The organism is Actibacterium sp. MT2.3-13A (assembly GCF_018139985.1).
In the GTDB taxonomy this organism is placed as follows: domain Bacteria; phylum Pseudomonadota; class Alphaproteobacteria; order Rhodobacterales; family Rhodobacteraceae; genus JAGSOU01.
In genome coordinates this window covers 1-109,857 of sequence record NZ_JAGSOU010000008.1, presented here as the reverse complement: position 1 = coordinate 109,857, position 109,857 = coordinate 1, and the positions used below count along the sequence as shown (strand labels likewise).

107 protein-coding genes, 3 tRNA genes and 1 riboswitch (1 of these 111 only partly in view) are annotated in these 109,857 nt (G+C 68.5%); of the genes, 57 read left to right on the top strand and 53 right to left on the bottom strand.

Translation table 11 applies throughout. From position 1 onward, the window contains the following. Window positions 1-634 carry the 3' portion of an ABC transporter permease gene (locus KCI33_RS09270; RefSeq protein ID WP_212524504.1) on the top strand. The gene continues 578 nt to the left of window position 1, outside the view, so 634 of the gene's 1,212 nt are visible here — the last part of the coding sequence; its start codon lies off the left edge, out of view; the stop codon is at window positions 632-634. A 4-nt stretch (window positions 635-638) separates the two neighbouring features. Here KCI33_RS09270 and KCI33_RS09265 read toward each other — a convergent pair whose 3' ends face one another. Further along, window positions 639-1,331: a helix-turn-helix transcriptional regulator gene (locus KCI33_RS09265; RefSeq protein ID WP_212524503.1), complete on the bottom strand. Its 693-nt coding sequence runs from the start codon at window positions 1,329-1,331 to the stop codon at window positions 639-641. Window positions 1,332-1,415: 84 nt separating this feature from the next. On the opposite strand from KCI33_RS09265, the gene KCI33_RS09260 reads away from it, so the two are divergent. Then, window positions 1,416-3,032 (top strand): FAD-dependent monooxygenase, encoded by a 1,617-nt coding sequence (locus tag KCI33_RS09260; protein ID WP_212524502.1) that lies wholly within the window; start codon window positions 1,416-1,418, stop codon window positions 3,030-3,032. Between the two features lies 1 nt (window position 3,033). Then, window positions 3,034-3,213: a DUF2783 domain-containing protein gene (locus KCI33_RS09255; RefSeq protein WP_212524501.1), complete on the top strand. Its 180-nt coding sequence runs from the start codon at window positions 3,034-3,036 to the stop codon at window positions 3,211-3,213. Window positions 3,214-3,264: 51 nt separating this feature from the next. Here the strand turns inward: KCI33_RS09255 and tcuB are convergent, their stop codons facing one another. Genes tcuB through KCI33_RS09240 form a run of 3 tightly spaced genes read right to left on the bottom strand, consistent with a single transcriptional unit; the run spans window position 3,265 to window position 6,416 of the window. After that, window positions 3,265-4,323: a tricarballylate utilization 4Fe-4S protein TcuB gene (gene tcuB, locus KCI33_RS09250; RefSeq protein ID WP_212524500.1), complete on the bottom strand. Its 1,059-nt coding sequence runs from the start codon at window positions 4,321-4,323 to the stop codon at window positions 3,265-3,267. Next, entirely contained in the window at window positions 4,313-5,716 is a 1,404-nt protein-coding gene (tcuA, locus tag KCI33_RS09245) for an FAD-dependent tricarballylate dehydrogenase TcuA (RefSeq protein WP_349252195.1), read from the bottom strand. Before tcuA ends, tcuB begins: the two co-directional genes overlap by 11 nt. A gap of 19 nt (window positions 5,717-5,735) precedes the next feature. Next, window positions 5,736-6,416, bottom strand: a complete 681-nt coding sequence (locus KCI33_RS09240) for a GntR family transcriptional regulator (protein ID WP_212524499.1) — start codon at window positions 6,414-6,416, stop codon at window positions 5,736-5,738. Window positions 6,417-6,520: 104 nt separating this feature from the next. Here KCI33_RS09240 and KCI33_RS09235 point away from each other — a divergent pair, with 104 nt between their 5' ends. After that, window positions 6,521-7,582, top strand: coding sequence for an AbrB family transcriptional regulator (locus KCI33_RS09235; protein WP_212524498.1), 1,062 nt, complete (start codon window positions 6,521-6,523; stop codon window positions 7,580-7,582). 67 nt (window positions 7,583-7,649) lie between these two features. Beyond that, on the top strand, window positions 7,650-8,729 hold the full coding sequence (locus KCI33_RS09230; RefSeq protein WP_212524497.1) for an isocitrate/isopropylmalate family dehydrogenase: 1,080 nt from the start codon (window positions 7,650-7,652) through the stop codon (window positions 8,727-8,729). Between the two features lie 123 nt (window positions 8,730-8,852). Here the strand turns inward: KCI33_RS09230 and KCI33_RS09225 are convergent. After that, window positions 8,853-8,926: transfer RNA gene (locus tag KCI33_RS09225), tRNA-Cys, on the bottom strand. A gap of 131 nt (window positions 8,927-9,057) precedes the next feature. Here KCI33_RS09225 and KCI33_RS09220 point away from each other — a divergent pair. From KCI33_RS09220 to KCI33_RS09210, 3 genes are all read left to right on the top strand, one after another. Continuing rightward, the gene (locus KCI33_RS09220) at window positions 9,058-9,711 is read left to right on the top strand and encodes a protein-L-isoaspartate O-methyltransferase (protein WP_212524496.1); all 654 of its coding nucleotides are present in this window, start codon (window positions 9,058-9,060) and stop codon (window positions 9,709-9,711) included. Window positions 9,712-9,800: 89 nt separating this feature from the next. Next, window positions 9,801-11,135, top strand: coding sequence for a TolC family outer membrane protein (locus KCI33_RS09215; RefSeq protein ID WP_212524495.1), 1,335 nt, complete (start codon window positions 9,801-9,803; stop codon window positions 11,133-11,135). 67 nt (window positions 11,136-11,202) lie between these two features. After that, a complete protein-coding gene (locus KCI33_RS09210; RefSeq protein WP_212524494.1) occupies window positions 11,203-11,802 on the top strand; it encodes a hypothetical protein in 600 nt (199 codons plus the stop codon). A 96-nt stretch (window positions 11,803-11,898) separates the two neighbouring features. On the opposite strand, the gene KCI33_RS09205 is transcribed toward KCI33_RS09210, so the two are convergent. Continuing rightward, window positions 11,899-12,216 (bottom strand): DUF6280 family protein, encoded by a 318-nt coding sequence (locus tag KCI33_RS09205; protein ID WP_212524493.1) that lies wholly within the window; start codon window positions 12,214-12,216, stop codon window positions 11,899-11,901. Between the two features lie 216 nt (window positions 12,217-12,432). Between KCI33_RS09205 and efp the strand changes: the two genes are divergently transcribed. Then, window positions 12,433-12,996 (top strand): elongation factor P, encoded by a 564-nt coding sequence (gene efp, locus KCI33_RS09200; RefSeq protein WP_212524492.1) that lies wholly within the window; start codon window positions 12,433-12,435, stop codon window positions 12,994-12,996. Between the two features lie 236 nt (window positions 12,997-13,232). Then, the gene (locus tag KCI33_RS09195) at window positions 13,233-13,781 is read left to right on the top strand and encodes a pseudouridine synthase (protein ID WP_212524491.1); all 549 of its coding nucleotides are present in this window, start codon (window positions 13,233-13,235) and stop codon (window positions 13,779-13,781) included. Here the strand turns inward: KCI33_RS09195 and KCI33_RS09190 are convergent. Genes KCI33_RS09190 through KCI33_RS09180 form a run of 3 tightly spaced genes read right to left on the bottom strand, consistent with a single transcriptional unit; the run spans window position 13,778 to window position 17,014 of the window. Continuing rightward, window positions 13,778-14,530, bottom strand: a complete 753-nt coding sequence (locus tag KCI33_RS09190) for a folate-binding protein YgfZ (protein ID WP_212524490.1) — start codon at window positions 14,528-14,530, stop codon at window positions 13,778-13,780. The genes KCI33_RS09195 and KCI33_RS09190 overlap by 4 nt on opposite strands. 41 nt (window positions 14,531-14,571) lie before the next feature. After that, entirely contained in the window at window positions 14,572-16,323 is a 1,752-nt protein-coding gene (locus tag KCI33_RS09185) for an ABC transporter ATP-binding protein (RefSeq protein WP_212524489.1), read from the bottom strand. A gap of 1 nt (window position 16,324) precedes the next feature. After that, window positions 16,325-17,014, bottom strand: a complete 690-nt coding sequence (locus tag KCI33_RS09180) for a tyrosine-protein phosphatase (RefSeq protein WP_212524488.1) — start codon at window positions 17,012-17,014, stop codon at window positions 16,325-16,327. A 123-nt stretch (window positions 17,015-17,137) separates the two neighbouring features. Between KCI33_RS09180 and KCI33_RS09175 the strand changes: the two genes are divergently transcribed. Next, window positions 17,138-18,337, top strand: a complete 1,200-nt coding sequence (locus tag KCI33_RS09175; protein WP_212524487.1) for an aminotransferase class V-fold PLP-dependent enzyme — start codon at window positions 17,138-17,140, stop codon at window positions 18,335-18,337. Window positions 18,338-18,352: 15 nt separating this feature from the next. Here the strand turns inward: KCI33_RS09175 and KCI33_RS09170 are convergent, their stop codons facing one another. After that, window positions 18,353-19,468 (bottom strand): pyridoxal phosphate-dependent aminotransferase, encoded by a 1,116-nt coding sequence (locus tag KCI33_RS09170; RefSeq protein WP_212524486.1) that lies wholly within the window; start codon window positions 19,466-19,468, stop codon window positions 18,353-18,355. A gap of 104 nt (window positions 19,469-19,572) precedes the next feature. Between KCI33_RS09170 and KCI33_RS09165 the strand changes: the two genes are divergently transcribed. Continuing rightward, window positions 19,573-20,331, top strand: a complete 759-nt coding sequence (locus KCI33_RS09165; protein WP_212524485.1) for an alpha/beta hydrolase — start codon at window positions 19,573-19,575, stop codon at window positions 20,329-20,331. Between the two features lie 23 nt (window positions 20,332-20,354). Here KCI33_RS09165 and phaZ read toward each other — a convergent pair whose 3' ends face one another. Next, window positions 20,355-21,623, bottom strand: coding sequence for a polyhydroxyalkanoate depolymerase (gene phaZ / locus KCI33_RS09160; protein WP_212524484.1), 1,269 nt, complete (start codon window positions 21,621-21,623; stop codon window positions 20,355-20,357). Between the two features lie 119 nt (window positions 21,624-21,742). On the opposite strand from phaZ, the gene phaC reads away from it, so the two are divergent. From phaC to KCI33_RS09140, 4 genes are all read left to right on the top strand, one after another. Next, on the top strand, window positions 21,743-23,548 hold the full coding sequence (phaC, locus tag KCI33_RS09155) for a class I poly(R)-hydroxyalkanoic acid synthase (RefSeq protein ID WP_212524483.1): 1,806 nt from the start codon (window positions 21,743-21,745) through the stop codon (window positions 23,546-23,548). A 107-nt stretch (window positions 23,549-23,655) separates the two neighbouring features. Continuing rightward, window positions 23,656-24,105 carry a phasin family protein gene (locus tag KCI33_RS09150; protein WP_212524482.1) on the top strand — a complete coding sequence of 150 codons (450 nt, stop codon included), beginning with the start codon at window positions 23,656-23,658 and terminating at the stop codon, window positions 24,103-24,105. Between the two features lie 151 nt (window positions 24,106-24,256). After that, entirely contained in the window at window positions 24,257-24,808 is a 552-nt protein-coding gene (gene phaR / locus KCI33_RS09145; protein ID WP_212524481.1) for a polyhydroxyalkanoate synthesis repressor PhaR, read from the top strand. A gap of 9 nt (window positions 24,809-24,817) precedes the next feature. After that, window positions 24,818-25,783: a LysR family transcriptional regulator gene (locus KCI33_RS09140; RefSeq protein ID WP_212524480.1), complete on the top strand. Its 966-nt coding sequence runs from the start codon at window positions 24,818-24,820 to the stop codon at window positions 25,781-25,783. Between the two features lie 69 nt (window positions 25,784-25,852). On the opposite strand, the gene KCI33_RS09135 is transcribed toward KCI33_RS09140, so the two are convergent. The 13 genes from KCI33_RS09135 to KCI33_RS09075 all read right to left on the bottom strand — a co-directional run bounded on the left by KCI33_RS09135 (window position 25,853) and on the right by KCI33_RS09075 (window position 36,945). Continuing rightward, entirely contained in the window at window positions 25,853-27,073 is a 1,221-nt protein-coding gene (locus KCI33_RS09135; RefSeq protein ID WP_212524479.1) for an aminotransferase class I/II-fold pyridoxal phosphate-dependent enzyme, read from the bottom strand. A gap of 109 nt (window positions 27,074-27,182) precedes the next feature. Further along, on the bottom strand, window positions 27,183-28,538 hold the full coding sequence (locus KCI33_RS09130; RefSeq protein ID WP_212524478.1) for a glutamine synthetase family protein: 1,356 nt from the start codon (window positions 28,536-28,538) through the stop codon (window positions 27,183-27,185). Between the two features lie 4 nt (window positions 28,539-28,542). After that, the gene (locus KCI33_RS09125; RefSeq protein WP_212524477.1) at window positions 28,543-29,223 is read right to left on the bottom strand and encodes a type 1 glutamine amidotransferase; all 681 of its coding nucleotides are present in this window, start codon (window positions 29,221-29,223) and stop codon (window positions 28,543-28,545) included. Between the two features lie 66 nt (window positions 29,224-29,289). Then, window positions 29,290-30,126 (bottom strand): amino acid ABC transporter permease, encoded by an 837-nt coding sequence (locus KCI33_RS09120; RefSeq protein WP_212524476.1) that lies wholly within the window; start codon window positions 30,124-30,126, stop codon window positions 29,290-29,292. Further along, complete coding sequence (locus tag KCI33_RS09115; protein WP_212524475.1) at window positions 30,123-31,004, bottom strand: ABC transporter permease subunit; 882 nt, start codon at window positions 31,002-31,004, stop codon at window positions 30,123-30,125. Before KCI33_RS09115 ends, KCI33_RS09120 begins: the two co-directional genes overlap by 4 nt. Before the next feature lie 48 nt (window positions 31,005-31,052). Beyond that, window positions 31,053-31,775, bottom strand: a complete 723-nt coding sequence (locus KCI33_RS09110) for a transporter substrate-binding domain-containing protein (protein ID WP_212524474.1) — start codon at window positions 31,773-31,775, stop codon at window positions 31,053-31,055. Window positions 31,776-31,809: 34 nt separating this feature from the next. Further along, the gene (locus tag KCI33_RS09105) at window positions 31,810-32,589 is read right to left on the bottom strand and encodes an ATP-binding cassette domain-containing protein (RefSeq protein WP_212524473.1); all 780 of its coding nucleotides are present in this window, start codon (window positions 32,587-32,589) and stop codon (window positions 31,810-31,812) included. A gap of 184 nt (window positions 32,590-32,773) precedes the next feature. Then, window positions 32,774-33,217 (bottom strand): TerB family tellurite resistance protein, encoded by a 444-nt coding sequence (locus KCI33_RS09100; RefSeq protein WP_212524472.1) that lies wholly within the window; start codon window positions 33,215-33,217, stop codon window positions 32,774-32,776. 39 nt (window positions 33,218-33,256) lie between these two features. Further along, on the bottom strand, window positions 33,257-33,550 hold the full coding sequence (locus KCI33_RS09095) for a DUF1330 domain-containing protein (RefSeq protein WP_212524471.1): 294 nt from the start codon (window positions 33,548-33,550) through the stop codon (window positions 33,257-33,259). 17 nt (window positions 33,551-33,567) lie between these two features. After that, window positions 33,568-34,266: a hypothetical protein gene (locus tag KCI33_RS09090; protein ID WP_212524470.1), complete on the bottom strand. Its 699-nt coding sequence runs from the start codon at window positions 34,264-34,266 to the stop codon at window positions 33,568-33,570. After that, on the bottom strand, window positions 34,266-35,909 hold the full coding sequence (locus KCI33_RS09085; RefSeq protein ID WP_212524469.1) for a CTP synthase: 1,644 nt from the start codon (window positions 35,907-35,909) through the stop codon (window positions 34,266-34,268). Before KCI33_RS09085 ends, KCI33_RS09090 begins: the two co-directional genes overlap by 1 nt. A gap of 168 nt (window positions 35,910-36,077) precedes the next feature. After that, window positions 36,078-36,440 (bottom strand): preprotein translocase subunit SecG, encoded by a 363-nt coding sequence (gene secG / locus KCI33_RS09080; protein WP_212524468.1) that lies wholly within the window; start codon window positions 36,438-36,440, stop codon window positions 36,078-36,080. A 103-nt stretch (window positions 36,441-36,543) separates the two neighbouring features. Continuing rightward, window positions 36,544-36,945, bottom strand: a complete 402-nt coding sequence (locus KCI33_RS09075; RefSeq protein WP_212524467.1) for a DUF6524 family protein — start codon at window positions 36,943-36,945, stop codon at window positions 36,544-36,546. A gap of 140 nt (window positions 36,946-37,085) precedes the next feature. Here KCI33_RS09075 and KCI33_RS09070 point away from each other — a divergent pair, with 140 nt between their 5' ends. Together KCI33_RS09070 and KCI33_RS09065 are read left to right on the top strand one after the other, a co-directional pair. Next, complete coding sequence (locus tag KCI33_RS09070) at window positions 37,086-38,378, top strand: adenylosuccinate synthase (protein ID WP_212524466.1); 1,293 nt, start codon at window positions 37,086-37,088, stop codon at window positions 38,376-38,378. Beyond that, window positions 38,378-38,608 (top strand): DUF2842 domain-containing protein, encoded by a 231-nt coding sequence (locus tag KCI33_RS09065; protein WP_212524465.1) that lies wholly within the window; start codon window positions 38,378-38,380, stop codon window positions 38,606-38,608. Before KCI33_RS09070 ends, KCI33_RS09065 begins: the two co-directional genes overlap by 1 nt. 66 nt (window positions 38,609-38,674) lie before the next feature. On the opposite strand, the gene KCI33_RS09060 is transcribed toward KCI33_RS09065, so the two are convergent. Further along, window positions 38,675-40,573, bottom strand: a complete 1,899-nt coding sequence (locus KCI33_RS09060) for a hypothetical protein (protein ID WP_212524464.1) — start codon at window positions 40,571-40,573, stop codon at window positions 38,675-38,677. Window positions 40,574-40,798: 225 nt separating this feature from the next. Between KCI33_RS09060 and KCI33_RS09055 the strand changes: the two genes are divergently transcribed. After that, entirely contained in the window at window positions 40,799-41,458 is a 660-nt protein-coding gene (locus KCI33_RS09055; RefSeq protein ID WP_212524463.1) for a thiamine diphosphokinase, read from the top strand. Here KCI33_RS09055 and KCI33_RS09050 read toward each other — a convergent pair. Together KCI33_RS09050 and KCI33_RS09045 are read right to left on the bottom strand one after the other, a co-directional pair. After that, window positions 41,442-42,338 carry a DMT family transporter gene (locus KCI33_RS09050; RefSeq protein ID WP_212524462.1) on the bottom strand — a complete coding sequence of 299 codons (897 nt, stop codon included), beginning with the start codon at window positions 42,336-42,338 and terminating at the stop codon, window positions 41,442-41,444. The two genes, KCI33_RS09055 and KCI33_RS09050, sit on opposite strands and share 17 nt — an antisense overlap. A gap of 102 nt (window positions 42,339-42,440) precedes the next feature. Then, entirely contained in the window at window positions 42,441-43,820 is a 1,380-nt protein-coding gene (locus tag KCI33_RS09045; protein ID WP_212524461.1) for an L-serine ammonia-lyase, read from the bottom strand. Window positions 43,821-44,016: 196 nt separating this feature from the next. Between KCI33_RS09045 and rpiA the strand changes: the two genes are divergently transcribed. The 7 genes from rpiA (at window position 44,017) to KCI33_RS09010 (ending at window position 50,757) form a co-directional block, all read left to right on the top strand. Then, window positions 44,017-44,799: a ribose-5-phosphate isomerase RpiA gene (gene rpiA / locus KCI33_RS09040; RefSeq protein ID WP_212524460.1), complete on the top strand. Its 783-nt coding sequence runs from the start codon at window positions 44,017-44,019 to the stop codon at window positions 44,797-44,799. 9 nt (window positions 44,800-44,808) lie between these two features. Continuing rightward, window positions 44,809-46,167, top strand: a complete 1,359-nt coding sequence (gene gor, locus KCI33_RS09035; RefSeq protein ID WP_212524459.1) for a glutathione-disulfide reductase — start codon at window positions 44,809-44,811, stop codon at window positions 46,165-46,167. Between the two features lie 71 nt (window positions 46,168-46,238). After that, window positions 46,239-47,378: an FtsH protease activity modulator HflK gene (hflK, locus tag KCI33_RS09030; protein ID WP_212524458.1), complete on the top strand. Its 1,140-nt coding sequence runs from the start codon at window positions 46,239-46,241 to the stop codon at window positions 47,376-47,378. Between the two features lie 3 nt (window positions 47,379-47,381). Then, window positions 47,382-48,251 carry an SPFH domain-containing protein gene (locus KCI33_RS09025; RefSeq protein ID WP_212524457.1) on the top strand — a complete coding sequence of 290 codons (870 nt, stop codon included), beginning with the start codon at window positions 47,382-47,384 and terminating at the stop codon, window positions 48,249-48,251. After that, window positions 48,248-48,445, top strand: a complete 198-nt coding sequence (locus tag KCI33_RS09020) for a DUF2065 family protein (RefSeq protein WP_212524456.1) — start codon at window positions 48,248-48,250, stop codon at window positions 48,443-48,445. The genes KCI33_RS09025 and KCI33_RS09020 overlap by 4 nt, the downstream gene beginning before the upstream one ends. A 216-nt stretch (window positions 48,446-48,661) precedes the next feature. After that, window positions 48,662-50,071 (top strand): DegQ family serine endoprotease, encoded by a 1,410-nt coding sequence (locus KCI33_RS09015; protein ID WP_212524561.1) that lies wholly within the window; start codon window positions 48,662-48,664, stop codon window positions 50,069-50,071. 290 nt (window positions 50,072-50,361) lie between these two features. Continuing rightward, window positions 50,362-50,757, top strand: coding sequence for a hypothetical protein (locus KCI33_RS09010; RefSeq protein WP_212524455.1), 396 nt, complete (start codon window positions 50,362-50,364; stop codon window positions 50,755-50,757). A 114-nt stretch (window positions 50,758-50,871) separates the two neighbouring features. Here the strand turns inward: KCI33_RS09010 and KCI33_RS09005 are convergent, their stop codons facing one another. After that, entirely contained in the window at window positions 50,872-51,414 is a 543-nt protein-coding gene (locus tag KCI33_RS09005) for a peptidoglycan-binding domain-containing protein (RefSeq protein WP_212524454.1), read from the bottom strand. A 69-nt stretch (window positions 51,415-51,483) separates the two neighbouring features. After that, window positions 51,484-51,840, bottom strand: coding sequence for an OB-fold nucleic acid binding domain-containing protein (locus KCI33_RS09000; RefSeq protein WP_212524453.1), 357 nt, complete (start codon window positions 51,838-51,840; stop codon window positions 51,484-51,486). A 114-nt stretch (window positions 51,841-51,954) separates the two neighbouring features. Here KCI33_RS09000 and KCI33_RS08995 point away from each other — a divergent pair, with 114 nt between their 5' ends. Next, window positions 51,955-52,278, top strand: coding sequence for a 2Fe-2S iron-sulfur cluster-binding protein (locus KCI33_RS08995; protein ID WP_212524452.1), 324 nt, complete (start codon window positions 51,955-51,957; stop codon window positions 52,276-52,278). Further along, a complete protein-coding gene (locus KCI33_RS08990; protein WP_212524451.1) occupies window positions 52,278-52,979 on the top strand; it encodes a VCBS repeat-containing protein in 702 nt (233 codons plus the stop codon). Before KCI33_RS08995 ends, KCI33_RS08990 begins: the two co-directional genes overlap by 1 nt. Before the next feature lie 77 nt (window positions 52,980-53,056). Here the strand turns inward: KCI33_RS08990 and purD are convergent, their stop codons facing one another. Next, window positions 53,057-54,319, bottom strand: coding sequence for a phosphoribosylamine--glycine ligase (gene purD, locus KCI33_RS08985; protein WP_212524450.1), 1,263 nt, complete (start codon window positions 54,317-54,319; stop codon window positions 53,057-53,059). A gap of 70 nt (window positions 54,320-54,389) precedes the next feature. Between purD and xseA the strand changes: the two genes are divergently transcribed. Beyond that, window positions 54,390-55,871: an exodeoxyribonuclease VII large subunit gene (xseA, locus tag KCI33_RS08980; protein ID WP_212524449.1), complete on the top strand. Its 1,482-nt coding sequence runs from the start codon at window positions 54,390-54,392 to the stop codon at window positions 55,869-55,871. Window positions 55,872-55,977: 106 nt separating this feature from the next. Here the strand turns inward: xseA and KCI33_RS08975 are convergent, their stop codons facing one another. Further along, entirely contained in the window at window positions 55,978-56,382 is a 405-nt protein-coding gene (locus KCI33_RS08975) for a hypothetical protein (protein WP_212524448.1), read from the bottom strand. Window positions 56,383-56,646: 264 nt separating this feature from the next. Here KCI33_RS08975 and ftsY point away from each other — a divergent pair, with 264 nt between their 5' ends. From ftsY to KCI33_RS08960, 3 genes are read left to right on the top strand one after another with little or no spacing between them, the layout of a single operon-like run. Continuing rightward, complete coding sequence (gene ftsY / locus KCI33_RS08970) at window positions 56,647-57,831, top strand: signal recognition particle-docking protein FtsY (RefSeq protein WP_212524447.1); 1,185 nt, start codon at window positions 56,647-56,649, stop codon at window positions 57,829-57,831. Next, window positions 57,828-58,733 carry an EamA family transporter gene (locus tag KCI33_RS08965; RefSeq protein WP_212524446.1) on the top strand — a complete coding sequence of 302 codons (906 nt, stop codon included), beginning with the start codon at window positions 57,828-57,830 and terminating at the stop codon, window positions 58,731-58,733. Before ftsY ends, KCI33_RS08965 begins: the two co-directional genes overlap by 4 nt. A gap of 2 nt (window positions 58,734-58,735) precedes the next feature. Continuing rightward, window positions 58,736-59,347: an inner membrane-spanning protein YciB gene (locus KCI33_RS08960; RefSeq protein ID WP_212524445.1), complete on the top strand. Its 612-nt coding sequence runs from the start codon at window positions 58,736-58,738 to the stop codon at window positions 59,345-59,347. A 137-nt stretch (window positions 59,348-59,484) separates the two neighbouring features. Here the strand turns inward: KCI33_RS08960 and KCI33_RS08955 are convergent, their stop codons facing one another. Continuing rightward, window positions 59,485-60,177 carry a glutathione S-transferase N-terminal domain-containing protein gene (locus KCI33_RS08955; RefSeq protein WP_212524444.1) on the bottom strand — a complete coding sequence of 231 codons (693 nt, stop codon included), beginning with the start codon at window positions 60,175-60,177 and terminating at the stop codon, window positions 59,485-59,487. 127 nt (window positions 60,178-60,304) lie between these two features. Then, a riboswitch (SAM riboswitch) is annotated at window positions 60,305-60,383 on the top strand. A gap of 53 nt (window positions 60,384-60,436) precedes the next feature. On the opposite strand from KCI33_RS08955, the gene metZ reads away from it, so the two are divergent. From metZ to KCI33_RS08940, 3 genes are all read left to right on the top strand, one after another. Then, window positions 60,437-61,618, top strand: coding sequence for an O-succinylhomoserine sulfhydrylase (gene metZ, locus KCI33_RS08950; RefSeq protein WP_212524443.1), 1,182 nt, complete (start codon window positions 60,437-60,439; stop codon window positions 61,616-61,618). 97 nt (window positions 61,619-61,715) lie between these two features. Beyond that, window positions 61,716-62,819, top strand: a complete 1,104-nt coding sequence (folE2, locus tag KCI33_RS08945; RefSeq protein ID WP_212524442.1) for a GTP cyclohydrolase FolE2 — start codon at window positions 61,716-61,718, stop codon at window positions 62,817-62,819. Between the two features lie 45 nt (window positions 62,820-62,864). Further along, the gene (locus KCI33_RS08940) at window positions 62,865-64,313 is read left to right on the top strand and encodes a TrkH family potassium uptake protein (RefSeq protein ID WP_212524441.1); all 1,449 of its coding nucleotides are present in this window, start codon (window positions 62,865-62,867) and stop codon (window positions 64,311-64,313) included. A gap of 48 nt (window positions 64,314-64,361) precedes the next feature. Here the strand turns inward: KCI33_RS08940 and KCI33_RS08935 are convergent, their stop codons facing one another. Then, the gene (locus tag KCI33_RS08935) at window positions 64,362-66,116 is read right to left on the bottom strand and encodes a serine protease (RefSeq protein ID WP_212524440.1); all 1,755 of its coding nucleotides are present in this window, start codon (window positions 66,114-66,116) and stop codon (window positions 64,362-64,364) included. Window positions 66,117-66,277: 161 nt separating this feature from the next. Here KCI33_RS08935 and KCI33_RS08930 point away from each other — a divergent pair, with 161 nt between their 5' ends. The 8 genes from KCI33_RS08930 (at window position 66,278) to glmM (ending at window position 76,902) form a co-directional block, all read left to right on the top strand. Next, window positions 66,278-67,201: a glycine--tRNA ligase subunit alpha gene (locus tag KCI33_RS08930; RefSeq protein ID WP_212524439.1), complete on the top strand. Its 924-nt coding sequence runs from the start codon at window positions 66,278-66,280 to the stop codon at window positions 67,199-67,201. Then, the gene (locus KCI33_RS08925) at window positions 67,189-67,728 is read left to right on the top strand and encodes a DUF6446 family protein (protein WP_212524438.1); all 540 of its coding nucleotides are present in this window, start codon (window positions 67,189-67,191) and stop codon (window positions 67,726-67,728) included. The genes KCI33_RS08930 and KCI33_RS08925 overlap by 13 nt, the downstream gene beginning before the upstream one ends. Further along, window positions 67,728-69,983, top strand: coding sequence for a glycine--tRNA ligase subunit beta (gene glyS / locus KCI33_RS08920; protein WP_212524437.1), 2,256 nt, complete (start codon window positions 67,728-67,730; stop codon window positions 69,981-69,983). Before KCI33_RS08925 ends, glyS begins: the two co-directional genes overlap by 1 nt. A 90-nt stretch (window positions 69,984-70,073) precedes the next feature. Then, a complete protein-coding gene (locus KCI33_RS08915; RefSeq protein WP_212524560.1) occupies window positions 70,074-72,623 on the top strand; it encodes a putative PEP-binding protein in 2,550 nt (849 codons plus the stop codon). 169 nt (window positions 72,624-72,792) lie between these two features. After that, window positions 72,793-73,485, top strand: a complete 693-nt coding sequence (locus KCI33_RS08910) for a cell wall hydrolase (protein ID WP_212524436.1) — start codon at window positions 72,793-72,795, stop codon at window positions 73,483-73,485. Between the two features lie 93 nt (window positions 73,486-73,578). Next, entirely contained in the window at window positions 73,579-74,514 is a 936-nt protein-coding gene (locus KCI33_RS08905; RefSeq protein ID WP_212524435.1) for a dihydroneopterin aldolase, read from the top strand. Between the two features lie 22 nt (window positions 74,515-74,536). Then, complete coding sequence (gene folP, locus KCI33_RS08900) at window positions 74,537-75,556, top strand: dihydropteroate synthase (RefSeq protein WP_212524434.1); 1,020 nt, start codon at window positions 74,537-74,539, stop codon at window positions 75,554-75,556. Beyond that, window positions 75,553-76,902 (top strand): phosphoglucosamine mutase, encoded by a 1,350-nt coding sequence (gene glmM, locus KCI33_RS08895; protein ID WP_212524433.1) that lies wholly within the window; start codon window positions 75,553-75,555, stop codon window positions 76,900-76,902. Before folP ends, glmM begins: the two co-directional genes overlap by 4 nt. A 4-nt stretch (window positions 76,903-76,906) precedes the next feature. Here glmM and KCI33_RS08890 read toward each other — a convergent pair whose 3' ends face one another. Beyond that, the gene (locus KCI33_RS08890; protein WP_212524432.1) at window positions 76,907-77,440 is read right to left on the bottom strand and encodes a hypothetical protein; all 534 of its coding nucleotides are present in this window, start codon (window positions 77,438-77,440) and stop codon (window positions 76,907-76,909) included. A gap of 42 nt (window positions 77,441-77,482) precedes the next feature. After that, complete coding sequence (locus KCI33_RS08885; protein ID WP_212524431.1) at window positions 77,483-78,373, bottom strand: DMT family transporter; 891 nt, start codon at window positions 78,371-78,373, stop codon at window positions 77,483-77,485. Window positions 78,374-78,561: 188 nt separating this feature from the next. Here KCI33_RS08885 and KCI33_RS08880 point away from each other — a divergent pair, with 188 nt between their 5' ends. Continuing rightward, window positions 78,562-80,190, top strand: coding sequence for an FAD-dependent oxidoreductase (locus KCI33_RS08880; RefSeq protein ID WP_212524430.1), 1,629 nt, complete (start codon window positions 78,562-78,564; stop codon window positions 80,188-80,190). A gap of 295 nt (window positions 80,191-80,485) precedes the next feature. Here KCI33_RS08880 and ilvC read toward each other — a convergent pair whose 3' ends face one another. Continuing rightward, window positions 80,486-81,508 (bottom strand): ketol-acid reductoisomerase, encoded by a 1,023-nt coding sequence (ilvC, locus tag KCI33_RS08875; RefSeq protein WP_212524429.1) that lies wholly within the window; start codon window positions 81,506-81,508, stop codon window positions 80,486-80,488. A gap of 138 nt (window positions 81,509-81,646) precedes the next feature. Between ilvC and KCI33_RS08870 the strand changes: the two genes are divergently transcribed. The 3 genes from KCI33_RS08870 (at window position 81,647) to KCI33_RS08860 (ending at window position 83,823) form a co-directional block, all read left to right on the top strand. Next, a complete protein-coding gene (locus KCI33_RS08870; RefSeq protein WP_212524428.1) occupies window positions 81,647-82,105 on the top strand; it encodes an Lrp/AsnC family transcriptional regulator in 459 nt (152 codons plus the stop codon). Continuing rightward, entirely contained in the window at window positions 82,102-82,560 is a 459-nt protein-coding gene (locus KCI33_RS08865; protein ID WP_212524427.1) for an Lrp/AsnC family transcriptional regulator, read from the top strand. The genes KCI33_RS08870 and KCI33_RS08865 overlap by 4 nt, the downstream gene beginning before the upstream one ends. A gap of 135 nt (window positions 82,561-82,695) precedes the next feature. Continuing rightward, window positions 82,696-83,823: an aminotransferase class V-fold PLP-dependent enzyme gene (locus tag KCI33_RS08860; RefSeq protein WP_212524426.1), complete on the top strand. Its 1,128-nt coding sequence runs from the start codon at window positions 82,696-82,698 to the stop codon at window positions 83,821-83,823. 4 nt (window positions 83,824-83,827) lie between these two features. On the opposite strand, the gene KCI33_RS08855 is transcribed toward KCI33_RS08860, so the two are convergent. The 3 genes from KCI33_RS08855 to KCI33_RS08845 form a co-directional block, all read right to left on the bottom strand. Further along, a complete protein-coding gene (locus KCI33_RS08855) occupies window positions 83,828-85,027 on the bottom strand; it encodes a UbiH/UbiF family hydroxylase (RefSeq protein WP_212524425.1) in 1,200 nt (399 codons plus the stop codon). Between the two features lie 60 nt (window positions 85,028-85,087). Beyond that, window positions 85,088-85,333: a hypothetical protein gene (locus KCI33_RS08850; RefSeq protein ID WP_212524424.1), complete on the bottom strand. Its 246-nt coding sequence runs from the start codon at window positions 85,331-85,333 to the stop codon at window positions 85,088-85,090. Between the two features lie 107 nt (window positions 85,334-85,440). Next, window positions 85,441-86,094: a pyrimidine 5'-nucleotidase gene (locus KCI33_RS08845; RefSeq protein ID WP_212524423.1), complete on the bottom strand. Its 654-nt coding sequence runs from the start codon at window positions 86,092-86,094 to the stop codon at window positions 85,441-85,443. A 100-nt stretch (window positions 86,095-86,194) separates the two neighbouring features. Here KCI33_RS08845 and KCI33_RS08840 point away from each other — a divergent pair, with 100 nt between their 5' ends. Then, entirely contained in the window at window positions 86,195-86,845 is a 651-nt protein-coding gene (locus tag KCI33_RS08840; RefSeq protein ID WP_212524422.1) for a GntR family transcriptional regulator, read from the top strand. Window positions 86,846-86,854: 9 nt separating this feature from the next. Here the strand turns inward: KCI33_RS08840 and KCI33_RS08835 are convergent, their stop codons facing one another. Together KCI33_RS08835 and carA are read right to left on the bottom strand one after the other, a co-directional pair. Further along, on the bottom strand, window positions 86,855-88,621 hold the full coding sequence (locus tag KCI33_RS08835; RefSeq protein ID WP_212524421.1) for a glycosyltransferase: 1,767 nt from the start codon (window positions 88,619-88,621) through the stop codon (window positions 86,855-86,857). 202 nt (window positions 88,622-88,823) lie between these two features. Further along, window positions 88,824-89,984: a glutamine-hydrolyzing carbamoyl-phosphate synthase small subunit gene (gene carA / locus KCI33_RS08830; RefSeq protein ID WP_212524420.1), complete on the bottom strand. Its 1,161-nt coding sequence runs from the start codon at window positions 89,982-89,984 to the stop codon at window positions 88,824-88,826. 160 nt (window positions 89,985-90,144) lie between these two features. On the opposite strand from carA, the gene KCI33_RS08825 reads away from it, so the two are divergent. Continuing rightward, entirely contained in the window at window positions 90,145-90,603 is a 459-nt protein-coding gene (locus KCI33_RS08825; RefSeq protein WP_212524419.1) for a GatB/YqeY domain-containing protein, read from the top strand. Window positions 90,604-90,729: 126 nt separating this feature from the next. Here the strand turns inward: KCI33_RS08825 and KCI33_RS08820 are convergent, their stop codons facing one another. The 5 genes from KCI33_RS08820 to lipB all read right to left on the bottom strand — a co-directional run bounded on the left by KCI33_RS08820 (window position 90,730) and on the right by lipB (window position 94,791). Further along, window positions 90,730-91,125 carry a hypothetical protein gene (locus KCI33_RS08820; protein WP_212524418.1) on the bottom strand — a complete coding sequence of 132 codons (396 nt, stop codon included), beginning with the start codon at window positions 91,123-91,125 and terminating at the stop codon, window positions 90,730-90,732. Between the two features lie 134 nt (window positions 91,126-91,259). Then, on the bottom strand, window positions 91,260-91,613 hold the full coding sequence (locus tag KCI33_RS08815; RefSeq protein ID WP_212524417.1) for a hypothetical protein: 354 nt from the start codon (window positions 91,611-91,613) through the stop codon (window positions 91,260-91,262). A 68-nt stretch (window positions 91,614-91,681) separates the two neighbouring features. Continuing rightward, window positions 91,682-92,215: a DUF2244 domain-containing protein gene (locus KCI33_RS08810; protein ID WP_212524416.1), complete on the bottom strand. Its 534-nt coding sequence runs from the start codon at window positions 92,213-92,215 to the stop codon at window positions 91,682-91,684. After that, window positions 92,215-93,888: a cytochrome c oxidase subunit I gene (gene ctaD / locus KCI33_RS08805; RefSeq protein ID WP_212524415.1), complete on the bottom strand. Its 1,674-nt coding sequence runs from the start codon at window positions 93,886-93,888 to the stop codon at window positions 92,215-92,217. The genes KCI33_RS08810 and ctaD overlap by 1 nt, the downstream gene beginning before the upstream one ends. Before the next feature lie 219 nt (window positions 93,889-94,107). Continuing rightward, a complete protein-coding gene (gene lipB / locus KCI33_RS08800; RefSeq protein ID WP_282960728.1) occupies window positions 94,108-94,791 on the bottom strand; it encodes a lipoyl(octanoyl) transferase LipB in 684 nt (227 codons plus the stop codon). Window positions 94,792-94,880: 89 nt separating this feature from the next. Here lipB and KCI33_RS08795 point away from each other — a divergent pair, with 89 nt between their 5' ends. From KCI33_RS08795 to KCI33_RS08765, 7 genes are all read left to right on the top strand, one after another. After that, window positions 94,881-96,158, top strand: coding sequence for a peptidoglycan-binding domain-containing protein (locus KCI33_RS08795; protein WP_212524413.1), 1,278 nt, complete (start codon window positions 94,881-94,883; stop codon window positions 96,156-96,158). A 124-nt stretch (window positions 96,159-96,282) separates the two neighbouring features. Further along, window positions 96,283-96,369: transfer RNA gene (locus tag KCI33_RS08790), tRNA-Leu, on the top strand. Window positions 96,370-96,646: 277 nt separating this feature from the next. Beyond that, the gene (locus KCI33_RS08785; RefSeq protein WP_212524412.1) at window positions 96,647-97,744 is read left to right on the top strand and encodes an ABC transporter ATP-binding protein; all 1,098 of its coding nucleotides are present in this window, start codon (window positions 96,647-96,649) and stop codon (window positions 97,742-97,744) included. Window positions 97,745-97,828: 84 nt separating this feature from the next. Then, window positions 97,829-98,941, top strand: coding sequence for an extracellular solute-binding protein (locus tag KCI33_RS08780; protein ID WP_212524411.1), 1,113 nt, complete (start codon window positions 97,829-97,831; stop codon window positions 98,939-98,941). A gap of 79 nt (window positions 98,942-99,020) precedes the next feature. Continuing rightward, complete coding sequence (locus KCI33_RS08775) at window positions 99,021-100,292, top strand: ABC transporter permease (RefSeq protein WP_212524410.1); 1,272 nt, start codon at window positions 99,021-99,023, stop codon at window positions 100,290-100,292. Between the two features lie 11 nt (window positions 100,293-100,303). Next, window positions 100,304-101,155 (top strand): ABC transporter permease, encoded by an 852-nt coding sequence (locus KCI33_RS08770; RefSeq protein WP_212524409.1) that lies wholly within the window; start codon window positions 100,304-100,306, stop codon window positions 101,153-101,155. Window positions 101,156-101,381: 226 nt separating this feature from the next. Then, window positions 101,382-102,887, top strand: coding sequence for a cadherin-like domain-containing protein (locus KCI33_RS08765; protein WP_212524408.1), 1,506 nt, complete (start codon window positions 101,382-101,384; stop codon window positions 102,885-102,887). A gap of 60 nt (window positions 102,888-102,947) precedes the next feature. Here the strand turns inward: KCI33_RS08765 and KCI33_RS08760 are convergent, their stop codons facing one another. Genes KCI33_RS08760 through KCI33_RS08730 form a run of 7 tightly spaced genes read right to left on the bottom strand, consistent with a single transcriptional unit; the run spans window position 102,948 to window position 109,294 of the window. Further along, window positions 102,948-103,880: an AEC family transporter gene (locus tag KCI33_RS08760; RefSeq protein WP_212524407.1), complete on the bottom strand. Its 933-nt coding sequence runs from the start codon at window positions 103,878-103,880 to the stop codon at window positions 102,948-102,950. Then, window positions 103,881-104,678 carry an MBL fold metallo-hydrolase gene (locus KCI33_RS08755; RefSeq protein WP_212524406.1) on the bottom strand — a complete coding sequence of 266 codons (798 nt, stop codon included), beginning with the start codon at window positions 104,676-104,678 and terminating at the stop codon, window positions 103,881-103,883. It abuts the gene before it with no gap. Continuing rightward, window positions 104,678-105,484: a TatD family hydrolase gene (locus KCI33_RS08750; protein ID WP_212524405.1), complete on the bottom strand. Its 807-nt coding sequence runs from the start codon at window positions 105,482-105,484 to the stop codon at window positions 104,678-104,680. The genes KCI33_RS08755 and KCI33_RS08750 overlap by 1 nt, the downstream gene beginning before the upstream one ends. Beyond that, on the bottom strand, window positions 105,481-106,611 hold the full coding sequence (locus tag KCI33_RS08745) for a DNA polymerase III subunit delta' (protein WP_212524404.1): 1,131 nt from the start codon (window positions 106,609-106,611) through the stop codon (window positions 105,481-105,483). The genes KCI33_RS08750 and KCI33_RS08745 overlap by 4 nt, the downstream gene beginning before the upstream one ends. Further along, entirely contained in the window at window positions 106,608-107,234 is a 627-nt protein-coding gene (gene tmk / locus KCI33_RS08740; protein ID WP_212524403.1) for a dTMP kinase, read from the bottom strand. Before tmk ends, KCI33_RS08745 begins: the two co-directional genes overlap by 4 nt. After that, entirely contained in the window at window positions 107,234-108,394 is a 1,161-nt protein-coding gene (locus KCI33_RS08735; RefSeq protein ID WP_212524402.1) for a D-alanyl-D-alanine carboxypeptidase family protein, read from the bottom strand. The genes tmk and KCI33_RS08735 overlap by 1 nt, the downstream gene beginning before the upstream one ends. Window positions 108,395-108,421: 27 nt before the next feature. Further along, window positions 108,422-109,294 carry an SPOR domain-containing protein gene (locus KCI33_RS08730; protein ID WP_212524401.1) on the bottom strand — a complete coding sequence of 291 codons (873 nt, stop codon included), beginning with the start codon at window positions 109,292-109,294 and terminating at the stop codon, window positions 108,422-108,424. A gap of 273 nt (window positions 109,295-109,567) precedes the next feature. Here KCI33_RS08730 and KCI33_RS08725 point away from each other — a divergent pair. After that, window positions 109,568-109,655, top strand: a tRNA-Ser gene (locus KCI33_RS08725). Window positions 109,656-109,857 lie beyond the last annotated feature (202 nt).

Genomic DNA, 109,857 nt, shown 5'->3' with positions numbered 1-109,857 from the left:
CGGCTTCGGCACGGATCAGGACGATCTGGTGCTGATCCCGATCCGCGCCTTTCACCGCCGCGTCGCGGGCAATCAGGACGTGGCGATGATCTACGCCGCGATCCGCGACGGCATCTCCACCGACAAGGCGCGCGCCGATATCGAACGCCTGATGCGCGAGCGCCGCCGCATCTCGCCGGGCGAGGAGGACGATTTCAACGTCTTCGACATGAAGCAGATCACCTCCATGCTGACCGGCATCACCACCGTCCTGACCGGGCTGCTGTCGGCGGTGGCCGCGGTCAGCCTTCTGGTGGGCGGCATCGGGATCATGAACATCATGCTGGTCTCGGTGACCGAGCGCACGCGCGAGATCGGCATCCGCCTGGCCGTCGGCGCGACCGAGCGGCAGGTGCTGCTGCAATTCCTGGTCGAGGCGATCGTGCTGTCGCTGATCGGAGGGCTGATCGGCATCGCGCTGGGGCTGGGCTTCGGCCTGATCGGGGCGCGGGTGTTGCAGATCCCCTTCACCCCCAACGCGGGCGTGATCGTGCTGGCCTTCGGCTTCTCGGCGGGGGTGGGGGTGGTCTTCGGCTTCTTCCCGGCGCGCCGGGCGGCGCGGATGGACCCGATCGAGGCGCTGCGCCACCAGTAAGGCGTCAGCGGCAGAGCTGGAACAGAGCGCCGCGCGACGAGATCCCCAGCTTGGCATAGGCGCGGCGGCGGAAGGTCACTACGCTGGAGGGCGCGACGCCCATCTCGCCCGCGATCGCCTCGGTCTTCTTTCCGGCGAGGATGCCGAGGCAGACCTCGCGCTCGCGCGACGACAGCGCCGCCAGCGGCGGCGGAAAGGCGAAGCCTGTCACCCGGTCGAAATGCAGACAGGCGAGGCGGCCCAGCAGCGGCTCCAGCCCCGGCTCGCCGGGCCCGCCGCCCGCGGCCGGGCGGTAGAGGTTCACGATCAGCCGGCAGCGCTCTCCGCAGGCCAGCACCGCCCGTTTGCCCGCCAGCCCCGGCGCGTCGAAGAAGATCCGGCGGTAGTCGGCGGACATGGCCCCGGCCCGGCGCCCGATCTGCCGCAGCCGCACCGCGCCGGGCGGCAGGGCCAGGATCTCGGGCCAGAGCGGGTCCTGGCGGAACCAGCCGTCCAGATAGAGCCCCGCCAGTTCCTCCCCCAGCGCGGAATGGGCGAAGTTGCGCGAGACCAGGCAGCTTGCCGCATCGCCGTCGTAGGAGAACACCATCACCTGGCCCGCGCCGGTCAGCCGAGCGAGGTCGAGAAAGGCCAGAACGAAATCCTCCCGCCCCAGCCGGGCGAGGCAGGTGTCGATGCGCTGGACCGGTGTCGCCATCCCTGTCCCCCAAAAAGGTGGACAGACGCTAGCACCCGCGCGCCCTAGTGTGAACGCCGTCACGCAAAGGGAGGGATGACACCGATGAGACCGGCCGGAAAAGGCGCGACCGAGTCGCTCTATTTCGACTATCCCCGTTTCGACCCGCCGCAGGGCGCGGCGCGGGCGGCGCTGGACGCGCCGGCCAGGGCGGTGATCGTGGGCGCGGGCCCGGTGGGCATGACCGCGGCGCTGGCACTGGCGCGCGAGGGGGTGGCGAGCGTGCTGCTCGACGACAAATCCACCTTCAACGACGGCAGCCGGGCGATCTGCGTCTCGCGCTCCAGCTTCCAGATTCTCGACCGTCTGGGCGTTGTGGGGCCCTTCCTCGACAAGGCGCTGGGCTGGACGACGGGGCGGTCCTTCTACCGCGGGCGGCAGATCCTCGAATTCGAGATGCCCGACAGCGCGGATGAGAAATTCCGCCCCATGTACAACCTCGAACAGCAATATATCGAGGCCTTCCTGTGGCAGGCGGTGGCCGGGTGCGATCTGATCGACGCGCGCTGGCAGTCCGAGGTGACGGGGGTGGCCGATCGCGAGGGCGGCGTCGCGGTCACGGTGCGCGACCCGCAGGGCTGCTACACCATCCCGGCGGATTGGGTGCTGGCCTGCGACGGTGCGCGCAGCGCGGTGCGCGGGATGCGCGGCCTGCGCCTGAAGGGCGAGAATTTCGAGGGCCGCTATGTCATCGCCGACGTTCAGATGGAGCATGACTACCCCACCATCCGCCGCGCGCTGTTCGATCCCGATTGCCGGCGCGGCGGCACCGTTCTGATCCACCGCCAGCCCGACAATATCTGGCGCATCGACTACCAGCTCGCCGAGGGCGAGGACGCCGAAGAGGCCACCCGCGAAGACGTGGTCCGCGACAGCGTGGCCGCCGTGCTGAAGGACATCGGCCACGAAGGCCCGTGGGAGCTGGAATGGTGGTCAGTCTATTCGGCCAACACGCTGGCGCTCGACGATTACCGCGACGGGCGGGTCTTCTTCGTGGGGGACAGCGCCCATGTCGTGCCGATCTTCGGGGTGCGCGGGCTGAACAACGGGCTGGCCGACGCGATGAATATCGGCTGGAAGCTGGGCTGGGTGCTGACCGGCCGCGCCGGCCCGGCGCTGCTCGACAGCTACACGCCCGAGCGGCGCGGGGCGACGCTGGACGTCTTCGCCAACGCCTCGAAAAGCGCGCGCTTCATGACGCCGCCCAGCCACGGCTGGCGGGTGATGCGCGATGCGGCGCTGTCGCTGGCGCTGGACCACGAATTCGCCGGCCAACTGGCCAATCCGCGCCAGATGACCCCCTATGTCTACGCCCGAAGCCCGGTGGTGCGCGCCGACGATCCCGGTTTCGCGGGCGGGCCGTCGGCGGGCGACGTGCTGCCGGACGCGCGGGTCGGGGACGGGCATCTCAGCGACCGGCTGGGGCCGGGTTTCACCCTGCTGTGCTTCGACGCGGGGTTGTCCCGCGCGCTGGCGGGCGAGGCGGGGATGCAGGCGATGGTGCTGGAGCCCGGCTCAGCCGCAGCGCGGCGGCTGGCGGCGGGGCCGGGCAGCGCCTATCTGCTGCGTCCCGATCTCTACATCGCGGCGCGCTGGCACGACGCCCGCGCCGAGGACGTGATCGCCGCCTACCGCGCGGCCATCTGCAAGAGCGGAGACTGACATGACCCAGGCAGAGATTGAAACCGTCTACGACGCGCTCGCCGCCGCGATCGACGGCGCGGGCGCGGGGAAATCCGAGCTGTTCCTGGCCAAGCTGGCGCTGCTTTTGTCGCGGCGGCTGGGCGATGCGACGGCGGTGCTGGACTGCATCGCTGAGGCCCGGCGCCACCTGGAGGACTGACGCCGCGGGGCGGCCCCGGCGGCACTGGCCGGGGCCGCCCCGCGGCGACGCTTACTTTCCCTGCGCGTCGCGCGCCAGCGCGGCGAGACGGTAGAAGCCGTGCACCATCTTGGAATAGGGCGTCATCAGGAAGAAGCCGAGGACGAAGCCCAGGTGCAGCGCGGTCAGGGCCGGGACCAGCACGGTGCCGGTCGCTGCATAGAGGGCGAGGCCCGTCAGAGCCACCAGCGCCAGCATCAGCACGAAGGCCATCTCGCCGCCCCACAGCCGCGCCGCGCCCAGCGCCCGGTCGGCGCGGGTCTTGAGCCAGGCCAGCCCCAGCGCGCCCGCCGCCAGCAGCATGCCGCCCGGCACGCCCAGCAGCTTGGGCGGGGTGAACAGGCCATAGGGCGCCTCCCACCCCAGCGCGTAATGCATCACCGTCCCAGCCGAGGTCGCCGCGAAGCACAGCAGGAAGCCGTAGAGCACCGCCTGGTGCAGCCGGCGCCGGGCGTCGGAGAAACGGTCCTCCTGCTCGAAATTGCAGCCCTGACCCTGACCGCCGGAGAGGTTGCGCAGTTTCGCCGCGTCGCCCAGCGCCGCGATCAGATGCGCCGCGCGCAGCGGCGCGCCGCCCACCGCGCGCCAGTAGCCGCGCAGCGACAGGGCGATCGCGGCCAGCGGAAACAGGAAGGCCGGGGCGAAGATCGCCACCATCGCGCCATGCGAGAGCACCGCGTAAAACCCCAGGCCCTCCTCCGGGCGCAACGCCTGCGCCAGGTAGAGGATCGCGGCCACGGCCAGCGCCAGCGCCACCGCGATCGCGGCGCCGCTTTTCTGGAACAGCCCGGCGAAGCCGCGCGGCCAGGCGTGGTCCTGCCAGCTGTCGGCGCGGACCTCCGCCAGCACGGCGGGCAGGTTCAGGGCAAATTCGTGCGGTTCGGTATATTGGCAGGCGTAGTAGCAGCCGCGGCAGTTGTGGCACAGGTTCGCCAGCTGGGTGATGTCGGCGTCGGCGAATGCCTTCTGCCGCGTGATCGCCGGGAACACGGCGCAATAGCCCTCGCAATAGCGGCAGGCGTTGCAGATCTCGACCTGGCGGCGGGCTTCCTGGATGGTGTCAAGCGACATGGGCGGCGGCCTCCTGTCCTGCGATGCGTCCGAAGACGGTTCCGATGGTCATGCCGAAGCCGGCGAGATAGCCCTGGCCGAGGATGCTGCCGGCCATGATCTCGCCGGCGGCCCAGATATTGGCATAGGGGCCGTCGGGCCCCTGCGCGCGGGCGGTCTCGTCGACCTTGAGGCCGAGATAGGTGAAGGTGACGCCGGGCCGCAGGCTGTAGCCGTAGTAGGGCGGGGTGTCGATCGGGCGGGCCCAGTTGGTCTTGGCCGGGGCGATCCCCTCGGTGGCCAGCGCGTCGAGCTCGGTGGGGTGGAAATCGCCCGGCCGGCAGGCGGCGTTGAAGCGCTCGACGGTCTGCGTCAGCGCCTCTTCGGGCAGGCCGAGCTGGCGCGCGAGATCGGGGATCGTATCGGCCTTCACCGGCGGAAAGACCGAGGGCATGAACAGATCGATGCTTTTCGCGTCGATGATCGAATAGGCGACCTGGTCGGGCTGCGCCGCCACGAGGCGCCCCCAGATGGCGTAGCGCTTGGGCCAGACATCCTCGCCCTCGTCGTAGAAGCGCTGGGCGTCGCGGTTGACCACGATGGAGAAGGGCACGCAATCGAGCCGGGTGACGATGCCGCCGTCGAATTTCGGGGCGCGGCCGTCGATGGCGACGGCGTGGCACTGGGTCGGGTCGCCGACGCTTTCGGCGCCCTGGTCCAGCATGTCCCTGAGCACCACGCCGCGGTTGTAGGGCGTGCCGCGGATCAGGAAGTTGCGCGCCGCCGGCCCCCAGGCGCGGGCCAGCCAGTCCACGTCCGACTGGAACCCGCCCGAGGCCAGCACCACCGCGCGCCCCTCGATCCGCGCGGCGCCGGCGGGGGTCTCGACCTGCAAGCCGGTGAAGCGGCCGTCCTCGACCTCCACATGGGTGACCTGCGCCTCGTAGGCGACGGTGACGCCGAGATCCTCGGCGGTGTTGTAATAGGCGTTCACCAGCGCCTTGCCGCCGCCGAGGAAGAAGGCGTTGGTGCGCGACAGACTCAGCGTGCCCGACAGCGAGGGCTGGAAGCGCACGCCATGCGCCTCCATCCACGGCAGGCACTCTTCCGAGCTGCGGATGGCGAGGCGGGCGAGGCCCTCGTCGGTCTCGCCCTTGGTGACGCGCATCAGGTCGTCGAAATACTCGTCTTCCCCATAGGCATCGGTCAGCACCGATAGCGGGCCGCGATGCATGCAGCGGAAGTTGCGGGTGTGGCGGCTGTTGCCGCCGCGATAGGGTTTCGGCGCGCCTTCCAGCACGACGACCCTGGCGCCGGTTTCGGCGGCGCTGATCGCGGCGCAGAGGGCGGCGTTGCCGCCGCCCACGACGATCACGTCCCAGACCTGGCGGGACAGTTCTTCGATATCGGACACGGGGTGGACCTTCCTTGTCTCAGTCGGATTCGATGGGGCGGGCGCGGTCGCGCAGCTGCCGCAGGCGCAGCCGGTGCGCGGCCTCGATATGGCGGCGCATGGTCGCCTCGGCGGTGGCGGCGTCGCGGGCCTTGAGCGCGGCGATCACGGCGGCATGTTCGGCCAGAGCCTCCTCGGCGCGGGCCGCCTCCTCCAGCGTCGAGGGGCCGAGTATCAGCAGCGTCTTCTGCAGCGCGTTCATGGATTTCACCAGAAAGCGGTTCTTGGCGGCGTCCAGAAGCGTCAGGTGGAACTGGCGGTTCAGCGCGTAGAGCCGGGCGCCGTCATCGCGCGCGCCGGCCATCTCGGCGTTGATCGCCTCCAGCTCGGCGATCTCGATCTCCGAGGCGCTGCGCGCGGCCATGCCGGCGGCGGTCGCCTCGAGGACCGCGCGCATCTCGTAAAGCTCCATCACCTCGGAATAGCCCAGCGTCCGGATCGTGGCGCCGACGCGCGGGACATGGGTTACCAGCCCGTCTGCCTCAAGCTGGCGGATCGCCTCGCGCACCGGCGTGCGGCTGATCTGCAGCCGCTTGGCCAGCTCGGTCTCGGTCAGCCTGTCGCCGGGCCTCAGGGCGCCGCTGCGGATCTCCTCCAGCAGCCGGGCATAGGCGCCCTGGCCCTGCGAGGTCTCGCCGCGCGAAGTGGTGTCGTCCGGCACGTTGCGCCTCTTCGTGGTTGCAATATTGTATCCAGTTGTATTCAAATGGATGCAATGCTGTCAATCCGCGCTCCGACCCGGCGCGGCGCACCCGGGGAGCCGCCATGCCCGAACATGCCTCAGCCTGGCTGAAGACGATCATCTCCACGGTGCTGGGAACCGCGGTGTTCTGGCTGCTGGAGCTGCCGCTGCCCTTTCTCTTCGGGCCGATGACCGGCTGCCTTCTGGCGGCGCTGGCGGGGCTGCGGCTGCGCGGCTTCGGACAGGTCTCGGTCGCGGCGCGCACGATTCTCGGCGTCGCGGTGGGCGCCTCGGTCACGCCGGCGGTGGTGGCGCAGCTGCCGCAGATGGCGATGTCGCTGGCGCTGGTGCCGCTCTATGTGCTGGTCATCGCCGGGCTGGGCGTGCCCTTTTTCACGCGGGTCTGCGGCTTCGACCGGATCACCGCCTATTACGCGGCGATGCCGGGCGGGCTGCAGGACATGGTGATCTTCGGGCAGGAGGCGGGCGGCGACGTGCGCGCGCTGTCGCTGATCCACGCGACGCGGGTGCTGATCCTGGTGACGCTGGCGCCGATCCTGCTGACCACGGTCTTCGGGGTGTCGCTGTCCAACCCGATCGGCGCGCCCGCGGCCGAGCTGCCGCTCGCCGAACTGGCGCTGATGGCCGGGGCCGCCTTCCTCGGCTGGCGCGGCGGCGAGCGGATCGGGCTGTTCGGCGCCTCGATCCTGGGGCCGATGCTGGTGACGGCGGTGCTGTCGCTTGCCGGGCTGGTGCATCACCGCCCGCCCGCCGAGGCGATCGTGGCGGCGCAGTTCTTCGTCGGCACCGGGATCGGGGTCTATTACGTCGGGGTGACGCTCCAGGAACTGCGGCGCGACGTGCTGTCGGGGATCGCCTTCGTGCTGATCCTGGCGGCGCTGTCGGCGGCCCTGACCGAGGTCGTGACCTTCGCCGGCCTCGCCCCGCCGGTCGAGGCCTTCCTCGCCTTCGCGCCGGGCGGGCAGGCCGAGATGACCATCCTCGCCATCGTCACCGGCGCCGACCTCGGCTTCGTCATCGTGCATCACCTGATGCGGATCATCCTCGTCATCACCGGCGCGCCGGTGGCGTCGCGGCTGTTGGGGCTGCGGCGGCGGATGACCGCGGGGGAGGACCGGCGGTGACCGCCGCCCGCGCCGGCACGGCGGCCCGCCCGATTGCGAAACAGAGTGGATGAGGAAAGGTTCCCAAATGCCCGATCTTGCAGCCCGCCTTGTGGTTCTTCCCGGTGACGGAATCGGACCGGAGATCACCCGCGCCACGCTCGACGTGCTGCGGGCGGCCGCCCGCGCTGATGGCCTGACGCTCACCTTCGACACGCAGGAGATCGGCTTCGCGGCGCTGGCGCGGAGCGGCACCACCTTTCCCGACGCGGTGTTCGAGGCGGCGCACGGCGCCGACGGCGCCATCCTCGGTCCGGTGTCGCACAACGACTACCCGCCGCGGGAGGCGGGCGGGCTCAACCCCTCGGGCGAGCTGCGCAAGCGCCTCGACCTCTATGCCAACATCCGCCCCGCGCGCACCGTGCCCGGGCTACCGCCGCGCTGCGGGCGCGACGTGGACCTCGTCGTCGTGCGCGAGAACACCGAAGGCTTCTACGCCGACCGCAACATGCATGCCGGCTGCGGCGAGATGATGCCGACCCCGGACGTGGCGCTGGCCACGCGCAAGATCACCCGCCACGCCTGCATGCGGATCGCGGAGCGGGCCTTCGCCCTGGCCATGACCCGCCGGCGCAAGGTGACGGCGGTGCACAAGGCCAACGTGCTGCGCCTGTCGGACGGACTGTTTCTGGAGTGCACCCGGGCCGTTGCCGCGCGCTATCCGCAGGTGCAATACGACGAGAAGATCATCGACGCCATGGCAGCCCTGCTGATCCGGGACGCCAGCGTCTTCGACGTGATCGTGACCACCAACATGTATGGCGACATCCTGTCCGACGAGGCGAGCGAGATCTCCGGCAGCCTCGGCCTCGCCGCGTCGCTGAACGAAGGCGCGGAGCACGCGGTCGCGCAGGCGCAGCACGGCTCCGCGCCGGATCTCGCCGGGCAGGACCGCGCCAACCCGGCCTCGCTGATCTGCTCGGCCGCGATGCTGCTGGACTGGATCGGCCAGCGCCGCGGGGCAGGGGCCTTCGACGCCGCCGCCGCCCGGATCCGGCGGGCGGTGGAACGCGCCGCGGGCGACCCCGACACCCGCACCGCCGACCTTGGCGGCACGCTCGGGACCACGGGTTTCACGCAAGCTGTGCTGCGCGCGCTGGAGACGTGACAGCAGGCGCGCGCCCGCGTCCGTAGCGGACGGAGCCGCCGCGACTCGCGCCGCACGGCGCTGCGCGCGCTGGGCCGGGTCGCCTTTGGCGGCGCCGAGCCCGGTGAATTGTCAGGGGGTGTCTGGAGGCGAGTACCGGAATCGAACCGGTGTGCACGGATTTGCAATCCGCTGCGTAACCACTCCGCCAACTCGCCAGAGTGTTGCAGGGCATAGCGCATGGAGAATCCGGGCGCAAGCGGTTCCGGACGGTTTCCGACGTGTTGCCGTGTCCCGGTTTCTGTGGCATGACAGAAGGGACCGAAACTAGACCAAAGAGTTTAGTCCTATGCCAGATTACGCCGCTCGCCGCCGGACCATGGTGGACACCCAGGTCCGCCCCTCCGACGTCACCAAATTCCCGATCATCGAGGCCATGCTCTCCGTGCCGCGCGAATCCTACGTTCCCGCGGCCCGGCGCGAGGCGGCCTATGTCGGCAACAACCTGGAACTCGGCGGGGGCCGCGTCATGCTGGAGCCGCGCACGCTTGCCAAGATGCTCGACGCGCTCGACATCCAGCCCGACGAGCTGGTGCTCGATCTGGGCTGCGGGCTGGGCTATTCCACCGCGGTGATCGCGCGGCTGGCCGAGGCCGTGGTCGGCGTCGAGGAAAACGCCGAGATGGCCGCCGAGGCGCAGGCCACCCTCTCGCAGCAGGGCGTCGACAACGCCGCCGTGATCGAGGGTCCGCTGGCCGAGGGCGCGGCCCGGCACGGCCCCTATGACGTGATCGTTCTGCAGGGCGCGGCCGAGCACATGCCGCAGGCCGTGCTGGACCAGGTGAAGGAGGGCGGCCGCATCGCCGCCCTGTTCATGGAGGGTGCGCTGGGCGCCTGCCGCATCGGCTACAAGCTGGACGGTGTGGTCTCCTGGCGGGTCGCCTTCAATGCCGGCGCGCCGGTCCTGCCGGGATTCGAGCGGCAGCGCGCCTTCACATTGTGACAGATCCGGGTCCGCGCCCCTGGCGGCGGGCCCCGCATGATAACGCCGGGCAGGGACAAGAACCGATGGGCCACATTTTCCGAAACGCAATGGCAGGGGTCTTGGCGGTGGGGCTGCTGGGCGGGGCGGCCGGGGCCGAAACCCTGACCGACACGCTGGTTTCGGCCTATCAGAACAGCGACCTGCTGGAACAGAATCGCGCCCTTCTGCGCGCCGCCGACGAGGACGTGGCCCAGGCGGTCTCGACCCTGCGCCCGGTGATCAGCTTCGTGGCGCGCGGCTCGCATGTGGAAAACAACGCCCGCACCTCGGGCAGCTCGGCCTCGCTGAGCCTGTCGGTCAGCCTGTCGCTCTACGAGGGCGGCGCCAACAAGCTGGGCATCGAGGCCGCCAAGGAGGCGGTTCTGGGCACCCGCGCCGAGCTTCTGGGCCTGGAGCAGGACGTGCTGCTGGGCGCGGTGCAGGCACACATGCGGATGCGCAGCGCGATGGAAAACGTGCTGCTCAGCCAGAGCAACGTGCGCCTGATCCAGCAGGAACTGCGCGCCGCCCGCGACCGGTTCGAGGTCGGCGAGGTCACCCGCACCGACGTCTCGATCGCCGAGGCCGCGCTGGCCGCGTCGCGCAGCGGCCTGGTCGCCGCCGAAGGCAACCTGGCCACCGCGCGCGAGGCGTTCAAGCTGGCCGTGGGCCGCTATCCGGGTACCATCGCCGGCGCGCCGCGCATGCCGAAACTGCCCGCCTCGCTGAAGGCTGCGCGCGACATCGCCCTGCGCGGCCACCCCGACATCATCGCGTCGCAGCACAACGTGACCTTTGCCGAGCTCAACGTCGCCCGCGCCAAGGCCGCGCGCCGCCCCTCGATCAGCGCGGGCGTCGATCTCAGCGTCGACGACCACGGCAATGACACCTCGTCGCTGTCGCTGCAGCTGACCCAGCCGATCTACCAGGGCGGGCGGCTGATCTCGCTTGAGCGCCAGGCGGTGAACAACCGCGAGGCATCGCGCTCGCGCCTGCACCAGACCGTGCGCCTGATCGACCAGGCGGTCGCCAATGCCTGGGCCACCCTTGCCGTCGCCCGCGCGCAGATCGCGGCCAGCGACGAGCAGATCCGCGCCGCGCAGCTCGCCTTCGAGGGCACCAAGGAGGAGGCCAAGCTGGGTTCGCGCACCACGCTGGACGTGCTCGACGCCGAGCAGGACCTGCTCGATGCCCGCGCCGCCCGGATCGAGGCCGAGGCCAACCAGTATATCGCCGTCTATTCGGTGCTGGCCGCCATGGGGCTGCTGACGGTGGATCACCTGAAGCTGGGCATCGCCACCTACGATCCCGAAGCCTATTACAACACGGTCAAATCGGCGCCGCTCAGCCCGCGCGGCGCGCAACTGGATCGCGTGCTGAAAAGCCTGGGCAAGACCCAGTAAGCACCCAAGTCGTTGTGTGAGGCCGCGGCCCGCGCTACCATACCTGTGTTGTTCAGATGAGGCCGCCATGTCCGACCCCGTGAAGACCGAAGATATCGAGGACGTTCTGTCGTCGATTCGCCGCCTCGTGTCGGAAGAGCCGAGACCGCGCCCGATGCCGGCCGCCGCGCCCGCGCCTGCCTCCGCGGGCCAGCCCGGCAAGCTGGTGCTGACCCCGGCCTTCCGTGTCGTCGACGCGGCCGCCGCCGAACCGACGGCGCCGGAATCCGTCGACGGGGCGGAACACGGCGCGGAGGCCTCCGGCGCAGCTGCCGCCGACCCCTGGGACGACATCTCCCTGGAGGAGCGCATCGCCGAGCTTGAGGCCGCGGTGGCCGAAGCCGACGAGGACTGGGAGCCGGACGGCAGCGAGATCGACCTCGACGAGGTGCCGCTGGAACGGCTCAGGGCGCGGCGCGGCCCGACCGAAGACGACGCCCAGGACGGCCGCCCCGAGGCCGCCGACGACGGGGACACCGTCCTCGACGAGGAGGCCCTGCGCGATCTGGTCGCCGCGCTCGTGCGGCAGGAACTTCAGGGGGCGCTGGGCGCGCGCATCACCCGCAACGTGCGCAAACTGGTGCGCCAGGAGATCAACCGCGCGCTCGCCTCCCGCGACCTGGAGTGATCCCTCCGCGCGCCCAGGCGGGGCGCAGAGGGCAACAGCGGACAAAAAAAGACGCGCCACGAGAGGCGCGTCTTTTTTGTTGAGGCAGCGGCTGGCTCAGGCAGCTTCGGCTTGCTGCACTTGCCGGCGCTCGCTCTCTTCGCGCGACAGCGCGACAGAGGTGCGGACGCCCTTGGCCACGAATTCCATCAGCCCGGACACGACCCGCTCGTTGGGGTCGATGCCGGCACAGGACAGAACTTCGCGACCATCGCGAGAGCGCGCCCAGCGGGCGATCTGCTCGGGGCCGTTGCCGTATTTCTTGTCGTCGGCGATCGCGTCATCCAACGCAGCCAGGACAACCGCGGCAAACAGCTTGCGCGCACGGTTCCCTTGCTCGTGGTTGAAAGCGGTGCCATCAACGAAATCGACCATGTCGTCGTCCTTATATTCTTGCTCTTGAATTTCGGGCGTGGAGCTGAATACGACCTTTTCGGGGCGATTCGGTATTTCCCATTTGGAATGGCTTCTATGCATTCCTTGCATGGGTCGCCCCGCGCGCACACCGTATTTCGTCGTCTTGCCTCACCCGGACCGACCAGATATAGGTGCGGCCAACGCTCGATCAAGCTTTCTTCAAGGTTTTGTCCCATGCCCAAGATCAACGGTAACGAAATCCGCCCCGGCAACGTGCTGGAACACAATGGCGGCCTGTGGGCCGCGGTGAAGGTGGATCATGTCAAACCCGGCAAGGGCGGCGCCTTTGCCCAGGTGGAACTGCGCAACCTGCGCAACGGCTCCAAGCTGAACGAACGTTTCCGCAGCGCCGACAAGGTCGAGCGCGTCCGGCTTGAGCAGAAGGACATGCAGTTCCTCTATGAAACCGACGGCATGCTGGTCTTCATGGATACCGAGACCTACGATCAGGTCGAACTGCCCGCCGACCTGCTGGGCGAGCGCCGCCCCTTCCTGCAGGACGGCATGACCATCCTGGTCGAGTTCTACGAGAACGAGGCGCTGAACGCCACGCTGCCGCAGAAGGTCACCTGCACCATCGCCGAAACCGAGCCGGTGGTGAAGGGCCAGACCGCCGCCAACTCCTTCAAGCCGGCGATCCTCGACAATGGCGTCAAGGTCATGGTTCCGCCCTTCGTCGGCCAGGGCGAGGCCATCGTGGTCAACACCGAAACCATGGAATATTCCGAGCGCGCCTGACGCGCGCCGCCGGTCCGAGGCTCGAGACGGGGCAGCCTGACGCTGCCCCGTCCTGTTTCGGCCATACCCCTCTTCTTGGCCCAAATACTCCCGCCGGAGGCGCCTGAGCGGGCGCCCGCAGGGCGGCCGCGAGGCAAAGGTCACGCGCCGAAGGCGCGCCGCCCCATCGTCCTCCCGGCGGGCTTGCCCGCGCCGCGCCCGTGCCGCACTCTCGTCCCCAACGCGATGGAGCGCCCATGTCCCGGACCCTGATCTTCAACAAGCCCTTCAACGTGCTGTCGCAGTTCACCGACAAGGGCCACGCGGGGTCGGACCGGCAGACCCTGTCGGATTTCATCGACGTCCCCGGGGTCTATGCCGCGGGCCGCCTCGACCGCGACAGCGAGGGGCTCCTGCTGCTGACCGACGACGGGCGGCTGCAGGCCCGCATCGCCGATCCGAAACACAAGATGGCCAAGACCTATTGGGTTCAGGTCGAGGGCATCCCCTCGGAGGGGGCGCTTCAGGCGCTGCGCGAGGGGGTGGAGCTGAAGGACGGGCGAACGCGCCCCGCGCAGGTCCGCCGGATCGACGCGCCGCCCGGGCTCTGGCCGCGCAATCCCCCGGTGCGCTTCCGCAAGACGGTGCCCGACAGCTGGCTTGAGCTGACCATCCGCGAGGGGCGCAACCGCCAGGTGCGGCGGATGACGGCCGCGGTGGGCCACCCCACGCTGCGGTTGATCCGCTGTCGCGTCGGCCCCTGGTCGATCGAGGGGCTGGCCCCGGGCGAATGGCGCGATGCCTAAAGGCGTGTGATCCTGGCCTCGCCCGCGCGCATCTCGCCCTCGGCCCGGTCGAAGCGCAGATAGGCGATGGCGCGGTCGCCCGCGCGGCTGTGCAGGATGCCCGCCGGCCTGCCATCGGCGGTGGTGATCTCGGCGCCCGGTTCTGGCGCGCCCTCGACCCGCACGCGGGCCAGCCCCTTGCGCAGCTCGGTCTTGTGCTTCATCCGGGCGGTGACCTCCTGGCCGACATAGCAGCCCTTCTTGAAGTCGACGCCGTGCAGGCGCTCGAACCCGGCCTCAAGGATATAGGTCTCGGGCGTCAGCTCGATCCCCGTTTCGGGGATGCAATGCGCGACCCTGAGCGCGGTCCAGTCGGTCCGCGGCTCGCCGCCCTCCTCCTCGGAATAGAGCCGCCATCCCAGCGCCTCGTGACGCGGGTCGGGCAGGGCACCCTGCGGGGCGGGGCCGGTGCCGCGGGAGGCATGCAGGGCGCTGGGGGCGATCTGCACATCGGCGCGCAGCTTGTACATGTTCAGCCGCTGGGCCAGCGTGGGCGCCAGCGCGCCGGCCACGTCCAGCAGGACAGCCTCGCCGCGCACGGTCAGGAAGAAATCGGCGATGTATTTGCCCTGCGGGGTCAGCAGGGCGGCATAGGTCAGGCGACCCTCGTCCCGCGGCACCTGGTTGGTGACCAAGCCTTGCAGGAAATCGAAGCGGTCGGCGCCGGTGATCTCGAAGATCGCGCGGCCGGGGATGCGTTCGCCTGGCATGGGGGCTCCGTTCGCTGGTGTCTACGGGGGAATATAGGCGCTCAGGCGCCGGATGCGAATTGCAGCTGGTAGAGCCCGGAATAGAGCCCGCCCTTGGCGATCAGCTCGTCATGGCTGCCCTGCTCGGCGACCCGGCCCTTGTCCATCACGATGATCCGGTCGGCATTGCGGACGGTGGACAGGCGATGCGCGATGACCAGCGTGGTGCGGGTCTTGGACAGCCGCTCCAGCGCCTCCTGAACCACCTGCTCGGATTTCGCGTCCAGCGCCGAGGTGGCCTCGTCCAGCAGCAGGATCGGCGCGTCGCGCAGCAGCGCGCGGGCGATTGCGACGCGCTGGCGCTGCCCGCCCGACAGGTTGGTGCCGCGCGGGCCGGCGGGGCTGTCCAGCCCGTTGGGCAGGCCGGACAGGAAATCGGTGATATGGGCGGCGCTGAGCACCTCTTGCAGACGCGCCTCGGGGATGTCGGTGCGGCCCAGCAGGATGTTGTCGCGCAGGGTCTCGTCGAAGAGATGCGCGTCCTGGCTGACCACCGCGAAATTGCGGCGCAGCTCGGGCAGGGCCATCTGGTCGATCGGCGTGCCGCCCAGCGTGACCTGGCCCTGCTGCGGCTCCACCAGCCGGGTCAGCAGGTTGAACACGGTGCTCTTGCCCGCGCCCGAGGGGCCGACCAGCGCGGTCATCTGGCCCGCCTTCGCGGTCAGGCTGAGCCCGTTCAGAACGGCCGTGTCCTCATAGGAAAGATGAACGTTTTCGAGAGTGATATCAGCCGCTTCCGGCGCGCAGCTCAGGCTGCGTGAGCGGGCGGGGGACAGGATGGTGGGCTGTTCCTCGAACACCGAATGGAGCCGTTCGAGGCTGGCCAGCGCCGCCTGCCAGGCGCCGGTGACATTGCCCAGCTTGCGCAGCGGTTCGAACACCAGCGCCATGGCGGTGAAGAAGCTCATGAACTCGCCCACCGTCTTCTCGCCGTCGATGATCTGCAGCCCGCCGTAGTAGAGCACGCCGAGAAACCCGAGAGCGGCCACGATGTCCATCAGCGCGGGGATGCCGGCCTGCCCGGCCTCCGAGCGGATCTGGGCGCGCACGAAGCCGTCCACGGTGCGGCCGAAACGGTCGTTTTCGTGCGTTTCCAGGCGGTTGAGTTTGATCGTGGTGACGCCGTGAAAGATCTCGTCCAGCCGGGTCGAGATCAGGGCGGCGGCGGCGCGGGCGGCGCGGGTGGTGCGGCGCACCAGCCGTTGCAGCCCCATGATGGGCAGCAGCAGCAGCGGCACGCCGGCCACCGCGATCAGCGTCCAGAGCCAGTCGATCGACAGCGCCACCACGAATAGCGACACCAGCGCCACCAGGTCGCGCCCGGCGGCGGCCAGAACCGTGGACCAGATGGTCGAGGCGACCAGCGTGTCGCCGCGCACCCGCTCGATCAGGTTGCCGGGCGGGGTCTTCTGGAACCAAAGGCTGTCGAGCCCCAGCATGTGACCGACCAGATCGTGCTGGAGCGCGGCGGAGACCTTCTGCCCGACCCGCGCCATCATCACCCTCTGCCCGAAGCCGGACAGGGCGCGGGCGGTGAAAATTGCAAAAATCCCACCTGCGATCAGCGGAATGGCGCCCCGGTCCCCCGAAACGAACACATCATCGAACATCGGCTCGATCATGAAGCTGAGCAGCCCCAGCATCGCGCCCTCGACGGTCATCAGCGCCATCGCGAACAGGATGACGGGCAGGTGACGTTTCAGGTAGTCCTGCCAGAGCCAGGCCACGAGGCCCTGTTTGGCCGGGGCGGGCATCTTACGCCCTCTTGCCGCGCTTGCGCGCGAAGGAGGCGGTCATCGCGTCGCGGTCATAGCGGGTCCCGATCCACTCTCTGACCGGCATCGGCGATTCCGCGTTGTCGGCGGCATAGCTGTCGAGGATGTGGTCGAGAATGCCGGTGGCGGTCGATTTCAGGTGAAGGTGGCGGAACGAAAGCTGTCGCATCGCCTCCTCCACCGGGCGCCCCTCGACATGCATGAGGTAGAGCGCGGAGGCGAGCCCGGCCCGGTCGGCCCCGGATTTGCAGTGGATCAGAAAGGGGCGCTCGGTGTTTTCCAGCACCTCCAGCAGGTGCAGCAGCTTTTCGCGCCGGGGCGCCTTGCGCGCCTGGATCGAGGCGACCTTCAGCTCCAGACCCAGCGCGCGGCAGGCCTCCTCCTCGAACAGGTAATGGCTGTTGAGGTTGTCGCCGCGCAGCGAGACGATGGTCTTGATCCCCATCGCCTTATAGCGCGCCAGCCGTTTCGGCGAGGGCTGGTTCGAGCGCCACACGCCCGGCACGATCTCGGCCATGTTGGTCCACCAGACGCGCAGGAAGGCGTGGTCCATCAGGTGGAAATGCCAGAACGCCGCCCGCCGCCCGGCGGGGGTGGCGAAACGGTGCGGCATGGCGGCGCGAAAGTCGCGCTCGGCGTCGTTCAGACGGGTCTTGATCTGCTGGAACATGGCCTCTTGGCGCGCGTGCGGAACAAAAGCGGGACATAGCGCGAATGCGCGCCCCTGACAAGCGATTGACGGGTGCGCGGGGCGGGCCTACACGAACTTGTTTTCCGGTGAAAGGATAATGTCATGCCGCTGAGCCACGGTCGCCCTTACCTCGCCATTCCCGGCCCCTCCGTCATGCCCGATCGCGTCTTGCAGGCCATGCACCGGCCGGCGCCGAACATCTATGCCGGCGCGCTGGTCGACATGGTCGACGGCATGGTTCCGGACCTCAGGGCGGTGGCCCGCACCCGGCACAATGTCGCGATCTACATCGCCAACGGCCACGGCGCCTGGGAGGCGGCGGTGGCCAACACGCTGGCGCGCGGCGACAAGGCGCTGGTGCTGGCCACCGGCCGTTTCGGCCACGGCTGGGCCGAGATCGCGCAGCGCATGGGCGTGGAGGTCGAGATCCTCGATTTCGGCAAGCGCGCGCCGGTGGATGTGACCCGCGTCGAGGAGCGGCTCGCCGCCGACAAGGCGCATGAATTCAAGGCGGTTCTGACGGTGCAGACCGACACCTCCACCTCGGTGCGCAACGACGTGGCCGCCATCCGCGCCGCGATCGACAGGGCCGGGCACCCGGCGCTCTACATGGTCGATTGCATCGCCTCGCTGGGCTGCGACCGCTTCGAGATGGACGACTGGGGCGTGGACGTGATGGTGACCGGCAGCCAGAAGGGGCTGATGACGCCGCCGGGGCTGGGCTTCGTCTTCTTCAACGACAAGGCGGCCGAGGCGCGTGCGGGAATGGATCTGGTCAGCCAATACTGGGACTGGACGCCGCGCGCCAACCCGCAGGAATTCTACCAGTATTTCGGCGGCACCGCGCCGACCCATCACCTCTATGGGCTGCGCGAGGCGTTGAACATGCTGGTGCACGAAGAGGGGCTGGAGGCCGCCTGGGCACGCCACGCGCGGCTGTCCCAGGCGATCTGGGCGGCGCTTGAGGCCTGGGGACAGGGCGGCCCGATGGAGATGAACATCGCCGAGCCGTCGATCCGCAGCCACTCGGTCACTGCGGTGCGGCTCGGCGCGCCGAACGGCACCGCCCTGCGCGACTGGCTGAGCGAGAAGGCCGGGGTGACGCTGGGTATCGGGCTGGGCATGGCGCCTCCGGGCGATCCGGCCTGGCACGGGTTTTTCCGAATCGGTCACATGGGCCATGTGAACGCGCATATGGTGCTGGGCGTGCTGGGCACGATCGAGGCCGGGCTTGAGGCGCTGGGTATCCCGCACGGGCCCGGCGCGCTGGAGGCGGCGGCCGCGGTGGTCGCAAAGGGATAGCGGCCGGGAGGCCGCTCAGCCCAGTTTTTTCCGCGCGGCCTCCAGCGCCGCAGGCAATTCGGCCGCGAAGGCGTCGATCTGGTCCTCGGGCCCGGTCGAGATGCGGATGCAGCGGTCCTGCGGCGCCACGAAGGGCATCCGCACGAAGATGTCGCGCGCCACCAGCTCGGCCAGAACGGCACGGGCGAAATCGCCGTCCCGCCCGCAGTCGATGGTCACGAAATTGGTGGCGGAGGGCAGGGCGGCCAGGCCGTTCTCCGCCGCGATCCGCGCGATGCGTCCGCGGGCGGCGGCGCTGCGCGCGATCACCTCGGCCAGCCAGTCCTGATCGCGCAGCGCGGCCAGCGCGCCGATCTGGCTGGTGCGGGCCATGCCGAAATGGTTGCGCACCTTGTTGAAGGCGGAAATCAGCGGCGCGGCGGCGATGGCATAGCCCACCCGCGCGCCGGCCAACCCGTAAGCCTTTGAGAAGGTGCGCATGCGGATGACGCGGGGATCGTCCGTGTCGATGGCCGGCGCGGTGCCTTCGGGGGCGAATTCGACATAGGCCTCGTCGAGGATCAGCAGGCTGCCCTCGGGCACGGCCTCGATCATCGCCTGGATGCGCGCGGCATCGTGCCAGGTGCCCATCGGGTTGTCGGGGTTGGAGATGTAGATCAGCTTGGCCCCTGTTTCGGCGGCCTTTGCGATCAGCGCGTCGGGGTCCTCGGCATCGTCGCGGAACGGCACCTTGTGCAGCACCCCGCCAAAGCCCGCCACATGGTAGTTGAAGGTGGGATAGGCGCCGTCGGAGGTCACCACCGAGTCGCCCGGTTCGACCACCAGCCGCACCAGGTAGCCCAGCAGCCCGTCGATCCCCTCGCCGACCATGATGGTCTCGGGGGCGATGCCGTGATGGGCGGCCAGCGCCTGGCGCAGGTCGTGATTCTCGGCGTCGCCGTATTTCCAGCTTTCGCCCGCGGCCGCCTGCATGGCGGCGATCGCCTTGGGCGAGGGGCCGAAGATGTTCTCGTTCGCGCCGAGGCGCGCGCGGAAGGGGCGGCCGCGGGCGCGTTCCTGCGTTTCCGGGCCGACGAAGGGGACGCTGGCGGGCAGCGCGGCGACGAGATCGGTATAACGGGGTCCAGTCATGGGGCGGAAGAAACCGGAAATCCGGCCCGGCGGCAAGCGTTTCTCTTGCGTGGCGGGCCGATGCGGCTAGGCTGCGCGCAAGTTTTGCGAGGGAGGTCAGTCAGATGTCGGAGGCATCCTATCTGGAGACGCCGCAGGGGCGGCGCATCGCCTATCACCAGAGCGCGGGAGAGGGGCCGGGCGTGGTGTTCCTCGGCGGCCTGAGATCCGACATGGGCGGCACCAAGGCGGTCTATCTGGAGGCCTGGGCGCGGGCCGCGGGGCGGTCGTTCCTGCGCTTCGACTATTCCGGCCACGGCGAAAGCTCGGGCGCCTTCACCGACGGCTGCATCGGCGACTGGGCAGAGGACGCGGCGCAGGCCATCGCCACGCTGACCGAGGGGCCGCAGGTGCTGGTGGGCTCGTCCATGGGGGGGTGGATCGCGCTGCTCACGGCGCGGCGGATGCCGGAGAAGGTGGCGGGGCTGGTGGGCATCGCCGCCGCGCCCGATTTCACCGAGGACAGCATGTGGGCGGGCTTCACCGACGCCCAGAAGGCCGCGCTGGCGGAAGAGGGGCAGGTCGCGCTGCCGTCGGAGTATGACGACGGGCCCTATATCATCACCCGCCGGATGATCGAGGACGGCCGCAACCAGCTGGTGCTGCGCGCGCCTCTGGCGCTGAACATGCCGGTGCGGCTGCTGCAGGGCACCGCGGATGCCGACGTTCCGATGGAGGTGGCGCTGCGCCTGCTCGACCACGCTACGGGCGAGGACATCCGCCTGACGCTGGTCAAGGGCGCCGATCACCGCTTTTCGACGCCCGAGTGCCTGACGCTGATTTCCGAGAGCATCGCCGCGGTCATGGCCCGGCTGGAGGGCTGAGCCCCCGCGCCGGGCCGGCCGCGTCAGACCGATTTCAGTCGGGCGACCTTGGGGTCTGCGGGGGTGGCATTGGCGTCGATGAAATCCAGCACCAGCGGGCGGATGTTGTCGCGCCAGCTCTTGCCGGCGAAGATGCCGTAATGCCCGGCGCCGGGCTCCAGATGGTTGGCCTTCTTGTGGTCGGGCAGGCCGGTGCACAGGTCCAGCGCCGCGATGCACTGGCCGGGGGCCGAGATGTCGTCCTCCGTGCCCTCGACGGTCTTCACCGCGACGCTGGTGATCTTGCCGATATCCACCTTCTTGCCGTTGACGGTGAAGGCGTTGCGCGCGATTTCAAGCTTCTTGAAGACGCGCTGCACGGTGGAGAGGTAGAACTCCGCCGTCATGTCCATCACGGCGAGATATTCATCGTAGAAGCGGTTGTGCTTGTCGTGATCGTCGGCCTCGCCCTTGGCGACGCGCAGGATCTGCTCGGAGAACGCCTTGGCGTGGCGCTCGGCGTTCATCGACATGAAGGAGGTCAGCTGCATCAGGCCGGGATAGACCAGCCGCCCGGCGCCCGCGTATTTGAAGCCCACGCGCTGGATCACATATTGCTCTAGCTGGCCCATGGTGACGCGGTTGCCGAAATCGGTGACGTCGGTTGCCGCGGCATCGGGGTCGATCGGGCCGCCGATCAGGGTCAAGGTGCGGGGCTGGGCGGCGGGGTCCTCCTCGGCCAGGTAGGCGGTGGCGGCCAGCGCCAGCGGCGCGGGCTGGCAGACCGCGATGACGTTGGTGTCGGGCCCCAGCGCGCGCATGAAATCGACGAGGTAGAGGGTGTAATCCTCGATGTCGAACTTTCCCTCGGAGACGGGGATGTCGCGGGCGTTGTGCCAGTCCGTGACATAGACCTCGCAATCGGGCAACAGGCTGACCACGGTGGAGCGCAGCAGCGTGGCGTAATGGCCCGACATCGGCGCCACCAGCAGCACCTTGCGCGGCTTGGTGGGGCGGCCTTGCACGCGGAAATGGATCAGGTCGCCGAAAGCGCGGTGCATGACGGTCTCGATGCTGACCACATGGTCGCGGCCGTCCTCTCCGACCACGGTGTAGATGTTCCAGCCGGGCTTGGTGACCATCCGGGCGAAGCTGCGTTCGGTGATCTCTCCCCAGGCGGCGACCAGTTTGAAAAACGGGTTGGGAACAAGGCCTGTGATCGGGTATGACGCAAAGGAGAGGGCCGATGCGCCCAACCACTGGTTGGTGTTGCGGACGCTCTCCATGAGGTCATAGGTCGCCATGTGTTTCATGTGCACTCCATTATCCGGGCGGGGCCGGGTGAAACTCGGGGACGCCGTTGCCCGCCGCCAGCATAATGGCGCCAGCGTAATGCTGCGGGCGCGAAAAGCTAGGGGAAAAATTTTTGGCAATGACATCGGATGACGGCAAGGCCGAGGCACAGCTGGAGCGGATGAACGAGAACCTCGCGCGGGTGGAGGCGCTGTCCGAACGGCTGGTCAACGCGTTGTCGAAGAAGCGCCAGATCGACCCCAATCTCCAGGGTCCGGGGCAGGATCTGTTCATGAAGGCGGCCAGCGCCTACATGGCCGAGTTCCTGCAGCACCCCTCGAAGATCTTCGAGCACCAGATCTCCTTCTGGGGCAAGACCCTGCAGCATTTCATCGCCGCGCAGGAAGCCCTGGCCAGCGGCACACTGGCCGCGCCCGAGGACAACACCCCCCCCGATCCGCGGTTTTCCAACCCGCTGTGGCAGACCCACCCCTATTTCAATTTCGTCAAGCAGCAGTATCTGCTCTCGGCCGAGGCGGTCGAGAACGCGGTCCGGAACATCGAGGGGCTGGAGCCGAAGGACCGCAAGCGGCTGGAATATTTCTCGCGCCAGATCGTCGACATGATGTCGCCCGCGAATTTCCTGGCCACCAATCCCGATGCGCTGGTCCGGGCGGTGGAAACCGAGGGCGAGTCGCTGGTCCGCGGGCTGGAGAACCTGGTGCGTGACATCGAGGCCAATGACGGCGAGTTGCTGGTCACGCTGGCCGACAAGAACGCCTTCCGCGTGGGCGAGAACCTGGCCACCAGCCCCGGCGAGGTGGTGTTCCGCAACCGCATGCTGGAGCTGATCCAATATGCCCCCACGACCGAGAAGGTCCATGCAACGCCGCTGATCATCTTCCCGCCCTGGATCAACAAGTTCTACATCCTCGACCTCAAGGAGAAGAACTCGCTGGTCAAATGGATCACCGACCAGGGCTTCACCCTGTTCGTGGTCAGCTGGGTCAACCCCGATGCCTCCTACGCCGATGTCGGCATGGACGACTATGTGCAGGACGGCTATCTGGCCGCGATCGAGCAGGTCAAGCAGATCACCGGCGAGGACAAGGTGAACGCCGTCGGCTACTGCATCGCCGGCACCACGCTGGCGCTGACGCTGGCGCTGCTGCACCGGCGTGGTGACAAGTCGGTGCGCTCGGCCACCTTCTTCACCACGATGACCGATTTTTCCGACCAGGGCGAATTCTCGGTCTTTCTGGGCGACGATTTCGTCGACGGGATCGAGCGCGAGGCGCAGGCGCAGGGCTATCTCGACAGTTTCTTCATGTCGCGGACCTTCTCCTTCCTGCGCTCCAACGACTTGATCTACGGCCCCGCGATCCGCAGCTACATGATGGGCGAGGCGCCGCCCGCCTTCGATCTGCTCTACTGGAACGGCGATAGCACCAACCTGCCGGGCCGGATGGCGGTGGAGTATCTGCGCGGGCTGTGCCAGCGCAACGAATTCGCCGCCGACGGCTACGAGATCCTGGGCGAGAAGGTGCGGATCGGGGACGTCAGGGTGCCGCTTTGCGCCGTCGCCTGCGAGACCGACCACATCGCCGCCTGGAGGGCCAGCTTCGACGGGCTGCGAAAGATGGGCAGCCGCGACAAGACCTTCATCCTGTCGGAATCGGGCCATATCGCGGGGATCGTCAACCCGCCCTCGAAACGGAAATACGGCCATTACACCAATGACGGCCCGATGGAGGAGGCCGACGCCTGGCTTGAGGGCGCGACCTTTCACGAGGGGTCGTGGTGGCCGCGCTGGGGCGAATGGCTGCGCCGCCGCTCCGGCCGCAGGGTCCCCGCCCGGCGGCCCGGCGATTCGACCCATCCGCCGCTTGCCAAGGCGCCGGGAACCTATGTCCTTCCTGGCGATCCTATTGATAAGGATGGATAATCTGAATTGCTGCAGTGCAGCATAAATTCCTTGAAATGCTGCATTGCGGCGTGTATATATTGTGCAGACGCAGCAATGGGATATTTCCCAAGCAAGGAGTTTCAGAAATGACCAACGCACAAGATTTTTCGAAGATGATGCAGGACATGCTGGGCGCTTTCCCGATGGATGCCTCGGCCGCGCAGGACGCATTCAAGACCCAGGCCGCGCTGGCCCAGAAGATGTCGAAAGTGGCCCTGGAAGCCGCCGAGAAATCGACCGAAATCTCGGCCAAATGGACCAAGGACACCCTGGCCAAGCTGGGCGACGTGACCGTCGTCAAGGATGAGCCGACCGATTATTCCAAGGCCATGACCGATTTCGCCTCGGCCACCGCCGAGATGGCCGCCGAGAACATGGCTGCCTTCGCCGAGGTCGCCAAGAAGGTGCAGATGGAAACCGTCGAACTGATGCTGGCCGCCGGCAAGGACTTCTCCGAGGACGCGACCGCGGCCGTGAAGAAGGCCACCGGCGAAGCCGCCGCCGCCGCCAAGAAGGCGACCGCCGCGGCCAAGTAAGGCCCGGCACCGGACGACGACGCAGGCATCGCATCGACTTCTCCTCCCGGTCGATGGGATCGCATGGGCGGGCCTTGTGCCCGCCCTTTCTTTTTTCTGCGACTGCGCCTAAGCTTCTCTGCGCCGCAACAACAATGCCTTGGGGGGTTATGTGACCGAAGACGCCAAACCGCTGCTGATCAAGCGTTACGCAAGCCGCCGGCTCTACAACACCGAGACCAGCGATTACGTCACGTTGGAGGACATCGCGCGCTTCATCCGCGAGGGCCGGCAGGTGCAGATCGTCGACCTGAAAAGCGGCGACGACCTGACCCGGCAATACCTGTTGCAGATCATTGCCGAACATGAAAGCCGCGGCGAGAACGTGCTGCCGCTGGGCGTGCTGACCGATCTCGTGCGCAGCTACACCACCCAGGCCCAGAGCGTGGTGCCGCAATTCCTGGCCATCAGCTTCGAGATGCTGCGCGAGGGCCAGTCCAAGGTGATGGAGAACATGGCTGCTATCCCCAACCCGATGGCCGGGGTGCCGGGTTTCGAGGCGATGCAGAAACAGCAGCAGGCCTTCCTCAAGGCGATGACCGGCGGCTGGGCCGCCAGTTCGGGCCCCGCGCCCGAGCCGGAGGAGACCGGGGCCGACGAGCTGTCCAAGATCAAGGCCCAGCTGGCCGAGCTGCAGGCCAAGCTCGCCAAGCTGGGCGATTAAGCCCGCCGAATGGCCCCGCCGACGGGCCGCATCACCCTCTGGGGGATCGAGGTCTTCCTCGCCACCGCCGAGGAGGGCGCGGTCTCGGCCGCCGCGCGCCGGCTCGGCGCCAGCCCCTCGGCCGTCAGCCAGCAGCTGACCGCGCTCGAGGCCGCGCTCGGCACCGCGCTGGTCGACCGCGCCACGCGGCCCGTCGCCCTGACCCCCGCCGGCGAGATCTTCCGCCGCCGTGCCCGCCGCATCCTCGCCGAGGCCCAGCAGGCCCGCGCCGAGGTGGCCGCGCAGGACCTCGCCGCGCTCACCCATTTCCGGCTGGGCATGATCGAGGATTTCGACGCCGACGTGACCCCGCGGCTGCTGTCGGACATGGCCGGAGAGCTCAGAACCTGCCAGTTCACCCTGGAGACCGGCGCCAGCCACCGGCTCTTCGACGCGCTCGAGGCCGGCGCGCTGGACGTGATCGTGGCCGCCGACATGGGCGCCACCGCCGAGTGGATGGAGCTGCATCCGCTGCTGCAGGAGCCCTTCGTCGCCGCGGTGCCGAAGGGCCGGATCGACGCGGGCGCCGACGTGCTGGCCCAGCTCCAGGCGCTGCCGCTGATCCAGTATACCCAGCGCCACCACATGGGCCGCCAGATCGCCGCCCATCTGGCGCTGCAGAACCTGACGCTCGCCCGCCGCTTCGAACTCGACAGCTATCACGCGATCATGGCGATGGTGGCCGGCGGCGCCGGCTGGACGATCCTGACGCCGCTGGGCTACCTGCGCGCGCAGCGCTTCCGCGACCGGGCCGAGCTCATGCCCTTGCCCTGCGCGCCGCTGCGCCGCCGGATCTCGCTCAACGCGCGCCGGGGCGCGCTGCAGGACATGCCGGCAAGGGTGGCCGGCCGGCTGCGCCCGCTGCTGCAGGAAATGATCGTCAGCCCCGCCACCGCCCAGATGCCCTGGCTGGCCGCGGAACTGAAGGTCCTCTGACCTTCTTCTTGGCTCAAATACTCAAATCCCGCGATCGCCAGCGGCGCGCCGCCGCCGGACGGGCGCGGCTCAGGTGCCGTAGGCCCGGGCCGCGCCCTTCACGTCCTCGGCCGCGCCGATCAGCGCGGCGGCGATGAAATCCAGCTCCGCGCGCGTCAGCCGCGCCGGCAGGCGGGTGTCGCAGGCGCGCATCAGCATGGCCCGGGTCCGCGGCAGATCGGGCTGCGCGCCGATGAATTCCCAGTTCCAGAAGGCGCGCGCGTTGTCCGCGCTCAGGCCGAAGACCTGCACCGACACGCCGCGCGCCTTGGCCGCCTCCTGATAGGCGCGTGCCTCGTCGTCGCCGTCGAACCCCAGGAGGTTGAACTGGATCGAATCCGGTGCCCGGGTCTCGGGGGGAAGCGCCTCCGGCACCTCCAGCCAGGGCGATGCGTTCAGCCGCCCGGCCACATAATCGTGGTTGGCGCGGCCGTCGCGCACGCGCCGCGGCACCTCGGCCAGCTGCGGCCGCAGGATCGCCGCCGACAGGTTCGACAGCCGCGTGTTGTAGAGCGGCAGCCGGTTCTGCCATTTCGCGAAGGCGTCGGCCAGTGCGGTCGAATTCTCGCCGCGCGGGCCCTTGTGCTTCTTCCAGTTGTGCTCATAGGCGCCCGACATGATCACCGCGCGCGCGATCAGCTCGGCATCGTCGGTGATCAGGACGCCGCCTTCGCCGGCGTTCATCAGCTTGTAGGACTGGAAGGAGAAGCAGCCGATCCGCCCGATCGTGCCGATCTTGCGCCCGTGCCACAGCGTGCCCAGCGAATGCGCGGCGTCCTCGATCACCGGCACGCCGCGCCGATCGGCGAGCGCCATGATCGCGTCCATGTCCGAGGTGTGGCCGCGCATGTGGCTGATCAGGACGGCGCCGATGTCGTCGGTCAGCTTGGCCGCGAAATCGGCCATGTCGATGCGGTAATTTGCGCCGACCTCGACCAGCACCGGCCGGCAGTCGGCATGAACCACCGCCGAGGGAACCGCGCCGAAGGTGAAGGCTGGGATCAGAACCTTCGCGTCCCGCGGCAGGTCCAGCGCCTTGAGCGACAGGAACAGCGCGGCCGAGCAGGAGGACACGGCGAGGGCGTATTTCGCCCCCATCATCTCGGCGAACTCGGCCTCCAGCAGAGCCACCGGCGCATCCTCCGGCGCTGTGTAGCGGAACAGATCGCCCGATTGCAGCAGGCGCTCGATCTCGGCCCGGGCGGCCTCGGGGATCGGCTCGGCGTCGTAGACATTGGGGCCAAGGGTCATTTCTTCACCTTTTCTGAACGTCTGTTTCAGAAAAACTGTAAGCGAAGCCCAATGCCCGGCCAAACCCTTTCTGGCCGGGCGCGCGCGGAGGCCGCGTCAGCGTTGCATTTCAGACATTCAGCAGCAGGTGCTCGCGCTCCCAGGGGCTGATGACCTGCAGGAATTCGGTATATTCCAGTTCCTTGACCGCGGCATAGGTGCGGGAGAACTCCCGCCCCAGGACGCAGTGCAGGTCGCGGGCCTCGCGGAACAGGTCCAGCGCCTCCAGAACGCCGCGCGGGATGTTGGTGTCCAGCTGGTAGGCGTTTCCGGTATATTGCTCCTTGGGATGTTTCGCCTCCATCAGGCCGAGATAGCCGCAGGCGAGCGAGGCCGCGATGCCCAGATAGGGGTTGCAGTCCATTCCCGCCAGCCGGTTTTCCACCCGCCGCGCCTCGGGGCCCGAGACCGGCACGCGCAGGCCGGTGGTGCGGTTGTCGCGGCCCCATTCCAGGTTGATGGGCGCGGCGTGGTCGGGAACGTAGCGGCGGTAGGAGTTCACATAGGGCGCCATCAGCGCGATCGCCGAGGGCATGTGGGTCTGCAACCCGGCGATGAAATGCATGAAGGCCGGGCTTTCCGTCCCGTCGGCCTCGGAAAAGATGTTCTGGCCGGTCTCCCGGTCCACCACCGAGTGGTGGATATGCATGGCCGAGCCGGGCTCGTCCTCGATCGGTTTCGCCATGAACGTGGCGTAGCAGTCGTTGCGCAGCGCCGCCTCGCGGATCAGCCGCTTGAAATAGAAGATCTCGTCGGCCAGGCGCACCGGGTCGCCGTGGCGCATGTTCAACTCGATCTGCCCGGCGCCGCCTTCCTGCAGGATGCCGTCGATCTCGATCCCCTGCGCCTCGGCGAAATCGTAGATGTCGTCGATCACCGGCCCGTGCTCGTCGATTGCGGACATGGAATAGGCCTGCCGCGCCGCCGCGCGCCGGCCGGTGCGGCCCATCGGCGGCACGATGGGGTGGGCGGGGTCGAGGTTGCGCGCCACCAGGTAGAATTCCATCTCCGGGGCGACGATCGGCTCCCAGCCCTTCTCGTTGTAAAGCTCGACCACGCGTTTGAGCACGTTGCGCGGCGCGGTGGGGACAGGGTTGCCGTCCTGGTCGTTGATGTCGTGGATCACCTGCAGGGTCAGGTCGGCCGTCCAGGGCGCGGCCGAGGCGGTGTCGAAATCCGGGGTCAGCACCATGTCCGGCTCGGTGAAGGCCTCGCCCTCCATGGTCGTCCAGTCGCCGGTGATGGTCTGCAGGAAGATCGAGTTGGGCAGGTAGAAATGCGTCTGGCGGGCGAATTTCGAGGCCGGCATCGCCTTGCCGCGGGCCACGCCGGCCAGGTCGGAGACCACGCATTCCACCTCATCGGGCTTGCGCCCGGCGAGGAACTCCAGCGCCGCCTCGGGCAGCTTGTCCATCCAGTCGGTCATGGGGTCACCCGCGGGGCTTGTTGAAGAACGCGCCGATCTGCTCGGCCAGCGCGGCACTGTCGCTGGGCGCCTCAAGCTTCGTCAGCGCCGAGTCGAGCAGATCGTCGGGCACCACGCCGCGGCCGCGCTGCTCGATCAGCAACTGCATCATGCGGGCGGTGAATTCGGGATGCGGCTGGACCGAGAGGATGCGGTCGTCGTAGGCCAGCGCCGCGTTGCGGCAGAAATCGTTCCCGCCGATGACCTGCGCCCCCTCGGGCAGTTCCGTGACCTGATCCTGGTGCCAGGCGTTCAGCGACAGCTCCCGCTCGCCCATGCGGTAGGTGGTGGGCCCGACCGCCCAGCCGCCGGCGAATTTCTCGACCTTGCCGCCGAGGGCCTGCGCGATGACCTGGTGGCCAAAGCAGATGCCCACGATCGGCACATGCGCTGCGTAGGCCTCGCGGATGAACGCCTCCAGCGGCGCGATGAAGGGCAGATCCTCGTAGGCGCCGTGCTTCGATCCGGTGATCAGCCAGCCATCGGCCGCGCGCACGCTGTCGGGGAATTCCATGTCCACGACATCGTAACGGGCAAAGCTGAAGCCCCGCCCGGCCAGAAGCCGTTCGAACATGTCGGAATATTCGCCAAGTTCGTCCTGGACGGGTTCGGGCGCGTGGCCAGTTTGCAGGATTCCGATCCGCATGAGGTGCTCGTCTTGTTGCTGTGATGCGCGGAGCCTAGACCTGCCGCTTGGGGCGGGCAAGGGGGGCTAGCGCAGGAGTTGCATCCGCGGGCGGCGCGGGCGCTGTTGCGCCGGCAGGTGGCGGTTGAGGCGCCGGTTGACCAGCCCGAACAGCCCGATGATGACGAGCGTCAGCAGGATGAAATAGCCCGCCACGATCGGGTAGGGGATGAACGGGTTGAAGGTCTTGTCGGCGAAATAGCTGGCGTAATAGAGCGCGTCGCCCTTCTGCTTCCACGCCGGGAAGCCGGAGAAATAGACCAGCGTCGTGGCATGGAAGAGGAAGATCGCCTCGTTCGTGTAGGCCGGCCACGCCAGCCGCAGCATGGTCGGCCAGACCACGCGGCGGAATTTCGTCCATCCGGTCATGCCGAAGGCGTCGGCCGCCTCCAGATCGCCCTTGGGCACCGAGCGCAGCGCGCCGTAGAAGATCTCGCCGGAATAGGCGGCGGTGTTGAGGAACAGCACGATCAGCGCCCCCGCCCAGGCCTTGGTCAGCCAGCCGGTCTGCGCGGTGATCTGGGTGAAGAGCAGGTTGATCTCCAGCCCCGATTTCGGCAGCAGCACGAAGGCCTCGTAGGCCAGGAAGAACTGGATGAACAGCGGCGAGCCGCGGAAGACGAAGATGAACCACTCGGCCGGTTTGCGGATCGCCCGGTAATGGCTGTTCTTGGCCAGCGCGACGCCCGTGGCCAGGAAAAAGCCGAAGCTCAGCGCCAGCGCGCCGAAATAGATGTTCCAGATCAGGCCCGAGCCGATCAGCGTGACCTGCTCGCACAGCGTGAAGTCGCTGCGCGGCAGCAGCCGCTCGCCGATGCCCACCGAGCGCAGCGCGTAATCCTGGATGGTCTGCAGGCAGCTCATGCGGCGGCCTTTCTCTGGGCTTCGCCGGCCATTGTGGCCTGGCCGTGGCTGAGCCGCCGGCTCAGCCGGTCCAGCGCCACTTCGGAGACCCGTGTCAGCCCGAGGTAGAACACCAGCAGCCCGAGGAAATAGTAAAGCCGCCAGTCGGGATGCGGATAGGCGTAGATCGAGGTCTTGGCCCCGCCCAGCTCGCGCGCCCAGTAAACGATGTCCTCGACGCCCAGAAGGAACAGCAGCGGCGTGGCCTTGATCAGGATCATCCACAGGTTGCCGAGCCCCGGCAGGGCGTAAATCCACATCTGCGGCACCAGGATGCGCCAGAACGCCTGCCGGTCGGTCATGCCATAGGCCTGGGCGGTCTCCATCTGGGCGTGGGGCACGGCGCGCATGGCGCCGAAAAGCACGTTCGCCGAAAAGGCGCCGAACACGATGGCGAAGGCCAGCACGGCTAGGAAGAAGCCATAGGTTTCGTGCACCCATTGCGGGCTGGACGACAGCGGCAGCTTGGCCGCGGCGCAGACCACGAAATCGCTACCCTGGCGGATCGGCTCTTCCCAGTCGGGGCATTTGGCCTTGTGGCGCAGCCACTCGATCCCCTGGTCCAGCGCGATGGGCACGAAGAGGAAGAAGGCGATGTCGGGGATGCCGCGCACCATCGCGGTATAGCCCTTGCCGAGCCAGCGCAGCGGCGCGATGTGCGACCGCGCCGCCATCGCGCCGCCGAAACCGAAGACCAGCGCCGCGGGCGCGGTGATCAGCAACAGCACCATGACCGTGCCGAACGAGGCCCAGAAGGCCATGTGCTTGCCATTGGTCAGATAGCAGGCCAGCCAGCTGAACCCGTCAAGCGTGGAAGGATCGGCACAGTAGGAAAACATCGCGGATGCAGCAGGGCCGTCGCCGGCCCTGCGCCTTTCGTTGTCGGATCAGAAACCGGCGTCCATGCCGTCGAACCACTTGGCGATCAGCGCGTTGAGCGAGCCGTCGGCCTTCATCTCGCCGATCGCGGCGTCGAACTTGGCCTTCAGCTCGGTGTCGGATTCGCGCAGGCCCATGCCGATGCCGTCGCCCAGCATCACGTCGTCGCTGATCATCACCAGCGCGCCGCCCGATTCCGCCACGATGGGCTCAAGGAACCCCTTGTCGGCCAGCACCGCGTCCACCTCGCCGTTCTTCACGGCGGCGATGGTCTCGTCGGGGGTGGCGAATTCCACAAGCGTCGCGCCCGAGGCTGCCACATGGCTGGCCTGGATGGTGCCGGTCTGGGCCGCCACGACGGCGCTGGCCACGTCCACGTCCGCGGTGGTCGCGACATAGACCGACGGATCAGGCGGGAAATAGTTCTGGGTGAAGTCGATCACCTCGTCGCGCTCCGCGGTGATGCTCATCCCCGCGATGATGGTGTCGTAGTTGCCCGACACCAGGTTGGGGATGATCGAATCCCACTCGTTGGTGACCCATTCGCAGGTCAGACCGGCGCGCTTGCACAGCTCGTCGCCCAACTCGCGCTCGAAGCCGTCGACCTGGCCGTTGTCGTTGATGAAGTTATACGGAGGGTAGGCGCCCTCGGTGCCCATGCGGATGGTGTCGGCCAGGGCCATGCCCGCCGACAGCGCCAGCGCGGCGGTGGTCAGAACCAGTTTCTTCATGTCGTTACTCCCGTCGTTGAAACGCGCGGCTTGTTCACGCCGCGACTGTTGCGCTCAAGAATTGTTTCAGCCGTTCGCTCTTCGGGTGTCCGAACAGCGCCTCGGGCGGGCCTTCCTCCTCGATCCGGCCCTGGTGAAGGAACACCACATGGTCCGAGACATCCGCCGCCAGCCGCATGTCGTGCGTGACCAGGATCATGGTGCGGTCCTCGCGGGCGAGATCCTTGATGACCTTGACCACCTCCTGCTGCAGCTCGGGGTCGAGCGCCGAGGTCGGCTCGTCGAACAGCAGCGCGCGGGGCTGCATGCACAGCGCGCGCGCGATGGCGGCGCGCTGCTGCTGGCCGCCCGACAGCTGCGCGGGGAAGACGTCGCACTTGTCGCCGATGCCGACCTTGGCCAGCAGCGCGCGGGCGCGCTCTTCGACAGCGCCGCGCTCCTCGCCCAGCACGGTCAGCGGCGCCTCCATCACGTTTTGCAGGATGGTCATGTGGGACCACAGGTTGAACTGCTGGAACACCATCGACAGGTTGGTGCGGATGCGGATGATCTGCCTGCGGTCGGCGGGGTGGCGGTGCAGCCCCTCGCCGCGCCATTTGACCGGCTCTCCCTCGAACAGGATCTCGCCCTGCTGGCTGTCCTCCAGCAGGTTGGCGCAGCGCAGCAGCGTGGACTTGCCAGACCCCGACGAGCCGATGAGCGAGACCACGTCGCCCTTGCGCGCGGTGATGTCCACGCCCTTGAGAACCTCCAGTTCGCCGTAGCTCTTGTGGAGGTTGCGGATCTCGAGAACGGGTGGGTTTGCCTGGGTCACGCGACAGGGGCCGTTTTGTTGTTTCGACGGGAGAATAGGGGGCAAAACGCCCTAGAATGCAACGGTGCAGTGGGGGGTGACGGCGCGTCAGCTTAGCGATTCGCACGCGCATGAGGCGGGTCGCGGGCCGGCGCTCAACCCTTGGGCATGCCGGTTCTCGCGTCGGCGCCGGGGCGCGCGGGCGTCAGCCGCGCCGCGCCTCGACCCGCTGGCGGGCGATGTTGCTGTCGCGGTCGTTGATGCCCAGGAGGTTCGCCAACAGCCGCAGCATGGCGTCCTCCTCGTGGTCGCGGATGCCGTCGGCCAGAACCACCTCCCACAGCGCCTCGACCACCGCCTCGCGGTCCTCGTAGGGCACCGCGTCCTTGATCGCGCGGGTGAAGCGCACGGTGTCGGGCGCCTCGCGTTCCAGTTCCTCGGCCTGGTGGCGCAGCGCGACCGCCGCCGCGGGCGCGAGGCCGTAGCGGGCGGCCAGGATGCGCTCGATCCGCGCGGCCTCCTCGTGGGTATATTCGCTGTCGGAATGGGCGATGCGCACCAGAAGCGCGCCCAGCGCAAGCCGGGCGTCTGGATCGGAGAGCGGGGCGGGCTCGGGCTGGATCAGCCGTTTGAGGATATCACCAAGCATGGAACTTCATATGCGCCGATCAGACGGAGGCATCAAGCCTCAGCCGTCATAGCCCTCGACGATCACCAGATCGCCCTCGGACACCGGATCGCGCAGCGCCTTGGCCGCCTGGTATTCGGGGCTGTCGTAGCAGGCCACCGCGTCGGCGTAGGAAGGGAACTCGATCACCACGGTGCGGGATTTGACCGCGCCCTCGCGGGTCTCGCCCGGGCCGCCGCGCACCAGGAACCGCGCGCCGTATCTGGCGAAGGGCTCGGCATTGGCGGCCTTGTATGTCTCGTAAACCTCGGGGTCGCGCACATCGACATGGGCGACCCAGTATCCCTTGGGCATGTGATCTCTCCTTGCGTCTATCCCAGCCGCGGGATGCAGCCGAAGCGGATATCGTCCAGTGCTACCCCGCCGGGGTCGAGGTTTTCAACCAATACCCCCGCGATGCGCGCCGCGCCGTCCTCGGTCTGGAAGCCGTGCTCCGAGATCCCGCCGGGGACGCTGCGCAGGGCGCGGCCCAGAACCCGCCCATCGCGGTCGTAGAAGGTGAAGCTCACCTCGCCCCGGTGACCGGCGTTGGTGCCCAGATCGTCGAGATACTCGGTATGCAGGCGCAGGGCGACGGCGCAGCTGTCTTCGGCGAAGAGAAAGGCGGCCGATCCCTCGCCGCGCGCCTCGGCCAACGGAAAGCCCCTCGGGCCGAGAGGGTAGAGGGCGTTGGAGCCGAAGGCGCGGTGGAAGGAGACTGACAGTCCTTGCCCCGGCGCGCCGGGGACCAGCGCCAGCGGCGCCTCGGGCGTTCCCGCGGCGCGGTCGTGCGGCAGGCCTGGCGCCTGCTCGATCACCTCCAGCCGCTGGCCGGCGAAGCGCTCGCCGATGCGGCCGCCGGCAAAGGCGAGGCCGTGGTCGAAATTATGCCCCGGCTCGGGCCGCTGCGGCAGCAGGTCGAAATCGGCGCGGCCCAGGGTCAGGGCCGCGATCTCGTCATAGGGGGCGGGGGCGATCCCGGCCGCGGCGGCCGGGGCGCAGAAGAGCAGCGCGACCAGCGCCGCCCGCATCACACCAGCCGCGAGGTTTCCACCGCGGCGCGCACGAAATCGGCGAACAGCGGATGCGGCGCGAAGGGCTTGGATTTCAGCTCGGGGTGGAATTGCACGCCGATGAACCACGGGTGATCGGCCCATTCCACGATCTCGGGCAGGCGGCCGTCCGGCGACATGCCGGAGAAGATCAGCCCCTTGTCCTCGAGCTTGTCGCGATACTTGATGTCCACCTCGTAGCGGTGGCGGTGGCGCTCCTCGATCACCGATGCGCCGTAGATCCCGGCGACCTTGGAGCCCTCTTTCAGATGCGCGGTGTAGCTGCCCAGCCGCATCGTGCCGCCCTTGGCGTCCTCGACGCGGCGGGTGACGGTGGCGTTGCCCTGCACCCATTCCTTGAGGTGATAGACGACGGGCGTGAACCGCTTTTTCCCGGCCTCGTGGTCGAATTCCTCGGAGCCCGCGTCGGCCAGGTTGGCGACGTTGCGGGCGGCCTCGATCACCGCCATCTGCATGCCCAGGCAGATGCCCAGATAGGGGATCTTGCGGGTGCGGGCGAACTCGGCCGCCTTGATCTTGCCCTCGGTGCCGCGCTCGCCGAAGCCGCCGGGCACCAGGATCGCGTGGAAACCCTCCAGATAGGGCGCGGCATCCTCGGAATCGAAGATCTCGGCGTCCACCCATTCGACATTCACCTTGACCCGGTTGGCCATGCCGCCGTGGGTCAGCGCCTCGGCGATCGACTTGTAGGCGTCTTCCAGCTGGGTGTATTTGCCGACGATGGCCACCTTCACTTCGCCCTCGGCGTTGAAGATGCGGTCCGACACGTCCTCCCAGCGGGACAGGTCGGGCTTGGGCGCGGGCGAGATGCCGAAGGCGTCGAGGACGGCCTGGTCCATCCCCTCGCGGTGATAGGCCAGCGGCGCCTCGTAGATCGAGTTCAGGTCCTGCGCGGCGATCACCGCCTCGGGTCGCACGTTGCAGAACAGCGCCAGCTTGTCGCGCTCCTTCTGCGGGATCGGCATTTCCGAGCGGCAGACCAGGATGTCGGGCGCCAGGCCGATGGAGCGCAGCTCCTTCACCGAGTGCTGGGTCGGCTTGGTCTTCAGCTCGCCCGAGGCCTTGATGTAGGGCAGCAGGGTGAGATGCATGAAGATGCACTCGCCGCGCGGCTTTTCCTGGGCGAACTGGCGGATCGCCTCGAAGAAGGGCAGCCCCTCGATGTCGCCGACGGTGCCGCCGATCTCGCAGAGCATGAAATCGACCTCATCCTCGCCGATGCGGATGAAGTCCTTGATTTCGTTGGTGACGTGGGGGATCACCTGGATCGTCTTGCCGAGGTAGTCGCCGCGGCGCTCCTTCTCCAGCACGTTGGAATAGATCCGCCCCGAACTGACCGAGTCGGTCGCGCGCGCCGCGACGCCGGTGAAGCGCTCATAATGACCGAGGTCGAGATCGGTCTCGGCGCCGTCATCGGTGACGAACACCTCGCCATGCTCGAACGGGCTCATCGTGCCGGGATCGACGTTCAGGTAAGGATCGAGTTTTCGCAGCCGCACGGTGAAGCCGCGCGCCTGCAGAAGGGAGCCCAGAGCCGCCGAGGCAAGCCCCTTGCCAAGTGAAGAAACAACACCGCCAGTAATGAAAATGAAGCGCGCCATGTGGCAGGCATCCCCCGTGATTTCTCGTGTCAGTCAATGGCCGATTCGGGCCTCTCAAGGCCGCAGCATCACGGGGTTTAAGCTATAACGGATTCGCAGCCGCACCGCAACCAGACCGCAAGATGCTGGGGCGGCCGAACCGCCCGAATCTACGTTTAGTGGTCAGGTTCAGTCGGCCCGCGGCGGCGCGAGCGGCGCGTCGCCAGAGGTCGGCGGCAGCAGGCTGTCGCCGCCGGGCAGGGACGGCACGGTTTCCTCCCGGGCCGCGGGCGCGGTGCCCAGCCGGTCCACGACCGAGCCGCCGGCCGAGTTCTTTGCCGCGATTACCGTCATCAGGATCGAGGTCGCGATGAAGGCCGCCGCGAAGATCCAGGTCAGCTTGCCGAGCGCCGAGGCCGCCTGGCGTCCGGTCATCACGCCGCCGCCGCCCGAGCCCATGCCGAGCCCGCCGCCCTCGGAGCGTTGCAGCAGCACGACACCGATGAGGCAGAGCGCGAGGATCAGGTGGACGATGAGGATGACGTTTTCCATGCAGCTCGGACCTTCGAATGTGACAGGAGGGTACCTAAAGCCTCGGCCCGGCCCGCGCAAGACCCTGTGCGCGCTTCGCGGGCCGGCGGGTGCCGCAGGCCGCTCAGCGGTCCTCGTCTATGTCGTCGACATCGACCTGGCCCGACAGGCGGCGGCGCACCAGGCTCCAGCTCAGCCCGGTGCCCAGCACCACAGACATGGCAAACAGCCCCAGCCACAGCGTCTGGTCCGGATCGTCGAGCGTCAGCAGCCCGTAATCGGTCAGCACCCAGATCAGCGCCCCGATGATCGCGGCGACGAGGGCCATGCCGAATCCGCCGATGGAGCGCAGCGTGGCGCGCAGGTAGATGATGTAGCCCACCAGCAGGATCAGCCCCAGCAGCACCGACAGTGGCAACTGGTCGCGATAGGCGGTCTGCACCCAGCGCAAGTAATTCCACTGGGTGGGGTTGAACGTGGCCGCCAGCAGGGCAAAGGCGATGAACCATCGCAGAAAAATACTCATTGTCACAATGTCCCGGTTTTGCGGGCATGTGGTGCCGGATTGCGGCTGTCCTGTCCAGCCTTCCCGTGAAATTGTGGTTTCCGCGGCGCGCGCAGGGGGCTATACCGGCGCGGGTTTTTGCAGCAAGGCAAGGAAACACTATGGCCAATGTTGTGGTGGTCGGCGCCCAGTGGGGCGACGAGGGAAAAGGCAAGATCGTGGACTGGCTGTCGGAGCGCGCCGATGTGATCGCGCGTTTCCAGGGCGGTCATAACGCCGGCCACACGCTGGTCATCGACGGCCAGGTCTACAAGCTGCACGCGCTGCCCTCGGGCGTGGTGCGTGGCGGCAAGCTCAGCGTGATCGGCAACGGCGTGGTGCTCGATCCCTGGCACCTGGTGAAGGAGATCGAGACGATCCGCGGCCAGGGGGTGGAGATCACCCCCGAGACGCTGATGATCGCCGAGAACACGCCGCTGATCCTGCCCTTCCACGGGGAGCTCGACCGCGCCCGCGAAAGCCAGACCTCGGTGGCCAAGATCGGCACCACCGGCCGCGGCATCGGCCCGGCCTACGAGGACAAGGTGGGCCGGCGCGTGATCCGGGTGGCCGACCTCGCCGACGGCGCCACGCTGGAGTTGCGGGTCGATCGCGCCCTGATCCACCACAACGCGCTGCGCGCCGGCCTGGGGCTGGAGGCGATCGACCGCGACGCGCTGCTCGCCCAGCTGCGCGAGATCGCGCCCGAGATCCTGCAATACGCCGCCCCCGTCTGGAAGGTGATGAATGAGAAGCGCAAGGCCGGCAAGCGCATCCTCTTCGAGGGCGCGCAGGGCGCGCTGCTGGACATCGATTTCGGCACCTATCCCTTCGTCACCTCCTCGAACGTGATCGCCGGGCAGGCGGCGACCGGCACCGGGATCGGGCCGGGCTCGATCGACTTCGTGCTCGGCATCGTCAAGGCCTACACCACCCGCGTCGGCGAGGGGCCCTTCCCGACCGAGCTGCACGACGCGGACGGTCAGCGCCTGGGCGAGCGCGGCCATGAATTCGGCACCACCACCGGGCGCAAGCGCCGCTGCGGCTGGTTTGACGCCTGCCTGGTGCGCCAGACCTGCGCGACCAGCGGCGTGAACGGCATCGCGCTGACCAAGCTCGACGTGCTGGACGGGTTCGACACGCTGAAGATCTGCGTGGGCTATGAGCTCGACGGTGTGCGGCTGGACTACCTGCCCACCGCCACCGACCAGCAGGAGCGCTGCGTGCCGGTCTACGAAGAGATGCCGGGCTGGTCGGAATCGACCGAGGGCGCGCGCAGCTGGGCCGATCTGCCCGCCAACGCGATCAAGTATGTGCGCCGCGTCGAGGAGCTGATCGAGTGCCCGGTGGCGCTGCTGTCCACCTCGCCCGAGCGCGAGGACACCATCCTCGTCACCGACCCGTTCGCAGACTGATGCGGCTCTCCTACAAGGCCCGCCGGCGCTGGTCGCTGGCCATCCTGCTGGTCGGTCTGCCGGCCTATATCGTCACCGCGGTGACGGTGGTGAACTGGCTGGGGCGGCCGCCCTTCCTGCTGGAACTGGCGGTCTATGTGGGCCTCGGCTTTCTCTGGGCGGTGCCGTTCCGCTTCGTCTTCCGCGGCATCGGCCAGCCCGATCCGGGCGCGGACGAGCCGAAGGAATAGAAAAAGGCGAAGGCCCGGGGCCTTCGCCTTTTTCCTTGTGGTCCGCGGGCGCAGGGCCCGCTGCGGTTATGCGCGCCGGCCGGAGTGGAAGCGGGAGGCGTTCGAGATCGTGAACTGGCCGCGCTTGATCCGCTCGAACTTGCCCTCGCGCAGCAGCCGGCCGAAGGCGCGCAGCCGGTCCTCGCGCGAGATATCCGCCTCGCTGGTCGCGTCCACCAGCCGCATCGCCTGCGGCCGGGAGAAGCTGTCCAGCCCCTCGACCTCGGACAGGTAGGCGCCGGCGGCTTCCAGCAACTCGGACAGGCCACGCGCGCCGCGTTCCTCGGCATAATCGGCAAAGCTGCCGGCGGCGCGGAGCGCGATTTCGCCTTCGGCCTCGGCCTCCTCCTCGTCATGGGCCTGCAGCGCCAGGTTGCCGCGCGCCACGCGCTGCGGGCGGACCGGCGCCGAGGGGGCGGCGGTGGGCCGGTCGATGCGCTGCTCCGAGACCAGCATCAGGGGGGCCATTTTCTGGCCCTCCTCATTGCCGCGCCGCTCGGGGCGGCGCGGGCGCACCACCTTGGCCAGGTCCTGTCGGTAGGGCGCCATCTCGGCGGCCTCCTCGGCCTGTTCGTCACGCCCGCGCGACAGGCGCCGCTCGGCCACGGTGGCGGCCACCGCGGCCTTGAGATGGGCGATGGCGGTGCGGCGGCGGCGGTGTTCCGGGCCCTCGAGCTTGGTGTTGGTGGTGGCGATCAACCGGGAGACGGCGGTTTCCTCCTCCTCCAGATCCGAGGATTGCAGCCGGGCGCGACCCTGGCGGCGGCCGGCGCGCTCGGCTTCGCGCTCGACCTCGGCCAGTTCGGCCATCAGGTCGGCCTCGTCCTCGGGCGACAGGTCGCTCGCCGGTTGCGCCGGTTCGGCCGCCTCGGCCGGAACGGCGGCCGGGCCGCCTTCGAGATCGGCGCGCTTGATCCTGAGCACCCGGGCGCGGGCCCGCGAGGCGGCGTCCTGCGCGACCTCGGGGGCGGTCGCGCGCGCGCCGAATTTCTCGCCGAAGCGGTCTTCTTCGCCAACCTTGGCAGCGGTTTCGGCGGCCTCGTCCTCCGGCGCCTGAGCGCGGGTTTCGGGCTCTTCTGCGGCGGCTTCCTCCTCGGCCTCGTCCCACGCCGCCTCCGGCTGCTCTTCGCTGACCGAGACGGTCAGTTCTGCCTCTTCCTCGAGGCGCAGGGTCGCGTCGAAGGTTGCTTCTTCCATCGTCGCGTCGGGGGCCGCCCCGGCGAGGATATCGTCCTCCGCGCTCTCCTCGAGCGCGGCCTCCTCTTCGCCATAGGCTTCATAGGCTTCGAATTCGTCCTCGTCCTCGGCGGCTTCCCCGACCGGCGCGGCCGGTTCCGGCGCCGCGCGCAGCTTGCGCGAGATGGAGGTCAGGATCGGGGTGTCATCCACCGCTTCCTCGTCCTCCGCGAACGTCTCTTCGGTGACGTCCTCTTCGGCGGGCTGCGCCTCGAACGCGGCGGCTTCGTCCTCCGCCTCCGTCTCGGGCAGCGCGACCGCGCTGTCATAGACCTCCGTCTCGGCCTCTTCGTCCTCGGCGTAGCCGGCATGGAGGGCCGGGGGCGCGGCGCGGGCGTGATCGACCACGGCGCGGATGCGGGCAAGCTTGGCGGCGACCGATTCGGTCTCGGCCGTCCCGGCGGGCGGGAGCGGAGCCTCGGCCGCAGGGGCCCCGGCGGGTTCGACCGCGGCCGCTGGCGGTTCGCTCGCGGGCTCGGCCGGGGCGGGCGCGGCGGCCGGCGGCAGCCCGGCCTGGGCGCCGGCGGCGCGCAGAACGATCCCTTCCTCCCCGATATGTGCTTCGACACGCTTGCGGATTTCGCGTTCGGCGATGCGTTGCAGCATCTCCGCGTCGGGCGTGGGCGGCTCGGCTCCGAAATACCGGTCATCCGCGGCCAGGTTGCGGAAATATTCCGCGATCGCCTTCATCGTTCCGAACGAATCGTCAAATCCCTCAAGAGTGCAAGAGAAAGTCCCGTAAGAAACGGTGAGTATTTTACTCGCACCAACCATATGCCTGCTCGCTTTCTCCCCAGTCCAGCAACAGCGGTGATATCATACAGCCCTTCGCCAAATTGAACAAAACTGGGATATTTGGGGGATATAAAATGGGCCGCATTGTGGTCTGTTGCGGAATGGCGCAGTAATCCCGGCATGACTTCGTTGATTGTTCAGACAAACGAGATGGTTACCCTCCTCGGCGGGGGCGCGATGGATCCGGGCGATCTGGAGGTGGCGCTGTCGCACGCGCCGCTTCTGGTGGCGGCCGACGGCGGCGCCGACCGGGCGCTGGCCGAGGGGCTGATGCCGGAGGCGGTGATCGGGGATTTCGATTCGCTGAGCGAGGAGGCGCGCCGGGTGATCCCGGCCGCGCGGCTGCACCCGATCGCTGAGCAGGAAACCACCGATTTCGACAAATGCCTGCGTCTGGTCGAGGCGCCGCTGCTGCTGGGGGTGGGGTTTCTGGGCGCCCGGCTGGATCACAAGCTGGCCGCGCTGGCCGGGCTCACCCGCGCTCCCGGCCGCCGCTGCATCCTGATCGGGGGCAGCGACATCGTCTTTCTCTGCCCGCCGGAGCTGCGCATCGAACTGGAGCCGGGCAGCCGCCTTTCGCTGTTCCCGATGGGGCCGGTCAGGGGCGAAAGCCGCGGGCTGAAATGGCCGATCAGGGGCATCGATTTTCTGCCGGGCGGGCGCATCGGCACCTCCAACCGGGTCGAGGGCGGGGTGGTCGAACTGTCGATGGCGGCGCCTCTGATGCTGGTGATCGTGCCGCGCGCGGGCCTCGGCGCGGCGATCAGCGCGCTTTGCTGAGGGCGCGCTCGCGCAGCACGATGTAGAGCCCGGCGCTCATGGTGACCGCGATGCCGGCCAGCGCCAGCGCGTTGGGGAAATCGCCGAACACCGCCAGCCCGATCAGCGTGGCGAAGGGGATTTCCAGGTATTGCACCGGCGCCAGCGTGGCCGAGGGCGCGAAGCGCAGCGCCCAGGTCATCACCAGATGCGCCAGCGTGCCGAGGAGCCCCAGCGCGGCCATAAGCGCCCAGAGCCGCCCCTCGGACGGCGCCGGCAGGGCGGGCGCGGCGTCGAGCGCCGTCACCAGCGCCACGGCCGGCAGCAGCAGGGACAGCGCGATCAGCCCGTTCAGCGCCTGCAGCTCGATCGGGTCGGCCAGGGGCGCCAATTGCCGCGTGACCAGCATGAACAGCGCGAAGACCACCGCGACCGCCAGCGGCAGCAGCGCCGGCGCGCCGACCGCGGCGAAGTTCGGCTGCACCACCATCAGCGTGCCGGCGAAGCCCACCGCGCAGGCGGCGAGGCGGCGGAGTCCCACCTCCTCGTCCAGCACCAGCCGGCCCAGCAGCAGCAGAAGGAACGGCATGACATAGGCGATGGCGATGGCCTCGGCCAGGGGCAGGTGGCGCAGGGCGAGGAACATCAGCGCGATGCCGGCGATATGCAGCAATGTGCGGATCAGGCTCAGCCGCCAGCCTCGGGCGGGCAGGCGCAGGCCGCGCCCGGTGGCCCAGACGATGGGCAGCAGGAGCGCCACCTGCGCGGCGAAGCGCAGGGTGACCAGGCTGAGCAGCGCGATACGGTCTCCGATCAGCTTGGCCATGGCATCGGCCAGCGGCGCGAGCAGGCAGAACAGCAGCATCAGCGCGATGCCGGGAACGGGGCGGTCGGGGCGCATGGCGGCAGGTTAGGGGCGCGCGGGGCGGGCGGCAACCACCGCCCCGAGGTCACCGCGCCCCGCACCGGTCGGCAGATGAGTATTTGGGCCAAGAAGAAGGGGTCAGCAATTGGGCACGTTGACCGCCAGCCCGCCGAGCGCGGTTTCCTTGTAATGCTCGTGCATGTCGCGCCCGGTCTGGCGCATGGTCTCGATGCAGGCGTCGAGCGGCACGAAATGCGAGCCGTTGCCGCGCATCGCCAGCGAGGCGGCCGAGACCGCCTTGATCGCGCCCAGGCCGTTGCGCTCGATGCAGGGGACCTGGACCAGGCCCTTCACCGGGTCGCAGGTCATGCCGAGGTGATGCTCCAGCGCGATCTCGGCGGCGTTTTCGATCTGCTCGGGCGTGCCGCCCAGAACCGCGGTCAGCCCCGCCGCGGCCATGGCGGCGGCCGAGCCGACCTCGGCCTGGCAGCCGGCCTCGGCGCCGGAGATCGAGGCGTTGTGCTTGACCAGCCCGCCGATGGCGGCGGCGGTCAGGAAGAGGTCGGGCAGGCGGGCCGTGGTGGCGCCGGGCACATGGTCGAGCCAGTAGCGGACGGTGGCGGGCAGCACGCCCGCCGCGCCGTTGGTCGGCGCGGTCACCACCTGGCCGCCGGCGGCGTTCTCCTCGTTCACCGCCATGGCATAGGTGCTGATCCAGTCGTTGATCGTGTGCGGCGCGTTGAGGTTCATCCCGCGCTCAGCCAGCAGCGCCTCGTGGATGGCGCGGGCTCGACGCCGCACCTTCAGCCCGCCGGGCAGGGTGCCCTCGGCCGCCAGCCCGCGGGTGATGCAGGCGTCCATCACCTCCCACAGCCGCCTGATCCCGGCGTCGAGTTCCGCCGGACTGCGGAAGACCAGTTCGTTGGCGCGCTTCATCTCGGCGATGGTCTTGCCGCTGTCGCGGGCCATCTCCAGCATCTCGGCGGCGGATTTGAACGGGTAGGGGATCGGCCGCAACCGCGCCTCGGCGGCCTTCTCGCCGCCGCGGTGCTCGGCCGCGGTCACGACGAAGCCGCCGCCGATGGAGTAATAGGTCTCCTGCAGCAGCACGTCGCCCTGCGGATCGGTGGCCATCAGGATCATGCCGTTGGCATGGCCGTCGAGCGGCGGGCCGTAGTCGAAAACGAGGTCGGTTTCGGGGTCGAATTTCAGCGCGCCGAGGCCCGGGGGCGTGACGCGGTGTTCCGCCCGGATCGCGGCCAGCGCGGCCTCGGCCCTGTCGTGGTCGTAGGTTTCGGGCGCGAAGCCGGCGAGGCCGAGTATCGTCGCGCGGTCGGTGGCGTGGCCGACGCCGGTGAAGGCCAGCGAGCCGTGCAGCGAGGCGCGCAGGCCCTGCGCCTCGAAGGGCGAGGCGCGCAGCAGGTCGAGAAACCGCGCCGCGGCGACCATCGGCCCCATCGTGTGCGATGACGACGGGCCGATGCCCACCTTGAACATGTCGAAGACGGAAAGGAACACTCGGGGATGCCTCATGGGTAGGGCCGCGCGGGCGGGCGTTTGGGCCGTTTCTGGACCATCCCGCCGGCCCTTGGCCACCGAAATCCGACGGATCGCCGCATTTCCCGGCGCCGGGCGGGGCGATCGGGCGGATTCACCCTCGCAGCCCATGCCCGCTTTGCCTATAACGGCGGGGCGCAACGCAGGAGACCATGCCATGACCGGAGAGCTTTCCCCCATCGACAAGGCCAAGTTCGTGGCCGCCAAACGCGCCGTCGGCTTCGTCGAGGACGGCATGAAGGTTGGGCTTGGAACGGGCTCCACCGCGGCCTGGATGGTGCGCTGCCTGGGCGAGATGGTCCGCGACGGCGGGCTGCGGATCCAGGGCGTGCCGACCTCTACCCGCACCGCCGAACTGGCCCGCCAGGTCGGGATCGAGGTGATCTCGCTCGACGAGGCGAAATGGCTGGACCTGACCATCGACGGCGCGGATGAGTTCGACGGCGAGCTCAACCTGATCAAGGGCGGCGGCGGCGCGCTGCTGCAGGAGAAGATCGTGGCCACCGCCTCGGACCGGATGATCGTGATCGCCGACGTCGCCAAGGAGGTCAGCACGCTGGGCGCCTTCCCGCTGCCGGTGGAGGTGATCCCCTTCGGCTGGCAGACCACCAAGGCGCTGATCGAGGAGATGCTGATCAATTTCGAGGTGCTGAACCGCGAGGTCACGCTGCGGATGAACGGCGAGGCTGCCTTCGTTACCGACGAGGGCAATTTCATCGTCGATCTGCACCTGGGCCGCATCGGCAACCCGCGGCAGCTGTCGCTGGCGCTGAACCAGGTGCCGGGCGTGGTTGAGAACGGGCTCTTCATCGACATCTGCGACGTGGTGGTGATCGGGCACGGCGACGGAAGGGTGGAGGTGCGCGACATCAACGCCGGCACGGTCGAGGAAGAAAAGATCGACCTGCTGGGCAGCGAAAACATCTTTTCCGATCTGTAAGGACAGGACATGAGTTTCGACTACGATCTCTTCGTGATCGGCGGCGGCTCTGGCGGCGTGCGCGCGGCGCGCCTGGCGGCCGCCGAGGCCGGCGCCCGCGTGGGCCTGGCCGAGGAATACCGCATGGGCGGGACCTGCGTGATCCGCGGTTGCGTGCCGAAGAAGCTGATGGTCTTCGCCTCGGGCTATTCCGGCGCTTTCGAGGATGCCCGCGCCTATGGCTGGGGCGTGCAGGCCGGCGGCTTCGACTGGGATATCTTCAAGGGCAAGCTCGAGGCGGAGCTGACCCGGCTCGAAGGGATCTACACCGCCAACCTGAAAAAGGCCGGCGTCGAGATCCACGCCGCCCGCGCCACGCTCAGCGACGCGCATCGGGTGAAGCTTTCCACGGGCGAGGAATTCACCGCCAAGCACATCCTGGTGGCCACCGGCGGGCGGCCCTTCGTCCCTGAATTTCCCGGCCATGAGCTGGCCATCACCTCGAACGAGATGTTCAAGCTCGACCAGTTGCCGAAGCGGCTGCTGATCGTCGGTGGCGGCTTCATCGCCTGCGAGTTCGCCTGCATCATGAACGGGCTGGGTGTCGAGGTGACGCAGTTCTACCGCGGCGCGCAGGTGCTGCGCGGCTTCGACGACGAGGCGCGCGGCCATGTCGCCGACCTGATGCGCGACAGGGGCGTGAACCTGCATGTGGGCACCGACGTGATCTCGATGGAGAAGACCGCCGAGGGCATTGCGGTGAAATCCTCCACCGGCCACGACGCGAGCTACGATGCGGTGATGTATGCCACCGGCCGCGTGCCCAACAGCGACGGGCTGGGGCTGGAAGAGGCAGGGGTGAGGCTGGGCCGGCGCGGCGAGGTGATCGTCGACGCCTATTCGCAGACCTCGGTGCCCTCGATCTATGCCGTGGGCGACGTGACCGACCGCATCAACCTGACCCCGGTGGCGATCCGCGAGGGCGCGGCCTTCGTCGAGACGGTGTTCCACGGCCGCCCGACCAGCCCCGACCATGAGCTGGTGGCCTCGGCCGTCTTCACCCAGCCCGAGCTGGGCGCGGTGGGCCTGACCGAGGAACAGGCCCGCGAGCGGGAGCCGATCGAGGTCTATTCCGCCGCCTTCCGCCCGATGCAGACGCTGTTCGCCGGGCGCGACGACCGGGTGCTGATGAAGCTGATCGTCAGCCAGGCCACGCGCAAGGTGCTGGGCTGCCACATCGTGGCCGATCACGCGGGCGAGCTGATCCAGCTGGCCGCCGTGGCGATCAAGATGGGCGCCACGAAAGAGGATTTCGACCGCACCGTGGCGGTGCACCCGACCATGGCCGAAGAGCTGGTCACGATGAAGTCGCCGACGCGCACGGCTTGATTTCCGCGCCGGGGCGACCACTTACGAATGACGAACATGAAAAAGAGAGACGAAAAGGGGTGAAAACCTAGATGTCTGGAAACACTGGCGGACCCTGGGGAAGCGGCGGTTCGAACAACAACGGCGGAGGCAAGCGCCCTGGCGGCGGGCGCGGGCCTGGCGACGAGGGGCCGCAGATTCCCGAAATCGACGAGCTGATGAAAAAGGGGCAGGAGCAGCTGCGCGTCCTTATGGGCGGACGCGGCGGCGCCGGTGGGCCGCGCCGCCCCGGCGGCGGCAGCGGCGGCCCGGCCTTCACCCGCGGCACGGTGGTGCTGGGCGGGCTGGTGGCCGTGGTGCTGTGGGGCCTGGCCTCGTTCTACACGGTCCGGCCCGAAGAGCAGTCGGTCGAGCTGTTCCTCGGCGAATGCCGCGGCGACTGCATCGGCAATCCCGGCCTGAACTTCGCGCCCTGGCCGCTGGTCCGCGCCGAGGTGATCCCCGTGACCCGCGAACAGACCGAGGATATCGGCGTCGGCCGCGGCAGCGGCGATGCCGGCCTGATGCTGACCGGCGACGAGAATATCGTCGATATCGACTTCCAGGTGGTGTGGAACATCAACGACCCCGCCGAGTTCCTGTTCAACCTGCGCGACCCGCAGCAGACCATCCGCGCCGTGTCGGAATCGGCGATGCGCGAGATCATCGCGCAATCGGAGCTGGCGCCGATCCTGAACCGTGACCGTGGCCCGATCGCCGACCGCCTGAAGGATCTGATCCAGTCCACGCTCGACAGCTACGACTCGGGCATGAATGTGGTGCGCGTGAACTTCGACAAGGCCGACCCGCCGCGCGAGGTGATCGACAGCTTCCGCGAGGTGCAGGCCGCCGAGCAGGAGCGCGACCGGCTTGAGAAACAGGCCGATGCCTATGCCAACCGCGTCGTCGCCGGCGCCCGCGGCGAGGCCGCGCAGGTGCTGGAGGAAGCCGAAGGCTACCGCGCCCGCGTCGTCAACGAGGCGCAGGGTGAGGCCAGCCGCTTCACCGCCGTCCTTGAGGAATACCGCAAGGCCCCCGAGGTGACGCGCAAGCGCCTCTATCTGGAGACGATGGAGCAGGTTCTGGGCCGCGTCGACAAGGTGATCATCGACGAGGGCGGCGAGGGCGGCCTGGGCGTCGTGCCCTATCTGCCGCTCAACGAGCTGCGCAAAGGCGCCACGGGGGGGAACTGAGCCATGAAGAAAGCAACATTCATCCTGCCCGTGATCGCGATCCTGGCGGCCGTCGGGCTGTCCTCGGTCTTCATCGTGGACGAGCGCGAGAAGGCGCTGGTCCTGCAATTCGGCCGCGTCGTGGACGTGAAGGAAGAGCCGGGCCTGTCCTTCAAGATCCCGCTGATCCAGGAGATCGTGCGCTATGACGACCGCATCCTGAGCCGCGACATCGACCCGCTGGAGGTCACCCCGCTGGACGACCGCCGCCTGGTGGTCGATGCCTTCGCGCGCTACCGCATCGCCGACGTGCACCAGTTCCGCGAGGCGGTGGGCGTGGGCGGCATCCGCGCCGCCGAGGACCGGCTGGACCGCATCCTGCGCGCCGAGACGCGCGAGGTTCTGGGCTCGGTCAGTTCGGCGGACATCCTCAGCTCGGACCGCGCGGCGCTGACGCTGCGCATCCGCAGCGCCGCCATCGCGGAGGCCCGCGCGCTGGGCCTGGAGGTCGTGGACGTGCGACTCAAGCGCACCGACCTGCCGGTGCAGAACCTCGAGGCGACCTTCGCGCGGATGCGCGCCGAGCGCGAGCGCGAGGCCGCCGACGAGATCGCCCGCGGCGAAGAGGCCGCGCAGCGCGTGCGCGCCCAGGCCGACCGCACCGTGGTCGAGCTGGTGTCCGACGCCAAGCGCCAGTCCGAGATCATCCGAGGCGAATCCGATGCCGAGCGCAACCGGATCTTCGCCGAGGCCTATGGCTCGGACCGGGAATTCTTCGAGTTCTACCGTTCGCTCGAGGCCTATCAGCGCGCGCTGCTGGAGGGGAACTCCACCATGGTGCTCTCGCCCGACAGCGAGTTCTTCAACTATCTCAAGCAGGCCGACCGGCCGTGAGCTATCTGCTCCTGGCCGTAGGTCTGGTGCTTGTCGTGGAGGGGCTGGTGTACGCACTGGCCCCTTCGCGCATTCTGGAGGAGGCGCTGGAGCTGCTGCGCCGGCTGCCGCCCGAGACCCGCCGGACGCTGGGTCTGTCGGCCCTGGCGCTGGGCGCGGCGCTGATCTGGCTTGCCCGATGGCTCGCGGCCTGAGACAGTTTGCTCGCGGCGCATCACGTCCGCGTGACGGTGTCAAACGGGCTTTGAGTTCAGGACGTTGAGACCCTAACTAGAAGTATCGACACCGCCTGCGGGCGCGCCCCGCAGTGCGCAGCCGGAAAGACAGGAGGCATTCCAGTGAAATCCCAGGCTATTTCCCTCACCGCCGAGGCCCGGACGCAGCACAGGTTGCGGCTGTTCTGGGCGCTGATGCTCGGGGTCGTGTTCGTGCTGGCGCAGGCGCTCGCCGCGCCCGCCCGCAGCATGCCCGAGAGCTTTGCCGACCTGGCCGAACAGGTCAGCCCGGCGGTGGTCAACATCACCACCTCGACCACGGTCGCGGTCTCCACGGGGCCGATGCCGATGGTGCCCGAGGGGTCCCCCTTCGAGGATTTCTTCCGCGATTTCATGGACCCCGAGGGCGGCGACAACGGCACGCCGCGCCAGCACCGCAGCCAGGCGCTGGGCTCAGGCTTCGTGATCTCCGAGGACGGGTTCATCGTGACCAACAACCACGTCATCGAGAAGGCCGACGAGATCAAGATCGAGTTCTTCTCGGGCGCGGTGCTGGAGGCCAAGGTGGTGGGCACCGACCCCAACACCGACATCGCGCTCCTGAAGGTCGAAAGCGACAAGCCGCTGGCCTATGTGCCCTTCGGCAACAGCGACATCGTGCGCGTCGGCGACTGGGTGATGGCGATGGGCAACCCGCTGGGGCAGGGCTTCTCGGTTTCGGCCGGCATCGTGTCGGCGCGCAACCGCGCGCTTTCGGGCACCTATGACGACTACATCCAGACCGACGCGGCGATCAACCGGGGCAACTCGGGCGGGCCGCTGTTCAACATGGCCGGCGAGGTGATCGGGGTGAACACCGCGATCCTGTCGCCCAACGGCGGCTCGATCGGCATCGGCTTCGCCATGTCCTCGGGCGTGGTGACCCGCGTCATCGACCAGCTCAAGGAATTCGGCGAGACCCGCCGCGGCTGGCTGGGCGTGCGCATCCAGGACGTGACCCCGGAAATGGCCGAGGCGATCGGCCTGGGCGAGGTGCGCGGCGCCATGGTCTCGGACGTGCCCGAGGGCCCGGCCAGGGAGGCCGGCATGCAGCCCGGCGACGTGATCCTCAGCTTCGACGGCAAGGATGTGGCCGACACCCGCGAACTGGTGCGCGTGGTGGGCGATTCCGAGGTCGGCAAAGCGGTGCGCGTGCTGGTGTTCCGCGACGGCAAGACCCTGACCCTGAAGGTGACGCTGGGCCGCCGGGAAACCGCCGAGGCCGCCACCGGCCCTGCACTGCCCGAGACCGCCCCCGAGCCGCAAGAGACCGAGATGCTCGGCCTGACCCTGACGCCGCTGACCGACATGCTGCGCGAGCAACTGGAACTGGGCGCCGGCATCGAGGGGCTGGTGGTGACCGGCGTCGACGAGACCAGCGCCGCCTTCGAGAAGGGCCTGCGCGCCGGCGACGTGATCACCGAGGCCGGGCAGCAGAAGGTCACGGCCATAGCCGATCTCGAGGACCGCATCTCCGAGGCCAAGGCCGCCGGCCGCAAGTCGCTGCTGCTTCTGGTCCGCCGCCAGGGCGAGCCGCGCTTCGTGGCGCTGTCGCTGGAGGAGTGAGCGCCCGCCGCGCCCACGCAGATACCGGTCGGGGCCCCCAGGCGGGGGCCCTTTCCTTTTCGGCCGTCCACAGGCCGGCCGCTGCGCGGGTTTTGCGCCCGGAGCGGAAACGTGGTGGCGTCGGGAAAGTCTTCGGATGCCTGGGGTGTCGTGCTGCCGTTAACCATTGATTTTCGAGGGGCAGCATTGCAGCATCAGCGGATAATGTGAGACTTTCCGCCATTTCATTGCCGCTTTTCCCTCTGAAAGAGATGCCCGCCACCCCATACCCAGGCTCAAACGCGAGCATTGTGGATATCATCGCGCTTGCTGATGAGTATCGTGCTGCGGCTGGGCTTTTGTTCCAAAGGGCGCGTGTCGGAGAACCGCTCTCGCGGGCCCCGGCCAGGCTGTGTTCCATACATGCCATCGAACTCTATCTTAACGCGTTCTTGCGGCATGAGGGCGAGACGCCGGAGAAAATTCGCAGTTACTTGCACGATCTTTCCGAGCGGGCGGATCCGGAGGTCGTAGGCAAGTTGAGATTGCGGAAAAGAACGGTCAGTCACCTGGTCGGGATGTCCGAGAAACGAGAATACCTGATTGCCCGGTATGGGCCCGAACTGGCATCCACGCACTCAGAGATCAACCGGTTGCTTGCCACCCTGGATGAAATCGCCAGTAAAGTGAAAAAGGCCGTCATTTGAGTGTTGAATGGGCGCCTTGGTGGCTCTCGTGTGAGGCCGATCAACGCCCGCTCCGCCCGCCCGATGGGCCGTAACGATTTGCGGACGCCGGCATTTCCGGGCCGCTGCGTGCGCTCAGCCCCGCGCCTCGGGCCGGGGATAGGCCACCAGCCCCAGCCGACGCGCGGCCTCCATCGACAGCACCCCGCTGTCCATGCCCATCGGCGCCTGGAAGCGCCGCAGGGCGCGCGTGGTGGCGCGATCCATGCGGCCGGTGACCGCGCCGCGGTAGAGGCCGCGCGCCTTCAGCGCCCGCTGCAGCGAGGCGATGAATTCCTCGTCCATCTGCGGCGGGCAGGGGGTCTCGAACCACAGCTCGCGGCGGTCCTGCACGATCTGCTGGCGGGTCTCGGTCCTGTAGGTCGCCGGGGTGCGGACGGTGCCATCCGCGGCCAGCTCGGCCGGCTTCACCAGCACATGCTCGGTCACGGTCTCGATCACCGCCGGGGTCTCGTCGCGGCCCCAGCAGGTGCCCCCGGGGGCGCCGGGCGGCGCGGCGACGGGGCCGGCGGTGGGGGCGCGCTCGTTCAGGCGGCTGACATCGGCCGCGGGGCCTCCGGCCTGGCAGCCTGCCAGCATCAGCCCCGCAAGGCCGCCCAGATAGAGGTTTCGGATCATCACTGCCCACCCGGGTCTGACACGCCCGTTACGGCGCAGCTTACCCGCTTTCGCCCGCCCGCGAAAGCCTCACCGCGCGCCGGGCTCCAGCAGGTCGTCCAGCATCTGAGAGATATCCTCGATCACCTCGGCCACCACATGCACCACGCCGCCCTCGCGCTGCAGCCGCCCCGTGACCCGCAGCAGCCGCCCCGCGATCACCGCCCGCCGGTAACGCTCATAGACCTTGGCCCAGACCACCACATTGGCGACGCCGGTCTCGTCCTCCAGCGTCACGAAGATCACCCCCTTGGCGGTGCCCGGCCGCTGGCGCACCAGCACCAGCCCGGCCACGGTGACGCGCGCGCCGGCGGGCGGCTCGTCCAGCCGGGCATGGGGCAGCGCCGCGGGCGGGTGCGGCCAGGAGGGGGCAGGGGCGGCAATCATGCGAACAAAGATAGAACATTTGCGCGCCGGGGCAAGCCCGCCCCGCAGCGCTGGAAATGCCCGCGGCTTTCCCCTATGTGGCAGGAAACAGGACTGACCGGAGACAAGGCGACAATGGCGAAAATCACCTATATCGAGCATGACGGTACCGAACATCTGATCGACGTGCCCGCGGGACTGACCGTGATGGAAGGCGCGCGCGACAACAACGTGCCCGGAATCGACGCCGACTGCGGCGGCGCCTGCGCCTGCTCGACCTGCCACGCCTATATCGATCCCGCCTGGGTGGACAGGATCCCCCCGAAAGAGGCGATGGAAGAGGACATGCTCGATTTCGCCTGGCAGCCCGATCCGGCCACCTCGCGCCTGACCTGCCAGATCAAGGTCACCGAGGACATGGACGGGCTGATCGTGCGCCTGCCCGAAAAGCAGATCTGATGCGGGTCCGCGCGGCGGCCGTGCTCGTCGCCGCGCTCGCGGCCGCCCCTGCGGGGGCCGAGATCACGGCGGCGCGCTATGCCGCCCCCACTACCCGCTACGCCCATGGCGTGCTGGGCGACGCGGTGGAATACGGCGCGCTGGAATTCACCTTGGCCAACGGCCGGACCCGCCGCATCACCCTGCCCGAACCACGCGTCTTCGAGGATCTCGCGCCGCGGCTCGCCGATCTCGACGACGACGGCGCGCCCGAGGTCATCGTGGTCGAAACCGACCCCGACCGGGGCGCCCGGCTGGCCATCTACGACGAAGACGGCCTGATCGCCGCCACCCCCCATATCGGCACGGCCTTCCGCTGGCTGGCGCCGCTCGGCGCCGCCGATCTCGACGGCGACGGCCATGCCGAGATCGCCTATATCGACCGCCCGCACCTGGCCAGGATCCTGCGGGTCTGGCGCTTCCGCGACGGGGCGCTGCACCCGGTGGCCAGCCTGGCCGGGCTCACCAACCATCGCATCGGCGAGGATGTGATCTCCGGCGGCCTGCGCCACTGCGGCCCGCGCCCCGAGATCATCGCCGCCAGCGCCGACTGGTCGCGCCTGATCGCCGTCACACTCGTCGAGGATCGCCTCAGCGCAACCGACATCGGCCCCTACAGCGTGCAAGACGCGACGGCCGCGCTTGCCTGCCGCACACCCTGATCTTCTTCTGGCCGCAAATATCCTGGGGGGGAGTCGCGGCACGCGACGGGGGGCAAAGCCCCCCGTCCCCGCCGGCCTCAGAGCGCGCGCCAGCCGATATCGCGGCGATAGAACCCTTCCGGCCAGTCGATCCCGCCGATCATCGCATAGACCCGGTCCCGTGCCTCCTGCAGGCTCGCCCCGCGCGCGGTCACGTTCAGCACCCGCCCGCCATTGGCGGTGATCTTGCCGTCCACTTCCCTGGTCCCGGCATGGAAGACCATGTGGCTGCTGTCCTCGGGCAGCGCCTCCAGCCCGCCGATGACCGAGCCCTTCTCATAGGCTCCGGGATAGCCCTTCGCCGCCATCACCACGGTCATGGCATGGTCGTCGGCCCAGTTCACCCGTGCCTCGTCCAGCTTGCCCTCGGCGCAGGCCAGCAGCAGGTCCAGCGCCTGCGCGCCCAGCCGCATCATCAGAACCTGGCATTCGGGGTCGCCGAAGCGGACGTTGTATTCCACCAGCCGCGGCTGGCCGTCCCTGATCATGAACCCGGCGTAAAGAACCCCCTGGTAGGGCGTGCCGCGCCGCGCCATCTCGGCCACGGTGGGCTTCACGATCTCCTCCAGCGCCTTGCGCGTCACCTCATCGGTCATCACCGGCGCCGGCGAATAGGCGCCCATGCCCCCGGTGTTCGGCCCGGTGTCGCCCTCGCCCACGCGCTTGTGGTCCTGCGCGGTGCCCACCGGCAGCACGTTCTCGCCATCGCAGAGCACGAAGAAGCTCGCCTCCTCGCCCTCCATGAATTCCTCGATCACCACCTCGGCGCCGGCCGCGCCGAACTCGCCGCCGAACATGTCGTCGATGGCCGCAAGCGCCGTCTCCAGGTCCATCGCCACGATCACGCCCTTGCCGGCCGCCAGCCCGTCGGCCTTGACCACGATCGGCGCGCCCTGTGCGCGGATATGGGCCTTGGCCGCCTCCGCCTTGTCAAAGCGCGCATAACCCGCGGTCGGCGCGCCGCAGGCGTCGCAGATCTCCTTGGTGAAGCCTTTCGAGGCCTCCAGCCGCGCCGCGGCCTGGGAGGGGCCGAAGCACAGGATGCCCGCCTCGCGCAGCCGGTCGGCCACGCCCGCGGCCAGCGGCGCCTCGGGGCCGATCACCACGAAATCGACGGTGTTCTCCTCGGCGAAGGTGACCACCGCGCCGCCATCCTCGATGTCCAGCGCCGCGCATTCCGCGATCTCGGCCATGCCGGCATTGCCCGGCGCGCAGATCAGCCGGTCGCATTTCGGGTTCTGCTTGATCGCCCAGGCCAGGCTGTGCTCGCGCCCGCCGCTGCCGAGAATGAGGATGTTCATCTGTCGCCCCGCTTCACCTTCGTTCGCCCGCCTTCTATGCTGCACATGACATCATGACAAGCGAGCGCCCATGTCCGACCTGATCGACGAGCCCACCCCCGGCCTCAACGCCCCCGAATTCACCGTGACCGAGATCTCGGGCGCGGTGAAGCGCGTGATCGAGGGCGAGTTCGCCCATGTCCGCGTTCGCGGCGAGATCGGGCGCGTGTCACGGCCGCGCTCGGGTCACATCTATCTCGACCTCAAGGACGACCGGAACGTGCTCTCGGCCGTCATCTGGAAAGGCGTCGCCAACCGCCTCGCCACCCAGCCCGAAGAGGGGCTGGAGGTGGTGGCGACCGGCCGGCTGACCACCTTCGGCGGGCAATCGAAATACCAGATGGTGATCGAGGATATCGCGCCCGCCGGCATGGGCGCGCTGATGGCCATGCTGGAGAAGCGCAAGAAACAGCTCGAGGCCGAGGGGCTGTTCGCGCCCGCCCGCAAAAGGCCGCTGCCCTATCTGCCCGAGGTCATCGGGGTGATCACCTCGCCCTCGGGCGCGGTGATCCGCGACATCCTCCACCGGCTGCGCGACCGCTTCCCGCGCAAGGTGCTGATCTGGCCGGTGGCGGTGCAGGGCGCCAATTGCGCGCCCGAGGTCGCCCGCGCGATTCAAGGCTTCAACCGGCTGACGCCGGGCGGCGCGCTGCCCCGGCCGGACCTTCTGATCGTGGCGCGCGGCGGCGGCTCGATCGAGGATCTTTGGGGCTTCAACGAGGAGATCGTCGCCCGCGCCGCCGCCGCCTCCGAAATCCCGCTGATCTCGGCCGTGGGGCACGAGACCGACACCACCCTGATCGACTTCGTCGCCGACCGCCGCGCCCCCACGCCGACGGCGGCGGCCGAACTGGCGGTGCCGGTGCGGATGGAACTGATGGCCGGGCTCGACGGCCAGGGCGCGCGGCTCAGCCATGCCGCGACGCAGGTGCTCAGCCTGCGCGGCCAGCGCCTGCGCGACCTCTCCCGCGCCCTGCCCAAGCCCGCGACCCTGGTCGAAAGCGCGCGCCAGAGGCTCGACAGCTGGGGCGACCGGCTGGGCCCGTCGCTGAGCCTCGCCGCGCAGCGCAAGCGGGTGCAGTTTTCCGAGGCCTCGGCCTCGCTGCGGCCGGCCGCGCTGACGCGCCTGACCGGCGACGCCCGCCGCCGACTGAACGAACGCGCCGCGCGGCTCGACCCCGCGCTGCTGGACCGCGAGATCGACCGCAAGGGACGCGATCTGGCGCGCGTCACCCAACGCCTGTCGCTGGTCTCGGGCGGGCAGATCAAGCACTGGCGCCAGGAACTCGACGCGCTCGACCGCACGCGCCAGACGCTGGGTTACCGCGAGACGCTCAAGCGCGGCTACGCTGTGGTGTGGTCGGGCGCGCAGGTGATCACCACCCGCGCCGAGGCCGAGCAAAGCCCCGCGCTGGAGATCGAGTTCCAGGACGGCCGGTTCAAGCTCGGCGGCGCCGCGCCGAAAGCCGCGCGGGCCAAGCCCGAACCGCCCGAGCAAGGCAGCCTGTTCTGATCTTCTTCTTGGCGAAAATACTCAAATCCCGACCCTTGCCGCCTGCGGCACGTTCGGGATTTCCGCCTCCGGCGGGAGTATTTTCGCCAAGAAGAAGGGGAGGGGGTCACACCCCGACATCCGGGCCGGGGCAGAGCAGCGGGTCGTGGCCCTGTTCGGTCTCGATCAGCTCGGTTTCTCCGGGGTCGTTCTCGAACAGCGCCGTCATGCCGCCCGGCGTGGCGTAGAAGCTCCAGCATTGCGGGCCGCCGGGCAGGGTGTCGTAGGCAAAGCAGATCAGCCCCTCGCTTTCGTACCACACCCCCTCCTGGCACGCGCCGTCGAGAAAGGTCCAGATCACGCGGCGGCCGGGCAGGTATTGCTCGGCCCCGTAGGGCGCGCCGGGCGTGCCGTAATAGAGGGTCTTGCCCGTCGTGTAGCGCTCGAATTCCTCAGCGCTCATCGGCTCAGCAGCGAGGGCGGGCGAGGCGGCGAGGATCAGCGCGATGAGGGGCGAGGCGGTGCGGGTCATGGTGTGCGGATCATAGGGCCTCGGGCGCGCCGGTCAAAACACTTGCGCGCGCTTGCCCGCCGGGAAGGCGGCGGATGCCGATGCAAATCCTGTCCGGCCCGGCGCGGGCGTCGGTGGCGCTCTGTCCGCCGCTCGGGGAGCGGAATGGGGGCTCCGGGCGCGCCGTGTCGGCGCCCGGGCGCTTGTTCTTTTCGCCTTTCGGCCGCCGCCCGCTCTTTCCTAACCGTGCAAGAGGCATTATCTGACGAAGGGAACGGAGGCCGCATGTCGTTTTTCTCGAAACTCAAGAACCGGTTGCTGAAATCCTCGTCCAGGCTCGAAGAGGGGCTTGAGGCGATCGTCGAGGAGGGCGGCGAAGTCGAGTCGCTGGCCGCGCCCGAACCCGGACCCGAATATCAGCCCGAACCCGAACCGCAGCCCGAACCCGAGCCGGTGAACGTGCCCGTCCCCGCGCCCGAACCCGAGGCACCGGAGACACCGACCGAGCTGCCCTCCATGCCCGAGCCCTTCGCGCCCGAAGGCCCGCTGGAGGTGCCCTCGGTCACCGACCATGCGGTGCAGAAGCCGGGCTTCCTGGGCCGGATCATCGGCCGCGAGGCGCCGAAGACGGTGATGCGGCGGGCGCTGGACGACGACATGCTGGAAAGCCTGGAGGAGTTGCTGATCTCGGCCGACATGGGCGTGGACACGGCGCTGCGGGTGACGGCGAACATGGCCGAGGGGCGTTTCGGCAAGAAGCTGTCGGTCGATGAGATCAAGGAACTCCTGGCCCGCGAGGTCGCCCGGATCATGGAGCCGGTGGCCAAGCCGATGCCGCTCTACCCTTCGCGCCCGCAGGTGGTGCTGGTGGTCGGCGTGAACGGTTCGGGCAAGACCACGACCATCGGCAAGCTCGCCAGCCAGTTCAAGGCCGCCGGCAAATCGGTGGTGATCGCCGCGGGCGACACTTTCCGCGCCGCCGCCGTCGAACAGCTCCAGGTCTGGGGCGAGCGCGCCGGCGTGCCGGTGATGACCGCGCCCGAGGGCTCGGACCCCGCCAGCCTCGCCTATGACGCCATGACCCGGGCCGAGGCCGAAGGGGCCGACCTGCTGCTCATCGACACCGCCGGGCGCTTGCAGAACCGCGCCGACCTGATGGAAGAGCTGGCCAAGATCGTCCGCGTCATCCGCAAGAAGAACCCCGAGGCGCCGCACAACACCCTGCTGGTGCTGGACGCGACCACCGGCCAGAACGCGGTCAACCAGGTCAAGATCTTCCAGCAGATGGCCGATGTCACCGGCCTGGTGATGACCAAGCTCGACGGCACCGCCAAGGGCGGCGTGCTGGTGGCGCTGGCCGATCAGTTCGGCCTGCCGATCCACGCCATCGGCGTGGGCGAGCAGATCGACGATCTCGCCGCGTTCGACCCCGAGGAATTCGCCCGCGCGCTGGCAGGTGCCGGGGCGTGAGCCAATGGCTGATCGGCCTTGAGGGCACCGAGGCGGGCCACCGGCTGGCGCTCGCCCTGGCCCTGCTGGCGGCGCTGCTGCATGCGATCTTCGGCGCGCTTCAGAAGGGGCGGCACGACCCCTGGTTCAGCCGCGGCGCGATCGATTTCAGCTATGGCGTGATGGCCGCGCCCTTCGCGCTGTTCGTCGTGCCCTGGCCCGAGCCGCACATGTGGCCGATCTTCGCCGGCGCCTTCGTGATCCATGCCAGCTACAAGCTGGCGCAGGCCTTCGCCTATTCCAAGGGCGCCTACACGGTGGTCTACCCGGTGGTGCGCGGCACCGGGCCGCTTTTTGCCGTGATCGGCGCCTATCTGATTTTCGGCGAGGTGTTCACCCTGGCGCAATGGGCGGGGGTGGGGGTGCTGCTGGCCGGCATCTTCGGGCTGGCGGCCTACAACCTGATCCATTGGGAGTTCGACCGCGATACGCTGAAACCGGCGCTGGCGCTGGCGCTGCTGACCGGCGGGTTCGTCGCGCTCTATACGACCTATGACGCCTATGGCATCCGCGCCACCGCCAACCCATTTACATTCCTGGCGTGGTTCTTTTTCATCGACGGGCTGTTCTTCATGCCGCCCCTGATGCTGCTGCGCTGGATGCGGATGGAGGGTCGGCCGGCAGCGGGGCCCCTGATGGCGCGCGGGGCGCTGGGGGCGGTGATCGCCTTCTTCAGCTTCGGCGCGGTGATGATGGCCACGCGGCTGGACAAGGTGGGCGAGGCGGCAGTGCTGCGCGAGACCTCGACCGTCTTCGCCGCGCTGATCGGCTGGGTGCTGCTGGGCGAGAAGGTGGGCCCGCGAAGGCTGGCCCTGATGGCGCTGATCGCGGCGGGCGCGGTGATTGTGGAGATAGGCGGATAGAGATGGCCGACAAGAAACTGAACCCCTTCGTGAAACTGGCGCTGGAACTGGGGCCGATCGTGGCCTTCTTCGCGGGCTATGTGGCGCTGCGCGACCGCAGCTTCAGCATCGGTGGCACCGAATACCAGGGCTTCATCCTGGTCACCGCCGGCTTCATCCCCGTGATGCTGGCCAGCACCGGGCTGATCTGGTGGCTGTCGGGGAAGCTGTCGAAGATGCAGATCGCCACGGCGGTTCTGGTGGTGCTGTTCGGCGGGCTCACCGTCTGGCTGAACGACGACCGCTTCTTCAAGATGAAGCCCACGATGATCTATGCGCTTTTCGCCGCCGTGCTGGGTTTCGGCCTGCTGCGCGGGGAAAGTTACCTGCAATATGTCATGGAAGAGATGATGCCGCTCAAGCGAGAGGGCTGGATGATCCTGACCCGCCGGCTGGCCGGGTTCTTCGCAGGGCTCGCGGTGCTCAACGAGGTGATCTGGCGCACCATGAGCACCGACGCCTGGGTCAATTTCAAGACCTTCGGCCTGACCATCGCTGTCTTCGCCTTCTTCATGACCCAGGGCAAACTGTTCCAGACCTACGCCTTCGAAGCGAAAGAGCCGGATGAGGACTGAGGCGCCGCGCCCGGGCTCCGGCGGGGGATTGGGGGCCAGAAGAAAACGGCCGCGCCCTTCTTCTTGGCCGAAATACTCCGGGGTTTGGGGCGGAGCCCCAATCGAACCGAAGGCTTGCGCCGCGGGCGTGCCACCGCTTAGCGCTTGAACAGAAGCTCCTGCGCCTTGCGGTCGGCCCGGAAGTCCGAGCGTTTCTCGGCCGCCAGCGCCCGGCCGCGCCGCACGGCGGGGCGGCTGCCGACCGTCTCCAGCCAGCGCGCCATGTGCGGCTTGTCCTCCAGCGTCTGCTCCTGCCCCTCCCAAAGCGAGGCCCAGGGCCAGATCGCCATGTCGGCGATGGAGTAGAAGTCGCCGGCCACATAGTCGTTCTCCGCCAGCCGCCGGTTCAGCACGCCGTAAAGGCGCGCGGTCTCGTTGCGGTAGCGGTCCTTGGCGTAGGGCAGGTCGTTGGGCGGCTCCATTCCGGGGGCGTATTTCAGGAAGTGATGTGCCTGTCCCGCCATCGGGCCCAAGCCCCCCATCTGCCACATCAGCCACTGGTCGACCACGATCCGGTCGCGCTCGGTCGCGCCGTAGAAGCGCCCGGTCTTGCGGGCGAGATATTGCAGGATGGCGCCGGATTCGAAGATCGAGATCGGTTCGCCGTCGGGCCCGTCGGGATCTATGATCGCGGGCATGCGGTTGTTCGGCGCGATCTTCAGGAAGTCGGGATCGAACTGCTCGCCCTTGCCGATATCGACGAGATGCACGCGGTAGGGCAACCCCATCTCCTCCAGCGCGATGGATATCTTCCAGCCGTTCGGCGTGGGCCAGTAGTAAAGCTCGATCATGGTCTTCTCCTGTTGCGCGCCTCAGAATGGGGATTTCGCGGCAGAGGGCAAGGGCCGGGGCGCGCGCGGATGTGCAACAAGCCGTGACCGCGGCGGGCGACTTGACGGGCGGCGGGTGCGGCGCTATGCCTCGCGGCGTGGCGATTTGTTCACCGGATTGCGGGCCACGTTAAAGATGCCGCTAAAGAGGTCTGGGACTCTTCGCGGCCCCCGGCGCTCTGGCGGTGGGGGTTTTTTCATGCCGCGAGGAGGCAGGATCATGACGAAGGATTGGGACGCGCGCACGCGGATGGTGCATGCCGGCACCCGGCGCAGCCAGTATGGCGAGGTCTCCGAGGCGATTTTCCTGACGCAGGGCTTCGTCTACGAGACCGCCGAGCAGGCCGAGGCGCGCTTCGTCGCGCTGGGTGAGGACGAGTTCATCTATGCCCGCTACGGCAACCCCACCGTGCGCATGTTCGAGGACCGCATCGCCGCGATCGAGGGGGCCGAGGATGCCTTCGCCACCGCCTCCGGCATGGCCGCGGTCAACGGCGCGCTGACCGCGCTGCTGCAGTCCGGCGATCACGTCGTGGCGGCGCGGGCGCTGTTCGGCTCCTGCCTCTACATCCTTCAGGACGTGCTGGGTCGCTACGGCGTCGAGGTGACGCTGGTCGACGGCACCGACCTGGAGCAATGGCGCGCGGCGATCAGGCCGGACACCAAGGCGGTATTCTTCGAATCCGTCTCCAACCCCACGCTGGAGGTGATCGACATCGCCGCGGTGGCGGGGCTGGCCCATGCCGTGGGCGCGCTGGTCATCGTCGACAATGTCTTCGCCACGCCGGTCTTTTCCCGCGCGCTGGAGCAGGGCGCCGATGTCGTCATCTATTCCACGACCAAGCATATCGACGGGCAGGGGCGCTGTCTGGGCGGGGTGGTGCTGGGCTCCAAGGAATTCATCCGCGGCACGCTGGAGCCCTATCTGAAACATTCCGGCGGGGCGCTGAGCCCGTTCAACGCCTGGGTGATGCTGAAGGGGCTGGAGACGCTGGACCTGCGCGTGCGCGCACAGGCTCAGAGCGCTCAGGCGCTGGCCGAGGCGCTGCAGGGCCACCCGAAACTAGACCGCGTGATCTATCCGGGGCTGGACAGCCACCCGCAGCACGCGCTGGCGCAGGCGCAGATGGGCTCGGGCGGAACCATGCTGGCGATCGAGGTCGCAGGTGGTCAGGCGGCGGCGTTCCGCTTCCTCAACGCGTTGGAACTGTTCACCATTTCCAACAACCTCGGCGACGCGAAAAGCCTGGTCACCCATCCCGCCACGACCACCCACCAGCGCCTGCCGGAGGATCAGAAGCAGCATCTGGGGATCTCGCCCGGCTTGGTGCGGGTCAGCCTCGGGCTGGAGGCCATCGGCGATCTGCTGGCGGATGTGACGGCGGCGCTGGATGTGATCTGAATCGTGTCTTTTTGCGTATCTGTGGCGTATGAATTGGATATTCGCCATCCGCATCCCATATTAAGGATCGGCGACAGGACGCGAAGGGGAGACCCCGATGAACATCCACACCCGCGAGATCGACGCGCAGCCCAGCCGTGACGAGGCCCGGGAGGCGCTCGACCTGCTGCGCGCATGGGCGGCCACGGCCGACGCCACCGAGCTGGCCGAGCTGGACCCGGCCATCGCGCGGCTGCTGCCCGGCCGCGCGCTGTCCAACTATCCCGATCTCAACCGGGACTATCCCCAGGATTTCACGGCCGACGAGGGCTACAAGGCGACGCTGCCCGACCTTCAGAACGGCCCGGCCAGCCTGATCCGCGGCGCGCGCCAGCAGATCCAGCATGTCGGGATCTCCAATTTCCGCCTGCCGATCCGCTTCCACACCCGCGACAACGGGGATCTGACGCTGGAGACCTCGGTCACCGGCACGGTCAGCCTGGAGGCCGACAAGAAGGGCATCAACATGTCGCGCATCATGCGCAGCTTCTATGCCCATGCCGAGCGGACTTTCAGCTTCGACGTGATCTCGGCGGCGCTGGACGATTACAAGTCCGACCTCGAAAGCTTCGACGCGCGCATCCAGATGCGCTTCTCCTTCCCGATGAAGGTGCGCTCGCTGCGCTCGGGGCTGGAGGGGTATCAGTATTACGACATCGCGCTGGAACTGGTCGAACGCGCCGGCCAGCGCCAGAAGATCATGCATCTCGACTATGTCTATTCCTCGACCTGCCCTTGCTCGCTGGAGCTCAGCGAACATGCGCGCCAGGCGCGCGGGCAACTCGCCACGCCGCATTCGCAGCGCTCGGTCGCGCGGATCTCGGTGGTGCTGGAGCCCGGCGCCGGCCGGCTGTGGTTCGAGGATCTGGTGGAGATGGCCCGCGCCGCAGTGCCGACCGAGACCCAGGTCATGGTCAAGCGCGAGGACGAGCAGGCCTTCGCGGAACTCAACGCCGCGCATCCGATCTTCGTCGAGGATGCCGCGCGCCTGTTCTGCGCGGCGCTGCGCAATGATCCGCGCGTGGGCGATTTCCGGGTGGTGGCCAGCCACCAGGAAAGCCTGCACAGCCATGACGCGGTGTCGATCCTGACCGAGGGGCCGACCTTCGACGGCGTCAGCATCGATCCGCATCTCTTCGGCACGCTGATCCACCGCAGCTGAACGGGCTGCTTGACTCGGCCCGGCGCTCCGGCCAAGCCTGCGCGAATGATTGAGTTGCGTCCCGTAGGATATGTAATCGGCCTGCTTGTCGCCGTTCTGGGCGTGACCATGCTGGCGCCCATGGCCATGGACCTGTGGCGCAACGATGACAACTGGATGGCCTTCGTCGAGGCCGCCATCCTGACATCGCTGACCGGCGGGTTGCTGGCGCTGGCCTGCTCAAATGGTGTGGATTCCGGGCTGACGGTGCAGCAGGCCTTTCTGCTGACCTCGGGCGCCTGGGCGGTGCTGCCATTCTTCGGCGCCTTGCCCTTCATGTTCGGCGCGCCCGATGTCGGCATGGCCGACGCCTATTTCGAGGCGATGTCGGGGCTGACCACGACCGGGGCCACCGTGTTCGAGGGGCTCGATGCAATGCCGGCGGGGGTGTTGCTGTGGCGCGGGATCCTGCAGTGGCTGGGGGGCTTGGGCATCGTCATCGTGGCCATGGTGTTCCTGCCGGTGATGCGCGTCGGCGGCATGCAGTTCTTCAAATCCGAAGGTTTCGATACGCTGGGCAAGGTGCTGCCGCGCTCCAAGGACATCTCGGCGGCGCTGATCCGGGTCTATGTCGGGCTGACTTTGCTGTGCAGCCTCAGCTATTTCGCGCTGGGCATGACCACCTTCGAGGCGGTTGTGCATGCGATGACGACGCTGTCGACCGGCGGCTTCTCGACCTCGGACCAGTCCTTCGGCAAGTTCTCGGGCGCGGCCGAATACGCCGCCGCGCTGTTCATGGTGCTGGCCAGCGTGCCCTTCGTGCGGCTGATCCAGCTGATGGGCGGGGCGCCGCTGCAACTGTTCCGCGACGTGCAGGTGCGCGCCTATCTGCGCTGGATCGGCTACGCGGTGCTGGCGATCGTGGCGCATCGCGTGCTGGTGCTGGGCGACCCGACCGAAGAGACGGTGCGCGAGACCCTGTTCAACGTGATCTCCTTCTTCTCGGGCACCGGCTATGGCAGCACCGATGTCACGCTATGGGGGCCCTTCGCCTTCGTCGTGCTGATCGCGGTGGGCGCGATCGGCGGTTGCACCTCATCGACCGGCTGCTCGATCAAGGTGTTCCGCTACCTCGTGCTGTTCGAGGCGATCCGCGGCCAGATCAGCCGTCTCTACAGCCCGCACCGGGTGGTGCTGCTGCGCCTGCAGGGAAGGTTCCTGGAGGGGGACGTGGTCGATTCGGTCATCGCGATGTTCACCTTCTTCATCCTCGGCTTCGGGCTGCTGACGATCGCGCTGTCGATGACCGATCTGACGACGGAGACCGCGATCACCGCGGCCTGGACCTCGATCTTCAATGTCGGCCCCGCCTTCGGCCCCGAGGTCGGTCCGACCGGCGCCATGCACGCCTTTCCCGACAGCGCCAAATGGCTGATGTCGGGCGGCATGCTGGTCGGGCGGCTGGAGGTCGTGGCCGTCCTCGTGCTGTTCATGGGCCGCTTCTGGCGCGGCTGACGCGGTCGCGGCCCGGCCGCCGTAGGCGGGGCCGGGCCGCGCGGCGTCTCAGTTCCAGCAGCTGACCAGAACCGTCATGTCCGCAGCCTTCAGCGCCAGCATCTCGGGCGCGATCTGCGCGGCCGGCTCGGCCGCCTCCACCGTGACGCCGTTGACCGACAGGAAATCCGCGATCGCCGGCACCGAGGCGGCGAAGCTGACATCCTGCGGCAGCTGGCGCGCGCCGTCCGCCCGGGCCAGCAGCACGCCCATCACCGCGCCGGTGGCGTCGAAGACCGGGCCGCCGGCATCGCCCGGCAGGGCCGCGAGGCTGAGCCGCTGCACGCCGTCCTCGCCGTTGAGCCCGCGCAGATCCGCCAGCGTGCCGTAGGTCAGCACCGGCTGATCGAGCACCCCGCCATAGGAGAAGCCCGCCACCGCGACATCCGACTGCAGCCGCGGCGTGGCCGTCTGGAAGGCCGCGTGGGCCAGCGGCGCGAGGGTTTGCCGAGGGCGCAGCACGGCGAGGCCCAGCGCGTCGTCGCGCGCCGCGACCTCGGCCTCGTATTCGTCGGCGATGGTCAGCCGGGCGCATTGGTCCAGAACCTCGGTCGTGGTCAGCACGGCGCCGCGTTCATCGACGTAGAACCCGGTGCGCGCCACCGCGGGGGTGCGGATCTCCAGCCCGGCCATCAGATCGACCCGCTGCTCTTCGCCCGCCTCGCCGGCGAGATCGGGCAGCACCGCGCCGGGCAGCGCGACGAAGCTCTCGCGCATCATCCGGGCGGCGCGGTTCATCAGCCGGGCGTCCTCGGGGCGCCAGACCAGGGTGAACCCCTTCACCGCCCCGTCGGAAAGCGCGGCATAGGTGTAGGAGTGCAGCGTGTCGCTCTGCCCGGTCAGCACGAAATCGCTGCTGTTGCGCTCGCGCCGACCCTTCAGCGGCACGATCTCCAGCGTCTGCATGATGTCGTAGAGACCGTAGAGCGTGCCCTGGTCGCCGCTCTGGCTGATCAGCAGCACCCGCACGCCGCTGTCGCCCTTGCCCTCGTAATGCACGAAAGGGGCCTCGTAGCGGGCGAAATCCACCAACCCGGCGGGCAGGTCGATCTGGATGCCGGCGCGCGCCTCGGTGACGGTTCGCATCCCCAGCCGGGCCAGCGTCTCGCGGTAGCCGGAGACCAGCTCGTGACGCTGGCGCGCGGTCAGGACGCCGGTGGGCTCATGGCCGCGGGCGGCCTGCCAGTCGGCCATGGCGGCACGCGTGCCGCGGCCGAAATCGCCGTCGATGGCGGACTCGTAGAAGCCCTCCCATTGCAGCGCCTGTTGCAGCTCTTCGCGCTCCTCGCGGGTCAACTGCGCCTCGCTGCGGCGCGCCTCGGCCGGGGTTTCGTCGGGCAGGATGACGGGCGTGGGCGCGGCGGCGGCGGGCGCCTGTTGCGGCGCGGCCGCCGCCGGGGCCGCGGGGACCGCGGGGGCCGCCGGCGCTGCGGTCAGCCGGTCCGCGCCCACCGGCCAGAACTGCCGCGTGTATTGCGCGCCGTCCGAGACATAGCTGTCGCCGGGCACCAGCCGGTCGCCGCGCAGATCGCCCAGCCGGGCCAGCGCGCCCTCCGGCGTGAACGGCCCCAGCGCGATCGCATACCAGCCCGAGCGCATCTGGAACCCGTTGACGTCCGGAAAGGCCCCGGCATAGGCGCGGGCGCGCTCCTGCGCCTCGCGCAGGGTCGGGTGGGCCTCGATCTGGACCCAGGCGCGGTCCTGAGCGGCGGCGGGCGCGAGGCCCGCGAGGGTGAAAAACAGAAGGCTGATAAGTGCTTTCATCGCTATATTTTGTCCCTGTTGCCCCGGTTTTCGGGCGAATCCACGCACGACCGTATCAAAGCAGGCCGGCATTGCACGTCAAATATCCCGGGGGGCGGTGATTGACCCTGCCGCCCCAGACGCCTATTGAGGCGCTGTTTCTCACCAGCTGGGCAGGACCAATGGCAGACGGAAAACCTCGCAGTTTTCAGGAGATCATCCTGCGCTTGCAGACCTACTGGGCGGCCAAGGGCTGCGCGGTGCTGCAACCCTATGACATGGAGGTGGGCGCGGGCACCTTCCATCCCGCCACCACGCTGCGCGCGCTGGGCTCGAAGCCCTGGGCCGCGTCCTATGTCCAACCCTCGCGCCGCCCGACCGACGGGCGCTATGGCGAGAACCCGAACCGGCTGCAGCACTACTACCAGTTCCAGGTGCTGATCAAACCCAGCCCGCCCAACCTGCAGGAGCTCTATCTGGGGTCGCTGGAGGCCATCGGCATCGACTTCGCCTTCCACGACATCCGCTTCGTCGAGGACGACTGGGAAAGCCCGACGCTGGGCGCCTGGGGCCTGGGCTGGGAAGTCTGGTGCGACGGCATGGAGGTCTCGCAGTTCACCTATTTCCAGCAGGTCGGCGGGCATGACTGCAAGCCGGTCTCGGGCGAGCTGACCTACGGGCTGGAGCGTCTGGCGATGTATGTGCTGGGCATCGACCATGTGATGGAGATGCCCTTCAACGACCCCGACGCGCCGATCCCGCTGAGCTATGGCGACATCTTCCGCCAGACCGAGCAGGAATATTCGCGCTTCAACTTCGACGTGGCCGAGACCGAGATCCTGTTCCGCCATTTCGAGGATGCCGAGGCCGAGTGCGAGGCGATCCTCGCCCACCCGCAGGAAGACCCCAAGACCGGCAGGCGCATCATCATGGCCCACCCGGCCTATGACCAGTGCATCAAGGCCAGCCACCTGTTCAACCTGCTGGACGCGCGCGGCGTGATCTCGGTGACCGAGCGGCAGGCCTATATCGGCCGCGTGCGCGCGCTGGCCAAGAAATGCGCCGACGCCTTCGTCGAGACCGAGGCCGGCGGATGGCAGGCGTGAGCGGCAAGCTGATCGCGGGCGGCATCGTGCTGACCGGCCTGATCGCCGGCATCGCGATGTATTACCTGCAGGTCTACGCCTTCTACGAGCCCGTGCCGGCGGACAGCCCCGCGGCCGAGGTGCGGCTGACCTCGGTCGTCTCGGGCCAGCCCGAGCCGGTCGGCGTCGCAGGCTTCGATGGGATCGACGCCGACAGCTCTCCGGTCCGCTTCCGCGCCTGTTTCACCGTGGATCGGCCGCTCGACGCGCTTACCGCGGCCTATGCCCGCCATGACGACCCGGTGCCCCTGGTCGCGCCCGGCTGGTTCGACTGTTTCGACGCCCGCGCCATCGGCGCCGCGCTGGAGCAGGGCGAGGCCGTCGCCTTCATGGGGCAGGAGAACATCCGCTATGGCATCGACCGCGTGATCGCCGTCTTCCCCGACGGCCGCGGCTATGCCTGGAACCAGATCAACCATTGCGGCGCAGTCGTGTTCGAGGGCAAGCCCGCCCCCGAGGGCTGCCCGCCGCCGCCGGAGACGAAGTGATGCCCGACCTGCTGATCGAACTGTTTTCCGAGGAAATCCCGGCCCGCATGCAGGCCCGCGCCCGCGAGGACCTGCAGAAACGCGTGACCGATGGGCTGGTCGAGGCCGGCCTGACCTATGCCGCGGCGCGGGCGTTCTCGACCCCGCGGCGGCTGGTGCTGGCGCTTGAGGGCCTGTCCGAGCGCAGCCCGACCCTGCTGGAAGAGCGCAAGGGCCCGCGCGTCGATGCGCCCGAGAAGGCGCTGGAGGGGTTCCTGCGCGCGACCGGCCTGACCCGCGAGCAACTCGGCGTGCGCGACGACAAGAAGGGCCAGATCTACTACGCCGAGATCGTGAAGGAGGGCCGCCCCGCCGCCGAGATCGTCGGCGAGGTGCTGGAGGACGTGATCCGCACCTTCCCCTGGCCGAAATCCATGCGCTGGGGCGCGGGCAGCCTGCGCTGGGTTCGCCCGCTGCATTCGATCCTCTGCCTTCTCAGCCGCGAGGACGGCGCCGAGGTGGTGCCGATGGTCGTTGACGGAATCCATGCCGGCGACACCACAAGCGGCCACCGCTTCATGGCGCCCGACGCGATCCGGGTGACGGGCTTCGAGGATTACGCCGCCAAGCTGAAACGCGCCCATGTGCTGATCGACCCGGAGGAGCGCGCCGACCATATCTGGCATGACGCCACCAACGCCGCCTTCGCGCAGGGGCTTGAGGTGGTCGAGGACAAGGGCCTGCTGGCCGAGGTCGCGGGGCTGGTCGAATGGCCCGTGGTGCTGATGGGCGCCATCGGCGAGGATTTCCTCGACCTGCCGCCCGAGGTGCTTCAGACCTCGATGAAGGAGCACCAGAAATTCTTTTCCGTGCGCGACCCCAAATCGGGGCGCATCGTGAAATTCGTCACCGTCGCCAACCGCGAGACCGCCGATCACGGCGCGACCATCCTGGCGGGCAACCAGAAGGTGCTGTCGGCCCGCCTGTCGGACGCCAAGTTCTTCTGGGAGAACGACCTGCGCGTGGCGAAATCGGGCATGGCTCTGTGGCTGCAGAAGCTCGACAGCGTGACCTTCCACAACCAGCTCGGGACCCAGGCCCAGCGGATCGAACGGATCGTGAAGCTCTCGCGCGCGATCGCGCCGCTGGTGGGCGCCGACCCGGATGCCGCCGCCGAGGCCGCCGAGGTGGCCAAGGCCGACCTCGCCTCGGAGATGGTCTACGAATTCCCCGAGTTGCAGGGGATCATGGGCCGCTACTACGCCCGGGCCGCGGGCCTCGCCCCCGAGATCGCCGAGGCCGCCGAGATGCATTACAAGCCCCTCGGCCCCTCCGACGCGCTGCCCGCGCATCCCGTCTCCATCGCCGTGTCGCTGGCCGACAAGCTCGACACGCTGGCCGGTTTCTGGGCGATCGACGAAAAGCCCACCGGGTCGAAGGACCCCTTCGCGCTGCGCCGCGCGGCGCTGGGCATCATCCGCACCGTGCTGGGCAACGACCTGCGGATCGGGCTGGAACGGCTGATCAACACCCAGCTGCTGGAGCATGCCATCGCCCTGAACCTCGACAGCGCCGAAGAGCAGGAGGCCTATTTCGTCCAGCACCTGGTGGACGACATCGCCCATCACGGCGTCTTCGGCGCCGCCTTCCGAGCGGTCACCGACCGGCTGGATGGCGAGATGGCCAAGCCCTTCCGCATCGAGGAGGGCACCTGGCTGGCCCATCTGCGCGAGACCCTGCCGGGCAAGAGCCACGACCTGCTGGGCTTCTTCCATGACCGGCTCAAGGTCTACCTGCGCGACGAGGGGCTGCGCCACGACGTGATCGACGCCTGCCTGGCGATGAAGGGCGCCGATGACCTGACCCTTCTGGTCAAGCGCGCCCGCGCCCTGTCGGAGGTGCTGGCCACCGAGGATGGCGGAAACCTCGTGCAGGGGTTCAAGCGCGCCAACAACATCCTGATCCAGGCCGAGGAAAAGGACGGGGTGGAATACCGATTCGGCGCCGACGCGAAATATGCCGAGGACGCGACCGAGACCGCGCTTTTCGCCGCGCTCGATGCCGCCGACGCGGTAATCGCCCCCGCGATGGAGGCGGAGGATTTCGCCGCCGCCATGTCCGCGATGGCCGCCCTGCGCGGGCCGATCGACGCCTTCTTCGACGCGGTGCAGGTGAATACCGACAATCCGGTGGTGCGGCGCAACCGCCTGAACCTGCTGCACCGCATCCGCGAGACCTGCATGCAGGTGGCCGACCTGACCCGCGTCGAGGGCTGAGCCGGGACCGCGCGGGCGCGCGGCGACCCGCGCGCTTGCCAAGCCGCGTCAGGGGGTTATCCTGCCCCCGTTGAGGGAGGCGCGACGGTGCTGCAAGAGACCGACTACACCGAGTTCACCGAAATCACGCCATCGGCGGATATCGAGACGGCGCGCCACGGCGGGCGGGCGAAATGCCTGCAGCGGCTGATCCGGCTGGGCCTGCCGGTGCCCAAGACGGTGGCGCTGTCCTTCGACGCGGTGCACCGCATCGCGGTGGGACAGATGCCCGACAAATCGGCGCTGCTGTCGCTGTTCGGCGCCACGCCGCTGGTCTCGGTGCGGCCCTCCAGCGGGGATCCCGACTGGGGCGGGCCCGGCGCGATCCTGAATATCGGGATGAACGCGGCCACCCATGCCGCGCTGGCCGAGAAGCTGGGGCAGGAGGCGGCCGACCGCCTCTATCTGCGGTTCATCCAGTCCTACGCCATCCATGTCGCCCGCCTCGACCCCGACAGGTTCGAGGAGGAGGCCTGCAACCACGAGACCATTCGCGCCGCGCTCCTGGCCTATGAGGAGGAGACCGACAGCCCCTTCCCGCAGGCGCCCGAGCGCCAACTCGGCCAGGTCCTGCGCTCCATGGCGCGGGCCTGGGAGGGGACCACGGCGCGCCTGCTGCGCCAGGCCAAGGGCGCGCCGGCCGATGCCGGCCTGGGCCTGGTGGTGCAGGAAATGGCGCTGGGGATCGGCCCGGTCGAAAGCGGCTCGGGCGTGATCCAGTATGTCGACAGCACCACCGGCCTGCACCAGATCACCGGCCGCTATCTCAGCCAGAGCCAGGGGCGGGCGGCGCTGAAACAGGGCGAGGGGGTGCTCTACCTCACCCGCGACCCGCGGGGCCGCTCGCTCGAGGAGCAATGCCCCGAGATCTTCGAGGAGCTGAAACGCTGGGGCGATATCTGCCGCCAGCGCCTGCGCGAGGAGATGCAGATCGAGTTCACCATCGAGGGCGGCACGCTGCACGTCCTCGACGCGGTGCGCGTGCAGCGCACCTCGCGCGCCGCGGTCCGCATCGCGGTCAGCCTCGCCGACGATTTCATCATCTCGCGCGAGGAGGCGCTGGCCCGGATCGAGCCGCGCGCGCTGAACGAGCTTCTGCACAGCCAGGTCGACCCGCGCGGCGCGCGCGACCGCTTCGCCCGCGGCATCCCGGCCAGCCCGGGGGCGGCCACCGGCAAGATCGTCTTCGGCTCGGCCGCGGCGCAGGCCAGCGCCGCGCGCGGCGAGCCCTGCATCCTGGTGCGCCGCGAAACCTCGCCCGAGGATATCCGCGGCATGCACGCCGCGGCAGGCGTGCTGACCGAGCGCGGCGGCATGACCAGCCATGCTGCGGTCATCGCCCGCGGTCTCGGCCTGCCCTGCGTGGTGGGCGTGTCCGAGATGCGGCTCAAGGCGCGCGACGGCCAGCTAGTCGCCGCCGACGGGCGGGTGTTCCACGAGGGCGACATCATCACCATCGACGGCACCTCCGGCGAGGCGCTGGTGGGCGCGGTGGACATGCTGGAGCCCGCCCTCGACGACGCCTTCCGCACGCTGCTGAGCTGGGCCGAGGAGGTCTGCGACATCGGCGTCCGGGCCAATGCCGACACCCCCGCCGACGCCCAGACCGCGCGCAATTTCGGCGCCGACGGCATCGGGCTGTGCCGCACCGAGCACATGTTCTTCGAGGAGGACCGGCTGACGGTGATGCGCGAGATGATCTTCGCCAAGACCGAACAGGATCGTCGCGCCGCCCTCGACCAGCTTTTGCCGATGCAGCGCGCCGATTTCACCCGGCTGTTCGAGATCATGCAGGGCCTGCCGGTCTGCATCCGCCTGTTCGACCCGCCCCTGCACGAATTCCTGCCGCATTCGCGAGAAGGCATGAGCGAGCTGGCCGACGCGCTCGACCTGCCGCTCTCCGACGTCATTCGCCGGGTCGAGTTCCTGTCGGAGTTCAACCCCATGCTGGGCATGCGCGGGGTGCGGCTGGGGGTCACCGTGCCCGAGATCTACGAGATGCAGGCGCGCGCCATCTTCGAGGCCACGATCGAGGCCCGCCGCAAGGGCGACCCGGTGGTGCCCGAGATCATGATCCCGCTGGTCTCGGCGATGCGCGAGGTGGAGCTGGTCAAGACCCGTATCGACGCCGTGGCCGCCGCCGTGCGGACCGAGCGCGGCACCGATTTCGACTACCGCCTCGGCGTGATGGTCGAGACCCCGCGCGCGGCGCTGCGCGCCGGCGACATCGTGCAGCACGCCGCCTTCCTCAGCTTCGGCACCAACGACCTGACGCAGATGACCTATGGCCTGTCGCGCGACGACGCGGGGCGGTTCATGGGCTCCTATGTGCAGCAGGGCGTGTTCCCCGAGGATCCGTTCCACACCCTCGACGTGGACGGGGTGGGGGAGCTTTTGCTGATCGGCGCCGGGCGCGCCCGCAACGCGCGGCCCGAGGTTGTGCTGTCGATCTGCGGCGAACATGGCGGCAACGCCGAATCCATTGCCTTCTGCCGCAACGCGGGCTTCGATTATGTGTCCTGCTCGCCGTTCCGCGTGCCGGTTGCCCGGCTGGCGGCCGCGCATCTGGCGATCGCGGCAGCGGCGAAACTCGCCTGCTGAAAGTTTCCGTGTAATCAAACTGTTACATTGTTGCGGCCGGTTTTCTCCGGGCCGCGGGGCGGCGGCCGATGGCCGGCGTCCGCCCCCATGGGTGGACGCGCGGCGCTTTTTGCAGTATGCCCCGCCTCCGTTGGTGGCCCGGTTTGGCCACGCTGCTTGGGGGCAAGCAATGAGTATCGGACGGTTTTGGGCGCTTGGCGCCGTGGCGGCGCTTTGGCTGGCCGGAATGGCACAGGCCGATGTGACAGCCTCGCAATCCAACGATCCCACAGCCGTCCTGGACACCCGTCTGACCCAGCTTCTGGGCGCCGAGAAGGAGGCGCTGAGTTCCGTCAGCACCCGCCGCCTTCAACGCCTGACCACCCCGGTGCCGACGCCGAAGGCCCCCGCCGGCAAGCCCGGCGAGATCCGCTACGAGGCCGAATGGCTCGATGCCCGGCCCGCCGTCGAGGGCGACGCCGAGGTCCAGTGCCTGGCCGAGGCGCTCTATTTCGAGGCCCGCGGCGAAAGCATCAAGGGCCAGTTCGCCGTGGCCGAGGTGATCATGAACCGCGTCGCCTCGGGTGCCTATCCCGACACCGTCTGCGGCGTGGTCAACCAGGGCACCGGGCGCAAGTATCAGTGCCAGTTCACCTATACCTGCGACGGCCGCGCCGAGGTGATCTCGGAAAAGGCCAGCTACGAGCGGGTCAAGAAAATCGCGGCACTGATGGTCGCGGGGGCGCCGCGGACGCTCACCTCCGGCGCCACCCATTACCACACCAATGCGGTCCATCCGCGCTGGGCGCGCAAGTTTCCGCGCACCGCCACCATCGGCGTACATCATTTCTATCGCCAGCCGACGCAACTGTCGCAGAACTAGGTCGCGCCCGGGACGGGGCTTGCCGCGCGCGGGCTTGCCCCCGGGCGCATTCCCTCTAGGCTGCCGCCGACACATGCGCCCCGGAGACCTGCCATGAGCAAAGACATCCGCCTCGCCTTCGCGCACCCCTCCGAGCGCTCCGAGGCCACCTCGGGCGATGACCCGCGCGACCGCATCTCGCTGCGCGATCACGTCGTCGAGGTCGAGATCGGCGCTTTCCAGGCGGAGCGCGGCGCCACCCAGCGGGTGCGCTTCAACGTGGTGGTCGAGGTGCGCCCGCATCCCGCGCCGCTCGATGACGACGTGGACCGGGTGCTGTCCTACGACGCCATCACCGAGGCCATCGCCGCCGAGCTGTCCTCGGAGCGGCTGAACCTGCTGGAGACGCTGGCCGAGCGCATCGCCGAGCATATCCTTCTCGAACCCCAGGCCATGCGCGTCTTCGTCCGCATCGAAAAGCTCGACCGCGGCCCCGGCGCGCTGGGGGTGGAGATCGTGCGCTCGCGCGGGCAGGTTGGGGCGAAGCCGGCGCAGACCGTGCCGGTGCAGGAACTCACCCGGCATCCCACCGTGGTCTTCCTCTCCAATACCGCCATCGCCGCGCCCGAACTGCCGCAATGGCTGGACCGGCTGGAGGCCTCCGGCGCGCCGGTGATCCTCTGCGTCGGTCCCGCGGACGCGCCCGCGCCGCAATCGGGCGCGGCGCTGGCGCAGCGCCGCATCGACCTGCTGGCGATCGAGCAGAACGCCTGGGTGCTGGCCGGGCGCGACAGGCGCTGCGTGGTGACCGAGACCCGGACCGAGATCGACTGGGCGATGAAGCACGGCCAGATGACCGTCTGGGCGCCCTCCAAGATCGTGCTCGACGCCATCGACGGACCCTCGGCCAGCCCGCGCGACGCGGTGGCGCTGGCGCTGTGGTTCGCCGATCACATGGCCGCGGGCCGCCGGGTTGTGATCGGCGCCGATCTGCCGGAGAATGCCGAGGCCGAGGCGCTGGCCATCGACGAGGCCGCCGCCGCGCTCTGACCGCGATCATCGAAGGCCGCCCATGCAACATCGCTATTTCCGCCCCATCGTGCAGACCGACCCCTGCCGCCCCGAAGGCGCGCTGACGCTGGCCGGCGGCTGGACATGGTTTTCCGAGGTCGAGGAGCTGCACCGCGACGGCACGCGCGGCCATCTGCCCGCCCGCGCCCTGCCCGAAGACGCCCGCGCCGCGCTGACCGCGCATCGCCCCTCGGTCGCCGGGCTGACCATGGACCGGCCGCGCCTGATGGGCATCCTCAACGTCACCCCCGACAGCTTCTCCGACGGCGGGCAGTTCGCGACGCCCGAGGCGGCGCTGGCGCATGGAAGGGCGCTGGTCGAGGGCGGGGCAGACATCCTCGATATCGGCGGCGAATCCACCCGCCCCGGCGCGGCCGAGGTGCCGGTGGCGGAAGAGACCGCCCGCACCGCCCCGGTCATCGCCGCGCTGCGCGCGGGCGGGCTGACCGCGCCGATCTCCATCGACACCCGCAAGGCGGCCGTCGCGCAGGCCGCGCTCGGGGCCGGGGCGAACCTGGTCAATGACGTCGCCGCCTTCACCTTCGACCCCGAGATCGCCGGGGTCGCGGCCAGGGCCCACGCGCCGGTCTGCCTGATGCACGCGCAGGGCGATCCCAAGACCATGCAGGACGCGCCGCGCTACGACAACGTGCTGCTCGACGTCTACGACTTCCTCGCCGAACGCGTCGCGGCCGCCGAGGCCGCGGGCATCCCGCGCGCCCGCATCGTGGTCGATCCCGGCATCGGCTTCGGCAAGACGGTCGGGCACAACCTGACGCTGCTGCGCGGGCTCAGCCTGTTCCACGGGCTGGGCTGCGCGGTGCTGCTGGGCGCCTCGCGCAAGCGGTTCATCGGCACGCTCGGGGATGCGCCGGATCCCGCCGACCGCATGCCCGGATCGGTCGCCGTCGCGCTGGCCGGCGCGGCGCAGGGGGTTCAGTTCCTGCGGGTTCATGATATCAGGGAGACCCGCCAGGCGCTCCGCCTGGCCGAGGCGCTTTGGGGTATGAGAGACGCATGAGCAGACGCTTTTTCGGCACCGACGGGGTGCGCGGCCGGGCCAACACCTATCCGATGACCGCCGAGATGGCGCTGCGCCTGGGCGCGGCGGCGGGGCGCTATTTCCGCCGCGACGGCAGCCGCGCGCACCGGGTGGTGATCGGCAAGGACACGCGGCTGTCGGGCTACATGTTCGAGAACGCGCTGACCGCGGGCTTCACCTCGACCGGCATGAACGTGTTCCTGCTGGGCCCGGTGCCGACGCCGGCGGTGGGGATGCTGACGACCTCGATGCGCGCCGATGTTGGCGTGATGATCTCGGCCAGCCACAACCCCGCCCATGACAATGGGATCAAGTTCTTCGGCCCCGACGGGTTCAAGCTCTCCGATGCCGCCGAGATCGAGATCGAGAAGCTGACGCTGGAAGGGGTAGAGCCGGCGCATGCCGAGAATATCGGCCGCGCCAAGCGCATCGACGACGGCCGCTTCCGCTATAACGAGCGGGTCAAGGCGACCTTCCCGCAGGGCAGGCGGCTGGACGGGCTGAAGGTCGTGATCGACTGCGCCAACGGCGCCGCCTACCGCACCGCGCCCGAGGTTCTGTGGGAACTGGGCGCCGAGGTGATCGAGGTCGGCACCACGCCCAACGGTTACAACATCAACGAGAAATGCGGCTCCACCAGCCCCGGCACGGCGGCCGAGGCGGTGGTGGCGCATGGCGCGGATGTGGGCATCTGCCTCGACGGCGACGCCGACCGGGTGGTGATCCTGGACGAGACCGGGCGGGTGGCCAATGGCGACCAGATCATGGCGTTGTTTGCCGCGCGCTGGGCCGAGGAGGGGCGGCTGAAGGACGGCACGCTGGTGGCCACGGTCATGTCCAACCTCGGTCTTGAGCATTTCCTCGCCGCCCGCGGGCTGCGGCTGGAGCGCACCCCGGTCGGCGACCGCTATGTGGTCGAGGCGATGCGCGCGGGCGGGTGGAACCTCGGCGGCGAGCAGTCGGGCCATATCGTGATGACCGATTTCGCCACCACCGGCGACGGGCTGCTGGCGGGGCTGCAATTCCTCGCCGCGATGGTCGAGACGGGTCAGCCCGCCTCGGCCCTCGTGCGCCAGTTCGAGCCGGTGCCGCAACTGCTGAAAAACGTCTCCTATGCCGCCGGGCAGACCCCGCTGGAGGCGCCCTCGGTCCAGGCCGCCATCGCCGAGGCCGAGGCGCGGCTGGACGGGCAGGGGCGGCTGCTGATCCGCAAATCGGGCACCGAGCCGCTGATCCGGGTGATGGCCGAGTGCACCGACGACGCGCTTCTGGCGCAGGTCGTGGACGACATCGTGGCCGAGGTCGAGGCCGCCGCGCGCGGCTGAGCGCCTAGAAATCGTCGTCGAGGATCGACGGCGTGACCAGGATCAGCAGGTTGTCGCGGTCCTTCGATCCGCTCCGGCCGCGGAACATCCGTCCGATCACCGGCAGCTCGGACAGGCCGGGCAGGGGCGCGGCGCCCGCCTGTGCCTGTGCGCGCGCATTGATCCGCCACGAGATGTCGCCGTTCACCAGAAAGACGTCGCCAAGATCGAATTGCACGACCGGCGCGGCGACCAGACGCGGGCCGGAGTGGTGGAGGTTTCCCGCCGCCTCGCCCTTGCGGAAGCGCCGGCGCAGGGTCGGGGTGATCAGCCCCGCGCGCCGTTCGTTCGACATGGGAAAGGCGCGGTCGAGGGGGACGGTCAGCGTCGGTTCGAACAGCAGGACCAGCGCGTCCGGCCGGATCTCCGCCGGTCCGAGGTTCAGCCGCACCCGGCCGACCAACTCGGGCGCCGCGCCGCGGTCGCGGTCCTCGCTGGCACGCGCCCTGACTGCGGGCAGGGCAGCAAGGCCGGTGGCGAACATGCGCCGGTTCAGCATGGCGTGGCCTCCTGATCGGTTGCCCGGCCAGCATAGCACGGATCAGCGGTTTCGCGAACGCCACTGGCTCAGCGCCACGCCGGTCAGGATCAGCGCCAGCGCCGCCAGCAGCGTCGGCGGCAGCGGCTCTCCCAGCACCAGCGCGCCGAAGGTCACCGCCCAGAGCGGCACCTGGTAGTTGGTCAGGCTCATGAAGGTGGGCCCCGCGCTGCGGATCACCAGCACCCGCAGCAGGTTCGCCCCGGCGGTGGGCAGCAGCCCCAGCACGGCCAGCGCGATCAGCGTGTCGCGCGGGGGCAGGGGCGGCGGCCCCTCGATCGCCCAGGCCACCGGCAGCACCACCGCCGCCCCGATCATGAGCAGCGTCGCGGACAGCGCGATCGGGTCCACCGGCGGCAGCCGCCGGGTCAGCACCGAGCTGACCGCGTAACACCCCGCCGCCGACAGACAGGCCAGCCGGCCGGCCGTCTCCAGCCCCGCGCCGGTGCTCTCGAAGGCCTGGCCGCCGACCAGCACCGCCACCCCCGCGAAGCCGATGACGAAGCCCAGCCCCTTGCGCGGGGTCAGCCGTTCTCCGGGCACGAAGGCATGCGCCAGAGGCAGCACCATCAGCGCGATCGCCGCCATCGACACCCCGGCGAATCCCGAGGTCACATATTGCTGTCCCCAGCTGAGCAGCATGAACGGCACCGCCGAGCTGCCGCAGCCGATCACCAGTACCGCCGGCCAGTTGCGCGTCCCGGTCAGGAACAGCGGCCGGCCGCGCAGCCCCCAGACCAGCCCCATCAACGCCGCGGCGAAGCCGATGCGCCCCGCGGCCAGCCAGAACGGGGTGATGCCGCGCAGCGCGATCTCGATCACGAGAAAGGTCGCGCCCCAGACCAGGCCCAGCGTGCCCACCATCAGCCAGCTTCTCGGTGTGATCTCCGGCATCGCGCCCTCCCTGCGTCCGGGCGAGACAGACACCGCTCGCGGGGCGAGGTCAAGATGCCGAATGAATACCATCGCATGCCATTGGTATTGCAGGGTTTCCCTGCGGCCATAGACCGCGCGGGGGGTGGTCTTGGGTTCGCGATTGTGCTGCTATATGCGGGGCGGGGAGACAAGAAAGGCGGTATCCCTTGGCACAACGTATCCTGATCCTCGGCGGCGGCTTCGCCGGCATGTTCGCGGCGCGCGAAGTGAAGAAGCGCCTCGGCCAGGCCGCCGAGGTGGAGTTGATCAACGACCAGAACTATTTCGTCTTCCAGCCGCTCCTGCCCGAGGTGGCCGGGGGCTCGATCACCGCGCCGCACGCGGTCTCGCCGCTGCGCTTCCTTTTGCGCGACGTGTTCGTGCGACAGGCCCGCGTGGACAGCGTCGATTTCGAGCGCAAGATCGTCACCGTCTTCCAGGGTGTGCAGCGCCGCCCGACCGAGATCGCCTATGACCACCTGATCGTGGCCATGGGCCAGACCGTGGACCTGTCGCGCACCCCCGGCCTGACCGAGCACGCCCTGACCATGAAGACGCTGGAGGATGCCCGCCGCCTGCGCGCCCATGTGATCGAGCGGCTGGAACATGCCGAGATCACCCAGCTGCCCGAGGTCAAGAGGGAGGCGCTGACCTTCTGCGTCGTCGGCGCCGGCTTCTCGGGGGTGGAGACCGTGGGCGAGATGAAGGAGCTGATCGACCGCTCGCTGAAATACTACCCCAATATCGACCCCTCCGAGGTGCGCGTGGTGGTCGTCGAATTCGCCGGCCGCGTGCTGGGCGAGCTGCCCGAGAAGCTGGGCGCCTACGCCGCCCGGAAGCTGGAGGAGCGCGGCATCGAGGTGATGCTGAACACCGGCGTCGCCTCGGCCACCGGCACCCGCCTGATCACCACCACCGGGCAGGAGATCCCGACCCGCACCATCGTTGCCACCATCGGCAACGCCCCCTCGCGCGTGGTGCGCGAGTTGGCGCTGGAAAAGGCGCATGGCCGCATCGTGGTGGAACGCACCCTGCAGGCCAAGGGGCGGCAGGACGTCTGGTCGCTGGGGGATTGCGCCCTGATCCCGATGAAGGAGGGCGCGGCCGAACGCGGCGATTTCGCGCCCCCCACTGCGCAGTTCGCCGTGCGAGAGGCCCGCACCGTGGCCGCGAACATCGCCGCCGCCCTTCAGGGCAGGCCGCTGAAGCCCTTCCAGTATGTGTCGCAGGGCGCGCTGGCCTCGCTCGGCGCGCGGCGCGGGGTGGCGCAGGTCTGGGGGATCAACATCTCGGGCCTGCCCGCGTGGCTGTTGTGGCGGGCCTATTACCTGTCCTTCCTGCCGGGCTTCGGCACGCGGGTGCGGGTGCTGATCAACTGGATCCTGGACGCGCTGAGCCCGCGCTCGGTGGTGCAGATCCGCTCCTACACGCCGCCCGCGGCGCGCTATGTGCACTACCGCGCCGGCGACCGGGTGTTCGAGGCCGGCAACCGCGCCGATGGGTTCTACACCGTGATCTCCGGCGCGGTGGAGCTGAGCTATCAGGACGAGGCGACGGGCGGGACCGTCACCACGAGGATCGGCCCGGGCGGCCATTTCGGCGAGAGGCTGATCCTCGGCCAGCAGCGCCGCTCGGGGACGGTGCGGGCGCTGGAGGACAGCAAGGTGCTGGTGCTCGACCGCGAGGAGTTCCTCAAGATCGCCGACGGCTTCCCCGTCGTGCGCGACTATTTCAAGGCGCATATGAAAGAGGTCTACGGCATCGACTGGTCGCCCAACAGCGGTCAGCAGGGCTGAGGCACGGGCCTCATATCCCCCCCCTCGCGCCTTTGCTGGCGGACTTGAGCTGAGGGCAGCGTCCGCCCCGGGGGCGGGCGCTATCCGGCGCGAACGCCGGGCAGGCCTGCGATCGGCGCGCCTTGAACCTGCCGGTGCATTCCCGGCGCTCATATGCGGGTCATACGAAATTCATATCGAACTCATACGCACCCGGCGGCCCCCCGGGCGCACCGGTCGACCCCGCGCAGGAAAAAGGCCCCGGCGATGCGCCGGGGCCTCCGTCTGGCCGGGCGGGCGAAGCCGCCCGATGGCCTCAGTTCTTTTCCTGGTCCACCAGCTTGCCGGCCGAGATCCAGGGCATCATATCGCGCAGCTTCTGGCCGACCTGCTCGATCTGGTGCTCGTCGTTCAGGCGGCGCGTGCCCTTGAAGAACGGCTGGCCGACGGCGTTTTCCTGCATGAAGTCGCGCACGAACTTGCCGGTCTGGATGTCGCGCAGGATGCCCTTCATCGCGGCCTTGGTCTCGTCGTAGGGCAGAACCCGCGGGCCCGAGACATACTCGCCGTATTCGGCGGTGTTCGAGATCGAGTAGTTCATGTTGGCGATGCCGCCCTCGTAGATCAGGTCGACGATCAGCTTCACCTCGTGCAGGCATTCGAAATACGCCATTTCAGGCGCATAGCCAGCCTCGACCAGGGTCTCGAAGCCCATGCGGATCAGTTCCACCAGGCCGCCGCAGAGCACGGCCTGCTCGCCGAAGAGGTCGGTCTCGCATTCCTCGCGGAAGTTGGTCTCGATGATGCCCGAGCGGCCGCCGCCGATGGCCGAGCAGTAGCTCAGGCCCAGCTCCAGCGCCTTGCCCGAGGCGTCGTTGTGCACTGCCACCAGGCAGGGCACGCCGCCGCCCTTGACGTATTCGCCACGCACGGTGTGGCCGGGGCCCTTGGGCGCCATCATGATCACGTCGACGCCGGGCTTGGGCTCGATCAGGCCGAAATGCACGTTCAGGCCGTGGGCGAAGGCGATCGCCGCGCCTTCGCGCAGGTTGTCGTGGACGTATTTGCGGTAGGTCTCGGCCTGCAGTTCATCGGGCATGGTGAACATGATCAGGTCGCACCAGGCCGCGGCCTCGGCGATGCCCATCACGGTCAGGCCCTCGGCCTCGGCCTTCCTGGCCGATTTCGAGCCTTCGCGCAGGGCGACGACCAGGTTCTTGGCGCCGCTGTCGCGCAGGTTCAGCGCATGGGCGTGGCCCTGCGAGCCATAGCCCAGGATGGCCACTTTCTTGTCCTTGATCAGGTTGATGTCGCAATCGCGATCGTAATAGACGCGCATGGGGCGTTCCTTCCTTGCTTGAGCGGTCTCGTTGGCGGCCAAGATAGCCACCCTACGCCTATTCCGCTTTGCAATATTTGACGAGTTTCGATTTCTCTGCGAAAAAGCATTCTCCAAATCGCAAAATATGAAATATCCATGCACGTTGACGATATCGACCGCCGGCTGTTGCGCCAGCTTCAGGCCGATCCCACGCTCGCCACCGCCGAACTGGCCGAGCGTGCCGGGCTGACGCCGGCCACCTGCTGGCGCCGGCTGGAAAAGCTGCGCCAGGCGGGCGTGCTGAAGGGCCAGCGCGCGGTGATCGACTGGCGCGCGCTGGGCTACGCGGTCGAGGTCTCGCTGCGGGTGAGCCTCGACAAGACCGACCCGCGCGCCTTCGACGAATTCATCGCCGCCGCCCGCGCGGTGCCCGAGGTCTACGAGATCCAGACCTTCCTCGGCCGGGTGGACGTGCGCCTGAACATCCTCGCCCGCGACATGGCCCATTACCAGGAAATCTACCGCGAGCGCATCCTGACCCTGCCGCATATCGCGGATATCGAGGCGCTGATGCTGGTCTCCGACATCAAGCGCGGCGAGGCGCTGCCGCTGTGATGGAACTCGACGAAACGGACCGCCGGATCCTGCGCGCACTCTCCGAGGACGCCACGCTGAGCGCCGGCGCGCTGGGCCGCAGCCTCGGCCTCAGCCAGCCCGCCACCTGGCGGCGGATCAAGCGGCTGGAGGAGGCGGGCATCCTCAAGGGGCGCCGGCTGGACCTCGACGCCGCGGCGCTGGGCTTCGGCGTGACGGTGTTCCTGGGCGTGAAGCTGGCCACCAAGGGCCGCGTCAGCCTGGAGGATTTCGAACGCGCGGTCACCGCCATCCCCGAGGTGCAGACGGTGCAGCATGTGCTGGGCCTGTTCGACTACCGGCTGCGGGTGGTCGCCCGCGACCTGAGCGATTTCGAGCGCGTCCTGCGCCGCCGCATCATGACCCTGCCCGGCGTCGGCAATGTCGAGGCCAATGTCCTGCTCTCCGAGGAGCGCCGCCCGGGCCCCCTGGGCTGAGCCGGCTTCTTCTTGGCGGAAATACTCCCGCCGGAGGCCTGAAAATTCTTGGCGCGGCGCTGGATTTTTCGCGTCGGAATTGAGTATTTGTGCCAAGAAGAAGCTGCAATTTCCCTTCCGGACCGGAGAGCCCCCATGCCCGCGCTGCTAGACACGATCGATCCCGACGGCCTGCTGGAATATTCGGTGGTCTTCACCGACCGTTCGCTCAACCACATGAGCCGGGCCTTCCAGCAGGTGATGCGGGATATCTCCGCCATGCTGAAGGAGGTCTACAGCGCCCATGCCGTGGCTCTGGTGCCCGGCGGCGGGACCTATGCGATGGAGGCGGTGGCGCGGCAGTTCGCGCGCGACCGGCACGCGCTGGTGGTGCGCAACGGCTGGTTCTCCTACCGCTGGAGCCAGATATTCGAGGCGGGCGGGCTGACCTCGGAGGCGACCGTGCTCAAGGCGCGGCGGCTGGGCAACGGGCCCAGGGCGCCCTTCGCCCCGGCCCCGATCGAGGAGGTCGTGGCGAAGATCCGCGAGGCGCGGCCCGAGATCGTCTTTGCGCCGCATGTGGAGACCTCGGCGGGCGTGATCCTGCCCGACGACTACATCGCCGCGATGGCGCAGGCCGCGCACGAGGTGGGCGCGCTGATGGTGCTGGACTGCATCGCCTCCGGCTGCGTCTGGGTGGACATGCAGGCGACCGGCGTGGACGTTCTGATCTCGGCCCCGCAGAAGGGCTGGTCGGCGCAGCCCTCGGCCGGGCTGGTGATGTTGTCGGAAGCCGCGCGCGCGCGCATCGAGGGGACGCAGTCCGACAGCTTCGCTCTCGATCTCAAGAAATGGCTGCAGATCATGGAAGCCTATGAGGCGGGCGGGCATGCCTATCACGCGACCATGCCCACCGATGCGCTGCGCGCCTTCCGCGACACGGTTCTGGAAACCAGGGACTACGGTTTCGACAGGCTGTGCGCGGCGCAATGGGCGCAGGGCGACGCGGTGCGCGCGATGCTGGCGGAAAAGGGCGTTCAGTCGGTCGCGGCCGAGGGCTTCGGCGCGCCGGGCGTGGTGGTCGGCTATACCGACGACCCGGAGATCCAGAACGGCCGGAAATTCGCCGAGCGCGGCATCCAGATCGCGGCCGGCGTGCCGCTGCAATGCGACGAGGGGGCGGGGTTCTCGACCTTCCGCATCGGGCTGTTCGGCCTCGACAAGCTTTACGATGTCGAGGCCAGCGTGGCGCGGCTGAAGGCGGTGGTGGACGAGGTCCTCTGAGCGCTCAGCGCACGCCGAGCCCGGCGCGCATCAGGGTCTTGCGCACCGGCGCCACGGAATAGAGCGCGTTCAGCGCGCCGGCGCGCAGGTCGCGCAGCCCCGGCGCGCCCAGCATCGAGGCGCGGTTGAGCAGGTCGATACCGGTCACCCGCGCCTTGACCTCCGCCCAGCGGCGGCGGTTGTAGGTCTCCAGCATGCTGGCGCTGCCGAGGTCGGCGGGGGCGGCATTGGCCAGTTCCAGCAGGACGCGGGTATCGGCGAGGCTCATGTTCAGCCCCTGCGCGCCGATCGGCGGCACCACATGGGCGGCCTCGGCGATCAGCGCCGTGCGCTCGCCGAAGAAGCGGTCGGCGATCTGGCTGATGATCGGCCAGACGCTGCGGCGGGTGGCCAGTTTCAGGGGGCCGTAGAGCCCGGCGGAGCGGGCGTTCATCTCGGCCTCGAATTCCTCTTCGGGCAGGGCGGCGAGGCGCAGCACCTCGGGGCCCTTCTCCATCCACACGATGGCCGAGCAGTGTTTTCCGTCGATATCGGGCAGCGGGACCAGGGTGAACGGCCCGCCGGAGCGGTGCACCTCGGTCGAGACGTTGTTGTGCGGCGCGGGGTGGGTGACGGCGAAGGCCAGCGCCTTCTGTCCGTAGCGCATGGTGGTGACGCCGATCCCCAGCGCCTCGCGCACGGGCGAGTTGCGGCCGTCGGCGGCGATCAGAAGCCGGGCCGAGATGCGGCTGCCGTCCGAGAGCCCCACCAGCGCCTCGCCGGTTCGGGTGATCACCCGCTGAGTGGCGACGCCGGGGCGGAATTCGACATTGGGGATTTCTGCCAGCCGCGCCACCATCTCGCGCCGCAAGAGCCAGTTGGGCAGGTTCCAGCCGAAGGGCTGGTCGGAGATGTCGGCGGCGTTGAAATCCTTGACGATGCGCGGCTCGGGCGTCTCGCCGCCGGCGTCCACGATCCGCATCACCTGCAACTCAGAGGCATAGGGCAGCAGCCGCTGCCACAGCCCGGCGGCCTCAAGCACCTGCAGCGAGGGCTGCAGGAAGGCCGTGGTGCGCAGGTCGGCGCCGGCATCCGCGCCGTCGGTCACCGGCGGGGCCGGGTCCACGCAGATCACGGAAAACCCCGCGGAGCCAAAGGCGGCCGCCGCGGTCAGGCCGGCGACCCCGCCGCCGGAAATCAGGATGTCGGTGGTGATGCGATCCATGCGAGTCCCTCCTGGACCAGAGATAGGCCGAAGCGCATCCCCGGTCCAAGGGGCATCTCGTCACCCGCGGGTGATCAGGATCAGGTAGAGGAACATCACCGGCACCATGCACAGCGCGGGGATGTAGAGGCCGGGGATGCCGAATCTGAGGATCGAGATCCCCCACAGGCTGACCAGCGTGGCGACGAGGTAGTAGATGTTGCTCTTGTCACCAAAGAGCAGGTCCTTGGCGACCCAGCCCAGAACCGGGACAGCGAGGAACAGGCGCAGCCACAGCGGCCGCGGGGCGTAAGTTTCAGAATACATGGAATTTCTCCCTTTTCGTGGCGGCCTATATGGTGGTCTCGGCCAAAGGGGGAAAGGGCCCAAACTGACGCAGTGCGGCAATGTGGACCAGGGCGGCGGGGTTGCCTTCAGTTCCGGTCCGTGACGCGGGCGAGGAAGGCGCCCAGATCGTCGGTGTGGTGCTGGATGTGATCGGCGGCGTGGGCCTCGGGGGCGACATGGACGGTGCGCATCCCCATGGCGTGCGGTGCGGCGAGGTTGCGCGGGTCGTCCTCGAACATCGCGGCCTTGTCCGGCTCGGTGCCGTCGCGGGCGAAGATGCGCTCGAAGGCGGCGCGTTCGGGCTTGGGACGGAAGCCCGCGTGCTCCACGCCATAAACCGCGTCGAACACGCCCGCCAGGCCGCGCGCGGCCAGCACCCGCTCGGCATAGGGGGCCGATCCGTTCGTGTAGACGATGCGCCGCCCCGGCAGATCGGCGATTCGCGCGCGCAGCTCCGGGTCGGGGGCGAGATGCGACAGGTCGATCTCGTGCACATGGGTCAGGTAGGGGGCGGGGTCGATGCCGTGCAGTTCCATCAGACCGGCCAGCGTGGTGCCGTATTCAGCCCAGTAGACGCGGCGCAGACGGTTGGCCTCGGCCCGCGCGACGCCGAGCGTGTCCATGACATAAGCCGTCATGCGGGTCTCGATCTGGTCGAACAGCCGCGCCTCGGGCGGGTAAAGCGTGTTATCCAGGTCGAAGACCCAGTGCCGGACGTGATCGAAGGAACGTGCTACCATCCCCGACACCTAGGGGGCTGCGGCAATCGGATCAAGGACTTGGGCTTGATTCGGCTTGCCGCGAGGGGATAGCTTGGGCTGTTGCCACGCGGAGAGCCCCATGCAAGACGCCAAAGCCAGCCACAAGGACGCCTATGCCCTGATCCTCGACGCGATCGACGTTGGGGTCTACAAGCCCGGCGACCGGCTGGTGGAAAGCGAGTTGGCGGACCGTTTCGGCATGTCGCGCACGCCGATCCGCGAGGCGCTGCAGCGGCTGGAAACCCAGTCCCTGCTGGAGCGCGACGGGCGCAGCCTGATCGTGGCCTCGCTGAACCACAACCAGCTGGCCGAGCTTTACGTCGTGCGCTGCGAGCTGGAGGGGCTGGCGGCGCGGCTGGCGGCCAAGCACGCCACCGACGAGGAGGTCCGCGTCCTGCGCGCGATGGTCGAGGAGGATGCCGCCCTGCTGGACAATCCCCGTGCGCTGGCCCGCGCCAACCGGCGGTTCCACAAGCAGGTGCACCTGGCCTCGCACAATTCCTTCCTGGTGCAGCAGCTCGACCTGGTGCACCGCTCGATGGCGCTGATGGCGACCACCTCGCTGGCGATCGAGGGCCGCGGCAAGACCGCGCTGCAGGAACACCGCGCGATCGTCGAGGCGATCGCCGCGCATGACGGCAAAGCCGCCTACGAGGCGCTGAAATCGCATATTTCCAAGGCATTCGAGGAACGTCTGCGGCTGGATGCCGACAAATACTCCGACCTCTAGGCGACCGTCTCAGACCCTGGGCGGGCGGCCGGGCGGGGTGATTCCGTGCCGGGTCTTGTCCCAGTAGAAGGGGCGGAAGATCATCTCGAACACCGCCTTGTAGGCGGCGAGGGCGGCCAGCGGCGCATAAGGGTGCATCAGCGGCAGCCACCAGGCCATCCGCCGCCGCCCGGCCAGCCACAGCCCGGTGGCGTGCACCGCGATGTTGAGCGCCTCGCACAGGATGAACGCCCCGCCCAGCGCCCACAGCAGCCAGGAGGGCGCGAGCCCCGACAGCGGGTGCGGCAGGCCCAGCGGGACCAGCCAGAACGACCACAGCACCGGCAGCAGCAGGAATTGCGACAGGCTGGCCAGGAACACCACCTGCAGCCCGAAAAAGCGGCGCGGGCCGAGGTCGCGCCACAGCCGCGCGGGGTGGCGCATATGCGCCGACCAGGTCATCGCATAGCCCTTTATCCAGCGCGAGCGCTGCTTGATCCAGGGCCAGATCCGGCAATTCGCCTCCTCGGCGGTGACGCAGGTCATCAGCTCGGTTCGGTAGCCGAACCGGGCCAGTCGCACGCCCAGATCGGCGTCCTCGGTCACGTTGTGGGCGTCCCAGCCGCCCAGGGCCTCGATCACCGCGCGGCGCAGGAACAGCGTGGTGCCGCCCAGCGGCACGACGAGTCCCAGCCGCTCCAGCCCCGGCAGCATCACCCGGAACCAGCTCGCGTATTCGATGGTGAAGCAGCGGGCCAGCCAGTTCTGGTCGCTGTTGTAGAAATCGAGCACCCCCTGCAGGCAGGCAACCTCCGGGCCGCTGCCCTCGAACCGGCGCACAACGCGGTCGATCTGGTCGGGGTCGGGGGCGTCCTCGGCGTCGTAGATGCCGATGATCGAGCCGCGGCAGAAATCCAGCGCGAAGTTCAGCGCCCGCGGCTTGGTCTTGAGGCTGCCGTCGGGGACGGTGACGATCCGCATCCATCCCGGCAGCCGCGCCGCGGCCAGCGCGTCGCGGGTGACCTGGTCTGCCTGTTCGGTGACCAGGCAGATGTCGAGCAGCTCCTTGGGGTAGGTCAGCTTCTCCAGCCGGGCGACGAGGCGCGGCGCGATGTCCTCCTCGCGGAACAGCGGCACCATCACCGAGACCACCGGGCGTGGCCCGGGCAGGGTCACAGGGCGCGGCGGCACGCGGCGGGTGGCGGCCAGGACCGCCGCCGCCTTCAGAGCGAACAGCGCGAGCAGCGCCAGCATGGCCCAGCCGGTCAGCAGGGCGAAGGTGGTCGCCGGCGCGGCCAGCAGCAGCGCCAGCAGGCCCAGCAGCGCGCCCCCCACGGCATAGCGCGGCGCGGCGCCATACCAGAAGCGGCAGCTCAGCGCCTCGGCGACGCGGGTCTCGGCGGCCGCGGCCAGGGGGGCGGCGCGGGCGTGCAGCAGTGCCGCGCGCAGCTGGTCGGCATCGCAGATCGCCATCACGGCCCGGCCGAATTCGCGGGGCAGGGCGCGGCGGATCTCGGCGAAGCGGTCGGGGCGGGCGGTGGCGACGACCGTATCCCCGCCGAGCCGGCGCAGCGGCACCGCCTGCAGCGCCAGGCAGCGCTGCACGCCGATCTCGTCGATCAGGCGGGGGTCGGGGGCGGTCAGATCCAGATCGACGCGCTCCGCGCCGTGCAGATCTGCCAGCGCTTCGGTCAGCGTCTCGGACGACAGCAGACCGCGCCGCAGCAGCAGTTCCTCGGGGCGCAGGTCGCAGTTGGCCGCGGCCCGGGCCGCGTCGATCCATTGCGCGGGGGTCACCGCGCCGCGCTGGCACAGGGTTCTGCCGAGCGAGCGACGCCGCGCCGGCGGCGCGCGCCGGAACGAGAGATCCTGCGGGAGGGACGGGAGGGGAAGGGGGGCCAGGGCCATGACACGCTTGCACCGTAGAAAATCACGGTGCAAGCGTCGGTTGCGCGGGTTAACGAAGCGTTAACACTTGCGGCATTTTTGTGAAAAAGCCTCAGCCCCGGGCGTTCATCGCGGCCACGAAGCGCTCGAACAGGTAGTAGCTGTCCTGCGGGCCGGGGCTGGCCTCGGGGTGATACTGCACCGAGAAAACCGGGCGGTCGGCCATGCGGATGCCGCAGTTCGAGCCGTCGAAGAGCGACACATGGGTCTCCTTCACGCCGTCGGGCAGGGTCTGGCTGTCCACGGTGAAGCCGTGGTTCATTGAGGTGATCTCGACCTTGCCGGTCTCCAGGTCCTTCACGGGATGGTTCGCGCCGTGGTGGCCGTGGTTCATCTTGATCGTCCTGGCGCCGAGTGCGAGCGCCAGCATCTGGTGGCCGAGGCAGATGCCGAAGACCGGCAGATCTGTCTTGTCCAGCACCTCGCGGATCATCGGCACGGCGTATTGGCCGGTCGCGGCCGGGTCGCCGGGGCCGTTCGACAGGAACACGCCCTCGGGATCATGCGCCAGAACCTCCTCGGCGGTGGCGGTGGCGGGCAGCACGGTCACGTCGCATCCGGCGCTGGCGAGGCAGCGCAGGATGTTGCGCTTGGCGCCGAAATCGATGGCCACGACCCGGCGGCCGGGCACGTCGCGCTTGGTGTAGCCCTCGGGCCAGGCCCAGCGTTTCTCGTCCCAGCGGTAGCTCTGCGAACAGGTCACGTCCTTGGCCAGGTCGAGCCCCTCCAGGCCGGAGAAGGCGCGCGCCTTGGCGACCAGCGCGGCGACGTCGAACCTGCCCTCGGGGTCATGGGCCAGCGCCACATGGGGCGCGCCCTGCTGGCGGATGGCGCGGGTCAGGCGGCGGGTGTCGATGCCGCCGATGCCGATGCGCCCGCGCCGGGCCAGCCAGCCGCGCAGATCCTCGGCCGCGCGCCAGTTGCTGGGCTCGGTCGGGTCCCATTTCACCACCATGCCCGAGGCCACGGGCTCGGCGGCCTCGTCATCCTCGTCATTGACGCCGACATTGCCGACATGGGGGAAGGTGAAGGTCACCACCTGGCCCGCGTAGGAGGGGTCGGTCATGATCTCCTGGTAGCCGGTCATCGCGGTGTTGAAGCACAGCTCGGCCACCGTCTCGCCGGTGGCGCCGAAGCCGTGGCCGTAAAAGACGGTCCCATCAGCGAGGGTCAGGCAGGCGGTCGGGCGGGGCGGGGTCTGTGCAACAGGCATGGCGGGCTCCGAACGGTAAATCGCGCGGAACCTAGGCGCGGCGGGCGGTGGGGTCAAGGGGGCAGGGGGCGGCGGCGGGGCGTTCTAGGGCCACGGCTTGCCCCGGGGCGCGCAAGAGATTAGATTGCGGGGCTCCGACTCACGGAACATGGACAATCGTATGGATATGCGTACGCGCATCGCTGAAGCGCTGAAAGCGGCGATGAAGAACAAGGACGCCGACCGACTGTCGACGCTGCGGTTGATCAACGCCGCGATCAAGGACAAGGACATCGCCCTGCGCGGCGAGGGCGGCGAAGACGGGGTCACCTGCGACGATGTGCTCCAGATCCTCGGCCGCATGGTCAAGCAGCGCCAGGAAAGCGCGCGGGCCTATGAAGAGGGCGGCCGGCTGGAGCTGGCCGAGAAGGAGCGCGCCGAGATCGCGGTGATCGAGGAATTCCTGCCCAGGCAGCTGGACGAGGACGAGGTCGAGGCCGCCATCGCCGGCGCCATCGCCGAGGTCGGCGCGGATTCGATCCGCGACATGGGTAAGGTGATGGGCGCTCTGAAGGCGAAATACACCGGCCGGATGGATTTCGGCGCGGTCGGCCCCAAGGTCAAAGACCGGCTGGGGTGAGCGGCGTCCTGAAAACCGTCCGGCGGAGCGGTTTCAGCGCCGAACGGGGAGCCCGGGACGGCGCATCCGCCACCCCCCTTCGTCGGCACGGAATAGACGCCGTCATTGAACGCGGCGCCCTGACCTTCACTCAGGGTATTTCCGCTCGGCCCTGGCGGTGCCCAGCTTGCCTCCACGTTCCTGTTTCTGCGCCGTAGCCGTCCATTCGTAGGTGTGCGAACCACCTGGCGGGCAGGGGCTCTTGTATTTGAATGCACCCGGCTCAATGACCTCTTGCCCGCTGTAGGCCACCACCCCGCCGCCGTGATTGTAGCTTGGGACATTGCGGTCTTTCAGGCGGAACCGAATGAATTGCGTGCCCTCCGGCACGTCTTTCAGCACGAAGCGCGGGTTGTTCACGGTGTTTGGACGGCCCGATGTGCAGAGTTTCAGCGGCCCCCATTCGAAAGCCAATTCGAACGCCGAGGCCGGCGACGTCAAGGTCAAGGTTGAGGCAATGACGATGCTCAGTCTGCGTATCATGGTCACGTTTGTCTTTGGTGAAATCGCCGCGAGGCTACTATGCCGATGCCGCCGGCGTAAAGTTCGGGCAACAGATGCCGCGCCATCGGTTCCGAAAGCGTTGAGCCGCCGATCGGGCGTTTTCGCCCTCGCCCTCACTCCGGGTACTGCCGGGCCGCCCTCGCCGTGGCCAGCACGCCGCCATCTGCCTGGCGCTGTGCCGTGGCCGTCCATTCGTAGTGATGCACGCCGCGGGGCGGGCAGGGGCTCTTGTATCTGAACGCCCCCGGCTCGATCACATCCTGGCCGGAATAGGCCACGACCCCGCCACCGTGGTCGTAATGCGGCGCGTCGTGGTCCTTCAGCGTGAAGCGGATGAAGGCAGTGCCCTCCGGCACCCCGGACAGCGCGAAGCGCGGGTTGTCCACGATATTTGGGTGGCCGGTGGTGCAGGGCTCCAGATCGCCCCAGGTGAAGGAGATGGTGAAAGGCGCGGCGTCGGAGGGCATGGCGAAGTTCCGCAATCTGCATGGGCTGCCTGTCATCCTAGCAGATTTCCCGTCGCGCGGGAACGCGCTCACGGCAGGCGGCGCAGCCGCTCCAGCAGTTCGTCGTGCAGCCGGGCGCGTTCCTCGGGGCTGAGGAAGGCGCCGATCTCGACCTCGCGGCCGCCGCCCTTGAGGGTGACGTAATTCTCGACCGGGCCGCCGGTGGGGTGGAGGTGGACGCTGACCCAGTAGGGGTTGGCCTGCCAGTGCAGGGGCGCGCGGCGCGGCTGGTGTCGCGTCAGCTCGATCCGGTCGGACCACAGCGTCAGCTCCTCAATCAACTCGCCGTCCCTGTAGCTGCGTTCCAGCAGCCACCACAGCAGCGCCAGCGCGCCGAGGGCGAAGGGCAGCAGCCCCCACAGCACCGGCGATCCCACCACCGCGATCAGCGGAACGGTGAGCAGGGCGAAGGTGAGGCCGATGAACCAGACGAAGCCGCGGCGCGGCAGCGAGCGGTAGGGCCACAGGTGCAGCACCGCGATCGGCGGGTCGCCCGCCGCAAAGGAGAAGGCCCCGGAATTCTCCGGGGCCCCCTTGTCGTTCATGTCCCATTCGTGGGGCATCAGTGGGCGTGGCCCTTGTCCCAGTCCTCACGCTTGGGGAGCGTCTCGAAGGTGTGCTCCGGCGGCGGCGAGGAGACCGTCCACTCCAGGGTGTCGGCGTATTCGTTCCAGTAGTTGTTCTCGGTCACGCGCTTGCCTGCGAACAGGGTGTAGAACATGATGCCGATGAACAGCAGGAACGAGGCGAAGGACAGCAGCGCGCCGTAGCTCGAAATCTCGTTCCAGTGGGCGAAGGCCTCCGGATAGTCGATGTAGCGGCGCGGCATGCCCTGGCGACCCAGGAAGTGCTGCGGGAAGAAGGTCAGATTCACGCCGATGAAGAACAGCCAGAAATGCACCTTGCCCAGCAGTTCGGGATACTGACGGCCCGACATCTTGCCGATGTAGTAGTAGATCCCGGCGAAGATGCAGAAGGCCGCGCCCATCGACATGGTGTAGTGGAAGTGGGCGACCACATAATAGGTGTCGTGATAGGCCCGGTCCACGCCCGCCTGGCTGAGCACCACGCCGGTCACGCCGCCGATGGTGAACAGGAAGACGAAGCCCATCGCGAACAGCATCGGCGTCTTGAACTCGACCGAGCCGCCCCACATGGTGGCGATCCAGCTGAAGATCTTGATGCCGGTCGGCACCGCGATCACCATCGTCGCCATCATGAAGTAGGACTGCTGGGTCAGCGACATGCCCACGGTGTACATGTGGTGCGCCCAGACGACGAAGCCCAGGACCCCGATCGCGACCATGGCGTAGACCATCGGCAGGTAGCCGAAGATCGGTTTGCGCGAGAAGGTCGAGATCACATGGCTGGCCAGGCCGAAGCCGGGCAGGATCACGATATACACCTCGGGGTGGCCGAAGAACCACAGGATGTGCTGGTACAGGATCGGGTCACCGCCGCCCTGCGGCTGGAAGAAGGTGGTGCCGAAGTTGCGGTCGGTCAGCAGCATCGTGATGGCACCGGCCAGCACCGGCAGCGCCAGAAGGATCAGCCAGGAGGTCACGAAGATCGACCAGGAGAACAGCGGGACCTTGTGCAGGGTCATGCCCGGCGCGCGCATGTTCAGGAAGGTGGTGATCATGTTGATCGCGCCCAGGATCGAGCTCGCGCCCGAGACGTGCACGGCGAAGATCGCCAGGTCCATCGAGTAGCCGCCCTCGGCGGTCGAGAGCGGCGGGTAGAGCACCCAGCCCACGCCCGAGCCGAGCTGGCCGTTGCCGCCGGGGCTGAGCACCGAGGCCACCGCCAGCGCGGTGCCGGTCACATAGAGCCAGAAGCTGAGGTTGTTCAGCCGCGGGAACGCCATGTCCGGCGCGCCGATCTGCAGCGGCATGAAGAAGTTGCCGAAGCCGCCGAACAGCGCGGGGATGACCACGAAGAACATCATCAGGATGCCGTGGCCGGTGATCAGAACGTTCCACAGGTGGCCGTTCGGGGTGCAGTCTTCGACGGCCGCGGGGGTGAAGCGCGCGCCCTCGAGGCACATGTATTGCACGCCGGGCTCCATCAGCTCCAAGCGCATGTAAACCGTGAAGCTTACCGCGATGAAGCCGACGATGGCCGCCGTGATGAGGTACAGAATACCGATGTCTTTATGATTGGTGGACATGAACCAGCGGGTGAAGAACCCGCGAGTGTCATGCTCACCGTGGCCGTGAATGGCAGCGTCCGCCATGCCTCGCCTCCCGTTTCGCACTGTATGAGGGCGGAGAGGAGCATGGCTCCCTCCGCGCGTTTTCCCTGGAGCCGTTCTAGAATGCCCGGCGCGGGTCGGCAATCCTCCACTGCGCCTGCGGGTGCGAAAAATCGCCGCGCGGCAGAAGGCACCCGCGCATATCGGCGGCGGCACTCCTATATCAGGATGTTCGGGCCGGACGGCCTGTGGTGCCGGGGTTCAGGCCGGGCCGAAGATGTCGTCGAAGGTCCGCCGCAGCGCGACATCGACATCGTCCATCGTCACCGGCAGGCCGAGATCGACCAGGCTGGTCACGCCGTGTTCGCGGATGCCGCAGGGGACGATTCCCGAAAAATGCGACAGGTCGGGTTCGACATTGATCGCCAGCCCGTGAAAGCTGACCCATTTGCGCAGCCGCACCCCGATCGCGGCGATCTTGTCCTCGGGGCTGGCGCCGGTGGCGGTCAGCGGCTTGTCGTCGCGCACCACCCAGACACCGACGCGGCCCTCGCGGCGCTCGCCCTTCACGTTGAACTCGGCCAGGGTGGCGATCACCCAGGCTTCGAGCTGCGACACGAAACGGCGCACGTCGCGCCCGCGCGCGCCCACGTCGAGCATGACATAGACCACGCGCTGCCCCGGCCCGTGATAGGTGTATTGCCCGCCGCGCCGCGTCTCGTGGACCGGAAAGCGGCCGGGATCGGTCAGGTCCGCGGGGTTGGCCGAGGTGCCCGCGGTATAGAGCGGCGGGTGCTCTACCAGCCAGACCAGCTCGTCGGCGCGGCCCTCGGCGATGGCGGCGGCGCGCGCCTCCATCCGGTCGAGGGCCTCCTCATAGGGGGTCAAACCGGGGGAAATCAGCCATTCGACCATCGCCTGTGCGGTCCTTTCCTTGCTTGACAGCTTCGCGGGCGGTTGTGGACACTATGTCCATACTGACGGCGCGGAGTCGCGCCGCCGCCCCAGCTTTATGCATTTCAGGGAGCAATGTCATGTTCACCAAGCAGTTGACCAGCGCCATTCTTGCCACCGGCCTCGTGCTGGCGCCGGCGGCCCGCCTGTCGGCCGATACCGGCGACGCCATCGCCGGGGCGATCATTGGCGGCGCGATCGTGGGGGCGATCAGCAATGCCGAGAAGAAAAAGAAACGCACCGTCTATGTCACCCCCGGCTCGGCGGCGACCCGCGCCGAGAACAGCGAGATCCAGACCTCGCTGAACTATTTCGGATTTCCGGCCGGCGTGGCCGACGGCGTGCTCGGGCGCAACTCGCGCAATGCGATCTCGCAATACCAGGCCTTCATGGGCTACCCGGCCACCGGCCAGCTGACCCAGTATGAGCGCGACTTCCTGGTTGGCTCCTACCACCGGGCGATCGCTGGGGGCGCGGCCACGACGCAAATGATCGCGGCCAACCCGATGGGCCCGCGCGGCCTGCTAAAGACCTATCAGCAGGAGGCCGCGGGCATGACCCCGACGACGCCGGTCGTCACCCAGCCGCAGGCCGCGCCCCCCGCGACCACCGCCGCCACGCCGGCGGCGCCGTCCGGCGCGATGCCCAGCTTCATCGGGGCGGGCGAATCGGCCTCGCTCGCCTCGCATTGCAACCAGGTCAGCCTGGTGACCAGCAGCAACGGAGGCTTCACCACCGAGGCCAGCATGACCGATGCCGACTTCGCCCTGAGCGAGCAGTTCTGCCTGGCCCGCACCTATGCCATCGCCTCAAGCGAGGAGATCATCGCGCAGGTCAGGGGCTACACGCCGCAGCAGATCACCGAACAGTGTCAGGGATTCGTCCCGGCGCTGCGCGAGCATGTGGCGGCGCTGTCGCTCAAGCCGATGAACGAGGTGATGCAGGGCGTGGGCGATTTCGTGCTGCAATCGGGCATGGCCCCGGCGCAGCTGGCGGGCACCGCCCGGGTATGCCTCGGCGTCGGCTACCGCACCGACAACATGGATCTGGCGCTGGGCTCGGGGCTGCTGCTGACGGCGCTGGGCGAGCAGCCCTACGCCGAACTGATGGGCCACCACCTGAGCCAGGGCTTCGGCGCCTCGAGGCGGACCGACCTGGCGATGCCCTGGTACGAGGCCGCGGCGCAGGCCATCGGCAACGGCGCGGTGCCGGTCTTCGCCCCCGGCCAGCCCGAGCGCAACGGCCTGATCATCAAGGCCGCCTATCAGGTCGGCGGACGCTCGGGCGTCGCCGCCCCGGCCCCGGCGCCCGCCGCGCCGCAGCCGGCCGCGCTGCCCAGCTTCCCGGTGCAGAAATGACCCGCGCCTGAGCGTCGGAGGGGGGCGGCGGACCGCCCCCTTTCGCGGCACTGAAAAAGGCGAAAAATTCCCCTTCACATCGCCCGATCCAGCCGCTATGTAACCGCGCACTACCTGATCACGTGCGGTCGTGGCGGAATTGGTAGACGCGCAGCGTTGAGGTCGCTGTGGGGTAACTCCCGTGGAAGTTCGAGTCTTCTCGACCGCACCATTCTCTCCCTTCTTTCGGTTCTGACGAGGACGCCGCGCCGCGCTGCGCGGGTTTCGTCGTGTCGTGGGGTTACCCCGCACGGGCGGACCACCGGCGCAGGAAAATCGGCGGAAAACTGGCGTTTTCATGGGCAAAAAACCTGATTTCGGGCCCGAAACCAGTTCTTTCCAGATTCCTCGTTGCCATCAGGTTTCAGAATGTTACCGTTTGGACAGCGGACACAGAATCCGGCTCGAAAGGCGTGGCACGGCCGCGCGCGATAACAGGGGAAAGACACTTGAGTGGCGAAACCGGCAACGGATTCGTGGTCTTCGACCGCGTGCAGAAAAGTTACGACGGCGAAACGCTTGTCGTGAAGGATCTCAACCTCTCGATCGGCAAGGGCGAATTCCTGACCATGCTGGGCCCCTCGGGGTCGGGCAAGACGACCTGCCTGATGATGCTGGCGGGATTCGAGACCGCCACCCACGGCGACATCCTGCTCGGCGGCCAGCCGATCAACAACATCCCGCCGCACAAGCGCGGCATCGGGATGGTGTTCCAGAATTACGCGCTGTTCCCGCACATGACCGTGGCGGAGAACCTCGCCTTCCCGCTGGAGGTGCGCAAGATCGGCAAGTCAGAGCGCGAGGCGAAGGTCAAGCGCGCGCTGGAAATGGTGCAGATGGGCGAGTTCGGCGGCCGCCGGCCGGCGCAGCTGTCGGGCGGCCAGCAGCAACGTATCGCGCTGGCCCGCGCGCTGGTCTTCGAGCCCGAACTGGTGCTGATGGATGAGCCGCTGGGCGCGCTGGACAAGCAACTGCGCGAGCACATGCAGTTCGAGATCACCAAGCTGGCGCATGACCTTGGCATCACCACCGTCTATGTCACCCACGACCAGACCGAGGCGCTGACCATGTCGGACCGCGTGGCGGTGTTCGACGACGGCCGCATCCAGCAGCTCGCACCGCCGGATGTCCTGTACGAGGAGCCCGAGAACAGCTTCGTCGCGCAGTTCATCGGCGAGAACAACACGCTGGAAGGCACGGTTCAGGAGATCAAGGACGGCGTGGCGCTGGTCAAGCTCGACGGCGGCGAGCTGATCGACGCCAAGCCGGTGAACGTGTCCGAGGCCGGCGAGCGCACGCTGGTCTCCATCCGGCCCGAGCGCGTGGAATACAACAAGGACCGGTTGCAGCCCGACGCCCATACCCTGAAGGCCGAGGTGCTGGAGTTCATCTACATGGGCGACATCTTCCGCACCCGGCTGCGCGTGGCCGGGCGCGAGGATTTCGTGATCAAGACCCGCAACGCCCCCGACCAGCGCCGGCTCAGGCCCGGCGAGCAGATCGAGATCGGGTGGCTGCCGGAGGATTGCCGCGCGCTGGACGCCTGAGGGCGCCGGCGCGTCGAGCCCCGCATCCTGCCCGGGGATGCGGGGGATACCGACAAACGGGCGATAAACAAGGAGAGATATCGCATGAAACTGAAGACCGTTCTTCTGAGCACCGGCGCTATGCTCGGCGCTGCCGCGGCCTTTGCGGAGAGCCACGGAAACATGGCTGACAGCATGACGCTGGTCAGCTGGGGCGGGGCCTACCAGTCCAGCCAGACCAATGCCTACTCCGAACCCTACAAGGCCCAGAACCCCGGCCTCGAGGTGGTGTGGGACGAAAGCTCGAACGAGGCGGTGGCCAAGCTGCGCGCCATGAACGAGGCCGGCAACATCACCTGGGATCTGGTCGACGTTGTCGCTTCCGACGCGATCCGCCTGTGCGACGAGGGCCTGGCGCTGGAGATCGACCATGACGAATGGCTCGCCCCCGCGCCCGACGGCACCCCGGCGTCGGAGGATTTCGGCGACCTGATCGTCAGCGACTGCTTCATCCCGCAGATCGTCTATTCGACCACCGCCGGTTACCGCACCGACATGGTGGGCGACACGCCGCCGACCTCGATCTGCGCGATGTTCGACACCGAGACCTATCCCGGCAAGCGCAGCCTGGAAAAGCGCCCGATCAACAACATGGAATGGGCGCTGCTGTGCGACGGCGTGGCCAAGGAAGACGTCTATGACGTCCTGGAGACCGACGAGGGCCAGGCCCGCGCCTTCGCCAAGCTCGACACCATCAAGGACGACGTGATCTGGTGGTCGGCGGGCGCCGACACGCCGCAGCTTCTGGCTGATGGCGAGGTCGTCATGGGCACCACCTACAACGGCCGCCTGTTCTCGGTGATCGAGGAGCAGAAGCAGCCGGTGGCGATGCTGTGGGACGCGCAGGTGTTCGACCTCGACGGCTGGATCGTGCCCGCCGGCCTGCCGGCGGACCGGCTGGCGCGCGTGAAGGATTTCCTGCGCTTCGCCACCGACACCCAGCGTCTGGCCGACCAGGCCAAGTACATCTCCTACGGCCCGGCCCGCGCCTCTTCGGCGCCGCTGGTGGACAAGCACGCCACGCTCGGCATCGACATGGCCCCGCACATGCCGACCGATCCGGCCAACGCCACCAACACCTTCCTCTACAACTACGAGTGGTGGGCGGATTACCGCGACGACCTGGACGCCAAGTTCCAGGCCTGGCTGGCCAAGTAAGGCGTCCCGAAACGCCATGTGACCGGGGGAGGGGCCGCGCCGGCCCTTCCCCGCCCAGGAAGAAACAACGGGGAAAATCATGAGCGACGCAACCGGCACCGGCCCCGTCCTTGCCGCCGACGGAAGACCGCTGAAGCGCAGCCTGCAACGGGCGCTGAGGGCGCAGAAGCTCAGGGCGCTGGCCCTGATCGCGCCGCTTCTGATTTTCATCATGGTGACCTTCATCGCGCCGATCGCGGACATGCTGTTCCGCTCGGTCGAGAACCAGATCGTCTCCGAGACCCTGCCGAGGACGGTTGTCGCACTGAAGGACTGGGATCCGAAAACCGGCGAGGCGCCGGGCGAGGCGGTCTTCGCGGCGCTGGCCGCGGACCTGCAGGTCGCGGTCGAGGAAAAGACCCACACCAAGGTCGGCGTGCGGCTGAACTACCAGAAGACCGGCGTCTCGTCGCTGTTCCGCAAGTCGGGCCGCAAGGTCAAGGGCTGGGACATCGCGGCCGACGCCCCCTTCAGGGAAAAATTCATCGAGATCGACGAGGATTGGGGCGACGTCGAGCTCTGGCAGACGATCAAGACCTATTCCTCGCCCTATACCGCGGGCTATTTTCTGAACTCTCTCGATCTGGAGCTGGGCCCGGACGGGGTGCAGAAGGTGGACGAGGACCTCGCCATATACCGGCTGCTGTTCAACCGCACCATCATCATGAGCCTGACGATCATGGGCAGCTGCGTGTTGCTGGGCTACCCGGTCGCGTTCCTGCTAGCCAACCTGCCGCTGCGCAGCTCGAACCTGCTGATGATCCTGGTGCTGCTGCCGTTCTGGACCTCGCTGCTGGTGCGGACCTCCTCGTGGAAGGTGCTGTTGCAGCAGCAGGGCGTGATCAACGACATCCTGGTCTGGGCCGGGCTGGTCGATGACGCGCAGCGCCTGGTGATGATCAACAACCAGTTCGGCACGATCGTTGCCATGACGCATATCCTGCTGCCCTTCATGATCCTGCCGCTCTATTCGGTGATGAAGACCATCCCGCCCTCCTATGTGCGGGCGGCGAAATCGCTGGGGGCGACCAACTGGACGGCCTTCTGGCGGGTCTATTTCCCGCAATCGGTACCGGGGATCGGCGCGGGCTGCATCCTCGTGTTCATCCTGGCCATCGGCTATTACATCACGCCCGAACTGGTGGGCGGCACAGACGGCACCTTCATCTCCAACCGGATCGCCTATCACATCTCGCGCTCGGGCAACTGGGGGCTGGGGGCCGCGCTGGGCACGATCCTGCTGGCCGTGGTGCTGCTGCTCTACTGGATCTACGACAAGATCGTGGGCATCGACAACGTGAGCCTGGGATAAGGAGAAGACCGATGAACCTGCCCCCTTATGCCACCCTCGGCCAGCGCGTCTGGCACTACAGCTTCAAGGTGATCTGCGCGCTGATCTTCTTCTTTCTGATCGCGCCGATCCTGGTGATCATCCCGCTCAGCTTCAACGCCGAGAATTTCTTCACCTTCACGCCGGGCATGCTGGCCTTCGAGGCCGATGCCTATTCGCTGAAGCATTACGAGGATTTCTTCACCAACCCGAACTGGCAGCAGGCGCTGCGCAACTCGGTCCAGATCGCGCCGGTGGCCACCGTCCTGTCGGTGAGCCTCGGCACGCTGGCCGCGATCGGGCTGAGCCAGCCGCATGTGCCCTTCCGCCGGGCGATCATGGCTATCCTGATCTCGCCGATGATCGTGCCGCTGATCATCTCGGCGGCGGGGATGTATTTCTTCTACAGCCGGATCGGGCTGCAGGGCACCTATGTCGGCGTCGTTCTGGCCCATGCCGCGCTCGGCATCCCCTTCGTCATCATCACGGTGACCGCGACGCTGGTGGGCTTCGACCAGTCGCTGACGCGGGCCTCGGCGTCCCTGGGCGCGGACCCGGTGCGGACCTTCTTCAAGGTGCAGATGCCGCTGATCCTGCCGGGTGTGATCTCGGGCGGGCTGTTCGCCTTCATCACCTCGTTCGACGAGGTGGTGGTGGTGCTGTTCGTCGGCTCGGCCGGGCAAAAGACGCTGCCCTGGCAGATGTTCACCGGCCTGCGCGAGCAGATCAGCCCGACCATCCTGGCGGTGGCGACGCTGCTGGTGGTGATCTCCATCGCTCTGCTGACCATGGTCGAGGTCCTGCGCCGCCGCTCGGAGAGGCTGCGCGGCCTGTCGCCGGGCTAAGGCGGCGGGTTCCGGAAACGGAGGTAAGCCGCTCCAGACGCTGAGTTTTCCGAAGGCGCGACCCCCGGTGTCCGGGGGCCGCGCCTTTGCCATTCCAAAGGCGGGAAGGCGCCGTCTTTTGGTCACGATCCTGGTGTTGGTGAAAGAGGTTTTCGCTGGGTGAGGGCGCCCCGCAGCGGGGCATGTGGAGTGAGTTAGAGGAACGGTAATGGCCGCAAGACATAGTGTGTGTGAATGGAACGGCAACGGGGAATGGCCCTTTCACGGGGAGGATGAAAACAGGGGAACAAGCCGGTCGCAGGGTGGACGGACCGCGCGGATCAATGGCGGTGACGGTGACGACACCCTGACCGGCACGGAGGTCGCCGACCGCATCAATGCCGGCGACGGCGACGACACGGTCGCGGGCGGCGGCGGCGATGACGTGATGTTCGGCAATGACGGCCAGGACACGGCGGTCTACGCCGGCTCGATCCTCGATTTCGAATGGTCCGGGGGGCGGGGCGGCCGGCTCTTCGTCGCCGACCGGAACGCCGGCGACGGCGACGAGGGCGCCGACATGCTGAAGCATTTCGAGGCGCTCCGCTTTGCGGATTACACGCTCGATCTGACCGGAAACAACGCGCCGCTGGTCGTTCTGAGCGACCAGGACACCGACGAGGACACTGCCGTCAGCTTCGCCTTCGATGCGTTCGATTTCGACGGCGGCACGCTGGCCGTCGAGAGCGCCAGCGTGACGGGCGGCGGCACGGTGACCCTTGCGCCCGGCAGCGCCGCGCTGACGCCCGCGACCGGGGCCGGGGCGCGATACACGGCGATCTTCGATCCGGGCGCCGCCTACCAGCACCTTGCCCTGGGCGAAGTGGCGACCGAGACGCTCGAACTGGTGGTTTCGGACGGGCAGGGCGGAACCACGACCCGGACCGCCGCGGTCGAGATCCACGGTGTCAACGACGCCCCCGACGCCCATGACGACAGCGGCGTGGTCGGCGAGGATGGCCCCGGGATCGTCATCGACCTGCTGGGCAATGACAGCGATCCCGATGCAAGCGACCTGATTGGCATCGACAGCTTCGACTTCTCGGGGATGCGGGGCACGGTGACCGACAACGGCGACGGCACGGTGACATACGACCCGGCCGGCGCGTTCGAGGATCTCGTTGCCGGCGAGACGGCGCTCGACAGCTTCAGCTACACGGTCAGCGACGGCAACGGCGGCCATGACACGGCCACGGTCGGCGTCACCGTCGAAGGCGCGGACGACGCGCCGGCCGACGGCGCCGTGGTGGCGGATTTCGAGGGGGTGAACGACCGCTTCCCGCGCGACTATCTCGGCCTCGACTGGTCGTCCCGGTGGTTCTCGGCAGAGGCCGACGATTGGGGCGGGGCCTCGGGCTACGCCAATGGCGTCACCTCGGGGACGCGGATCGCCTACAACGGGGCGGCCCGGCCTGTCACCATCTCCGGCACCGATTTCGATCTGGAAAGCGGCGCTTTCACCGCCGCCTGGAACGACGGGCTGACGCTGACCGTGACCGCCTATGACGACGGGGTCGAGATCGGCCGTCAGGATGTCATCCTGAATACCTCGGGGCCGAGTCTTGTCGCGTTCGACGATGCCATTTTCGATTCGGTGGACAGCGTGACCTTCGAAAGCTCCGGCGGCGCCAATGCCGGGCTCGGCGGATCGGGCGCACATTTCGTCGTCGACGATCTCAGCTTCTATCTCTGAGGGCGCACAACATGACCGGACAGGGGCCGCCGCCGCGCGGCCCCTTCTTGTTGCGGGCGCTCAGTGCCCCAGAAGCGCCAGCCAGACCCAGACCGTCAACACCGACAACGTGGTCGCGATCAGCACGCTGGAGGCCGCCACCCGCTTGGCCGCGCCATACATGTTGGCGAAGATATAGGCGTTGGCCCCCGGCGCCATCGCCGCGGTCAGCACCGCCGAGCGGAACTGCCCCGTGGACAGGCCGAGCAGGCTGCCCGTGACCCAGACGATCGCCGGGTGGATCACCAGCGACACCGTGACCGCGAAGGCGATGGTCCTGAGGTCCCCCTCGGGCCGGTAGCGGAACAGCACGCCGCCCAGACCGAACAGCGCCGCCGGCAACGCCGTGCGGGCCATCAGTTCGACCGCGTCGCTCAGCGCGCCGGGCAGGGGCAACCCGGTGAGGTTGACGACGAAGCCGGCGATGATCGCCAGCACCAGCGCGTTCGAGAACATCGCCTTGAGGATCGCCCCCGAGGTGCCGGTCAGGCCGCGCCCGCGGTTTCGGATGATCTCCATCGCGGTGATGCCCACGCCGTAGCAGAACGGCGAATGGATGGCGATGATGGCGTAGTTCGGCGCCAGCGCATCGGGGCCGTAGGCGCGTTCGGTGATCGGCAGGCCGAGCAGAAGCGAGTTGGAAAACAGCCCGACGAAGCCGATGGCCACGCTGTCCTCCCAACTGCGCCCGAACAGCAGACGCGCCCCGGTCATGGCGATGAAGAAGCACGACAGCGCGCCGGAATAGAAGCTGAGCAGCAGCCGGGGGTCGAAATTCTGGCCCAGATCCAGCGTCGAGATCCCGCGGAACAGCAGGATGGGAACGGCGAATTGCTGCGTGAAGCGCACCAGCCCGTCCACCGCCGCATCCGAGAACAGCCCCCGCCAGACCGCGACATAGCCGAACGCCAACACCAGGAAGACGGGCAGGATGACGTCCAGCAGCGCCTGCATCTAGATCTCGTAGCTGATGGTCATCCCATCATAGGCAGGGGTGACATGCGCAGGCGTCTCGGCGTCGAGCGTCGCATAGTCGAGATCGATATGCATGTTGGTCAGCACCGCGCGGGTTGGGGCCAGGTGGTCGATCCACTCCAGCGCCTTGTCGAGATGCAGATGCGTGGGATGCGGCTTGCGCCGCAGCGCGTCGAGGATCAGGCAGTCCAGCCCCTCCAGCTTGGCCCAGCTTTCGTTGTACATCTCGGCCACGTCGGGCAGGTAGGCAAGTTCGCCCACCCGGAATCCCAGCGCGTCGATCGTGCCGTGGTTGACCTTGAACGGCGTCAGCGTCACGGCGCCTCCCGCGCCCTCGATCACCACGTCGCCGCGGATGGTGTGCATGTCCAGGATCGGCGGATAGGCCGAACCCTCGGGCTGCACGAAGGCATAGCCGAAGCGCGAGAACAGCGCCTCCTGCGTGTCGCCGTCGGCCCAGACGGGCAGGCGGCGGCGCAGGTTGAAGACGATCTGGCGCAGGTCGTCGATCCCGTGCACATGATCGGCATGGGCATGGGTGTAGACCACGGCGTCCAGCTCTCCCACGCCGGCGCGCAGTAGTTGCGCGTGCATGTCGGGCGAGGTGTCGATCAGGACGCGGGTGGTGCCGGCGCCGGTCTCGCGCTCGATCAGCATCGAGCAGCGGGTGCGGCGGTTCTTCGGCTCGTCGGGGTCGCAGGCGCCCCAGTGCCCGCCCAGACGCGGCACCCCGCCGGACGATCCGCAGCCCAGGATGGTGAAACGCAGCGCGGCCATCAGGTGGCCTCTTTCCACGCGGCCGCCTTGCTGAAGAGGCGGTCGAAATTGGCCTGGGTCCGGGCCGCGAAATCGGCATAGTCGAGGCCGAAGACCTCGGCCCCCACGCGCGCGGTGTGGGCGGTATAGGCGGGCTCGTTGCGCTTGCCGCGATAGGGCGGGGGCGCGAGATAGGGCGCGTCGGTCTCCAGCAGGATGCGGTCCAGCGGGGCGGCGGCGAAGATCTCGCGCAGCTCGGCCGATTTCGGGAAGGCGGCGATGCCCGACATCGACAGGTAGAAACCGAGGTCGAGCGCGGCGCGGGCCAGTTCGGCCCCGGAGGAGAAGCAGTGCATCACGCAAGGGTAGGCGCCGGCGCGGTGTTCCTCGGCCAGGATGCGGGCCATGTCCTCGTCGGCGGCGCGGGAATGAATGATCAGCGGCAGGCCGGTCTCGCGCGCGGCGGCGATATGGACGCGCAAGCTCTGCTGCTGCATCTCGGCGCTGTCGGCGGTGTAGTGGTAGTCGAGCCCGGTCTCGCCGATGCCGACGAATTTCGGATGGCTGGCCAGCGCGACCAGTTCATCGACCGTCACCCTCGGCTCTTCGGCCGCGCTCATCGGGTGGATGCCGGCGGCGAAGAAGACGGGCGCGTAGCTTTCCGCGATGGCCTGCACCCGGGGCAGGTTCCGCAGCTTGGTGCAGATGGTCACCATGCGGGTGACGCCGGCCTCGGTGGCGCGGGCGATGATCTCGGGCAACTCGCCTTCGAAATCGGGGAAATCCAGATGGCAATGGCTGTCGGTAATCTCGGGGGTCTGCGTCATGAATATGCCTGCGGGGCGGCGAGGCGCGCCGCCAAGTCGTCGATCCTGAGCACGGTATCTAGAATGAGCGCGGCGGGGTCAAGGTTCACCGCCTTGCCCTGGCGGGCGCGGGCGCCGAGCTCCTGCGCGGCCTCGGCCCAGGCGCGCGCGGCATGCGTGTCGGGGCAGAGCCGGGTCATCAGCGCGGCCTCGCCCCGCGCCGCCTCGGGGGCGGGGGGGCCGGCCACACCGGTCCGCGCCAGCCGGGCCAGGAACAGCTCGAACAGCCGCAGCATCAGATCGAAGCGCGGCTCGGCGCCCTTGCCCGCGGCGCCTTCGGCCAGTCTGAGCATCCGCGGCCGGTCGAGCGGCGCGAAGAGCCCCACGATCTCGGCATAAAGCGCCAGCCCGTCGAGATTGGCGAGCCTGATCGCCTCGCCGACCGAGCCGCCGGACAACGCCGTCAGCGCCTCGCTCTGGTCCGTCGCCATCCCGGCTCCTGCCAGCGCCGCGGCCATGTCCGCCGCACCCAGCGTTGAGAGCCGCAGCTCGCGGCAGCGCGAGCGGATGGTGGGCAGCAGGCGCGAGGGCTGGTGCGCCACCAGCAGGATCACCGCGCCTTCGGGCGGCTCCTCCAGCAGTTTCAGCAGGGCGTTGGCGGCGTTGGGGTTCATCTCGTCGGCGGCATCGACGATGACCACGCGCCGCCCGCCCTCGGTGGCCGAGAGGGCGAAGAAATTCTTCAGCTTGCGTGCCTCGTCCACGGTGATGACGGTTTTCAGCCGCCCCTTCTTCTCGTCCACCGCGCGGCGCAGCAGGAACAGCCGTGACTCCGACAGCGCCGCCATGCGGCGGGCGACAGGGTGATCGGGCGCGACATCGAGGCTGGCCGGGGCAGGGGGCGCCTCGCCGAACAGGCCGCCGCCCTGATCGCTGGGCTGGGTCAGCAGGAAGCGCGCGATCCGCCACGCGAGCGTCGCCTTGCCCACGCCGCGCGGACCCGTGATCAACCAGCCGTGGTGCATGCGCCCGGTGGCGAAGGCCTCCAGAAACGCGGCCTCGGCGGCGGACTGACCCAGCAGCGCGCTGGTCTCGCGCGGGTGCGGGGCGCCCTCGACGCGGTCGGGTTCGAGCAGATCGTCGCTCATCTCAGGCGCTCATGTGCGATGCGGGCCACGTCCGCGGCCACCGCGTCGATGTCGCGCGTTCCGTCCACCACCACGCAGCGCGCGGGGAACTCGCGCGCCAGCGCCAGGAAGGCCGCGCGCATCCGCGCCTGCATGGCCTCGCCGAAATCCTCGAACCGTTCCTCGGTGCCGTTGCGCCCCCTGGCGCGCGCGAGGCCCAGGGCCGGGTCCATGTCGATGACGAAGGTCAGGTCGGGCTCGCGCCCGATCATCATGGCGTGCAGGTCGTCCACCAGCCCGCGCAGATCGCCCCGGGTGATGCCCTGGTAGACGCGGGTGGAATCGGCGAAACGGTCGCAGACCACGACCTTTCCGGCCGCCAGCGCGGGGCGGATGGTCTTTTCCAGGTGGTCGCGGCGGGCGGCGGTGAAGAGCAGGATCTCGGTCTCGGCGGACCAGCGGTCGGGGTCGCCCTCCAGCACCAGGCGGCGGATCTCCTCGGCGCCGGGCGAGCCGCCCGGCTCGCGCGTCAGCGCCACGTCGCGGCCCTCGTCGTGCAGGCGCTCGGCCAGCAGCCGGGCCTGAGTGGACTTGCCCGAGCCGTCGATGCCCTCGAAGGTGATGAACAGGCCGCGTTCCGCCATCAATTCAGGGCCTGCGCCTCGCCGGCGATCTGGCGCAGCAGGACCTCGGCCGCGGTGCGAAGCCGGGGCAGGAAGCCGCCCCTGGCCACGGCCTGCTCGGCCACGAGGGGCAGTTCCACGGGGTCCATTCCCGGCATCTCGACCATCAGCGTGGCGATCCGCTGGCCGGCCTTCAGCGGCGCCTCCAGCGGGGTGGTGTAGACGACCTCGGCCTTGATCGCCTCCTGCAGGACGGCGGGGACAAGCAGCTCGATATCCTCACCTGCGACCACGCCCACTTGGCGCGCCGCGCCCAGCCAGACCGGCGCCGTGGCAAGCCGCGTGCCCTTCTTGACCACGGTCTTTTTCACGAACTGGCGGAAGGCCCAGTTGACCACGCGCTCGCCCTCTTCGGAGCGCTCCTCGGCGGAGCTCAGCCCGGAGATCACGAAGACCACGCGTCGGTCGCCCTGGCGCGCCGAGCCGACGAGGCCAAAGCCGGCCTCCTCGGTATGGCCGGTCTTCAGCCCGTCGGCCCCGACGCCCAGCTTCAGCAGCGGGTTGCGGTTGAAGCGGTTCTGCGGCGCGCGCCCGTCGAACTCGTATTCCGCCAGCGAGAAATAGCCGTAATATTCGGGAAACTCGGAGATCAGCCGGTTCGCCAGCGTCGCCAGATCCTTCATCGACATGCGCTGGTTCGGGTCTGGCCAGCCGCTGGCATTGGCAAAGGTCGATTGCGTCATGCCCAGGGCCTGGGCGCGCTCGGTCATCAGCCGGGCGAAGGCCTCCTCGGTGCCGGCCAGGCCCTCTGCCACGACCACGCAGGCGTCATTGCCCGATTGCACGATGATGCCCTTGATCAGATCCTCGACCCGGGGCCGGTCGCGCTCGTTCAGGAACATGGTGGAGCCGCCCATGTTCTTGGCCCGGGTCGAGACCGAGAACTGCGTGTCCAGTGTCACCCGCCCGTCGCGCAGCGCCTCGAACAGCATGTTCAGCGTCATCAGCTTGGACATCGAGGCCGGCGGCAGGGGCACATCGGCGTTCTTGCTCAGCAGCACCGTGCCGGTGGTCTGGTCCATCACATAGGCCGCGGTGGCGCGGGTCTCGAAGGCGCGGGCCGGGGCCGGAAGCAGCAGCGCTGCGGCCAGTCCGGTCAGCAGGATCGTCAGAAGGCGCATGGCTCGGTCCTTGTCACTGGGCTTGGGTCAGTTGGTCACGAAATAGGCGTCCGCATAGCCCAGCCCCTTGATCTGCTTGAGCAGCGTGGCGCGTTCGCCGGCGCTGGCGGCGGGGCCCACGGTCACCCGCCAGAAGGTCTTGCCGCGGCTCTCCTGCTTCAGGACGGTGGGCACGATCCCGGCCTTTCGCAGCGCGTCGCCGGTGCGCTCTGCGTTGGCTTGAACGCTGAAGATCCCGATCTGGATGAAGGGCTTGGCCAGCTTGCTGGGCTGCGGGGCAGGGGCGGGGACGGGCTGTGGTTTGGGCGCGGGAGCTGCGGCGGCAGTCGTCTCTCCGCCGTCCTGGCCGGCTTCGCCCTCTGCCGCGTCGATCGCCGCCGCGGCCGAGGCGAGCGGATCGAGCGGCGTTTCCTCGACCGCCTCCGGCGCCTCGAAGGCGGCGGTTTCGGCGGGCGTCTCCTGCTGCACCTCCTCGCGGCGCAGGGCGGTGACGTTCAGCGGCGTCGGCTGGCCCGCGACCAGTCCCAGTGCCGCGGCGGTGTCGGAGGAGACCTGCAGCCTCGGCCCCGGATTGTCGCGCTCGCGGCGGAACAGGGCGCCGATGACGAACTTGCCGTTGGCCTCGTTGCGGATGATCACGCGTTCGGGGTCGGTGACGCCGGGATAGGCCACCCAGACCCCGCCCAGCGAGGGCCGTCCGTCCCACAGCCCCGCCTCGGAGACCTGGAACACCTCGGGCGCTTCGACATCGCGCTCGACCAGGCGGGTCGAGACGGCGGCGCCCCCCTCCGCGGCGTCGGTTTCCTTTTTGCGGAACAGGTCTGCGCCATCCTGGCAGCCGGCCAGCGCCAGCGCCGCCCCCAGCATCAGCGCCATGCGGGTGATCGGAAATCCTGCCATTCTTGCCCCCTATTGTCGCGCAACGACGCCGGTCGCCCCCGTGGGGGGCTTCCGGCGCGGCGCGGTTGCCTGTTTCGCCCCTTGTGAGGCGGGTTTGGCGGCATGATACCGGCACCTCCGCCGCAAGAAAAGGCCACGCGGCGGAGGGAGGCGATTTTCGGCTGGCCGTTCGCGCAGCAAAATCGTATTTCCCTCCCCCAGAGCCCGCCCGAGCCGGAGGAGTGGCAGAGTGGTCGATTGCACCGGTCTTGAAAACTTGTGCGGGAGTATTGTGGAAGGGTGGCAGAGTGGTCGATTGCACCGGTCTTGAAAACCGGCGATGTGCAAGCATCCGTGGGTTCGAATCCCACCCCTTCCGCCAATTAAAACAGCCACTTAACGGTAGTTCGCACCTCCTACCGTTGCCCTGCTACAAGCTCGCTACACGCTGGCGGTTCAGGGTGGTGGGATTCGGTCAGTGCGTTTAGGGTCAGGACCCATAAACCTGCTTGAGGCTGCCCGGTCTGCGTGATTCAAGCTCCCAAACAGAGGGGGCATCATGAGCGGGCATTTCTGGCTGACAG

Bases quoted from the DNA above. Each gene is read 5' to 3' on its own strand.
- KCI33_RS09125 (WP_212524477.1), bottom strand. From the start codon at position 29,223: ATGCGGATCGGAATCCTGCAAACTGGCCACGCGCCCGAACCCGTCCAG.
- KCI33_RS09115 (WP_212524475.1), bottom strand. From the start codon at position 31,004: ATGTTTTCCTACTGTGCCGATCCTTCCACGCTTGACGGGTTCAGCTGG.
- KCI33_RS08990 (WP_212524451.1), top strand. From the start codon at position 52,278: ATGCGGGTCCGCGCGGCGGCCGTGCTCGTCGCCGCGCTCGCGGCCGCC.
- KCI33_RS08905 (WP_212524435.1), top strand. From the start codon at position 73,579: ATGAGCAAAGACATCCGCCTCGCCTTCGCGCACCCCTCCGAGCGCTCC.
- KCI33_RS08890 (WP_212524432.1), bottom strand. From the start codon at position 77,440: ATGCTGAACCGGCGCATGTTCGCCACCGGCCTTGCTGCCCTGCCCGCA.
- KCI33_RS08795 (WP_212524413.1), top strand. From the start codon at position 94,881: ATGTTCACCAAGCAGTTGACCAGCGCCATTCTTGCCACCGGCCTCGTG.
- phaC (WP_212524483.1), top strand. From the start codon at position 21,743: ATGACATCGGATGACGGCAAGGCCGAGGCACAGCTGGAGCGGATGAAC.
- carA (WP_212524420.1), bottom strand. From the start codon at position 89,984: ATGCCTGTTGCACAGACCCCGCCCCGCCCGACCGCCTGCCTGACCCTC.
- KCI33_RS08870 (WP_212524428.1), top strand. From the start codon at position 81,647: ATGCACGTTGACGATATCGACCGCCGGCTGTTGCGCCAGCTTCAGGCC.
- KCI33_RS08855 (WP_212524425.1), bottom strand. From the start codon at position 85,027: ATGGATCGCATCACCACCGACATCCTGATTTCCGGCGGCGGGGTCGCC.
- ilvC (WP_212524429.1), bottom strand. From the start codon at position 81,508: ATGCGCGTCTATTACGATCGCGATTGCGACATCAACCTGATCAAGGAC.
- KCI33_RS08860 (WP_212524426.1), top strand. From the start codon at position 82,696: ATGCCCGCGCTGCTAGACACGATCGATCCCGACGGCCTGCTGGAATAT.
- KCI33_RS09190 (WP_212524490.1), bottom strand. From the start codon at position 14,530: ATGCCAGGCGAACGCATCCCCGGCCGCGCGATCTTCGAGATCACCGGC.
- folE2 (WP_212524442.1), top strand. From the start codon at position 61,716: ATGAACATCCACACCCGCGAGATCGACGCGCAGCCCAGCCGTGACGAG.
- KCI33_RS09255 (WP_212524501.1), top strand. From the start codon at position 3,034: ATGACCCAGGCAGAGATTGAAACCGTCTACGACGCGCTCGCCGCCGCG.
- KCI33_RS09055 (WP_212524463.1), top strand. From the start codon at position 40,799: ATGACTTCGTTGATTGTTCAGACAAACGAGATGGTTACCCTCCTCGGC.
- KCI33_RS09000 (WP_212524453.1), bottom strand. From the start codon at position 51,840: ATGATTGCCGCCCCTGCCCCCTCCTGGCCGCACCCGCCCGCGGCGCTG.
- glyS (WP_212524437.1), top strand. From the start codon at position 67,728: ATGCCCGACCTGCTGATCGAACTGTTTTCCGAGGAAATCCCGGCCCGC.
- KCI33_RS09135 (WP_212524479.1), bottom strand. From the start codon at position 27,073: ATGACCCTTGGCCCCAATGTCTACGACGCCGAGCCGATCCCCGAGGCC.
- KCI33_RS09095 (WP_212524471.1), bottom strand. From the start codon at position 33,550: ATGCCCAAGGGATACTGGGTCGCCCATGTCGATGTGCGCGACCCCGAG.
- purD (WP_212524450.1), bottom strand. From the start codon at position 54,319: ATGAACATCCTCATTCTCGGCAGCGGCGGGCGCGAGCACAGCCTGGCC.
- KCI33_RS08930 (WP_212524439.1), top strand. From the start codon at position 66,278: ATGGCAGACGGAAAACCTCGCAGTTTTCAGGAGATCATCCTGCGCTTG.
- KCI33_RS09175 (WP_212524487.1), top strand. From the start codon at position 17,138: ATGCCGCTGAGCCACGGTCGCCCTTACCTCGCCATTCCCGGCCCCTCC.
- KCI33_RS08760 (WP_212524407.1), bottom strand. From the start codon at position 103,880: ATGCAGGCGCTGCTGGACGTCATCCTGCCCGTCTTCCTGGTGTTGGCG.
- glmM (WP_212524433.1), top strand. From the start codon at position 75,553: ATGAGCAGACGCTTTTTCGGCACCGACGGGGTGCGCGGCCGGGCCAAC.
- KCI33_RS09050 (WP_212524462.1), bottom strand. From the start codon at position 42,338: ATGCGCCCCGACCGCCCCGTTCCCGGCATCGCGCTGATGCTGCTGTTC.
- KCI33_RS08960 (WP_212524445.1), top strand. From the start codon at position 58,736: ATGGCCGACAAGAAACTGAACCCCTTCGTGAAACTGGCGCTGGAACTG.
- phaZ (WP_212524484.1), bottom strand. From the start codon at position 21,623: ATGAAACACATGGCGACCTATGACCTCATGGAGAGCGTCCGCAACACC.
- KCI33_RS08780 (WP_212524411.1), top strand. From the start codon at position 97,829: ATGAAACTGAAGACCGTTCTTCTGAGCACCGGCGCTATGCTCGGCGCT.
- KCI33_RS08935 (WP_212524440.1), bottom strand. From the start codon at position 66,116: ATGAAAGCACTTATCAGCCTTCTGTTTTTCACCCTCGCGGGCCTCGCG.
- rpiA (WP_212524460.1), top strand. From the start codon at position 44,017: ATGACCGGAGAGCTTTCCCCCATCGACAAGGCCAAGTTCGTGGCCGCC.
- ctaD (WP_212524415.1), bottom strand. From the start codon at position 93,888: ATGGCGGACGCTGCCATTCACGGCCACGGTGAGCATGACACTCGCGGG.
- KCI33_RS08840 (WP_212524422.1), top strand. From the start codon at position 86,195: ATGCAAGACGCCAAAGCCAGCCACAAGGACGCCTATGCCCTGATCCTC.
- gor (WP_212524459.1), top strand. From the start codon at position 44,809: ATGAGTTTCGACTACGATCTCTTCGTGATCGGCGGCGGCTCTGGCGGC.
- KCI33_RS09150 (WP_212524482.1), top strand. From the start codon at position 23,656: ATGACCAACGCACAAGATTTTTCGAAGATGATGCAGGACATGCTGGGC.
- KCI33_RS09005 (WP_212524454.1), bottom strand. From the start codon at position 51,414: ATGATCCGAAACCTCTATCTGGGCGGCCTTGCGGGGCTGATGCTGGCA.
- KCI33_RS08820 (WP_212524418.1), bottom strand. From the start codon at position 91,125: ATGATACGCAGACTGAGCATCGTCATTGCCTCAACCTTGACCTTGACG.
- KCI33_RS08825 (WP_212524419.1), top strand. From the start codon at position 90,145: ATGGATATGCGTACGCGCATCGCTGAAGCGCTGAAAGCGGCGATGAAG.
- KCI33_RS08940 (WP_212524441.1), top strand. From the start codon at position 62,865: ATGATTGAGTTGCGTCCCGTAGGATATGTAATCGGCCTGCTTGTCGCC.
- KCI33_RS09100 (WP_212524472.1), bottom strand. From the start codon at position 33,217: ATGCTTGGTGATATCCTCAAACGGCTGATCCAGCCCGAGCCCGCCCCG.
- KCI33_RS08995 (WP_212524452.1), top strand. From the start codon at position 51,955: ATGGCGAAAATCACCTATATCGAGCATGACGGTACCGAACATCTGATC.
- KCI33_RS09205 (WP_212524493.1), bottom strand. From the start codon at position 12,216: ATGGTCGATTTCGTTGATGGCACCGCTTTCAACCACGAGCAAGGGAAC.
- KCI33_RS09065 (WP_212524465.1), top strand. From the start codon at position 38,378: ATGCGGCTCTCCTACAAGGCCCGCCGGCGCTGGTCGCTGGCCATCCTG.
- KCI33_RS08925 (WP_212524438.1), top strand. From the start codon at position 67,189: ATGGCAGGCGTGAGCGGCAAGCTGATCGCGGGCGGCATCGTGCTGACC.
- metZ (WP_212524443.1), top strand. From the start codon at position 60,437: ATGACGAAGGATTGGGACGCGCGCACGCGGATGGTGCATGCCGGCACC.
- KCI33_RS08750 (WP_212524405.1), bottom strand. From the start codon at position 105,484: ATGACGCAGACCCCCGAGATTACCGACAGCCATTGCCATCTGGATTTC.
- KCI33_RS09090 (WP_212524470.1), bottom strand. From the start codon at position 34,266: ATGCGGGCGGCGCTGGTCGCGCTGCTCTTCTGCGCCCCGGCCGCCGCG.
- KCI33_RS08975 (WP_212524448.1), bottom strand. From the start codon at position 56,382: ATGACCCGCACCGCCTCGCCCCTCATCGCGCTGATCCTCGCCGCCTCG.
- KCI33_RS09170 (WP_212524486.1), bottom strand. From the start codon at position 19,468: ATGACTGGACCCCGTTATACCGATCTCGTCGCCGCGCTGCCCGCCAGC.
- KCI33_RS08815 (WP_212524417.1), bottom strand. From the start codon at position 91,613: ATGCCCTCCGACGCCGCGCCTTTCACCATCTCCTTCACCTGGGGCGAT.
- folP (WP_212524434.1), top strand. From the start codon at position 74,537: ATGCAACATCGCTATTTCCGCCCCATCGTGCAGACCGACCCCTGCCGC.
- KCI33_RS09180 (WP_212524488.1), bottom strand. From the start codon at position 17,014: ATGTTCCAGCAGATCAAGACCCGTCTGAACGACGCCGAGCGCGACTTT.
- KCI33_RS09195 (WP_212524491.1), top strand. From the start codon at position 13,233: ATGTCCCGGACCCTGATCTTCAACAAGCCCTTCAACGTGCTGTCGCAG.
- KCI33_RS08810 (WP_212524416.1), bottom strand. From the start codon at position 92,215: ATGCCCCACGAATGGGACATGAACGACAAGGGGGCCCCGGAGAATTCC.
- KCI33_RS09165 (WP_212524485.1), top strand. From the start codon at position 19,573: ATGTCGGAGGCATCCTATCTGGAGACGCCGCAGGGGCGGCGCATCGCC.
- KCI33_RS09025 (WP_212524457.1), top strand. From the start codon at position 47,382: ATGAAGAAAGCAACATTCATCCTGCCCGTGATCGCGATCCTGGCGGCC.
- hflK (WP_212524458.1), top strand. From the start codon at position 46,239: ATGTCTGGAAACACTGGCGGACCCTGGGGAAGCGGCGGTTCGAACAAC.
- KCI33_RS09130 (WP_212524478.1), bottom strand. From the start codon at position 28,538: ATGACCGACTGGATGGACAAGCTGCCCGAGGCGGCGCTGGAGTTCCTC.
- tmk (WP_212524403.1), bottom strand. From the start codon at position 107,234: ATGGCGGAACGCGGCCTGTTCATCACCTTCGAGGGCATCGACGGCTCG.
- efp (WP_212524492.1), top strand. From the start codon at position 12,433: ATGCCCAAGATCAACGGTAACGAAATCCGCCCCGGCAACGTGCTGGAA.
- xseA (WP_212524449.1), top strand. From the start codon at position 54,390: ATGTCCGACCTGATCGACGAGCCCACCCCCGGCCTCAACGCCCCCGAA.
- KCI33_RS08730 (WP_212524401.1), bottom strand. From the start codon at position 109,294: ATGGCAGGATTTCCGATCACCCGCATGGCGCTGATGCTGGGGGCGGCG.
- ftsY (WP_212524447.1), top strand. From the start codon at position 56,647: ATGTCGTTTTTCTCGAAACTCAAGAACCGGTTGCTGAAATCCTCGTCC.
- KCI33_RS09060 (WP_212524464.1), bottom strand. From the start codon at position 40,573: ATGAAGGCGATCGCGGAATATTTCCGCAACCTGGCCGCGGATGACCGG.
- KCI33_RS09265 (WP_212524503.1), bottom strand. From the start codon at position 1,331: ATGGCGACACCGGTCCAGCGCATCGACACCTGCCTCGCCCGGCTGGGG.
- KCI33_RS09140 (WP_212524480.1), top strand. From the start codon at position 24,818: ATGGCCCCGCCGACGGGCCGCATCACCCTCTGGGGGATCGAGGTCTTC.
- KCI33_RS09260 (WP_212524502.1), top strand. From the start codon at position 1,416: ATGAGACCGGCCGGAAAAGGCGCGACCGAGTCGCTCTATTTCGACTAT.
- secG (WP_212524468.1), bottom strand. From the start codon at position 36,440: ATGGAAAACGTCATCCTCATCGTCCACCTGATCCTCGCGCTCTGCCTC.
- KCI33_RS08745 (WP_212524404.1), bottom strand. From the start codon at position 106,611: ATGAGCGACGATCTGCTCGAACCCGACCGCGTCGAGGGCGCCCCGCAC.
- KCI33_RS09075 (WP_212524467.1), bottom strand. From the start codon at position 36,945: ATGAGTATTTTTCTGCGATGGTTCATCGCCTTTGCCCTGCTGGCGGCC.
- KCI33_RS08885 (WP_212524431.1), bottom strand. From the start codon at position 78,373: ATGCCGGAGATCACACCGAGAAGCTGGCTGATGGTGGGCACGCTGGGC.
- KCI33_RS08770 (WP_212524409.1), top strand. From the start codon at position 100,304: ATGAACCTGCCCCCTTATGCCACCCTCGGCCAGCGCGTCTGGCACTAC.
- KCI33_RS08850 (WP_212524424.1), bottom strand. From the start codon at position 85,333: ATGTATTCTGAAACTTACGCCCCGCGGCCGCTGTGGCTGCGCCTGTTC.
- KCI33_RS09230 (WP_212524497.1), top strand. From the start codon at position 7,650: ATGCCCGATCTTGCAGCCCGCCTTGTGGTTCTTCCCGGTGACGGAATC.
- KCI33_RS09070 (WP_212524466.1), top strand. From the start codon at position 37,086: ATGGCCAATGTTGTGGTGGTCGGCGCCCAGTGGGGCGACGAGGGAAAA.
- tcuB (WP_212524500.1), bottom strand. From the start codon at position 4,323: ATGTCGCTTGACACCATCCAGGAAGCCCGCCGCCAGGTCGAGATCTGC.
- KCI33_RS08955 (WP_212524444.1), bottom strand. From the start codon at position 60,177: ATGATCGAGCTTTACTACTGGCCCACGCCGAACGGCTGGAAGATATCC.
- KCI33_RS09185 (WP_212524489.1), bottom strand. From the start codon at position 16,323: ATGCCCGCCCCGGCCAAACAGGGCCTCGTGGCCTGGCTCTGGCAGGAC.
- KCI33_RS08735 (WP_212524402.1), bottom strand. From the start codon at position 108,394: ATGCGCCTTCTGACGATCCTGCTGACCGGACTGGCCGCAGCGCTGCTG.
- KCI33_RS08755 (WP_212524406.1), bottom strand. From the start codon at position 104,678: ATGGCCGCGCTGCGTTTCACCATCCTGGGCTGCGGATCGTCCGGCGGG.
- KCI33_RS08775 (WP_212524410.1), top strand. From the start codon at position 99,021: ATGAGCGACGCAACCGGCACCGGCCCCGTCCTTGCCGCCGACGGAAGA.
- KCI33_RS09110 (WP_212524474.1), bottom strand. From the start codon at position 31,775: ATGAAGAAACTGGTTCTGACCACCGCCGCGCTGGCGCTGTCGGCGGGC.
- KCI33_RS08845 (WP_212524423.1), bottom strand. From the start codon at position 86,094: ATGGTAGCACGTTCCTTCGATCACGTCCGGCACTGGGTCTTCGACCTG.
- KCI33_RS09085 (WP_212524469.1), bottom strand. From the start codon at position 35,909: ATGGCGCGCTTCATTTTCATTACTGGCGGTGTTGTTTCTTCACTTGGC.
- KCI33_RS09235 (WP_212524498.1), top strand. From the start codon at position 6,521: ATGCCCGAACATGCCTCAGCCTGGCTGAAGACGATCATCTCCACGGTG.
- KCI33_RS09015 (WP_212524561.1), top strand. From the start codon at position 48,662: ATGCTCGGGGTCGTGTTCGTGCTGGCGCAGGCGCTCGCCGCGCCCGCC.
- KCI33_RS09210 (WP_212524494.1), top strand. From the start codon at position 11,203: ATGTCCGACCCCGTGAAGACCGAAGATATCGAGGACGTTCTGTCGTCG.
- KCI33_RS09220 (WP_212524496.1), top strand. From the start codon at position 9,058: ATGCCAGATTACGCCGCTCGCCGCCGGACCATGGTGGACACCCAGGTC.
- KCI33_RS09215 (WP_212524495.1), top strand. From the start codon at position 9,801: ATGGCAGGGGTCTTGGCGGTGGGGCTGCTGGGCGGGGCGGCCGGGGCC.
- KCI33_RS08910 (WP_212524436.1), top strand. From the start codon at position 72,793: ATGAGTATCGGACGGTTTTGGGCGCTTGGCGCCGTGGCGGCGCTTTGG.
- KCI33_RS09120 (WP_212524476.1), bottom strand. From the start codon at position 30,126: ATGAGCTGCCTGCAGACCATCCAGGATTACGCGCTGCGCTCGGTGGGC.